Raw genomic sequence first — 115343 nt, 5'->3', positions numbered from 1 at the left:
TTATACATACGGGATTCAAACGTATCGCATTATTGAATTTTCACCCCATTTTTTAACTCAAAATTTAGCCCAATGGCTCGAAAAATAAAAAAAGGTAGGAGACTCTCGTGAGAGAAGTTCCTACCTTTTTCATTATTTAAGGTAATTAACGAAAACCTCTTTAACCATTTTAACAACACCTAATGTGCCGACACCTTCTTGGACATCCTCTACAACCATTGCAACTGATAATTTAGACGATCCTAAATCAGTTGCAACAAACCAACCATTTTCACTTCCAGTTTGTCCTTGAGTTGATTTGATTTCCGCCGTTCCCGTTTTTCCGGCTAATTGAACCCCATTTATTTTAGCAAGGTGGCCCGTTCCGTCAGCATCATTTACGACTGCTTGAAAATCGGCTTGTAGAATGGATAGATTCTGTTCTGAAATAATCGCATCCTTTAAAACTGTTGACTGATAATCTTCACTTAAAACAAGATGCGGGGACATAATGCTTCCATTGTTGGCAAGTGAGCTATACGCAAGTGCCATATTTAAAGTGGAAACTAAAATTTCGCCTTGTCCGTAGCCTGTATCTGCTAGTAAAATATCTCCCGTTAGTGATCCACTATTAGAAATCTGACTTTCCTTAATTGGGTAACCAATATTTAAATCGCTTCCGATGGTGAAATTATTAGCCCCCTGAATAAGAGCGTCGCTTCCCATAGCTAGGGCATTCATTGCAAAATAAATATTATCGGAATATTTAATCGCTTCTTTAAGGCTAATAGATGTTTGATCGTTAATGCGGTGAATATTATAATTTCCCCATGAACGATTAGGTTGCCAAGTAGAACCATTGATGGTTTTAACTTCGTTTGGATTTAATGTTCCATTTTCAAGCCCAGTTGCCGCTGTAATCAATTTAAATGTAGACCCAGGGGAATAGAGGCTAGCAAATCGGTTTTTCTCGTCTTCATAACCAATTGCCTCGCGTTGTTGTTGAACACTTTTTGTCATATAGGTTGTAAACCAGTTAGAGTTATAGGAAGGTGAACTTACAAGTGCTAAGACTTCCCCCGTTGTTGAATCAACTGCTGTCGATGATCCCTTTTGCCCTTTCATACTATCGTAGACAATTTGTTGAAGGTTAGAGTCGAGGGATAAGTGAATATCCTTCCCATTTTCAGGTTCCTTACTAATCAACGTGTCAACTTTTTCACCCTCACGCTCGATATAAATTTCATAACCGTTGATTCCACGTAAGGTTGTTTCATAGACTTGCTCAAGCCCAGATTTACCGATCATAGACTGAGCAGTATAAATACCCTCTGTATCTTTTGACAACTCTTCCTCATTAATGGGACGAATGTAACCGAGTAATCTTCCAAAGGCTTCGCTGTCTTTATAAATACGTCCATGTTTTGCCTGTTTAATAACGCCATCTAAATTTAAACTTTCTAGTATGACGAGTGCCTTCGCATCGGGGAGAAGATCAACCAGTGGAACAAAGTATTCCTTATTCGTATTTGCCTTTAATTTTTTTGTAATAGTTTCCTCACTAATATCGAGTAACTCAGAAATTTTAGCTATTTTTTCAGCTTCATTTTCTTGTTCGAATACGGCGGGGTGAATTCCAACGCTAATTAAGTCGCCATCAGTCGCTAAAGCTTCATTGTTTCGGTCGAGAATACTTCCGCGATTCGCAGTTTTCGTACTAATTCGTACTTTATCGCCGCGTTTCATCGTTGGAAAAATTAAACTTTCACTCCAAAGAATTTTTAACTCCTTATTTTCTTTAACAAATGGAAGTGCAAAATCCTTAAGCTTTAATGTTCCTGCGATAGTATCCATTGTTAAATTGAAAGGGATAATGTCATTTTTATGATCAATTTCTCCCATTTCAAATGTAAAATGTGTGGCTTTAATTCCAGAATAAATACTTTTGTATTTTGTTACAAATTCCTCTTCTGTTATTCTTTGTTTTGATTCTTCACTCAGTAGCTGATAAAGCGCGGCGTAATCTCCACCCGAAAGTGTTTCGGTAAAATTTTTAAAAAGCAGTTCATCAGCATTTGAGGAACAACCAGTTAAGATAACGATGCAGAGTAAAAGAACGGATAGAATTCTTTTCATTTGAAACCTCCTTTTGATGTTTAATGGTTATAAATTGACAACAGCTAAGTAGACTAGAAAGAATATAGTTCTTTTGTCAATTATACTCGATTTAGTGAATGAAGTATACGTTCCTCCTTTTGAGAAGAGGCGAAGGATTCACATTTTCTCATTTGTTATAAATTATTGAAATGGAGCGGGGATTATTCCGCTTTTATTTTCTTTTATTGTGGGATGACTTGAAAACGTTTAAACGAAAAAAACAAAATATATCAAAAGTTTGTATCATAGAATGAGGGAGTGTCCATAATGACCTTAGTAGCCTAGAAGTTAGGCTGACTTTTAAATCGTGGAGTGCTAAACATAAATAGACGAAGAAGAGATAGATAAAGTATTTGTCGTAGAAAAATAAACTTGATCTTTAGACCCAATGGCAGGGGTAATTTATTATGTGCGACGGTTTTATTAGGGCGCTTTAGATGAAAGATAGATATGTTGTAAGGTTTTTTTAGTTGGAGAGTTTATTTTGAGTTTATTTAAAGGTGGTAAAATCCAGGCTTAAAAGAGGAGGAGAGAAATGTTACAGTTAAAAAATATTGTTAAAGATTATATGATTGGTGATTCGACCCAAAAAGTGTTAAAAGGAGTATCCATTAATTTTAGAGCGAATGAATTTGTTTCTATTTTAGGACCAAGTGGTTCCGGGAAGACAACCCTCCTTAATATTATTGGGGGGCTTGATCAATATACAACCGGTGATTTAATTATTAATGGGGTATCAACACAAAAATATAAAGATTCAGATTGGGACCTTTATCGAAATAAGTCGATTGGTTTTGTTTTTCAAAGTTATAATTTAATTCCACATCAAACAGTATTGGCTAATGTTGAATTAGCGCTCACTCTTGCGGGGGTGTCTAAATCGGAACGAAGACGGCGTGCTACTGAGGTTTTAACTAAAGTAGGTTTGGCGGATCATTTACATAAGAAGCCGAATCAGATGTCAGGGGGACAAATGCAGCGGGTAGCTATTGCTCGGGCCTTAATTAATAACCCTGAAATTTTATTAGCCGATGAACCGACAGGTGCATTAGACACTGAAACGAGTGTTCAAATTATGGAATTATTAAAAGAAATCGCCCGCGATAAATTGGTTATCATGGTCACACATAATCCGGAATTAGCAGAACAGTATTCAACACGGATTATTCGGCTATTGGACGGAAGAATCCAAGATGATACGAGTCCATTAGAGATTGTGCAGACACCATCTTCGGAAAAGGAAGAAAAAGGTCGACATGTTTCAATGTCTTTTTTAACAGCCTTATCTTTAAGCTTTAACAACTTAAAAACTAAAAAAGGACGAACGATTTTAACGGCTTTTGCTGGGAGTATCGGAATTATTGGAATTGCAATGATTTTATCGCTCTCAAGTGGAATGCGGGAGTATATTAATCAAGTTCAAGAAGATACGTTATCATCATATCCCATTACGATTGCGCAACAGGGAATTGATTTACTCTCAACTCGCCAACAACATATCGATACTTTATTAAATATGAGTGGAGAAGAGGAGCATGAAACAGATAAAATTTATCAGGGTGGTTATGCAGCAGATATATTACAATTAGCATCGGTTAAACTTTCAGATAATAATTTAGCTCAGTTTAAATCGTTTTTAGAGAGCAAGGATGGACAGGTAATTAAAGATCAAACAAATGCGATTCAATATGGGTACGATCTAGATTTACAAATTTATAAATCTGATACACAGGATGGAATGATTAAAGTTAATCCTAGTCCACTACTTGAAACAGAGCAATCACAGATGATGAATGAAGAGTTAGGAAGTGCCGTGGGAATGTCATCGACGGGAATCTGGACCGAGATGATAGATAACCAAGAGTTACTTTTTGGGCAATATGATTTAATTGCAGGAGCTTGGCCTCAGAACTTTAATGAGGTGGTTGTGGTTGTCGATGACTCGAATGAAATTTCGGATATGACACTTTATGCGTTAGGATTAAAAGATGTTGAGGAATATAAAGAAATCCAAGCAGCGGTTGAAGAGGGAGTGGCGATTGATTATGACAAGTATCCAAAGCAATCGTATACCTATGATGACATTTTAAAGCAAGAATTCAAACTTGTCTTAAATTCTGATTATTATGAAAAAGTTGGAGATACCTGGGTCGATCGTACAGCGGATGAGACTTATCTTTCAACCTTAATCAGTGAAAAATCTATTCCAATTCAGGTGGTTGGAATCATTCGACCAAATAAAGAGGCAGTTGCAACAACCATTTCGGGAACTGTGGCCTATCGTCGTGATTTAATCGATTACGTGATTGAAAAGATCAATCAGAGTGAGATTGTCCAAGAACAAAAGGCAAATGCAACAATCAATGTATTCACAAATCAGCCGTTTGCCACAGGAGAATTTACAACACAGGAGGAGCTATTATCACAGTTAACAGACGAACAAAAAATGATGTTAGCTGCCCTTCCAGAGAGTGAGCAGGTTAATTATTTGAAAGCTTATGCAGATACATTATCAGCAAGTTATGATAATAATTTACAACTATTGGGTGCCCGTGATTTAAATAAGCCAGCGACGATTTCCCTATATTTAAAGGATTTTAGCTCGCGAGAGACTGTAACTCAAGCTATTGAACAATATAATGAGGACCAACAAAAGGCGGGGCATGATAGTAATACAATTGAATATACAGATATGGTCGGTCTTATGACTTCCTCTATGACCTCTATTATTGATATGATTACATATTTACTTATTGGGTTTGTGTCCATTTCATTGGTTGTTTCATCAATTATGATTGGGATTATTACGTATATTTCTGTTCTTGAACGAACAAAGGAGATTGGAATTTTAAGAAGTATGGGTGCCTCTAAGCGCGATATTTCACGTGTCTTCAACGCGGAGACGGTGATTGTTGGTTTTGCAGCTGGAATGATTGGAATCGGTGTAACGTATTTATTGAATATCCCGATTAATTCGATTATTTCTCATTTATCAGGTGTTAATAATCTAGCAGCTTTACCATTAGGTGGTGCCATTGTGTTAGTCGTTATTAGCGTTATCCTAACGATGATAGCAGGCTTAATTCCTTCGCGATTAGCGTCTAAAAAGGACCCGGTGATTGCACTTCGAGCAGAATAAGATTAAAAAAGATTGGTACGGGGAGATACTCCACGCCAATCTTTTTTGTTGATGATCTTTCGGTGTAGTGCTATGATAAAAGATACAAATCAAGTAAAATGATGACTTGTTTGATATAAATTAGGAGGTAATTTTTGATGAGTATTCGTCATTTACGTATTTTTATTACGGTCGCATCACTACAAAATATGAGTGCAGCAGCCGAACAACTTTTTATTACCCAACCGTCGGTTAGTCAGGCTATTAAAGAGTTAGAACAATATTATGGTGTAAGATTGTTCGAACGTTTGTCAAAAAAATTGTATCTCACGCAAAGTGGAGATGCCCTATTAAAGTACGCGACGCACCTTATTCAATCATTTGATGAAATGGAAACGATGATGAAAAATAAGTCGGATGTTATTTCTTTACGAATTGGTGCCTCTATTACTGTCGGGGGATCATTAATAAACCGTATTTTAAATGAGTTTAACGAGCAGCATCCGAAGATTAAAACACAGGTTATGATTCGTAATACAAGAAAGATTGAAAGACTTTTATTATCGAGTAAGTTAGATGTTGCCTTAGTTGAAGGAAAGGTATCGAGTAAAGATTTAATCTCTAAATCGGTCTATGAAGATCAATTAATTTTGGTTGTTGGAAAGCAACATCCTTTTTACGGATGTGATAAATTAAGCATCTACGATCTCCAAGGGCAAGATATTATTGCCCGCGAAGAGGGAAGTGGGACGAAGATTATTTTTGATAATATCTTAAAGGAATATCGAGTTGATGTTTTTGAAAGATGGAGTAGCTCCGATACATTATCTATAAAACAGGCAGCGATTCAATCACGGGGGATTGCAATTTTATCGAGTTTAGTTGTCGAAGAAGATTTAAAAAAAGGCACACTACATAAGATTGCCCTTGAAGAAGTTTCATTATCAAGAGAAATTTATGTTGTGTACCATAAAAATAAATTTTTATCAGATTCATTAAAGTATTTTTTAGACTGTCTGCATTAAAATAACGTTGGAAGTAAGTAAATAAGTGTCCCAATAAATCCCGAACCAAAAATAACTGGGATAGGTCCAACTTTGAATTTACGGATGGCCACTAATCCTACAACGAACAATAAGAATTCAACAATTCGAAAGTTTGATAATACAATATCTTGTTTTTCAGCTTGGAAAATCGCAAGTGTTAAAATTGATAATCCAGCTGATGAAATAAGGGCCACAACCGCTGGTCTTAAACTTGCTAAAATGGTTTGGACACCAGAAAAATTACGATATTTGTAGTAAAAATGAGCCAATGTTAAACAAATGATGAATGATGGAATAATAACACCAATTGTACAGATTAAAGCACCAGGTAATCCACTTAATTTTGTTCCAACAAAAGTTGCCGCATTAATTGAAATAGGTCCCGGTGTCATCTCTGCAATAGTTACGAGATCCGCAAATTCGGCTAATGTCATTAATTCACGAATATTAACAATTTGATTTTGAATAAGAGGAAGTGCGGCGTAGCCACCCCCAACGCTAAATAATCCAACTTGAATAAAACTTAAAAATAAACTCCAAATGATACTCATTGTTTTAGCCCTCCTTTACCACTTGCTGTTTTGATTTCACAATTTCCATAAATAAAGTAACAAAACCGATGCCTAGGCATAGGAAGATAACTGTCATAGCACTAATGCCAAAAACATATGTCATGATGAAAGTAATAAACATGAGCGATGTATAAAGAACACTTTTTGTTTTAATGATATTTTGTGCAAGTTTAATGACAACATCACAAATAACAGCGGCAACCCCAGCACGCATAACCATAAGGGCAGTCGCAATCACTGTACTTTCTCTAAATTGCTTATAAAATAAAGAGATGACCGAAATAATAAAAATAGGAGGAATTGATGTCCCTAAAATCGCGACTAATGATCCGATAATCCCTTGCATACGATAACCTAGAATAACTGATGCATTGATTGGGATAGGTCCTGGAGAAGATTGCGCAATAGCCGTAATATCAAGCATTTCACTTTCCTCTAACCATCCTAGTTCTTCTACAAATTTCTTTTTCATCAGAGAAACAATAACGAATCCACCCCCAAAAGTCGAAGCACTTAAAATAAAAGTGGACCTAAATAACTCCCATAAAATTTTTGAATCTAATTTTTTCTTTTCCATAACAGCGCTCCTTTTTAAAAAAACACTCACAGTGCAACAAATTACCTTAACATGAATATTTTACATGCTTTTTCATTATATAGTATGAATGCTAACAATAAATGTGATTCTTCCGCTATTTTGGTGAAAAGCCCTTTCTAGGAATAGAGCACTTTAATACGTAGAAGTTCAAAACTTGCTCGTCCATACATTTGGCGTTTAATCATTTTAATTCGGTTGACATTCCCTTCACAAATCGCATTAGTGTATGGATAAACTAATGCGTTACTGATCGATTGCTCATCACGTTTCATTCGAAGACAAAACTCACGCAGTAATTTAATCTCATGAGTAGCGTAACGTTCTAGCCATTGAGATAATTTGAATACTTGCCCCATCGTGACCAAATCTCTAAATACTTGGATGGCTGTATATAGTTCACTTAAGTCTGCATGAGCTTGAAAGAGTTCATTTAATAAATTTAATTCTGGTTGAGTTAAAGACGTTGGTTTTCGCCAAATGAATGAGGTGAGTTGAAACTTCGTTGCTTTCAATAATTTACTAGATTTTTTTGATATTTTTTCTGTTGCCTTCTCACTTGTTTTTACGGGGAGATTTGCTTTAATTTCTTGAACTTTTCGACGAGTTGAAGAAGCTCCTCCTTTAAACCCTTGGTGGATGAGTTGTTCATGAATCCAACGAGCAGTTTTTCCCTCCTGACACCATTGTGTGATTTGATTTAAATAGGGGACAAATTGATTAACACGGGGCTTTCGTATTTGCTTGGGAGGTTCAGATAACTGAATATACTTCGCTACGGTTGTCCGACTTAACTTAAGTTGTCTGGCTGTTTGACGAATAGAGCCTACTTGTTGGTAGACCTTTTGAATCTCCAAAATGAGTGCCCATTTTGCTTGTTCCTTTTCAGATAATGATTCATGACTGGATATTGAGTTCACGTTAGTAATCGTTATATCTGTCGCTGGATCTGTTTTTTTAGTGATTGAAGATTCAGGCATGATAAACCATCCTTTAGGAAAACGAGAACTAATGGTTTCTTTAACAACCGTTAATAGGTTTTTAAGAAAGTGCCACTTGTCGGCAACCTGAATAATGTTAGGATTCGTTAAATGAATGGCTTTAGTATAAGTTGTTGCACGATCACGTGTCACTAATTCAACTGAGGGATGTTTTTCCAACCATTCTTTAAACGCTTGAGTCGAACGAGAGGCCAGAATTTCAACCGGACGATGCGTTTCTAAATCACAAATAACCGTTCCAAAGTCGACCCCTCGACGAAAAGAAAAGTCATCAACCCCAATATGGGTTAATGACTGATTTTTTATATCTTTTTCAGTAGAATCGATACGTCGTAATAAATCTAATAGTGCATCTCCACTTCGTTTATATCCAAGTTTAAAAAGAAAGCGTGATAAAGCTTCCGCACTCATCGATAATGATAATTGAAGAAAAACCTCTTCAAGACGAATGGTTAAACGCCGATAGGCATTTAAAAAGCCAGTAAATCTTTCAGTAAAAATTTGACGTTTACAGTTAGGATTTAAACAAAAAAACTTTTTAGCTTGTATCCTTAATTGAACAGGTTTATTAAGGATAGACGCATCTAATGGTTTTCTAAGATACGTACTGTGTACCTGGTGACTTTTCATCCCACATAAGGGACAGTGGTTAAATTTTGATTCAGATTTTAAACAAATCAAGATTATATGCTCATTATTTTCAATGGATTGAATCATAAGATTTTCAGGGAAAAAGACATTAAGATTCATGATGATATACCTCTCTACGATGTCTTTTCATTATATCAGGTAAAGCGTTTTATCACCAAAAGTCAGGAAGAACCACTATTTTTTGAGCACGTGGTACACTTTTTTATTGACATTTATAATATAGGAAATAAGTATATTTTATCAAACACATAGGTAAATACCTATACATCGTAAAGAGTCTTAATATAATAAGGATAAAAAAAAGTCATCGAAAGATGACTTTTTTAATGAGTGTAGGGGGAAAGACCCTAGTTTTGATTTTCGATACTAATAATATCTCGAATATCTTCAATATCTAGGGCATCTGCAATCCTCTCAATATGATTAAAATTAATGTTTTTTCTCTTTTGATTAGCTAGTTCACTCAAAGCAGCATGACGGATATCAGTTAGTCGAGATAACTCTCTTAATGATAAACCTTCTTGCTGAAGTAGTTCATTAAGATTCACAATAACTTTTTTAGACATTTATGAAGTACCTACCTTTGAAAAGAATTGCTCCCTCAAGAAAAATATCATATAATGTAAAATGACGTGGTACGCGTAAACGTACCGAAGGGGGAAATAGGGAATGATTTTAGTAAACTACTAAAAGATAAGTACTAAATTGTCGATAATATCATGTTTTTCTAGGTATTTTGTCGATATTTGATGGATAATTGAAGAGGGAAGATATCACTAATTTTAAGAAATAAATTAGGCCCATACTAGTATGAATAATAATGGATTATCTCATTGATAGTAATTATTGGGAAAAGGAATAAGGCGCTTTTTTGATCGCCGGGGAGGATCAAAAAGGAAGTGAATGTTTAGTATTGTTATCTAAACGCTTCTCTTTAAAATGTACTGTAAAATTTTATTCTCAGACAAAAATCACTAAAATTTAATTAAAAATTTAAAAAGTAGATATCAGGTACGCAATCAAATTAACTAGAAAGCATGGATTATTTATCGAAATTTCGACGCGTAACCGGTTATAATATGAAAAAAATATCGACAAATTCAGGCATTTTGGATGAATTTTAGTTTATTTATTCTTATCTATCTAAGAAGAGGAAAAGTGTTAAAGCCCTTGATTTAAAGGCTTTTTTTGTTGATTTATCTCCCTTTAATAACTCTAATATTGGAATTATTTGTGGAATTTTACAAGGAAAAACTGCAATGATAATTTTGGATAAAAACTTTATGATTGAGAGAGTCTATTGAAGGAGGTGAATCATGAAAGGTAAGGCACAGGACTATAACGGAATCTATAGTGACATGGTAGAGGTATTAGGCGAGGAAATGACTCATAAGATTTATCAGTATTATAGGGGACAACAGGTGTCTTTCCCAATGAGATTATATAGTAAAACATACACCGAGAAGTATTTAAAACAACATTATAATGGAAAGAATTTAAGAGATTTAGCGAGAACATTAGGGTATTCTGAACGTTGGATTAAGCAATTAATTGATCAGTTTGGAATCGAATCGAAAGAGACCTAATGTCCGTTTAATATAGAACTTAGTAATAAGATAGGGTGATATGTGTGGAGGAGTTGCGATTAGGAAAAGCCTTAAGAGAGTTATACAATCAGGCTGCGCAGGCACAAGATCGCGTTATTATGTTATATTTATTTGGGGTTAAACACGGAAAGATGATTGTAGAGAAGCAATTATCCCTTAGTTATATTTTATGTTATGCGCAATTGCCGGAGTCGTATAGGAGTGAGATTGAAAAAGGGATTAAATTGGGTCAATACGTGAAAGCCATAGAGAGATAAAAGCTAAATCTAAATTTATGATGAACCGTTCAACCTATATGAATCTCAAAGGCTCATTGCTAGATTCGCCCTTAAGAGAATATCGTTTGAAAAAGATTTTTACAAATCTTAATTGCTCAAAACAATGAGTTGATAACAGGGTGATTAAAACAGAGGTAGAGTGAATACTCGTCGAATACTACTCTTTTTTTATGCTCACGTCTAGGAAGGTAGGAGAAGAAATAGCTCCGAGTTATAAGTTTTTAACAAAAAAAATAACCTAATTTCCCAAGTGGATTAGGTTATTTTTTTGTTTATTTATATAATAATCGGATAAATTATAGTAAAAATGTCCACAATTAATTAAAGATACGGTAGATTTGTATGAAAACATTCCAAAGGGGTCAACCGATTAAAATTTATGCTATAATAAATAAACTAAAAGACAACTGGATGGGAGGATGTTCATCCATTTTTCGTTGAGTGTAAAGTAGACTTTTAGAAATAGGGGGATTTTATGAAGAAAAGTTTTGTATCAGTCCTTTTTATTCCAATATTGGTGCTTAGTTATTTTGGTTTTTTTTCAGGGGAAAATTTTAATCATTCATTAAAAAGGGAACAATTAGACCTTCCCTTTATTATTAATTATGTCGATGAGCAAGGGGGAGACCAGTTTCAATTAAATTGGCAGGAGCTTATCGCTTTAATTGCCGTCGATGATACGAAAGACTTATCGCAAATTTCCGCTACAGATTTAGAAGAGGTAGGTTCTTATTTTATTCAAGATGGCGTTTTACAATCTTTTGAGCAAGTTTTAGACTCAAGGGCATATAGCGAAACTGAAAGGGAGAAAGCCTATGAACATTTAAATATGCTTGCCGATTATGGGTATGTTCCTCATAAATTAAAATCAGATTCATTTGAAATGATGTTTATTAACTCTTTAAAGGAAGGTGCCATTGAAAACTATCGACTTTATGGAATATTACCGTCGATTACAATTGCGCAAGCTATTTTAGAATCTAACTTTGGCCAATCAGAATTATCTTTACAAGCTAATAACTTGTTTGGAATTAAAGTTGGAGTTAACTGGGATGGCGAGGCGATCACGGTTGCAACAACAGAGGGGTATAATACTGAAGTGATGGATACTTTTCGAAGTTATGGATCATTCAAAGAATCTCTTATTGACCATGGCGAATTTTTAGTTAACAATCCAAGATATAAAAATCACGGTGTCTTCGAGGCTAAAACCTATCGCTCCCAAGCACAGGCTTTAGAGGATGCTGGGTATAGTACGGTCATGGATGAACAGGGAAATAAAATATACGCCCAAAGAATTGGTGAATTAATTCGGCAATATAATTTGCAGTTAATTGATCATTCGTTACATGTAAGTGAGAGCTAAAAAACATAAGACACCTTGTCAAATCGGCAGGTGTCTTATGTATTAAAAAGTGTAAAAATAAAAGTGGACACATTTATGGTCCACTTTTATTGTGAGGATGACTATTCTTTAATGAAATCTTATTTGTTTGGGTTTTCAAATGATGGAGGTGTTGGATTTGGCGATTCATGTTTAGGCCCTGGACTTGATAAGTCAAAGTAGAGTTTAGAATCTTCAGTTACCCCAAAGTCACGATTAGAACCCGTATTTTTTACTTTATTGAGGGCCTCACGGAAGAGAGCATTATGGGCTTCTTCACGATTGAGTAGAAAGTCGATCGTCTCTCTTACATATTTATCATCAATTTGACGGTATAAATATTCATAAACAACTTTTGCTCGTTGTTCAGATGCGATGTTTGAGAGAAGGTCAGCTACTAAATCACCGGTAACATTGACATAAGTTGCTGTCCAAGGAAATCCTGATGAGTTAACCAGTTCTGGATTTAGTCCATGCACAACATGTGCTTCTACTTCACCCGCAACTGCTGCTTGGTAATTTAAATCATGACCATTTAATAGGTTAATCGTTTGAGCAACAATTTCCATATGGCTTAATTCTTCAGCAGCGATGTCTAAAAAGAGGTCTTTAATCTCAGAGTCTTTAATGCGAAAGCTTTGTGACATATATTGTAATGCTGCTTTTAACTCTCCATTTTCACCACCTAATTGTTCTTGTAATAGGATGGCATATTGTGGGTTTGGACGTTCAACCCGAACAGGGTGCAAATATTATTTTTCATGTTTAAACATAGAGGAACCTCCTGATAGTAATTTCAACCTTAGAGTGGACATTTTTTCTTTCCCTATACCCTTTTTTAAAAAAGAGCAGACGTTAGTGGATAGGTAATGGTAAAATAGAGACATCTAGTCAGCATAGATTTTAAATCGTTATATTTAATAAGAGTAAGATTAAAATAATTATGAAGATAGGAGTTTTGTAAACGAATGAGCCCATTAGAACAAAAGCTACAACAAGAAGTGATAAAAAATTGTCAACATATTGAAACGGTGTACGGTTGTAAAATGACGCGTCTTGTTCAAACGATTGAACGATTCGGCATTGTTAAAACAGCACGCGAAATTTTTCGAAAGCGCCGAACTTCTGACAACTTTAATCGTCTCGTCGAACTTGGACAAATGAAGTTAACGATGGAAGCAGTCATTGTGAAGGGAGAGTATGCCCAGTTATTTACCGACGAAGAAGTCAATTTATGTTATGAATTATTATGTGAGAATGGATATTACTAGAAAAATAGGGGGAAGGTCATGAAGAAAAAAATCGGGTTTTTACTTGCAATGATAATGCTTGCTGGGTGTCAGTCGCCAAAAGATCAGAAGATTGAGGAGCAACCAGTTGAAGAGGTGTCAAAGAAAAGAGAAGAAATAACGACAAATTTAACAAATCAGGAATTAACCCATCTTAATGAATATTTAAGTGAGTTAAGTCAGGCGGGTTTTTTATCGTATGATAGCCAATCTCCAGATCAGACCCAGCTATTAGATTTAGGTTTTATGCTCTATGCGTTTGAAGGAAAAATTCCTGATAGAGTAGAGGTTGACGGTGCGTCTTACAACCCATTTCCGTATGAGGAATTTAACAAAAAATTGAATTTTTATTTTGATTGTCAGTTAGAGAAGGAAGGAAATGATGAGTGGTTATTTCAAGAGGATACATTTTATCATCCCTTACTTGAAACCGGATTTTCAAAAAATAAAGTGACCCAAGTTGACCGAGTATATGATAATGGGGACGGAAGCCTTTTAGTAGAGGGAACCCTATATCGTTTCAAGTCAAGTATGGAAGAAGATCTTTATTCTCAATATGTTCAACCTAAATCAACGTGGACATCTTCAATGGATGCTCAACTTATCGGAAATGTGACGGTGACATTTGTTCAATCAGAAAAGCTATTACATGATGTGATTGATCAGTATCAAGCGAATTATTTTGAGGGGATAGAAGAAGAGGCTTCTGATGAGAGTCAAGAAGTGAATGCAGATCGTGCCGAATATGAAGAGCCTCAGACTGAAACATTAGAGGAGGAAGATCATTTAGAAATCCCAGATGAACGAACCTATTCTCCGACTGACTATATCCCGGCTTATCAAACAGATATTTTTGATTATGAGCAACAACCTATTCTAACAGCAGGGGTGGTTGATTATATTATGGAAGGAGACGGCGCATCCGAAAGTTATACAGCCATTTTAAATATTGTTCCATATAGCAACGATTACCCGTATACTATTTCTTTAACCGTTTCGAATAAATTCCCACAATTACAGGTGGGCGATCGATTAGAGGTCTACATCGTACCTGAGGTTCGAGATATTGAAGAATCAGAGGGCGTTATTATGGCTGAGTTACAATATTTTAGATATTTAAGTGAAGAAGAGTTAGCCTCTAGATTTTAAATGACGGAGAACCAAATTTCTAATATGAAATTTGGTTCTTTTTTGTTAAAAAAAGGTAAACTCAAAATGGCTGCCGACGGAATTTGACGGAGATTATAGGTATAATAAGCGTAGCATCAAGCAAGATGGGGGGAAACTGGGATGAAAAAGTTAATTTGTTTAATCATAGGGACTCTTTTGTTATCGGGGTGTCAACCCGTGTTAAAAGGAATCGAGGAGGTAGTGGATTCAAAAATAAAAACTTCGCCAAAAACGGAGATAACCGAAGAAAAACCGGAGATAACTGAAGAAAAACCAACGATACTTGAAGAGAAAAAAGAGATAACTGATCGGTTAACTAATGAGGATTTTTATCGTGCTAATCATTATTTTAGTAGATTAAATGAGACAGGGATGAGCACCTATCAAGAGGGGGTAACGACCCATGAAGAATTGTTAAATCTAGCGTATTGGTTATATGTTGGGGGGGGGGGAAGTCAATCATGAGCTATTGAATGAGACGTATTACGATGTTATTCCTTATGATAATTTTAATGAACAAATTAGTCTTTATTTTGACCATGAGTTGGAGAAAAAGGGAAGTGCGACATGGGGATTTCAGGAAGATAATTATTATCAACCCGCACTAGAATGTGGATTTTTATCCTCAAATTTTACTCAAGTGGATCGCGTGTTTGAAATCGAGGAGGATCGCTTTTTAGTCGAAGGAACGATTTATCGTTTTGATCCTGCAATGGTCGATTATTCCTACTTTGAATACCTTCAACCTAAATCAACGTGGCAGCCTGCAATGGATAGTGAGTTGATTGGAAATATGGTCGCCGTTTTAAAACCAGTTGCTCAAGGGGAGCGTTTGGTGATAGAATCGTATGAGACCAATTACTTTGCTCCTGAATATAGCGATGTTGTGTCGGATGTGGAATAGGATGAAGTTACTATCCCATAAGCAATGAGATGTTTGTGTTGTGTGAAGGTATAAAAAGATGGGACCCTTATTAAATAGAAAAATAAGTAAATCGTGACCGCAGTCAAACTGCTTTTCAATCAGTTCTTAAAAAGGATGAACCTTAACTTTAATCTAGAACCTATGTCAAGGACATTTTAAAAAAACATGAGCTAAGCTACATTTAAAAGATGACTTCTATAACCTACAGGAGTCATCTTTTTTAAATTCCATTGGTAACGTGCTGTATTATGATACATCATATATCGTTTAACTTCGCGCTTTACCTCATCTAATGTTTGGCATTCTTTAATAGGAGCCTCATCTTTGAAGTGACCAAAGAAGGATTCTTGGGGTGCATTATCCCAACAGTTTCCTTTTCGAGACATGGACTGACCTAATCCCTTTTTCTTTAATAGAGCTTGGAAGCTTGGACTTGTATAATGTACTCCTTGATCCGAGTGGCTAAAAGCTTCTGGATGAAGTGGGATTCGTTTATTCCTAAATAGTTTTTCAATCGTTTCAATCACCAATGACATCCGTAAACTATCCGAAACATGATAAGATAAAATTTCATTGGTAGAGGCATCTAAAATAGTTGATAGATAGGCTACTTTGCCGGTTCCATAATATAAATAAGTAATATCAGTGAGTAAGACTTTACCTGGAGTTTCTTGTCTAAATTCTCGATTTAAAAGATTAAGAACAACGCGATGTTCTTCTGTTGCCTTTCTTAGTTTCAAATAAGGGTTACGTCGACGATGGGGACAGGTAATTCCGTATTTTTTCATGATGCCTCTAATTCGTTTAAGGCTATAAACAATCCCCATTTCACCTTCTAATGTCATTTTAATTTGAAGAGATCCCTTTTTATATCCACGACGATTAAAAATGTTCAAAATAAGATCCCTAACCATTAAATCAACTTCTTCACGCTTCAGTCGATTCTGTTTTGCATCATCACTAAAATATCGATAATAGCCTGAGCGTGAGACGTTTAAGACATCACAAAAATAGCCGATGACACCTTTTAAGTTAAAGTGTTCAATGACTTGTTTAATTAACTCATACTTCTGTGAGGGAGTTAGGGATTTGGCTAGTTTAGTAACCCCCTCTCCATCAAATACACCTTTTTTAGTAGTTCATTCTCAGCTTCTAATAATTTAATTTTAGCTTCAAGTTTAGCTGTCTGTTCTTGAGCTGTTAATTCCCTATTTAAACGACGTCCCGAGTTCATTTGACGCGTATCTTTTAATCCAACTAATCCTGATTTTTTATAAGCTAATTTCCAACGAGAAGCAGCAGCTTCAATTCGTTTCATTCCAATCATTTCAACATTAAATCCTGCTTGTTCAAAAACCATACGGGGAGTTTTTCCCTCATCCAGTTGTAGAACTAATAAACGTTTAAATTCATCCTGATAAGTAATTGCTTTTTCTGATACCTTTTTAACATAAGGATTTTTATTTAAGATTTTGATTTCTTTCTCTGTAAACTTCTTTTGACTCATTCTCTTCACCATTCTTCTATCAAGTTATCTTTTTTCTATTATAAAACAAAAGAACCTATAAGCTCACACTTTTTTCAAGTGTCTATCTTATAGGTTCTAGTTTACTTAACAGGTCATCCTTTTTCTTTGAACAAATAATTTTTAACTATTTTTTTGTACCGACAAATTGTGTCGGTATTGCTTAGTATAATGGTAGGAGATGAAGAATTACTTCCGATGTAGATGATAAGAGAATTTTTTTAGTAGTGGGTGATAATGATATGTATGATAAAAATACACGAATTTTATATATGCTAGAACGGTTATTAGAAAAGAGTGAAGTCTCAAAGGAAGAAATTCAAGAAATGTTTAGGATTGATAGTCGGACGTTTGAACGGGATATTGCAACATTACGTACTTATTTTAGTCATCGAATGGGGTCGATGGGGGACCAATACATTGAATATGACTATCAAAAAAAGAAGTATTACTTAAAAAATCCCGTTAATCAACCGCTAGATGCCAAGCAAGTGTTAGTTTTGATTAAACTCTTACTTGGTACACGTTCGTTAGCTGTTGAAGAACTTGACCAGATGATTGACTCCCTTTGTACGTTGTTAGACATGAATGATAAAAAAAGAATCCAAAATTTTATTAGTAATGAACGGCTTCATTTTACGCCGCTTAAACATGAACAACAATTAATGGATCGCATATGGGACTTTAGTCAATTAATTGATAGTTCTCATAAAATGATCATGGAATATAAAAAGGCGAATCATACGATATCGACTTATACAGTTGCCCCAGTTGGACTCCTGTTCTGTGATTTTTATTTCTATGTGGTGTGTTATGTGACCGACAGAGAAATCCCATATCCGATTTCCTTCCGTGTCGATCGAATTTTATCGTATCAAGTGTTGAAAGAAACATTTAAAATTCCGTATGCTCACCGATTTGAATCCGGTGATTTTCGTAACAAAATTAACATGATGTATCAGGGGGAGTTGATTAAGTTTACGTTTAAATTTACGGGTCATTCCGTTGAAGCAGTGCTTGATAAATTTCCTATCTCACGAGTGATTGAAGAGGGCGACGGATACTGTATTATTGAGGCAATGGCTTATGAACAAGGACTACTCATGTGGATCTTTAGTCAAGGGGATTGGATCCACCTATTATCTCCACAAGATTTAATTGAAAAAGCAAAGGCACGTTTAAACCGCATGCAGCGTTACTATGAACCATTAGAAGCTTAAAAAGGGTGAGTCTATCCGTTTGAGATAGGCTCACCCTTCTTTTATAGATGAGAGGTTCACAACTGATGAATGAGTTGAGGTGATTAACATAGATCATGTTGAGTCATTAACTCCCTGTAATCGTTCCTCCATTTGGATGAAGAATTTGTCCGGTCATATAACTTGAATCATCGCTTGCTAAGAAGACGTAAGATTCAGCTACTTCGAACGGTTGACCTGCCCGATTCATCGGAACTTTTGGTGTTTTTGTTCCGAATGTTTCAATGTGCTCCGCTGACCAAGAGGCAGGTTGGAGAGGGGTCCAAATAGGTCCAGGGGCGACTCCATTCACACGAATGCCACGATCGACTAAGGAACTAGAAAGCGATCGAGTGAACGCAACAATAGCCCCTTTAGTAGCACTATAATCGATCAATTGTTTTTCTCCCTCGTAAGCGGTGACGGAAGTCGTATTAATAATTGTACTTCCCGATTTTAGATGAGGAAGCGCAGCTTGGACAAGATAGAAAAAAGAATATATATTTGTCTTAAAAGTTAAATCTAATTGTTCGGCACTTATATCAAGAATACTATCGGCAGTATATTGGACGGCGTGATTATTAACAAGGATATCAAGTTTTTGAAAATGTTTCAGTGTCTTTTCGACGGCTTCTTTTGTGTGGTCGATGTCAGTTAAATCGCCCGAAATTAAGATACATTCCTGACCTAGTTCTAAAATATGTTGCTTTGTCTCCTTTGCGTCGATTTCTTCGTTTAAATAGGCAATGGCCACGTTGGCCCCTTCGCGTGCAAAGGCATAGGCAACTGCCCGGCCAATACCGGAATCTCCTCCTGTAATCAGGGCAACTTTGCCTTTCAATCGCCCACTTCCTTTAATATATGGATTTTCTGAGATGGGACGAGGGTTCATCAAATATTCCATCCCCGGTTGCTGATCCTGATGTTGCAAAGGAAACGCAACCTCAATCTCTTCACAGTTTTCAACAGTTCCAAGCTTTTTATAAACGGGATACATAGGACACCTCCTTAGTTTCTCTGTATTCCATGCATAACGTCATAGGATACGAGAGGTGACGATGAGGATGCAAATCTTCTTAAAAGTAAAACATTTCTCGTCATTAATATATATGAAAAAAGCGTGATATTTATGATTTTAGTGGGGATTTTGGAAAAAATGACACGACCCTTTTGTTATAATAGCGGGAAAGAGACATATATTTGAGATGAAATGATAAATAGGGGGAGAATAACATGAAGGGCATGAATCAATTTGCAAAGACCCACTCGCATGCACTTACGCTGCTAAAAGGGTCAATGGAGAAGAAGAAAGCCAATTTTTATGTTGAAAAAGGGTATCCTTCTTTAAACCATTTTTTAGATCAAAAACATCGGACACTATTTTATGGAGAGATTGAGATGGGGGTTAAAAAAATAAAGGGGAACATTCAACATCACGTTCATTGTTTTTTACGTGAAATCCATCCTCTTTTACTCAAGCTCTTACTAAAGATGAATAATTACGTGTTAATGAACGATGGGAACCCTAAATTTAGAATTATTCACCAACATCTCAAATTAGTGATTACACTTATCACGAAGCAACTCAACTAATACCGAAAACACGATTTGCCTAGATAAAAGGGGAGTTTTAAAAAATTTAATTAAAAATAATTGATGTCGAATGCACAAGAGTCTGATACACTAGAAAGAAGAAAATATTCTGATTTAGATTCGATGAGTGGCTTTCGTGAATGTGGGTACCTTGGAAGTCAGGAGAAAATGGTACAACCGGCTAAATTAGTAGTTGGAGGATAAGATGATTAATAAAGTTTTGGGCAGTAATTTTACGACGAAGAAAATCTTAGCAACAGAAACATTAGGTGAATCATCTCATCTGAGGAAAAGTATTTTGGATTATTTCGGGTTACGATTTATACTTTTAGGTGGATTAGTGATGCCGCATCAGTCTGTTTTGGCAACACCTACAACGAATCAGTTGGAGTTTAGTGAGTATCAACGACAGATGGAGGCTTCAGTGATTGGACTAGTCTTCATTTTAATGGCGGTGGCAACCTTTTTTTCTCATCGTCTCTTAGCGGTTTGGGAAAAGCGAAAACAAAAGTATCGATTTATCCATAAGTTAGCTCATGATGAATTTATTCTTTATTACCAACCGATCGTTAATCCAGATCAACATAAAGTGATGGCATGTGAGGCGTTATTAAGGATGAAAGACAACGATAACATTTTATCACCGTTTCATTTTCTAGAGACGGTTGAGGAACTTGGATTAATGGAACGCATCACGCTGTGGGTTTTACAACGGGTGATTCAAGATTATCCAGAAATTAAAGCGCATAATCAACATCTTGATGACGAATTTTATATTTCTTTAAATGTTTCCTTTAAAGAGCTAGCTAGCCCTTCATTTATTGAACAGGTAAAGGAGATTTTAGCTCATGTGGATTTAACTGAAATTAAACTTTGTTTTGAGATTATCGAAAAGTATCACCTTGAGAATCAAAGCTTGACGAATCAGGTGATTCGTGAATTAAGATCGCTTGGGGTTAAAGTGGCGATCGATGATTTCGGTGTCGAGTATGCGAATTTAGATATGCTCGATAAAATTGATTATGACATTATTAAGCTAGATAAACATTTTATCGATGAAATCCAAACCTCTTTTATTCGCCAGGCATCCGTCTTATTTATAGGAAAAGTGATTGAATATTATCAAAAAAGAATGGTGATGGAAGGGTTAGAGTATCCTAAACAACTCGAAGTTTTGCAAGAATTATATCCAGGTGTTGTCTATATTCAAGGTTATTTGTATTCACCGCCGATTAGCTTAGAAGAATTCAAAGTATTTACGCTTAAATCGGTAGAGTGAGCAAGTTAAATGTTTAGTCGAATCAATGAGGAATAGAGGGAATGATGCTCAAAGCATTTAAAAAGAGGTGTCCGAACTAGGGCACCTCTTTTTATGACGGGTTGGATACTTTTAAGTAACCATTAATTTAAGCTATGAGGCCTGTTTTAGGAAGAGGACAGGTATTCTTATTTTAGTACACACTGTTTTGTTTGTTTAACTTTTTGCGAAACAATGTTTTATTAACGCGTGACAACGTAACATTGTTATGTTATATTAAAAGTAGAGTGTAACACTGTCGATAGGGAAAGGTGTTGAGAAAAATGCGTCGTAACGATTGTTTATCTATTAGTGGAAAAGAGCAGGTGTTAGGTGGAAGTTATAAAGAGGTCCGTCTTTCGGGATATGGATCTATTCAAGGAGCGTTGACTGCTGAGCTTTTGAAAGTAAGTGGGCTAGGAATGTTTGATGAAGGTGTAACTGTGTCACAATTAGAAGTAAGTGGCCAAGCAACGTTCAATCATCACCTAGAGGTACATGAGGCAAAGGTAAGTGGTTTGTTAACAGCGAAGAAGAACGTCAGTTGTCAGGAAAAGTTTGTAGTAAGTGGGAAGGTAAAAGGTGAGAGTCGGATGAATATCCGTGAGTTAACAATTTCTGGCCTTTTGACTGCCTTACAGGAACTTGAAGTTGGGATATTAAAGCTTTCAGGAAAATTAAGTGCGAACAGTTTAAAGGTAGAAAACGCAGAGATATCTGGGATGGTAACGATAACAGGGGAACTGTGTGCACATGTGTTAGAGATTCGAGGAATGATGACGGCCGATTCGGTTGAATCCGAAGTCTTAAAAGTGAAAGGACGGATGGATTGTAAGGGCATGATTAATTCAGAAAAGGTTGAGATTTCATCAACGTCTGGATCTTCATTTAATGAACTCGGAGCGAGCGACGTTAAAATTTGTGAGTTAGAACCGAAACATGGATTACTATCACGATTTTCAACACTGTGTCATTTATTTTCAGGCACAACCGTCGTCAAAGGGAACTTAATTGAAGCGGATTCTGTTTATGTTGAAAATGCGAGAATAAAAAAAATCCGTGGTCAGGATATCGTGATTGGACCGCACTGTGAAATTGAGGCGATTGAATACGGTGGGACGTTAGTGGTTGATTCAACCTCAACAGTAAAACAAGCAACGATGCAGGAGGAGAAGCGATGTTTAATTTAGAGATAAACGGAATAGGTCAAAGTGGTGGAGGAACATTTGGCGATGTGAGTATTGAAGGGATCGGTCGTTTCACCGGACCTATTAAATGTCAGCAGTTTACGGTCTCAGGTGTTGGTTTTTCAAAAGAGGTTGAGTGTGAGCAGCAGCTCGTCATTGAAGGAACCTTAAAGTCTAAATCTCTTAAAGCGAAAGAGATTCATGTTTCTGGATTATGTAAAGTAGTAGGTGAGATGAAGGCACTTACTTTAAATGTGTTTGGCTATTTACATGTCGATCAATCCCTTAAGTTCGAACAGGCCGTGATTGAAGGGAAAGCCAAATTAAAAGAATCACTTGAGGCGAATCATTTAGAGCTCTTGTTTGTTGAGGATTCTTTTTTTGAGGTCATCACGGCAACCACTATTCGGATAACACGCTCATTAGAAAGTACACGGTTATCACAAAATAAGTGGTTTTCTCTTAAAAAGCGAACGGGGTTAATAAGTGGTGAATTAATCGAGGGAGAGGACATTCATTTAGAATATGCACAAGTCAAACAGGTTTACGGCGATCGTGTGTTTGTAGGGCCGGGATGTCACATCGATACGATTGAGTATAAAGAACAATTAGAAATTGCCCCTGGTTCAGTTGTTAAAACCATTAAACAAATTTAGAAAGGAGAACCGGAAATGGCCAGAAAAATAATGATTTATGGGGATGGATCCGTTTCGGGTGGAGAAGTGTCGAAGGTACGCGTGTTTGGTGACGGAACGATTCAGACTGACGTTGTAGCTGATTCCATTAAAGTTTACGGCACGGCAATATTTAATGGAAAGGTGGAAGCAGAAGAAATTAAAATTTTAGGTGAGGCACTGTTTAATGGACAGGTGAAAGCGAAGAAAATGAGTGTTTATGGGACTGCTACCTTTGAACAGGAGGTCACCATGAACCGATTAAGTGTTTATGGAATGGTTCAATTATCGAAAGATGCGGTTATTGAGAAGCTAAAAAATATGGGCTATATTCAAATAAATGAGCGCTTAAAAGGGCGAAAAATAAAAAGTTACGGAAGTATAACTGGAAGGGGCCGATTACAGACGGAAACGCTATTATCTAAAGGGGTATTACAACTTGAAGGTGATATTGAAGGAGAGGAGTTAATCTTCAAAGGTGGTGTGTGTCAGGCTGCACTCGTAAATGGTGAAAATGTTGTGATAGAAGTTGCTACTATTTGTCAGTGTCACAGTATTGGGGCTACGAATTTAACCATCAAAAAAGCCGCCTTTAAATCTAATCAACGGGCCCTTATGGTCGCAGAAGAAATTGAGGGTGACCAGTTAAATTTAAGATGTATTCGAGCGAAGGTCGTCCGCGGAGATGTGATTAAACTAGGGGATCATTCTACGATTGACCGGTTAGAATATCGGACGCTAGTAGCCAGTCCATCCAAAACCATTTCGGTTTCACAATCTGTTAGAAGTTAGGTGATAAAAGTGGAAACAGCATTAATCTCAAAAAAAGAGTTATTACAGACGATGAATATCTCATATGGACAACTTTATCGATGGAAGCGTAAAAAACTTATTCCGGAGGAATGGTTTATTAAAAAGTCCGTTTCAACTGGGCAGGAAACCTTTTTTCCCCGTGAACAGGTGCTCGAGAGAATCAGTAAGATTATCGAGTTAAAGGACCAAGTCTCGCTTGATGAATTGTCCGATGTCTTTTCACCAAAAGATGAAGAAATTTCTCTAGAACTAGAACGATTACTTGATAAACAGATTATTACGTTGCAGGGGGTGGCATTGTTTGAACGAATGTTAGAGGGGAGCGCCGATCTATCAGACTTGAAACAGGTGTTAATGGTGAAGATTGTCGATCACCAAGTCGTTAGCGGGAATCTTACGTTTGATGAGGGGAAGTTGCTTTGGCAATTTTTAGATAAGCATTATCAACGCTTAAATAGGGAAGAGTCCTGTCTATTGTTGATTCGCCATTTAGGATTACCCTTTGTGGTAGGGGCTTTAAATCGAGAGATGGTCATCATTGATGAAGGTGACAAAGTTGTTTTAGAGGTTGAGTTATTAAAAGAGATTGGGAAAATAAAATTAGCCTTATTGGGTTAAATGAATGGATTGAAAAAGGGAAAGAATAGAATTAAAATAGGGGGATTTGTCGATACTAGGATTGATTTTCATCGAAGGCGCCTGTTGATGAGGTGACCATTTGACACTAGTTTTTTTCTCGTATCCTTTTCAAAAGAACAATCACTGGTTTGAATCGGGTGGTCCAAGCCTCGTTCATCACGATGCGTTGAGGCGGTAGTTTGGCGAGTATCAATCCGTGTGCTAGGGTGATTTCCTAAGTTACACGAACACAATTAGAAATTATTCCTCCTAGATAAAATCTTTTTCGCCCTATATGTAGAAAGAAGGAATTTTGTTGAAAAGGTTATCTGTTATTAAAAATAGTATAAAAATGATTTTTATTTTCTTAATCGGTTTAGTTCTTTCGTTTCTGTTTGATTATCTTGGATTTAATGAGGCGAATATTATTCTTGTTTTTACCTTATCTGTTTTATTGACAGCGCAATTTACCGATTTTTTTATCTATAGTTTTATTTCTTCCCTGATCGTCGTGCCCTGTTTTAATTTCTTTTTTATTGAACCACGGTATTCGTTTAATGTTTATGATGCGGATTACCTCATTACTTTTTTCATTATGTTGATGGTGACCCTTATGGCCAGTATACTTACCAATCGTATTAAACGGATTGCAGCGGTGGCAAAGGTAAGAGAAAATCGAATGAAATTTTTATATGAAAGTAATAAACACTTATTACTCGTTCAGGGTCAGGAACCAATTGTAAATGAAAGCGTGAAAAATTTAGCTCGTATTTTAAAAAGAGATGTGGCGATTTCTCGATGTGATGAAAATCATCAATTATTACCGCTTCAAAATTATAGTTATTCATTGAAAGAAGAGGCTTCCTTGTTTTTAAAGAGTCTCTCTACCGAAGAAATGGCAAAGGTAATTTCCTCCGATCATGATGGGTTAGATCCAAACTTACAAATTTACTACTATCCGATTCTGGGAAAAAATGATACACTCGGTGTGATTGCGATTTCACTTATAAATAAGGATAAACTTGATGAAAATGAAATGACATTACTTCAATCCTTGTCAACTCAAATCGCTTTTGCTCTTGAAAGAGAACGATTATACGAGCAACATAAACAGGCTAATTTAGAGGCCGAACGCGAGCGCCTAAGAGGAAACTTACTTCGTTCAATTTCACACGATTTAAAAACACCGCTGACGAGTATTTTAGGGTCTACTTCAACTCTTATTCAAAACAATCACATCATTACCGAGGAAATTCGCTTAGAGTTGTTAAATAATATTTATGATGAGACCACTTGGCTTCAACGGTCGATTGAAAATATTTTAAGTATGACAAAGATTGACGAGGGAAGATTAGAATTAGATAAACATCCGGAATTATTAGAGGAATTGATTACCGAGGCAGTTACACGAATTCAACGCTTCCATCCGCAGGTTAAGATTGTGGTCGATATTGAAGAAGAGATGGTTTTCCTAAATGTTGATGCCGTATTAATTGAAACGGTTCTTGTCAACTTACTCGATAATGCCGTCCATTTTTCAAAAGAGAATCAAGTTATTACTGTTAGAGCTTACCCAGTTGGAAAGGATGTCTGTTTTCAAGTAATTGATGAAGGAAGGGGAATTTCAGAAGAAGATTTACCGTTTATTTTTGATCGATTTTATACAAAAGGGCAAGGGGGAGTATCGCATAAAAAAGGAATTGGCTTAGGTCTTACGATTTGTAAATCAATTGTGCAAGCCCATCATGGGACAATAACGGTCTTTAATAATGTGCTTAATGGATGTACGTTTGAATTTTTGATTCCAATGGATTATGAGAATGGGGCACTATCGAGCGTAGAAGGATAAAATCTTTACACTTTCTTTATGCTAGGAATAAGTTATTTAATACAATCTTTATACCAGATGTGATAAACTAAAGGTAAAAACATAAAGAGGTTCGTCATTTAAGTCGGAGCTAACGATTTGAATATCGATCGTATGAATAAGCCCTTAAGGTTTAGTTTTGGAAAGTGGACGTTAGGATGAGGCGTTAGAATAAAATAAAGAGATTGGTGTCGAATAAGTCCCCCTCGTATGAATTTAAGGGGAGAAGACGAGCTCTAATCGATGATTAAGAATGGAAGTGATGATGATGGAGATTAAGCCGTTGATTTTAATCGTAGAAGATGATAAATCAATTGCTAAGTTTGTGAAGGTGTCGATGGAGGCACAGGGATATAAATGTATTGAAACAACAACGGGTCAAGGCGCATTGGCCTTAGTCTTTTCAAGTAATCCTGATGTCATCATTTTAGATTTAGGACTACCGGATATGGATGGGCTTGAAATTATTGAAAAGATTCGTCCGCTCACTCATGCGAAGATTATTGTCGTTTCGGCACATGGACATGAACGAATTAAAGTTGAAGCATTAGATACAGGGGCAGATGATTATTTAACAGAGCCGTTTAATGTTTCAGAATTATTAGCCCGTGTTCGTGTTGCTTTACGCCAATTAAAACAAGTTCACGCATTAGGTCAGATGGCTCAAATGCATGAGGAAGCCACTTCTTTTAAAGTGGGAGATTTGTTAATCGACTTTGATAAACGCAAAGTGGTGATTCGTGAGGAAGAGGTCCATTTAACCCCGATTGAATTTAAACTGATTGAATTAATGGCGAAGCATGCTGGCCGCGTATTAACTCATCGATTTATGATTCATGAGATATGGGGTGGCTATGGCGAGAATGAAACACAGTCTTTACGCGTATTCATGGCAAATATCAGAAGAAAAATTGAACTAGAGCCGACGCATCCGCGCTATATCATTACGGAAGTTGGGGTTGGTTATCGTTTAGTGGATGAATAAAAAGGAGTTATCACTTTGAGTTGATAGCTCCTTTTTTGCGTTAAATAACAGGAAATATCTTTATGAGACTCTTATACGAGAGGCAGTTATCTTAATACAATCTTTATACTAATTTTGTTAAACTAGGAGATGCCATTAGTTAAGACGAGGTGAAGATGATGGGGCAACTAATTAGTGAGACTCACTTTGAAGAGTGTATCTCAAATTCGATTAAGTATTTAAAAAGTTATCAATATCCCCAAGCGCTTGCAATGATTCATGAGGCGATGGTAGTCAATGATACATCTGCAACGGTATATAACTTATTAGGGATCTATTATGAAATGAAAGGTGAGTATTCTCATGCACGCAAACTTTATCTGGCGTCGAGCTCGCTGGATGCTTCATTTTTACCAGCGATGAATAACCTCAATCGTTTGGTGTCTTATTCAAACGAAAGAACATTAGAAGTGATTGATTTTGGATAAAAGTTGATGGGAACAAAATAGAGTATTTATTTAAATCTGAAAGGATGTTTGTGAGATGAATTCGAAAAAAAAGAATTATATAATTATTGCGGGTTGTAGCCAGTTTGGGGCAACGATCGCCGCTGCTTTTTCCCAACAGGGATGTAATGTTGTTGTTATTGATTCAAACGCTGCTTCTTTTCGTAAACTTCATTGCGGATTTAGTGGATATAAACTAGTAAAAGACGCAACGGATATTAATGCGTTAATCCAGGCAGGAATTGAACAAGCCTCATTAGTCGTTGCTGCAACGGAAGATGACAATGCTAATATTATGATTGCTCGAATTGCAAAGGAGATTTTTCATGTCGAAGACGTTGTCTCACGACTATATGATGTAGATAAACAGGTGTTGTATCAAGATTTAGAAGTTAAAATAATTCGTCCTACTCGATTAACTATGCAGGAGTTTGATAAATTGATGACGCGACGTGAAGGAGGAAATTTCTAATGAAGGTTTTAATTGTTGGAGGACGCGGGAAAGCCGATTTCTTAATGAATTCATTACTTGATAAAAAAAATAGCGTGACGTTAATACACGATGATGAGGAATATTGTAGACAATTAGCCCGTAAATACGACACGACGATTATTTGTGGGGATGGAACAAAACGTTATATATTAGAAGAAGCCGAGATTGAAAATCAAGATATCGTCATTGCATTAACACCGAAAGATTGTGCGAATTTTGTCATTTGTCAATTAGCGAAGAAAGTTTATGGGATAAAGAGAGCTTTTGCGACCGTCAACAATCCTAAAAATGTTGACGTGTTTAAAAAATTAGGGATTGATTCGGCGATTAGTGCGACTTACGTGGTGTCAAATATGATTGAACAACTTGCGACGATTAATGATTTATCTCATTTAACGGTGATGGAATCGGGCCATATTCATTTAATGGAGTTGCTGGTGAAGGAGCAGGATCCAATTGTAAATCAACAGATTAAAGACATTGATATTTCTGAAGAAATGATTATTAGTTGCATCATTCGAAATAATCAGGCCCTAATTCCAAAAGGAGATACATTTATTTTATCGGGTGATAAACTTATCATTTTATCAACAAGCACTCAACCTCAATCATTTATCGGACAGTTAGTAGGTGATTCCTATGAAACGCGTTAAACAAAAATATTTAGTCATGGCTTATTTATCACGCTTTATGATGATTATTGGCCTCATTTTATTCATTCCTTTATTGGTGCTCCCCTTTTATCCGCAAGAGGTGATTTATTGCAAGGATTTCATTATTCCTGCCCTTATCGCTATCTTATTAGGAGGGGGATTAACGAAGGTACTTCCTTTTGAGCGATCACAACGACTCTCGGTGGGGGATGATGCGGTAATTGTGGTAGGGGCTTGGATCCTCGCGATTATATTTTCGGCCATGCCATTTGTTTTCTCTCATCAATTAAATGTAACACAAGCCATTTTTGAATCGGTAAGTGGTTGGACGACGACGGGATTATCGGTTGTTAATACGGAACAAACGGCGCACATTTTTTTAATTCATCGAAGTGTTACTCAATTTTTTGGAGGGGTAGGAATCGTTCTAGTGTTACTGTCGGCCCTTTCAAGTACATTTGGATTGCAACTTTATCAATCAGAGGGGCATAATGACTATTTGCTTCCTAACTTGATTAAATCTTCACGCCTTATTTTAGGAATTTATTTTGGCTATATTATTATTGGCGTGCTACTCTACACCTTATTTGGGATGCCGTTATTTGACGCGATTAACCATTCAATTGGTGCCCTTTCTACAGGTGGTTTCTCCGTTAAAACATTAAGCATTGAGGCCTATGATTCTGTGGCAATCGAGGTGATTACCATTGTTCTGATGTTATTAGGAACAACGAATTTTGCTGCCCATCTTCTGCTGCTTAGGGGAAGATTAAAATCGTTTTTTAAACTAGGTGAAATTAAGTTTATGGCGCTTTTGATTGGAATTGGGGTGGCACTTTTGACAGTTTCATTAGCCGGAACGGTATTGGGGTCATTAGGTGACTCGTTCCGAGTGGCTATTTTCCAAGTTATTTCAGCGTTGTCTACAACGGGATATGCGACAACAAGTTACACAACATTCACTTCGTCCGCATTGTTTATCATGATTGTTTTGATGATTATCGGGGGAGGAGCCGGTTCAACATCAGGTGGGATTAAGCTCTATCGTTTCCTTTTATTAGTCAAACAGAGTATTTGGAACGTGTATCTTCAATTTAAACCTGAACATTTTATTAAGGAACCCTTTGTATTAAAGCCCGAGGGAAAAGTTTATTTAACGAATGATGACTTCAAAGAGGCTTCAAATTATGCTTTTATTTATATGGTCTTGTTAGGGATTGGGACGTTTATATTTTTAGTGATGGGTTATCCTCTTCAGGAGTCGTTATTTGAGTTTGCGTCATCATTAGGAACGGTCGGTCTTTCGATTGGAATAACTGCTCCTGATCTTCATCCACTTTTATTGTGGACGGAAATAGTGGGGATGCTGTTTGGGCGCTTAGAAATTTGGGTTATCTTTATTTCACTGATTAAAATTTGTACGAGACGTAAAAGAGGTCGCAACTAAGAAAACAACCCTTGTTGTTAATCTGATTCAAAAGCATCGCGATTCTTTTTAACACAACATAAAAATTTAGTAGGAGGCATTCTAGCTATTGTAGGATGCCTTTTTTTATTGATATCAATAAAAATGATTGTATCCTTGGTCGAATGAACCTATATTTCATCATAAAAGATGGGATGCTGTTGATGGAAGGCGGTGTTTTGGTTGAATAATTAAGTTTTAAAATGAAAATAATTCTCATAAATAAATAGCGACAATGAAAATAATTTTAAAAAATAGTTGATTAATGAGTTGAAAGCGGTTAAGATATGAGTATAAAGAAAATAATTTTCAAAAAAGAGGTGAGGGGAATATGTTTAAGCAACTACAAAAGATAGGAAAGTCCTTTATGTTACCGATTGCCATTCTTCCGGCAGCGGGGTTATTATTAGGGATTGGTGGGGCATTATCGAATCCTAATACCGTGATGGCCTTTCCTATGTTAGATATTTCTTGGTTACAAGGAATATTTCAAATTATGTCTTCAGCGGGAAACGTCATCTTTAGTCATTTAGCATTAATCATGTGTATTGGATTAGCGGTGGGGCTCGCGAAAAAGGATAAGGGGACGGCGGCCTTGGCGGGGGCCGTTTCATTCCTTGTGATGAATGCCGCTATCTCTGGAATGATTACCGCGTTTAATCCGAGTGTTGAGTCAATTGATACAGGGGTTGTGGGGGCCATTGTTATTGGATCGGTGGTTGCCGCATTACATAATCGGTATCATAATATCCAACTTCCATCGGTGCTAGGGTTTTTCGGTGGATCACGATTTGTTCCGATTGTTTCGTCGTTTACGGCCATTTTTATAGGGGCAATCTTTTTTCTCATTTGGCCGACCTTCCAGCAAGGATTAGTTTCTATTGGAAACATCATTGCTAATTTTGGTCCACTCGGAACATTCCTTTATGGATTTTTACTCCGATTAACGGGATCTATTGGATTGCATCACATGGTTTACCCACTATTTTGGTATACTGAATTAGGAGGGGTTACGGAAGTTGCAGGTCAGGTGATTGTCGGAGCGCAAAATATCTTTTTTGCTGAACTTGCTGATCCTAACCATGCTGGGTTATTTAGTGATGGGACACGATTTTTTGCAGGACGATATGCGACGATGATGTTTGGATTACCGGCTGCTTGTTTAGCGATGTACCATTGTGTGCCTAATCATAAGAGAAAGGCGATTGCTGGAATGTTCTTAGGGGCGGCAGTGACCTCATTTGTAACAGGGATTACAGAACCCATTGAATTTATGTTCTTATTTGTGGCGCCATGGCTATACGTGATTCATGCGTTATTTGACGGATTATCATTTTTGATCGCCGATATTTTAAACATCTCCGTTGGAAATACTTTTTCGGGAGGATTAATTGACTTTCTGTTATTCGGTGTTTTACAAGGGAATGAGAAAACAAATTGGATTTACATTTTAATTGTCGGTGCCTTTTGGTTTGGGTTATATTACATTACCTTTAGATTTTTAATTACCAAATTTAATGTTCCGACGCCGGGGCGTGAAGAGGACGAGGAAGTAGTAGCAACAGCTGTTGTTCATGACTCTTTAAATGAAACGGCTGTACAAATTTTAGAAGCCTTAGGTGGGAAAGAAAATATTGATGACGTAGATGCTTGTATCACAAGGCTGCGAGTAGCCGTTAAAGATGTGAATAAAGTAGATAAAAATAAGATTAAAGCACTAGGAGCAGCCGCTGTATTAGAGGTTAAAGGAGGCATTCAAGCTATTTTTGGTGCTAAGGCAGACCCATTAAAACAAAAAATTAATGATTTAATGGGAGCAGAGTGACGAAAAAAAGGGAGTGACAATTATGGAAAGAGGTTTAATCGTATCATGTCAAGCGTTACCAAATGAACCACTACATAGTTCATTTATTATGGGAAAAATGGCACGCGCTGCAAAGGAAGGAGGGGCCATAGGGATTCGTGCAAATACCGTTTCTGATATTAAAGCGATTCAATCTGAGGTCAACCTTCCGATTATCGGCATAATTAAACAAGACTATGAACAGTTGGTTCCCTACATCACACCCACGATGAAGGAAGTTGATGCATTGGCTCAGTTAAATATTGAGATTATTGCGATGGACGCAACGATGAGTCAAGATGAGTCATTGATAAAAGCAGCGCTAACAAAATATCCTCATCAAAAGTTTATGGCGGATATTTCAACAGTGGAGGAAGGATTACGAGCAGAAAAGTTAGGATTTCACTACATTGGAACGACGTTAGTGGGTTATACAGAGCATTCAAAACAGCTAAATAATTTTGAAGTATTGGCTGAATTGATTGCCACTTGCCAAGTTCCTATTGTTGCGGAAGGAAATTTTGATACTCCTGAAAAGGCACGACGGGCACTTGAAATGGGAGCTCATTGTGTTGTTGTCGGGGGAGCTATTACGCGCCCTCAATTAATTACAAAGAGGTTTAATGAAGAGATGTTAAAGGCTTTATAAGGTGAAGAGGTGAAGCGGTCTAGTTAAACCTCTCCTCATGTCTAATGAGTTATTTTGGTTATAACCCATTAAAAAGACCCCACTTATGAAGATAAATTTGAGGGATAGAGGTGTGAGAATGAAGGCAATTAAGAATGGGAAAATCATAACGCCCCAAGGTATTCTTGAAAATCAGGTGCTTGTATTTGACGAAGTGATCAGATCGATTCAAGTGGAGGTTCCCGAAGATTGTGAAGTCATCGATGCCCGTGGCATGTATGTGTCTCCAGGATTAATTGATGTACACGTGCATGGAAGTTGTGGTGCCGATACGATGGATCAATCGGTTGAGGCCATCGAGACCATTAGTCAAGGAATTGCTCAAAATGGGGTGACGGCTTTCTTACCGACAACGATGACCATGAGCCAAGAAGATATTTATGGAGCTTTAACCGTTATTCGGGAATGTATGAGACGGCCATTAGTTGGGGCTAAAGTTTTGGGTGCCCATATGGAGGGACCGTTCATTAATGAGTCGTATAAGGGGGCGCAGTCGAGTCAATATATCGTAAAACCGAATTTTTCATTTATAGAACCATATACCGATGTTATTAAATTGGTTTCCTATGCACCAGAATTGGATGAAAGTTACGCGTTTACCAAGGCGGTGAAGGAAAGAACAGAGATAACCTTATCTATTGGCCATACGAATGCCACCTATCAACAAGCTAAAGAGGCCTTTGCCTGCGGATGTAGTCATGTCACTCACCTATTTAATGCAATGACGCCACTTAATCATCGGGAGCCTGGCGTGGTTGGGGCTGCATTAAGTAGTGATGTTTTTACAGAATTAATTGCGGATACGATCCATATTCATAAAGATTTATTCCCGTTTGTGTTGGCGAATAAGGGAAAAGAGAAAATTGTGTTGATCACAGATAGTATGCGCGCCGGATGTATGAAAGATGGAACGTACGATTTAGGTGGGCAAGCCGTGTTTGTTAAAGATGGGGCCGCTCGACTTGCTAGTGGAAATTTAGCTGGAAGTGTGTTGACCTTAAATAAGGCCGTCTATAATTTTTATAAGCATACAGATATCACGTTGTGGGAGGCGATTCATATGGCCTCTTTAAATCCAGCGACATCCATCGGTATTCATCATCAAAAGGGAAGTCTGGATGTATCAAAAGATGCAGACATTGTCGTTTTTGATGAGGAACTCAATTGTTATTTATCGTTTGTTGAAGGTCGCGAAGTAGTTAATAAATTTTGAAAGAGAGTTTGGTGAGGGAAATGAGAATTTTAGTTTGTAAAGACTATGATGAGATGAGTCAAAAGGCGGCTCAAATGATTTCTAGTCAAGTCATGTTAAAACCTGATTGTGTTTTAGGTCTTGCAACCGGTAGTACACCAATTGGGATGTATAAAAAACTTGTTCAAATGTATCAAGAGAAGATGATTGATTTATCGGAGGTAACAACATTTAATTTAGATGAATATTTAGGATTATCAAAAGATAATGAGCAAAGCTATCATTACTTTATGCAGAATCATTTATTTGATCATGTCAATGTTAAACCGAGAAGGATTCATATTCCTAACGGTAATACTGAAAATGTCGATGACGAATGTAATTTTTATGATCAACTCATTGCAAAATCAAATGGTATTGATATTCAAGTGCTAGGGATTGGAAATAATGCTCATATTGGTTTTAACGAACCACAAATTAGTTTTGAGAAGGGAACGCACGTCGTTGAACTCGATGATTCAACTCGAGAGGCTAATGCTCGATTTTTTGAAACACTTGATGAAGTTCCTAAGCAGGCTATTACGATGGGGACAGGAACCATTCTAAAAAGTCGTAAAATAATGTTGCTTGCATCAGGTAGAGCCAAAGCAAAGGCAATCTACGATACGGTACATGGTCATGTCTCACCGGAGGTCCCTTCTTCTATTTTACAGTTTCATCCGGATACAGTTCTCATTTTGGATGAAGAGGCTGCGAGTCTTTTATCGGAAAAGGATTATAAACGTCTTTAATCAAAAAGCCATTAAGGGATTATCCTTAATGGCTTTTTGATATAAGTCTTTACTTTTTAGGAAGGGATCTTTATAAGATAATTGAACGTTTCGTGAGGGGAAGGTGCTGAGCTGCCTAAGAGGAATCTTAAGTTCGTCATCAGCAGGACCCGTGGATTAACATTTCTTTCAAAAGAGACAAAAACGGAGTGAATACTTTCACTCCGTCGTTGAATGTTGAATAAAGAATAATTAATTTTGTAATAATTTTTTAGCTTGGATTTGCCCCATTAAGTTTAAGATGTAACCGACTACCCCAACGGCAATGAATAACATACAAGCAGAAGTTAATCCAATTTTATTTGAAAGGGTTGTAAATAATAAGGCTGAAATCGAACTACCTAAGGCGAATGACATACCGACTTTTGCTAACTTCATTGTTCCATCACGTTGTCCAAAAACATCTGACGGCATAAAGGCTGGTGCTGATGTGATTGTAAAGACAGTTAATCCAGATAAGATAGGAACAAGGAATCCAACAAAGCTTCCGGTTGGCATAAAGGCCATGATAATTAAAGCTAAGACGTTAGCGATTCCTGATAAAACCATAGGAACGAATGATCCTAATTTATCGAATAATTTACCACCTGCAACGTTACCAATTAAACATGATACACCAAAGATTGAACCCGCAACCCCTAATTGACTTGCTTCGAATCCTTTTTTAGCTAAGACCGGAATAGCTTGTGTTGATACCGCAACTACTGCGAAACAGATTAATGCACAACCTGCCCAGAAAGTCCAGAAAGCAGATGTTTTACTTGTTTCTTTATCTGATAACCCATCGAATTTTTGACGAGTTGGTTTTGCTGTTTCTGTATTAGAAGCTTTATCAGCTGGAATTTCGCCTTGTTTTGGATATCTAATGAATAATAAAGCTAAAGGAACCCCAATCACAATCATCGCTAATCCTAAGATGATGTATGTTCCACGCCATCCAACATTAGCTAATAAGTTAACAGTAATTGGCTGTAAGAAGACGTTACCGATTGATCCACCCGCTAAGGCAATTCCTAACGCAGTCCCACGACCCTCACCTGGGAACCAATGACTCATCATAACTGGTAAAGATAAACCAGTGAATAAGATAGTCCCAATTTGAGTGAAGAAGGCACTACCATTAAACATAATAGCATTTTGGGCTAAACCGTATGATGCGAACGCTAGACCACCAATAATTAATCCGGCTACATAAATATATTTAATTTTGAATTTTTCATAGAATTTCGCAAAAAATGGGTTGAATAAGGCAGGGATTGTTCCTGATAAATATAATAAGGTAAATCCAACTTCAGTTACGACCCCTGATTCAGAAACCGGTGTTTGCATTTGACTTTGTAAGTTTTGAGAAATACAGTATGGTAATGCTTGGATTAACATACAAATGAACACGATAAAATATCTTTTACCATTGCTAGCTTTTACAGTCTGATCCATATCAGAGTCCTCCTATATCATTTTCCGTATTTAGTTTTCGTTATAAATGGGCGATTTTTAAGAAACAATTTCTAGGACTAATCGGTTAATCAATGATAAGGAGTTAATAGCTCCCGAAAAGATTGTTTCTTAAAAATAAGAATCTTTAATTTTGTTGCGTAACAGTAAACTCGTCATTAAATGTAAACAACTTCACTTCTTTGGCATCTAAATCTTCGTGATGCATATTGATCGCGGAAATACTATGGTTCGTATAAGTTTTATAATAGTAGATTCCTTTTTCTTGATCGATACATGACGTATACAAAGTGATGTCATTTAAATGCTGAGGCGTTACAACCGATCCGCGTACCATGGCGACCCCGTTTAAAATATGGAAAAACTCGCTCATTCCAGAATAATTGACATCTGCATAATCAATATGATTACGTAAGAAGGCAGCTTTTACGAAGCGTGAAGGTGAAGAGTAGTCACCAGGTAATCCAAAGGCACCAAGCCCTTGACCTAATGGTTTTAGATTCTGTTCACCCCATGCGGTATCTTGAGGTTGGGTAGCAGTAAGTCCCATATACTGTGTTAAATTTGTAAGGTGCCAATCAAATGTTGGCGCATTCGTCAAAACACCGACCTTATTATCCATTACTTTTAATCCATTTACGGTTTTTTCAACGACAATACTTTCACCTGTTTTATCGCAGATCATCCAATGGAGTGGAGAAATCGGTACTTGTTCATTTAATGGAACCCCAACTAGTACAACATTTTTTAAAGCTTCTTTTACCTCTTTAACCGTTTCAAAATTAGCGGCAACCCATAAGAGTAAATCATAAGGTGCAATATTTGTTTTACCCTCTACGGATTTGTCGTCCCAGTGTGCGTATTTCGGGAAATTTAATCCCGCTGCAGCTAATCCCTTCTCATTACAAACATCTGCATAAGAAGGATGTTCATCAATTAGTGTTCCCATTCCGATAATCGCATATTTCGTTTGTTCTACTTCTCCAGTTGCACGATTTTTATAACCAAAATGTCTTGGAGTTAAGAGAACGGATTGATTGAACGAATACTCAATATCCATGTTGCGACCAAATAAATGAGAACCGTCTTTAGCTGTTAGTGATAGTGCAGTACACATCGGTGATTTCCCCTTTCTAGTACATCAACGTTCATTTAATCTGACATTGTTTTAAGAAATCTTACCTTGTTGAATGTAAGATTAAGATTTATATTTTATACAATATATCTACATTTATGAGTGATAAGCTCTACCATTTTAGAGCAAAATACTCATCGAAAAACAAGGTCTACTCTTATAATGCCTAATTTTTGATGTATTAAACGCACATTTTAAGGATGTTGCTAATAATTTTTAAATTAAAGAGGGTCCATTGATAACGTTAAAATGGATGTTTTTTTGTAAACATGAGGCTTAATTCATCATGAAAAACCTCTTAATCAACGTTACTGATATAGTTTAATCCCATTTTGAAAATAAGTAAAATAGATTATTTTTATATAGATTATAAGTAAAATTTATGTAAGGGGAATCACGTGGATGAAGAAGGATCCTAGTCTTCTAATAAAAAGAAATTCAACTTTGATTCGCATAAAAAGATTTTATATTTGATGAAACAGATTCTTGTGTTCGAAAAGAGAATTATCTTAAAGTTAAAGGTCTTAAAGAATTTTTTTTAGCTGTTCATCTAGGGGAGGCCGAATAATTCCTTTCAGAGAGTAAATCATAACTAGTTGTCATTAAATTTATCAAAGGAGAAGGTGGAAAAGGTGATTAAATCGATTTTAATGTTAGGACAATCCAATATGGCTGGAAGAGGGTTTATTAGCGATGTTCCTCCTATTTATAATGAACGAATTCAAATGTTGCGTAATGGAAGGTGGCAACTCATGACTGAACCCATCAATGTTGATCGACCGGTTTCAGGGATTAGCTTAGCAGGTTCATTCGCAGAGGCATGGTGTCATGAAAATCCAAGTGAAACGTTAGGGTTAATTCCGTGTGCTGAAGGAGGAAGCGCATTAGATGATTGGGCAATTGATCAATCATTATTTAAGCATGCACTTAGTGAGGCTAAATTTGCGATGCAAAGCAGTGAATTAATTGGTATTCTCTGGCATCAAGGAGAAAGCGATAGTTTTAATGGAAATTATAAAGTCTACTATAAAAAATTACTTCTAATTATAGAAACGCTTCGTGAAGAGCTCGGTGCTCCAAATATCCCATTAATTATCGGAGGATTACCAGACTTTTTGGGCAAGCAAGGATTCGGGCAAAATTGTAAGGAATATGAGTTCATTAATAAAGAATTAGAGAGATTTGCGTTTAATCAAGAAAATTGTTATTTTGTAACGGCGAAGGGGTTAACTTCTAACCCGGATGGGATTCATATAGATGCTATTTCTCAAAGAAAGTTTGGAATAAGGTATTTTCAAGCCTTTTCGAAGCAGGAACATGTCCTAACCCCACTCATTCATGAGGAAAAATTAGTAGGGCAATTAGCCGCACGCAAAAATACAAAAACCGAAAAAATTTACATAAAAACATTGGATTTTTCACTTGGGAAAATATCGTACGATGACTATCTATCTGCAGTAATGAAAATTAACTCAGAGGAATAAAATCTTAAATTAAAGGAGGAAGGGATTACTTTTGATCCCTAGTCATAACATTTTAATAATCGTTAGAATGTGTGAGGAGTATGATAAATAAAGGGTGTACTGTATGAGCAATAAGAATAAAAAATAACGAAGGATTTGAATCAATCGATGGTTTAAAAATAATGATTGATAACAGACTCGCTCTAATTTCAATGGTTGTTATAGGTAGGAATATATCGAAAAAAGGTGCGATTTTATCATATGAGGACAGTTATTTACATATGATTTGATGTAATGTCCACTTAGATGATAAATGTGTCGTTTATAGAATGGAGTGTCCAGTGGGGATCAAGTCTGGGGGGATTTGTTGATGAAAAAAAATGAGAATATGATTAGTTTCGTTTTGGGAATTATTTCAGCGGTTCTATCAGGGTTAACATTTTTAATTGTCCTTTTCTTTGCAGGTCTAACTGAAGATGGGGGATTAGGATTTCAATCGATGTTAGTCATATTAGGTTTAGTTTTTAACATCCTGTCCTTAGTTTGGGCAAATTCGAACACAAAAAAAATGCGATTTGGACTCATTGTATCAGGGATATTGTACCTTTTTGGAGGAGGGTTCTTCGCTATTATTAATGCCATTTTAGCAATTATTGCGGGATGCGTTGTTAAAGTAAATAAAAAAGATGAACTAAAATTTAATGTTATGGATAAAACAATAGATTTAGGATCCATTGTTAAAGGAAAATAAGCGACAGTGTGATAAAAAGGGCAAAGACGTTAATCTTTGCTCTTTTTAGACGTTATAGGGAGATTTTTCAGTAGGATAGGCGGTCTCTCTGTTTAATAATTAGCGTCTTAATAACATAGGAAATGATTTGTTGCTTAACTTTAAAGGTGGTATAATAAGGAAATAAATAATCAGTTGAGGAAGGATGAAGAATGTGTTAGCGAAGATGATTACATTAAATAATGGTGTCAAGATGCCGATCATTGGATTTGGAACTTTCAAGGTTGAAGATGGACAGCAAACGATTGATGCGGTGAAGTGTGCACTTAGTCTGGGATATCGCCATATTGATACAGCTGCTGTGTATCAAAACGAAGAGGGGGTTGGGCAAGCCATTAAAGAAAGTGGTGTGCCACGAGAAGAAATTTTTTTAACGAGCAAAGTGTGGAATAGTGATCAAGGATATGAATCAACCTTAAAGGCATTTGAAACGTCATTAAAAAAATTACAGACGGATTATTTAGACCTATATCTTATCCATTGGCCTAAAGCTTTAAACCGTGAAACATGGCGCGCTCTAGAAGAATTATACCGCCAAGGACGTATTCGTGCGATTGGTGTTTCGAATTTTAAAGAGCACCATCTTGAGGATTTATTAGAGGTAGCTACGGTGGTGCCAGCTGTTAATCAAGTGGAATATCATCCACGGATGATGCAAACTTCACTTGCAAACTATTGTAAGGAAAAAGGAATCCAATTAGAAGCATGGGGACCTTTAATGCAGGGACAGGTGTTTGAGATTGATGTCTTACAACAATTAGCAAAGAAATACAATAAAACAGTTGCTCAAATTGTGTTACGTTGGGATATTCAAAACGGTGTGGTCACGATTCCAAAATCGGTTAATGCCAATCGAATTCAAGGAAATGCTGATATCTTTGATTTCGAACTAACAGCGGAAGACATGGCACAAATTAACGCGCTCAATAAAGAGGAGCGTATCGGTCCAGATCCAGACCATATTACTTTTTAATTGATGAGGGCTAACCATTATCCGAGTGTGGGTAATGGTTTTTTTAATTAGTAAAGATAAATAGGCGGAGGATGAGGCGATAGACTAAGCATGTTTTAGGTCCAATTAGGTGAATTAATTGGGCAGAGGGTACAAATGATAACGGTTATAAAAAAAGGCTTACTTTTATAGAACTTCGTGCCAAAATATGATAGTATGATACCAGGAGTATAAAAAATAAAAGTGCATAAAGAGGAAGTTTTATGTTTAATCATGAACAAATAAAAAAATTTACGGATGTCGAGATGTTAATTTACAACTACATCTTGCAAAATGCTCAGCAAATTCGATTTATGACCATCAGAGAGTTAGCCGATGCGACACATGTATCAACATCGGCCATTATGCGATTTTGTAAAAAGTTAGATTGTGAAGGCTATGCTGAATTTAAAGTACAGTTTAAAATGTATTTAGAGGAGAAGAAGGAAAAACAACCTCTCAATGATATTTCTGAAATTACGCATTACTTTGAAACCATTCATCATGGGGAATTCGAGGAAAAGATAAATCAGGTTGCCGATATTGTGAGTGCCTCGGAACAAATTGTTTTTATTGGTGTTGGAACATCTGGAATCTTAGGTAAGTATGGAGCTCGTTATTTCTCTAATATCGGAAAGTTCAGTTATGTGATTGATGATCCCTTTTATCCGAATATAGGACACGTGAGTGAAAGAGCAGTCGCCATTGTTTTATCCGTTTCAGGAGAAACAGAGCAAACGATAAATTTAGCGAGACATTTTTTACAGCAACGTTGCACGATTGTAAGCATTACGAATAGTACAAGTTCAACGTTGGCTAAAATGTCACACTATAACTTGTCTTACTATATGACGAGTCAAAAAAACAATAAGGAATATGATATCACCACACAAGTTCCTGTTGTCTTTATTTTAGAGTCAATCGGTAGACGGATTAAGTAGGTGCATACACACAGTTAGTGTCTATGCACTTTTTTGTTGTCACAAATTGTTTCGCATTTGGCACAAATATCAAAGCGCTGTCACATATGCTTATATCCCGAAATACTAATGACAGAAAGGGCTTTATTATTTACAATATGTATGAAACAAAGTTAGAGAATGATGTGGAGGTATATTAAAAATGGCGATTGATTATGGTCAAACAGCAAAAGAGTTAATTGTTGCCCTAGGTGGGAATGAGAACATCAATAATGTAACGCACTGTGCTACACGATTACGTTTTATTTTAAATGATCACTCACATGTGAATAAAGAGACAGTTGGTAAGATTAAAGGAGTTATTACAACGGTAGAAGCGGGGGGACAATTCCAAGTTGTGATTGGAAATCACGTGAAGGATGCCTATGAACACGTGTTAAAGTTAGTGGATATTAGTGAAGAGAATGTTTCAACATCGACTGAAAAAGTTGGAATTTTCAGCCGTATCATTGACGTGATTTCAAGTATTTTTGCCCCATTCTTATACACGTTGGCAGCGTGTGGGATTTTACAAGGAATTTTAGGCGTTTTAGTGGCTTTAGGCTGGATAGATACGGAAGGTGGAACTTATCAAGTTTTAAACTTTATTTCTTGGACAGCCTTTACCTTTTTACCTGTATTGATTTCGGTTACAGCCGCTAAAAAGTTTAAGGTAAATCAATTTATTGCGATTGTTATCGCGTGTGCACTTATTTCGCCTGATTATAATGCCATGGTCGATAATGGAACGCAGTTAAGTTTCTTAGGCATTCAAATTCAAATGTTAAGCTATACTTCATCAGTTATCCCAGTTATTTTAGCCGTATGGGTAGCTGCATATGTTGCACGATTCTTTGAAAAAGTATTACCAACCGTGATTCGAAACTTATTTACACCAATGTTTACGATTGCTATCATGGTTCCATTTACTTTATTAGTGTTTGGACCATTTGGAGCGACAATTGGTGGAGCTATTGGAGATACTTATAACTACTTATATAATTTAAGTCCGATTGTAGCTGGAATCATTGTTGGAGGACTTTGGCAAGTACTTGTTATTTTCGGAGTTCACTGGGGAATTACACCTGTTACGGTAGGAAACTACGCCTCACTTGGTTTTGATACGTTTACCGCTTTACAAGCATCAGCTGTGTTTTCACAAGCAGGGGCAGCGTTTGGAGTCTTCTTTAAGTCTAAAAATAAAGAATTAAAAGAGGTTTCTTTACCAGCCGCTGTGACAGCCGTTTTTGGAATTACTGAACCTGTTGTTTACGGAGTTAACTTACGACTTAAAAAACCAATGATCTGTGGATGTATCGCGGGTGCTGTGGGTGGAGCAATTGCCGGAGCCTTCAATGCTGTATCATGGAGCTACAATATGCCGGGTATTGCAACAATTCCAGCCTTCTTTAAATCAGGTCATATGACGCCGTTCATTGGATTCATCATTTCAATTGTCGTTTCATTTGTACTTGGAATGGTATTAACAATGATTGTCGGATTTGATGACGAAACAAACTAATTAAACTGATAAATAAACGATAAAGGATGACGCTAATAGATAAGGAGAGACAAAGATGAATCAATTACCTAAAGATTTTTTATGGGGTGGAGCTGTTGCAGCCCATCAAGTAGAAGGTGGCTATAATAAAGGTGGTAAAGGCGTGAGCATCGTAGATGTCCTAACCGGAGGGGCACACGGAGTCGATCGCGTTATTACCGATTCAATTGAAGAGGGAAAATATTATCCAAACCATGAGGCTGTTGATTTTTACGGTCATTACAAAGAAGATATTGCACTATTTGCAGAATTAGGATTTAAATGTTTTAGAACGTCTATTGCTTGGACGAGAATCTTTCCAAAAGGTGATGAATTAGAACCAAATGAGGAAGGATTAAAGTTTTATGATGACTTATTTGATGAATTATTAAAATATAATATTGAGCCAGTCATTACGTTATCTCATTTTGAAATGCCACATCATTTAGTTAAAGAATATGGTGGATGGACGAATCGTAAAGTGATCGATTTCTTTGTTCACTATAGTGAAACAGTGATGAAACGTTACAAAGATAAAGTAAAATATTGGATGACGTTTAATGAAATTAATAATCAAAAAAATTATAAGTACCCATTATTCGGATACACGTGTTCAGGGGTTATTTTTAATCATCATGAAAATCCGGAAGAATGTATGTATCAAGTTGTTCACCATCAATTAGTGGCCAGTGCAAAGGTTGTGACGCTAGGTCATCAAATTAATCCTGAGTTTAAAATTGGATGTATGATGGCTTGTGTTCCTCTTTACCCTTACTCTTGTAAACCAGAAGATATGATGTACTCTGTGGAATCGATGCATGATCGTTACTTATTCTCAGATGTTCATGTTCGTGGAGAGTACCCATCTTATGCGATTAAAGAGTGGCAACGAAAAGGATTTAATATCCATATGGAGCCGGGAGATAAAGAGATTTTGAAAAATGGGACGGTCGATTATATCGGATTAAGTTATTATATGACAAACGCTGTTAAAGCTGATCATGTAGTAGAGGGAACGGGGCTTGATGGATTCCCTGGAAGTGTTCCAAATCCTCACGTAAAAGCATCTGATTGGGGATGGCAAATTGATCCGATTGGATTACGTTATGCCTTAAATCTACTCTACGAACGTTATCAAAAACCATTATTTATCGTTGAAAATGGATTTGGCGCGATTGATAAAGTTGAAGAAGATGGATCGATTAACGACGATTATCGAATTGACTATTTAAGAGCCCATATTGAAGAAATGAAAAAAGCCGTTGTATTAGATGGGGTTGACTTAATGGGATATACTCCATGGGGATGTATCGATTGTGTGTCATTTACAACAGGTGAATATAAAAAACGTTATGGATTCATTTATGTTGATAAACATGACGATGGATCAGGAACGATGAAACGAATGAAAAAGAAAAGCTTTGATTGGTATAAACAAGTCATTGCAACAAATGGAGAAGAATTATAATATAGTTTACAACTGATAGTTATTCAATCAGTGAAAAAAGGTGTTGTCAACGGACAACACCTTTTTTGTGTATTCGAAGGAGGGGAGATTAACCATTGAGGGGAGGAACCAGGTGCTAGTCAAACGAGGGGGGATGTGATATAATCGTGCTCATATAAAAAGCATGGGAGTATAATGGATAAAAAAGTAAGAATGAGTCGATGGTCAGTCTAGGTTGAGGGAGAGGGGAATTTCATATGAAAAAAAAGTGGGCGGTTTTTGGAATCGTCATTACCTTAATGATAGGGTACTGCCAAGTTGTTGCACAAGCAGACGTCGGGGGTTCCTTTTCAGGTGGAAGTTCGAGTAGAGGAGGCGGTGGAAGCCGTGGAGGAACAACGACCTATCACTCTTCCTCTTCAAGTTCGGCTTATGGGAGACGCTACGGTTCACAAACTTCACCAGTCGTCCTCTTTATCATCGCTGGCTTAATGGCAAGAGGGTTTTATGACCGTCCAAGAAACCGTAGAAATTTGAAAAAAGAAGGCCGGATTGCATTAGCGCAGCTACGAGATGCGGATCCAACGTTTAAAGAAAGAGACTTAGTCCATACCGTTCAAGAGATTTTTATCAACGTCCAAGAAGCCTGGTCGGCAAAAGATATGCGTCTGGTTGAAGACATGGAAACACCTGAACTTTTTAGGCTTCATCAATCACAACTGGAACGCTATCGCCAAAAAAAGTGGACCCCACATGTTAAAACGAAACGAATTACCGCCGTACGCCTCGTCTCTTTTTCAGAAACAGCTAACGAATTCTCAATCGTCATTTGCTTATCAGCTCGCGTTGTTGACTATACATTAAGTCGAGACGGCCTAGTGGTCGAAGGTGAAAAAAGAAAGGTTCATCGCCGAGATTACCGCTTACGCTTTAACCGCTCGAAAAAAGGGAATCAAGGTTGGCGTCTCGACGATTACCGCGAATGGATGGAAAACGAATTTATGTGCTATGATTAAAAAGACATAAATTCCTCAGTCATTCTCAAGTCATTATTTAATAGAGAGGACTTGATCGAATAAAAATCACCGATATAAAACATTAAAAATAGAATAACCTGATCGATACAAAAAAAGGCCAGCGAGATTAAGAAGAAACTCGTTGGCTTTTTTGCATAAATCGATGCAGGCTTCCCAATTTAACTAGGGAAGCCTTTTTAAAGGTTAGTTGGCTGTTTCAGACGAGGCAGTTTGGATAAGGGGAGTCATTGTTTTATCTCATCATTATGATGCGGGCATCGAATATAAATCAATGTCAACCATTCTCTATCCCTTCTGGGATTAACCGATGTCTTTCCTTCCCTAACGCTCATATCCTTTAATTTACAATTTTAGTGTAAAACGATATAATGAGGTTAAATATTGTCGTAAGGGGAATTATATGAGAAAAAAGTTTAGGGTTATTACGTTGTTTCCGACGGTTTATGTCATCATGTTAACTAGTTTAACCTTGATTGCAACGTCTTCGTTAAATGTTAACGGAATGTTTGATTTTGTTAAAGGTTGGATGGTTATTTCCCTCGTTGTTTTATTCCCGCTGCTGATCGTGATGCAATCAATTATAAGTGCGATGAATCACTTTAAGGGATGGGTGCCAGTGGGTGTTTCTGTGGTGGCAACGATGTTCTATCTCCTTGTTTTAATGAGGGATGATACGAGAGGCCTATTTTTAACGATGATGGGTTACGCGGTGATTTATTCGATAGAGGGTCTTATTGGGTATGGGGTAGGTAAGGTTATTTGTAAATTGAGATCCACCCAAAAGGTGAAATAAAGAAACGAGAGAGGTTTGATTGATCACAACAAGTTCGACCGCCCCTAGTGTGCCAGTATAGATTGAGGAGGGAGTTAATTGCTATTTACAATTGGACAGGTGACGAAAATGTATCATGTGCGCCATGATACCCTAAGATATTACGATAAAATAGGTTTATTAAAACCTACGTTAAAAAAGGAGAATGGATATAGATACTATACTATTCGCGACTTAGAGTTACTAGAATTTATTTTGTTAAGTAGACAATTAGATATTCCCCTTAAGCGATTACAGGAAATTTTAAATCGAGGTAATATTGACGATTATATCAAGTTATTTTCTGATCACGAGTCTTTTATTGAAGAAAAGATTAAACAGTTAAATGAACTTAAAAAAGAGGTGAGCCGATTTAAGCAAAAAACGATTGCGATGAGAAATTTTGAAAATGATGAATTGCCAGAAATCCCAACCTATGAATCGATAGATAAAACATTGCTGTTTATTAGTCAAAAAGGGGACGAGTCATTAGCTGAAATTGTAAAAAATAAAGATTTAATTTTAATCACAAAATACAATGAGGAAGGAGCATTAATTGTTGATAGTATCCTCATTGGGTTTGAAATCTTTGAAGATGAGAGTTTTGATATTGAAAAATATAAAAATTATATGAAGTATCATTTGAAGGGAAGATACATGACTTTCTCGAGAAAAGGTACCGTGGGGAATATGATAGATTTTATTAACGCTACGATAAGTAAATACGGAATAGAAGATGAGGTGCTTCCTATCATCGAGTGTACGTTTAATATGGTTCGTCTTGATGAAAGTACGATACACTTTGCTAAAATTTATATCCCGATCCATGAATAAATAAAAAAAGGGGCTTGACTCTCGAGTTGCTCCATACTTTATTCTTTTAGACATAATTAGTTAATAAAGTTGGAGGAAACATGATGCAAGATAATCTTTTATTAGAGGGAAAGGTCTCTAAAGTATTTTTAACTTTTTGTATACCGGCTATTTTATCTATGCTTATTGCGGGGATGCAAACCATCATTGATGGGATGTTTGTTGGAAATGTTCTTGGAACTCACGCCATGGCGAGTATAAATATTGCTGCCCCTTTTATGCAATTAATCCTAGGTATGAGTATGATTGTGAGTATCGGAACGCAAAGTTTTATAGGGTTAAGGATGGGAGAAGGTCATATTGAAAAGGTACAAAATGCATTCAAAACCTTTCTCTATCTTATTCTTTTAGTCGGTGGATTCATCACTTTAATGGGAGTCGGATTTAATGATAAAATTGCGACATTTTTAGGGGCAAGCGATTTCTTAAAACCCCTGGTATGTACGTATATAAAAACAATTTCTATCTTTACGATTCCAATGGCCATTATGTTTTTGTGTGGATTTTCTAATCGCTTAATTGGAAGGCCCGATTTATATTTTAAAGGGATGTTAGTTAGTCTACTATGTAATCTAGGATTAAATTATTTATTTATCGCTAAGTTAGGTTTAGGGATAACGGGAGCGGCTATGGCAACAGGGCTTTCTTATTCATCAGCGTTATTAATGGTCATATTACCGTTACTTGATAAAGAAAAATTGATTAATATTCATCTGGGTAAATGGGATTTAACGACGGTTTTACCTGTTTTATATAATGGATCTTCTGAAGGAATTATTTCGCTTTTTGTAGCGATTAGCGCCTATATTTTTAATATGGCTTTTATGAGTATAGCGGGTGAAAATGGCGTGGCGGCATTCACTGCTATTAATTACGTGGGGCAATTTGGGATTTGTATTTTATTTGGAATATCCGATGGAATTGGCCCTATTGTTAGTTGTAGTCACGGAAGTGAACGCTATGATCGGGTGAAACAAATTTTAAAGTTGGCCCATGCTGTAGGTATCGCGATTGGAACGTTAATATTTATCGTTTTATTTTTATTCGGAGAAAATCTAATTAAACTCTTTATGAGCGTTGATCAACAGATTGTTGATTTGGTTGCTCAAGGGGCAAAAATATACGCTATCGCCTTTTTTATGAATGGATTTAATATTATCACTTCTGGATACTTTACATTTATTGGGGAAGCCCTGAATTCAGTTATCATTGCGGCGAGTAGAGGGCTATTATTTATTATCTTAGGAATAATCCTTTTACCCCAAATTCTAGGTATTAATGGCGTATGGGCAACCATCCCCTTTGCTGAATTTCTAACCATCATTCTCGGAATCACGCTCATCGAGATGAATAACAGACGATGCCTTTAAATAAAGAATAGAACAATAAAAAGACAAAGATGAGTCCCGTATTGGAAGTAAACCAGTACCGTAAGATTGATCTTTGTCTTTTTGTTATAAATATTTCCAAGTTATCTTACCTATCCAAGTTATCTTACCTATCAATTATAAGATAGGAATAGGAGTTCTTGTTATCGACTAGATTTAAGTCAACAAATTAACATCATTTAAGTTGATCTACTATCTTTCAAATGAGTTAAACGGTGATTACTATTGGAGGAATTGGGTTAATCCATTTAGACGGGTGATTTCGATTCACTGTTTGTTCACAAAGACCAAGGAATCACCGTGATAGTCTGGAATTGGCTTTTTTGTAATGGAAAGGCGATTATGACGGGGAATATGGATTAGTTGATTGAACTTATTGCATAGGTAATCGTTAGAAGCTTCGCTCCCTATTTATTTTTAATTGAATAAAAATTCAAATTAGATTCGGTATGTTATAAACATAGCTATTTAGTTCGTGATAAAATAGAGTTAGTTTTAGTAATAATAAATATATGGAGGTTATATGGCGAACATTAAAGATGTAGCTAAACGTGCTAATGTAGCACCAAGTACGGTATCTCTTGTTTTAAATAATACGGGCTACGTTTCCCAAAAGACGAGAGAGAAGGTAGAGGAGGCGATGAGAGAGCTAGATTATAAACCTAATGAGTTAGCACGAAATTTATCTAGAAATAAAACTAATATTATTGGCATTATTGTTCCAAGTTTAAATCATCCCTTTTTTAGTACCTTTATTAGGTATGCCGAGAGACATTTATACCAGTTAGGTTACAAAACGATGGTTTGTGGAACGGCTAATAGAGATCGAGTAGAACATGAGTTTCTTGATTTATTAAGAAGTCAGGTTATGGATGGAATTATTATGGGGGCCCATTCGCTAGATGTTGAAGATTATAAGAGGGTTAATCGTCCATTAGTAGCGATTGACCGGTATATTGACGAAAAGATACCGATTGTTTCTTCTAATCATCAAAAAGGCGGTGAAATGGCGGCACTAAAATTAATTGATAATAATTGTAAGAATGTCGTACACATTAAAGGGGCCTCAATTGTAAAAACCCCTGCTCATCAATACCACGAGTCCTTCAAAGAGTTACTAGAGAAAAATAATATCAACGTATTTGAAGTTGAAATGGATGTTAATTGTTTCGATTCTCAAGATTTTTTAAAAGTTGCACGAGAGCTATTTGAATGTTATCCAAATGTGGATGCGATTTTTGGTTCAGATTTAGCTATGTTGGCGTGTTTACAACAGGCTAGAGAATATGGATATAATATTCCAAAACAATTAAAACTTATTGCTTATGATGGAACGTATATTACCTCTATGAGTGAGAAACGGCTAACTTCGATTGTTCAACCTATTGAACAGTTAGCGATTAAGGCTGCAACTACTATTGTAGATTTAATAGAAGGAAAAGAATTGAAGAGTAGCAGGATAATGTTAGATGTACAGTTATGTGAAGGGGAAACAACTCTATAAAAAAAAGAAGCTATCTTATACCGGATAGCTTCTTTTTTACCATTTTCAGGTTTAAAAACGCTTGCAAACGGAAGGTGAATAATGTATGATAAAAATATCGAACCGGTTTGATACTTTTTATATCACATTAATGGAAATCGTTTTTGAAATCGTTATTGCATTGATGTTACATTAATTAAGGAGGGGTATAGTGAATTTTTATTCAGGAAATTATTGTTGTCTTGAGATATTTGCTAGGTGTAAGAGTGGAACTCAAGGTGGGATTAAATTAGTAAATAAGATAACTAATGAAAGTCAGGAAAGCATAGCAGGGAAATATAATTACATTTTGTTAAAATTTCCTTTAATAAAAAAGCAAGAGTATCAATTGATATTAGAAAATGTTGATATTTCTATTGCATATTTAAGTCAATGTGATGACATATTGGATAAGGGAGTTAAATTTATTGAGATAAGTGATAACTATTCGTTGACTACACAAGATGATTTATCTGATTGGTATGATACCCCGTATCGCGAACAATACCATTTTGGGCCATATAAAAATTGGATTAATGATCCAAATGGTCTTTGTTACTATAAAGGATACTATCATATGTTCTACCAGGCGAATCCTCATGAACAAAAGTGGGGACATATGTATTGGGGGCATGCAGTCAGTCGGGATTTGGTGCACTGGATACATTTACCGTATGTCTTGTTTCCGCAAGAAGAAATATTAAATGCCAAAGATTTAAAAGGGGGGGCATTTTCCGGATGTGCGGTAGCATTAGATGATCGTATTCAATTTTATTTAACACGCCATCTTGGACCGTCGGAGGACTGTGATGAAACAGTACAGTATCAAACAATGGTTTCCTCGAGGGATGGGATTAATTTTGGAAAAGAGGAGATTATCATTGAAAAACCGGGAAAACCATTCTCGTTTAATTTTCGTGATCCAAAAGTTTTCTATCATAATGAGAAATGGAAAATGGTTCTGGGAACTCAGCTAAATAATATCCCCGCAATTGTCTTGTATGAATCAAAAGATATGAGAAATTTTGAATATTCGGGGGAGGTAATACTAGAAAGTCAAAAAGGTGTATATACAATAGAGTGTCCAGATTTATTTGAGTTAGATGGGAAATTTGTGGCCATTGCAGCGTATATGTTTTATACAGATGACCAAGGTCGTATTCAGCCGACGATGTATTATATAGGTGAATTAGAGGGACATCGTTTAAACGTTGAAAAGAGAGGCTTGTTCGACTTTGGAAGCAATTATTATGCCGTTCAAACGTTTGAATATGCTGGTAGAAGAATTGCTATTGGATGGATTTCAGATTTTTATGAGGAGCACGTGGTAGAAAAAAATGGTGCTTATGGTAGTATGGCATTACCTCGTGAGCTTTCATTGAAAAATAATCATTTATATATGAAACCCGTTAAGGAGGTATACTCTTTAATTGATAAGGAATTATGCAGAGTTTCGAAACAAAATATTAGAATCAATAAAATCAAGGGGAATTGTTACTATAGTAAATTGATATTTAAAGGAAACAGTGATTTTGATTTATTGCTTGGAAAAAATGAGGAAAGTAGTATTCGATTAAAATGTAATAATAATGAGGTATCCATTCAAACAAATGGAGTCAAATCGAGTCATGTTCAATTTATTGCACCTATAAAAGAGGTTCGTACCGTTGAAATCTTTGTTGATCGTCGAGTCGTTGAAGTTTTCCTTAATGATGGCGAAGCAGCGGGAACAAAGCTTTTTTATACAGAATCCAAAGAAGGGATTTTTGAATTATCTTGTACGGATACAGATGTAATCGATGAGGTAAGTGTATATACAGTTAAAACAATCTGGTAGAGGGGGATTTTCAATGAGTATAGCTTTAAAAATGAAAAATTGTAAAGCAGTAACAAACGGATTAAGTTTGAGTTCTAAGGTAGCTTATGGCTGTGGGGACGCAGCTTGTAATGTAGTTTGGGGGGCAATGAGTGCGTGGTTAATGTATTATTATACAAATGTCGCTCATGTAAGCGCATTATCGATAGGGACTATTATGTTGCTCTCTCGTATTATTGATGGATTTACTGATATTATTATGGGAATTATTGTTGATAAGACAAAATCGAAACATGGGAAGGCGCGACCATGGCTATTGCGTATGGCTATTCCGTTTGCTATTGCTACGGTAGCCATGTTCTCAGTTCCTGAATCGGATAACACAATAAAGTTAATTTATATTTTTGTAACCTATAATTTGGTCAATACCTTTTATACTGGAATTAATGTACCTTATGGAGCTTTAAGTTCATTAATGACACAGAACCAATATGAACGCTCTCTTTTAAATATTTATCGTATTGTATTTGCACAAATTGCTAATTTTATTGTAGCTTCGATGACGATGCCATTAATTCAGGCTCTGGGTGGGACAAGATATTCTTGGTCACTAGCGTATGCAATTTTTACAGCTGTTGCAGTTGGATTATTTGTGATTAATTTTATTGGAACGAAAGAAGTTGTTGGGGAAGATGCATCAAAACGTGAGGATGTTCCAGTTAAGGTTGGTTTAAAGGCGTTGATTACTAATAAATACTGGATTATTGTTACAGTATTAGGAGCATTTACTAGCATTTTTAATGCCTTAATGATAAGTGTTAATACATACTATAGTGAGTATATTTTAAATGATGTAAATATTGCTTCTATTTTGAATTCAGCATACATGGTTCCAATGGTGATAACATTATTATGCATTGCACCACTTGTTAAAAGGATTGGAAAGAGGTATACAAATGTTCTAGGATGGATAGTAATTTTAATTAGTTATTTAGTTTTATTAATCAATCCGTCTAATACGATGTTAGTTATTGGGACATCATTGTTGCGCGGAGCAGGATTTGCCTGTGTAATGGGGGTACAATTTGCGTTTATTGCAGATACGGTAGAGTATGGACAATGGAAGTCAAACGTACGTACAGAGGGGTTAATTTTTAGCGCTCAAAGCTTTGGAGGAAAATTTGGAGCGGGATTAGGAAGTGCCTTAGTAGGTGGTGTTTTAGCAATGGGTGCGTATGATGGAGCATTAAGTGTCCAACCGGATACAGCGCTTATGGCAATTAAAGTTTTATATTTAATCCTACCAATTGCCGTTGCCTTAATTCAACTTTTATTAATGATTCCATATAAACTTGATAAAGAGTATCCTCAAATTATTAAGGACTTAAAAGAAAGAGAGTTACGTAGGGAATTATAAATTTTAGTTAAATTAGACAGGATATTAAAAACGAGGTATAGTCTATAAGAGATGGGACTTTTAGTAAGGTTAAAAAAACAAATTTACCTTAATTCTCTAAATCTGATTAGATTAATCAGCGACGGGGTAGACTAAAGGAAACTCAATTAAAGATAGAATTGAATAAACTGGGTCATATTTATTATCCGGAAAGGATATATAATTTAGATCTATCTTTCCACGTTTCATTCCTCTAATTATTATGGATAACGAAGTCATCGAGGTCTATTGTAGCCTCGGTGACTTTTTTTATAAATGAACATCTTCCGTTATACGGGTGTTTCCGTAAAGCCTTTAACGAGGTATTAGAAAAATATTAAAGGAATGACGCGAAGGAGGGGAGAAATAACAGAGGGGAATGCATTTCCTGATTATATTTCCATGCGAGTGGAGATGTTGCCGACCCCTTTTAAAGGACCTTTGGATCCTGAACGGTAATAGAGGCTTTTAGCCGCAGTTGAAAACACTAGTTAAACTAGTGTTTTTTTATGAATTTAATTGAATCAGCGTAAGCGGGTAATTATAATACGGATAGAAAAAAAGCAAGGTTCGTTGTACACTAAGGGCACACTGAATCTTGCTTTTTATTTACAATTTTCTTGAATTATTTTTGACCAGGGTAAAAAGTCCTCCAATAGCTGTGGATTTACTAAGAATTCGCAATTTGGAAGTTTTTCAAAAAGGTAGGTTAAATAACAATAGACATTTAATCCGTTGGCTTTGGCTGTTTCAATTAAGGTATATGCCATGGCGTTTGCTTGGGCCCCTTTGACACTCGTTGAAAAGAGGTAATTCTTACGTCCAACGACAACGGGTCTAATAGCTTGTTCGGCTAAATTATTAGAGATCTCTAAACGTCCATTTGACAAGAATTCTGTGAGTGCTCGTCTTTGGTTCTGGGCATAAACAATCGCTGTTTGTAACTTACCTTTAACCGTACGAATTCCTTCAATAAATTGATAAAAGGATTCAATGATTGGCCGAATTTTTGATTCTCTTTGGATTTGACGTTCCTCAGGGGAAAGGTGTATCAACTCTCGTTCTAACCGAAAGATTTGATTACAGAAGTGAACGGCTTGTTTGGCTTTCCCATGTTCCGTTGAAACCTCTTGAAATTTCCGGCGTGCATGTGCCCAACACCCATTCCCTACCAACGGTGGAGACATTTACTTCGTAAATGGCAGGGGACCCACAGTGGTCACATTTGGCAAATCTTTGTAAGCTATATAGCCATCACAATGAAGCCATCCTTTAAACGACCGAAGTAGTTCTAAAATAACAGACTTCGCGCGTGTTAAATCGGCGTGATAAAAAACAATGGGATGGGACACATCTTTGATGGTACGAATCAACCAAATTCGAGCCTCTGATGTAGCAGGTTTTCCATCCGAACGATTTAAAATCTGATAATATGTTTCATCCGCATGTAGGACCTCTTGTTGGCGTAATTTATCTAGAAATAGTTTATATAAAGGTTCTAGCCAATCAAAAGAGGCACGGATAATCCAATTAGAGAGAGTTTTCCGACTTACTTCTAATCCATAAGACGACCATTCTTTCTCTTGGCGATAAGTTGGTAATCCGAGTTCAAATTTTTGATGAAAAAGCCAAGCCAATGTTGTTGGTCCTGCTAAGCTACGTTGGATAGGTCCCTTAGGAACCTCGGCACAACGAATGGATTTAGCTTCAAGATTAGGATCATGACAATCACATTCGTAGGCATGTGAAATATAAACTTTCTTATATAATCGTGCAGGTACAAAACAGACTTCTTCACGAACAACCTTTTTCCCCATTGGTTTCATGGCCTGACCGCAATGGTCACATGTACAATCCTCTCCATGAAGTTCACAATGAACTTCTTCAATAGGTAAATCTTTCGTTAATTCTGCTTTACGACCAGATGTCTTACGACGGCGATACGTAATTTCCTCTGTCGGTTCATCCTTTGTCAGAGGTTCTTCTAATACAGGATCCCCAAAAAGGGTAAGCTGACCTGGATCAACCTTAGTTTTCTCGCTTGAGGATCCAAAAAGCTTTTTTGAAAGAAACTCAACCTGTTCAATAAGCGTATCAATTTTGTCGGTCTGCTCCATCATTTTTAATTGGAGCTTATTAATTTTTTCCTCTTTTTGGGCGAGTAGTTGAGCTTGTTGATCCAGTTTCTTTAATAGTTTCTGATTTTCTTCGATTAGTTTTGATTCAAACGTGTTCAACTTGGCTCACCTCTTTTCTAAATGATTTTATTAGTCTTAGTATGTCCAACTTTATATAGAAAATACAGGATTTATTACCATTTTTAATTAATGCATCCTTTGCGGGCGGGTTTGATAGCTTTAGGCTGTTGGATAGAGAGTCCCTCAAGTAACCAGCGAAGCTCCTGACTCGTTAACTTTTTGACTTCTTCTTGGTTTCGTGGCCATTGAAGGTTCCATTCCCCACTTAGGGAGGAATTAAACCGTGTGGGGGCCCCGTTCTCTATCCTTTTATATAATAAGATAAAGCCATCCGTATCCCAATAAAGTGCTTTAAATCGATCCTTTTTTAGACCACAGAAAAGAAATAAGGCATCATCAAATAAATCTAAATTATATTTATCCGTAATAATTCCCGCGAGACGATCAATCCCACAACGCATATCCGTCCGACCACAAACGACAAAAATATTTTTAACATGAGTGAAATCAACTAACATTTTTCATCAACTCCGTCAGAACTCTCCTTAAAAGATCGTCATTAATCCCAGGATAAAAAGTTATTTCACTTCCATTCAGTTGAACACAACAGATGGGAGTTCTTTTTTTAGTAGAATCTGTTTCAAGTTGAATCGGAACAATTAATGGACTTTCCTTCATAAAAATGACCTCCTTTTCTTTGATAGCTAAAGTATAGCTTAAAGTTGGAGGTCAAAATAGACATGTTTATATTACGCGCTTACGAATCAGCTCTATTTAACTGGTTCGAAATCAACGGTTAGAAATAGAGGGTGATTTGATTCGTTAATAAGCTATATAAGGATTACAGATAAAAAAGATTTAGCTTGCTTTTTACGGGCAGTGAAGCGATATGTAGGATAATTGTCTGCTTATGTTTAAGTAGAAAGGTGTGTGTAGAATGAAAGCGTTGAACGGAAAATGGCTTTAGGTAGAATCTCTTATGGATATTACGTTAAGCAACGGGATTAAGCGCCCAAAAGGTTATTGAGAATGTGTCTAGATGATGTGAAATGATAATTAGTTAGAAATATTATGTGAGTGGTAATGAAATTCAAATAGGTTTCATATTAGGCTTTGTCGAATCATAAATTATAATATATAACGTTGCCAAAAAGAGTGTTTAAATTCACATGATTTGATTATAAAATTCCTAAAATTGGGGGGCATGTGGTATGGAGAGTTTATTTGGTGAATGCAATAATAGATTTACTGTAGAATTATTATCTGAACTCTTCCTGTTGAACCAGTCGGAAATTATTCGTATCCTTAAAAAGAATATTTCTAATTTTGAATTTAGTTATTGTAGCCAATCAGTAATTTCTGAAATGGATTTGGACGGACAATGTATAGTCGATAATTTTTCTGATAACGAGCTTAAATATACTTTTATACTCTCTATGCGTGGACTGAAAAAATTCACCAATATTTTAATGAACGAATTTAAAGGATTTTTTGTAAGATTTTTAACAGAGAAAGAGATAAATGAGTTATTAAAAATAGTCTATGAAAATGACAGCGTAAAGGATTATAAAAAAGGTTTGGTCGCACCTCGGGGAGAAATTGGAAGAGAATTTAGGAAAATACATATTAATCCCTTTTGGGATAAGGTCAATGAGGAATTAAAAATGTTTATAATTGATTGGCTTGGGGTCGATGATGTGAATCATATCCCCTGGATCGCGTATCAACAAACGTTAATGATTATAAAATTTGGCTATAGTCTTTCACCCGAATTACGAAATGAGGCCAATATTATTTGGCATAAACTAGTGGATCTTCGCTGTCAAGTTAATGATGGAAAAAGGAAGTTGCATGAGGGATGGTTATTAGATTACGATAGACAGGAATTAAAAAGTATAAGAAAGTTTTTAAAGTTTTTAAAGGATAGTTAATATAAAAAACCATTATCTCAACTCAGATTCGTTCTGAACTCAGATAATGGTTTTTGTTTACGTTGTGTATTTTTTGGTGGAGATGGGCCGTTCCGGTTAGTATCCACGTCTCAAAATGAAGCGATTAGAGGTTATAACTGTTGTAGTATCCTTATAATATAGATTGTGAGTGAAAAATAATTTATAATGTAAGTAAAGAGTTTAAAGAGATTTAGGAGTATAATGATAGATATAAATTGTAATTTGGAGGTGTTTTGTTTGAGCCAAAAAGAAATTGAGTTTGCTGTATTTTGTGTGGAAAACATTGCTGATTATTTAAAGATGAATGCACAGGATATTTATCAATTACTAGGTGTTAAAAGTAGGCTATTATTTGACTATATTGTGCCGTCTTATGAGCCATTACATACACAAAGTAAGGAATATATTATAAATGAGATTGTAGATATGATGAAGCAGAAGGAGTTGATCTAATGCTAGTTTATCATGGTTCTTATTGTGAAATTGTAAATCCAGATATTAAATATTCAAGAAATAAATTAGATTTTGGAAAAGGGTTTTATGTCACGCCAATTGAAGAACAAGCTGTTAGTTGGGTATCCAGATTTAAGAGATTAGGAAAACCAGGTATTGTTAATGTGTATGAGTTTGACTTTGAGAAAGTAAAGCAAGATTTACGTATCCTGATATTTGAGGAGTATAACACTGGGTGGTTAGATTTTATTATTAAGTGTCGCAATGGTGAATTGATTTATCAGGATTATGATGTTATAGCAGGCGGTATTGCAGATGATAAAGTGTTTAATACGGTTGAGCTTTACTTGGATCAGTTAATTAGTAAAGAAGAGGCTTTAGGAAGATTAAAATATTATAAACCAAACTTTCAAATCTGTATCGTTAATCAAGAAGTCATTGATAACTATTTGACATATAAAGAAAGTAGAGATGTTTAATGGAAGCTAATAAAATTTTATTACAACGGAAATTTGCAAGAATTATTGAAAGCTTAGCTAAAGAGGCTCATATAACTGAAGAAGAAGCAATGGGATTGTTCTATACATCAAAAACATATCAACTAATTTCACAAGGAATTAGTGATTTACATTGTTATGCTGATGGATATTTAGTAGATGAACTTATGTTAGAATATCATCTGAAAAAAGATATTGGTTATTATTAAAGATGAAATGGTAAGATTCAATATAAAAAGCATTATATTGAATGATGATGAAAGAAGCTAGCCATAGATAGTGGCTAGCTTCTTTTTAATTCCATGTAGTTTGATTTAATTGTTGGGCGATTTCTTCAATTGACATTTCATCAGTGAAGTTTTCGATGAATTGTGTTAAATCAAAATAACGAGTTCCTTGAGGAGCTCCTTTAGTAATTTTTTTGAATTCACATGGAATGAATTGTTTTACAAGGAAGAATCGTTGATCTCCACCTCCTAAGTCCTGTCCTTCAGTTTCTAAAACTTCTTTGATGACATCAATGATATTTTGTTTTTGTTGTGGTGTTAGATGACCTTGTAAGGTATTGATGATATCAAACTCTTGTGTATCATGATTAAAATTGGCATCAATGATACAACTAATTTCACCAATTCCACGAATGGCTTTTGCTCCATATAGACCGATATATTTATGCAGTCGGTAGTTACGTGTACGAGGTGCGTAGTATAGATTATATTTAAAGTTTCGTTCTAATGTTTTACTAGTTAAAAGTGATCGCATCAAACTTTCATGATGTGGAATTAAATTAGCATCGTAACAGAACGCTTCAAAGTCATTAATGAGATCGATCATTTCAACTTCATACGGATTAAGAACTTCTTTGAATTTCTTACAAATCTCTTTAAATGTTGTAAAGGCAAACTGAATCGAAGTTTTGTGAGCCCGATTATAAATATTAATTTCCTTTTCGATTTCTTCACGATACATCTGACTAATTGGATCAGTATTGATCCAAAGTAAGATTTGTTTATCTTCATTAGAGAATGAAGTAAGATGTCCCATTAATTGTGAAAGATTTTGTTGACCATAAAGTTTTGTTTCAATCACGATTTTAAAACTTTCTTGTTCAACGACAGCATCAGGAATACTACCAGTCGCTTTTACTTGTTGAGAAAATTTCACCGTTGTATCTAACTCTAAATCTGAATCTTCTAAAATCAAATTAATAAACTGCTTAAATCGATGCGTGTGATGTTGATAAAGTCGATTAAATAAAAGTAACGTATTATTTGTTACCATATTCTCTTTTTGAGAATACCTTGGAAAATAATGAATGTCAGCCATATCTATCCCCCTAAATGATTAGATGATTCCATTATATCAGGAGATTGATAGAAGAAGTAGATGACCGGATGTGATAATGTATGAATTTTAGATGGTTAATAGCTATAAATTTATGCAGAAGGATATCTTGATACTTAGTCTGTGTCATACAAGAAGTAACTTGTTTCAGTTTATTTTTTTGTTTGTCTTTCTATATTGATAAGGATAAAATAGAATTATATATTGTAAAAAAAGTTTCTTAGGAGGAAATGATGATGGGTAGCATTACATTACAGGAGCTAGAGTCTCATTTATGGGAATCAGCGAATATCTTACGTGGATCAATTGATTCATCGGATTATAAAAATTATATTTTTGGATTGCTTTTTTTAAAACGTGTCAATGACGTGTTTGAAGAGATTTGTCATCATTTAGTTGATGATGAAGGATGGGACTTAGAAGATGCAGAAGAAGAACGTGATGAGTATCAGTTCTTTGTTCCAAAGGAAGCTCGTTGGTCTTATTTACAATCGTTAACGACTGATATTGGACCTGCCTTAAATCATGCGTTTGAACGTTTAGAAGAAGAGAATGGATCATTAGAAGGTGTATTTAAGCAAATTGATTTTAACGATAAAGAAAAGTTACCAGATACATTACTAATTCAATTAATTCAACATTTCTCGAAAATTAATTTAAGTAATGAATCATTAGAAGAACCTGATATGTTAGGTCGTGCTTATGAGTATTTAATTAAACAATTTGCCGATGATGCAGGTAAAAAAGGTGGAGAATTCTATACGCCAACAAAAGTGGTTGAATTACTTGTTAAATTAATCAAACCGGAAGAAGGAATGCGAATCTGTGACCCAACATCAGGATCAGGTGGGATGCTCATCCAATCGGTAGATTACATTAAATCTAAAGGTGGAAATCCGAATAACTTATCACTATATGGACAAGAGAAAAACTTAAATACATGGGCAATTTGTAAGATGAACTTATTGTTACATGGATTAAGTGATCATCGTATTGAAAAGGGAGATACGATTCGTGATCCGAAGTTAACTGAAAATGGAGAATTAATGTTATTTGATCGAGTGATTGCAAACCCTCCGTATAGTTTAAAAAATTGGGGACGTGAAGAAGCAAGTGCCGATGAATTTGGACGTTTCCGTTTTGGCTTGCCACCTGCGAATGCTGGGGACTATGCGTTTGTTCAACATATGTTAGCGACGTTAAATCATACAGGGAAAGCAGGAGTTGTCTTACCTCATGGAATTCTGTTCCGTGGTGGAGCTGAAGGAAAAATCCGTCAGGGATTAGTGAAGGAAGATTTAATTGAAGCGATTATTGGATTACCTGCTAACTTATTCTATGGGACTGGAATTCCAGCCACGATTATCCTATATAATAAAGATAAAGAAGAAGCACGTCAAAATAAAATCTTCTTTATTGATGCCTCACGGGATTTCCAAGAAGGGAAAAATCAAAATGTGTTACGTGATGAAGACGTAGAAAAAATCGTTTCAACTTTTGATAATTATGAAGAAATTGAAAAGTATTCACGTATTGTTACATTAGATGAAATTAAAGAAAATGACTACAATTTAAATATCTCTCGTTATATCGATACAACAGAAGAGGAAGAGCAAATTGATGTGACACAAGCCATCCAAGAATTAAAACAACTAGAACTTGAACGCAACGAAATCGAAGCAACGATGTACAGCTTCTTAAAGGAGTTGGGATATTGTGAATAAAGAAGGTTATAAAAAAACTGAATTAGGTTATCTACCTCTTGACTGGGATGTGAAAAAGTTGGGATATATTACAAATAATGTAACAATTGGATTAGTAAAAACTATGACAGCTCATTATTGTGAACAGGGTGTACCGCTGATAAGAAACTCAAATATTAAAGAAGATAAAATTGATAAAGAAAATATGGTTTTTTTAACTTATGAATTTGCTGAAGCAAATGAGAATAAAAGGCTTAAAGTGGGCGATATTGTAACTGTTCATACTGGAGATATAGGAACGTCTGCAGTTATTGAAAAAGATATGGATGGTGCACACGGGTTTGCCACATTGAATACAACAGTTAATCCTGAGATTATATATAACTATTATTTATCAAAATACTTTAATTCTAATATGTATAAAAAACAGGCGATCAGTTTCTCAACTGGTGATGGGAGATTTAACTTAAATTTGAAAGATTTCGTAAATTCACTTATACCAATTCCACCTTTAAAAGAACAGAAAAAAATTGCAGAGATTCTTTCATCTGTTGATGCAGTGATTGAAAAGACAGAACAAGTGATTGCTAAAACAGAGGAAGTCAAAAAAGGATTAATGCAACAACTCCTCACAAAAGGAATTGGACATACAGAATTTAAACAAACAGAAATTGGAGAAATTCCACTTGAATGGGAAGTAGTATCTATAGAGTCTTTTTCTACTGTAATAAGAGGAGCTAGTCCAAGACCAAAAGGGGATCCAAGGTACTATGGGGGAAATGTTCCACGACTAATGGGGGCAGATGTAACAAGAGATAAAAAGTATGTAACTCCTAAAATTGATTTTTTAACAGAAGAAGGTGCGAAATTAAGTAGACAGATGTCAAAAGGTGATTTTGTTATTGTTTGTAGTGGGACTGTTGGATTACCTGCTATTTTAGCTATTGATGCATGTATACACGATGGTTTTTTAGCATTAAAAGATATTAATCCAAAAGTTAGTAAAGAATATTTATATTACATATTTACTCAACTAAGACAACAATTAGATTCCAAAGCTACACATGGAGGAGTGTTTACTAATTTAACAACGCAAATTGTTAAAGAATTTAAGATTGCACTACCTTCAATTGATGAACAAGAGAATATTTCTAATATTTTAAAAGGGATTGATGATAAAATCGATTTAGAACAAAAGCATATGGATAAATTGTCAGACATTAAAAAAGGATTAATGCAACAATTATTGACAGGAAAAACTCGTGTTAAGATAGATTAAAGGAAAATAGTATTTCATTATGAGATACTATTTTATAAAGTGATATATTTATGATGTAGGAGAAATGGGGTGTTTATGTGAGGCATGAGGCTTGGAATGAGAAGGAGTTAGTTGAGAACCGTTTAATTGAGCAGTTAGTTGAATTAGGATATACTCATTTGATTGGATCCGAGCTTGTGAATGAGCGATTAGAATCTGACGTGTTATTAAAACAACGATTAGAATCGGCAGTTATTCGACTGAATCCTTGGATGAACGAGAGTAATGTTACACAAGTGATTCGTAAGGTGTCACACATTTCTGCGACGTCTTTAATGGAAGCGAACCAAGAGTTTTATGGTTACTTAGTGAATATGATTTCAGTTCAACAGGATTTAGGAAAAGGGAAGAAACATCAAACGGTTCGATTGATTGATTTTGAGAATATTGAAGCGAATGAGTTTTTAGTAGTGGAACAGTTAACGATTAAGACGGCTAAAGCAACTATTCGTCCTGATTTAGTGCTTTATGTGAATGGATTACCACTTGTTGTGATTGAATGTAAAAGTCCAATGTTAAATCCAAATGAACAAATGGGACAAGCGATTCATCAAATGTTACGTTATCAAAAGGATGTTGAGACGTTATTCCACTATAACCAACTTTGTATTGCAGCTAGTTGGTATCAAGCAAAGGTAGGAACAATTGGAGCACGTCCACAACATTACAGTGCATGGAAAGATCCATATCCGTATCTATTAGAAGAAGGGATGGAACCTCAACAAATTCTAACGCTTGGAATGCTAAGTCGTTCGAATCTACTTGATTTAGTTCAAACGTTTATTGTGTTTGAGGGTGAAGGACAAAAAATCATTAAAAAGGTAGCCAGATATCAACAGTTTCGTGCAGTTAATAAAGCGATTGATCGAATTAAAAATGCAAAATACAATACGGAACGTGGTGGTGTCATTTGGGCGACACAAGGTAGTGGGAAGTCTATTTCAATGGTCTTTTTAGCTGTCAAACTAAGACGATTAAAACAGTTAGAAAATCCGACGATTGTTGTGGTAACTGATCGAAAAGATTTAGATGATCAAATTACCGCCACGTTTAGACGATGTGGTTTCCCTAATCCAAAACAAGCGACGTCTGTATCAGATTTGCGTCAGTTGTTAAATGGAGCAGTCGGGGAAACAGTCATGACCTTAGTTCATAAATTCCAAACAAGTGAAGAAGAAAAGTCATTCCCACTTCTTTCAGAAGCCTCAAACATTATTGTGATGGTCGATGAGGCTCATCGTACACAGTATGGGACTTTGAGTGTGAATATGAGAACGGCTTTACCGAATGCGATTTACTTAGGATTTACAGGAACGCCAATTGACAAAGATGATAAACATACGACGAAAACATTTGGGACTTATATTGATACCTATACGATTGAACAAGCGGTGAAAGATGGAGCAACGGTCCCAATTTTCTATGAGTCACGGTTACCCGATGTTCAAATTCAAGGGGGATCACTTGAAGAAATGTTCAATATGGTGACACGTGAACTCGATGATGAGGCCAGAGAACGTGCCAAGAAGAAGTATGTCAATGATCAACTTATTGTTGCCACTCCGAAACGAATTCAACATATTGCGATGGATATTGTAAAACATTATGAAGAATATATTAAACCAAATGGATTCAAAGCACAGGTAGTTGCGATTAATCGTCGAGCGGCCGTTATGTATAAAGAATACATTGATCAGTTTACCGATTTAGAATCAGCGGTTGTCTTTTCAACCTCAGCGAAAGATAAAGATAATGAATTGATTTGGAAATATCGTTTAGAGGAAGAACAGGAAAAAGAAATCATTAAACGATTTAAAGATCCAAATGATCCATTAAGTTTCATCATTGTAGTGGATAAATTACTAACAGGGTTTGATGCCCCGATTGAACAGGTGATGTACTTAGATAAACCAATTAAGGAACATAACTTACTTCAAGCGATTGCTCGTACGAATCGTACCTACGATAAGAAGACTTATGGTTTATTAGTCGATTATTTTGGGGTTTCTCGTTTCTTAGATGAAGCATTAGAAAAGTTCAGTAATACCGATGTTGAAGGTGCATTAAGTGATATTGATTCCGTGATTCCAAGACTTCAAATGCATCATCAAGCCGTTTTAAATGTGTTTCATACCGTTAGCTTAGATGATTTTGATGCATGTGTAAAAGTTTTAGAACCGGAAGATACTCGACAAATCTTTGAGGAAAAGTTTAAACGATTTGTTAAAGATATGGATATGGTGATGCCTAATCCAAAAGCAAATCCTTACATCTCAGATTTGAAGAAGTTTGGGAAAATCCGTCAAGCAGCTAAAAATCTATATCGTGCCGAAGGGATGGATATCTCAGATTATGGAGAAAAAGTTCGTGCCGTTGTAGAAGACTATTTAGTGGTTAATCACATTGAAGTCTTACATGAACCAATTAATTTAATGTCAGATTATTTCAATGAACGATTAGAGGCAGCTAAGACACCAGAAACCAAAGCTGCAGAAATGGAACATGCATTGAAACATGAAATCCGTGTCAAATTAGGAAGTGATCCTATTTATCAAACGTTAATGGAACGACTAGAAGAGTTAATCCGAAGACGACGTGAACATCAATTACAAATTGCTGAATATATGGAAGAGCTAGGTTCTTTAATTAAACAAGCGAGTCAAGTTGGAAAGCAAACAAAAGGAAGCTTAGATGCAAAACAAATGCCATTCTATCGTTTCTTAGAACAAGATGAAGCGATTGAGGCTTTAGTTGAAGATAAGAAACTCATTGAGCAATTAACGATCAATGTCACAAATGTTATTGCAGAATATGCAAAGATTGTGGAGTGGACGAAAAAAGAAGATACAAAACGAGAAATGCGTTTAGCAATCCGTCGAGAAATCAACGATACACTTAATGCACGTGGACCATTCAAAAAAACTGTACAAGGACTAGCCGAGCTAGCGGAAGTGCATTATGGAAATTAGAAAAAGGAGCTTTTATTAGCTCCTTTTCTTATAGTTTTAAATTTGGACCATGAATTCGTAACCATTCTTTACGATCTTCATAGTCGGGGAGTAAGCTGCTGATGAGATTCCAAAAGTCATCACTATGATCCATGTATTTCAAATGACAGAGTTCGTGAACAAGGACATAGTCAACATATCGCATAGGAGCAGTGAAGATACGCCAATTAATATGAATATTTCCTGATGGCGTACATGTCCCCCATGATTTTTCTTGTTCTTTGACGGTTAATTGGTTAGGTGATAGATTAAGTTTGTTCTCATAAAGTTTAAGACGTTGTTTTAATTTTTTAGACCCCATTTCAACATACCATTTCTTAAATAAATGATTGAGAGATTGTATACGCTCTGTGTCATTGAAATGAGTAGGTACTTTGGCTGTAAATTTACCTTGATGGAATTGAATATGACAATCTGTTAAAGAGTCATCTTTAATGACTTTTAATCGATAGTTGCGTCCTAAGTACGGGATTTTTTCTCCACTCTTAAATTGACGTGAACTTTCTTCTGATTTAATTTCAGCTAACTTTCTAAGTTGCTTGTGGATAGCAGGAGCTTTCTTTTTTATAATAGCAGCAATTTGTTCATCGTTTGTATGAGGTGGTGCTACAACAGTTACACCTATTTTATATTCGATTAAGATTGAAATATCTTTCTTACCTTGTTTGTAGGTAATCTGGTAATCAATCACCGTTGTTCCATATTGAATACTTGGCATCCTTAATACCGCCTTTATAAATGAATTGAATATAACCATTATATCAAACATATGATCGTTTTAAACTAAATTATAAACATATATTATTTCCTTGAATAGTTACTCAGGAGGTAATATACATGTCGAATGTCACAAAACGTATCAATATTGTATCAATTAAAATGGTAAAGGAGTCTAGCTTCCTTTATCAAACACGTCAAATCTTATCACCTAATGATGCCTATGAAATGATTAAAGAACAACTAGAGGGATTAGATCGGGAGCAATTCATTATTGCTTGTTTGAATACAAAGAATGAACCAACTAATATCTCAGTGGTATCAGTTGGTTCACTAAATAAAGCTATTGTCCATCCAAGAGAAGTATTTAAAACAGCCATCTTATCTAATGCAGCAAGTATCATGGCGTTTCATAATCATCCATCAGGAGATACCACACCATCAGATCAAGATATTCAATTAACCAACCGCTTATATGAAGCGGGTGAGTTACTCGGTATCAAGGTGTTAGACCATCTCATTATTGGAGATGGTTCTTTTACATCGTTGAAAGAAAAGGGTTATTTATAAAGAGCTAAGTGCCAGATGAGGTGCTTAGCTCTTTTCTATTTAGTCGGAATGGAGGTTATGTGATGAGTCAGATTGTCATGGTGTGTATAACGGAAACATTAGAACGTGTGATTGAAGTGGATAAAAATCAAATTGATGGAGATGCCGTTGCTTATGTAAAGGAGCAGTATCACAAGGGTGAAATTATTCTTGACTCGAGTGATTTAGTAGAGGTTGAGTTTATTGGAACCGCATGGGGATGAATGAAGGAGGTGATAAATGATGTCAGTGATTAATCGTTGGAGTTTACGATGTGAGGCTGTTACAAGTGAAGATGAGAAGCATCGCTATATATTAAGGATAGAATGGAATAAAGATAAGCCTAAAGCGACTGTTATTCTTATTCAACCAACGACCGCACATCCAGTAAATTTAGATATAACGACGATGAATGTGATTAACAATTTAAACCGGTTAGATTATGGAGGATGTGATATTGTGAACCTCTTTTCGCTGGTCTGTAAGAAGCTCCCATTAGGGATTCCTATTCAACAACTAGTGAGGGAAGAAAATATCGGGTATATCCAACGCAGTTGTGTAAAGTCTGAAGTGGTCATTATTGCTTATGGTTCAGTAGGAAGTGGAAGTAAGAGGATCATGGATTATCAGAGGGAATTTCTTCATACTCACCTCAAGCCATTTAAACAAAAGATGGTTAAAATCTGTGGACCGCATACCGATCAAGCGTATCACCCTTTATGTCCAACGGTACGTTCTAACTGGAGATTGGTCCCGTTATTTAGGGATTAATTAGTAACAGTTATTCGTAATTATTATTAATTGAAATGAACAGAGGAGGCTTATTATGAAGTGGTATCATGTTAGAGAAATGCAAGAAGAAGGATTGGATAGAGAAGTTAGTAACCGTATAAGATTAGTTCTAACTATTTTAGATGAAGCTTATGGTTCTTATCGTAAGCCGATGGATGACGGAGGGTACGTCCTGCTTATCAATGACACGAATGTGAAAGAGTTGGAGCACTTTCTTCAATCTTATCCATGTAGTGTGGTGGAGTTTTGTGAGGCGTTTCAGACACATCAACAAGGAACATATTATGAACTATTAATCTTATTGTCGAGTGACTATGCAGTCACTCTTTTTATGTGTCAATCATTATGGAATCGTTATAAGTCTCAATTTGATTTAGAGGGAGTGGGGAGAGAATGAGAATGTTCAAATGGATAGGGTTTATGGTGACCGTGTTGGTCATCGGATTAAATCAACTGAGTTTAGGAGGGGTGTTATCATGATTTTGGTATTGAAGGTTATTTCAGTTATTCTGCAAGCGTTAGCGCTGGGGCTAAGTGATAATGAGGCCATTGAGAAAGTGTCTAAACAATTTGGACTTGATCCTAATGAAGTGAAGCGCTGGTTGTAAGTGATGGAGTGAAGCTTGAAGCATTATTTGATGATAATTTAGTAAAAAATTAACTACTGATAAATAAAAGGCTGAATCCCTTGGGAGGATTCAGTCGCTATAATGGAGGAATAATTGGTGAAACGTTATCTAACTAAAGGTGTAATGAATGAAATTCCATCGGAGATTCAGTTGTTGTGTTGGGAGTGCTATGACCAAGTGAGACAAAGGGATAGTTATGATTATTTGCAGGTGTTTGAATTGAGACGTGTAGGAGTTGACATACAGGAAATTGAACATCGTCAAGAAGTCCCTAGGTATAAACAGGTATATTACGTTCATTGTAAATCCCCCCAACAACAAAAGATATATATTATTGAAGAGCTAGACACAGCACTCATGATGTTAGCTGAAGAATATTGATTCTCAGTCTGAAAGAATAATAGATGGTCTAAGGCCCAATAAAAGGGCTTTAGATTCTATATGATGATTTGGTGCGTGTTTCTTTTTTTAGTCGTTGGATATGTTCAGTTCAAATAAATTCCTCCCTCTCCCTGTTTGAAAAATAAACAGGGAGAAGGATAGGGGGACAAAAAAATGAGGTAAAATCAAGAATTATATATATACTCCCCCTATCTCCCTATAAAATAAATAAATTATATACTTGATAGATAAGATTCAAGTATTGAGCAGAAAACTAGAGGGATATGAGGAGGGATTATCTAGTATGAGGGAGAAAGATGAAATTCTAACAGAATGGATTAGTTTTTGAGTCAGAACTTATTTTATCCGATAATGCAAAAAATGCCGTAAAATAAAACTAAAAAAAATAGGAGCAGGTATAATAATAAGTAGTTGTATCAGGAAGGTGTGAAAAAAATGAAAGATTTAGATTTATATGGAAAAGTGGGTGGTGTGTTGATATCGCCTGATGAGTGGATAAAAAGATTTAGTAATGGAGTAGGAATTAATAAAAGATATGTTCCAACTAATCTTTCCCTAGATGAAATGATAAGAAATATCAAATGCGAGGTAGATGAAATTTGGAAAGATGAACTTGAATCCATTCACGAAACATTAGCTGCTATTTTTGGTAAGGAGGAAAAAGATAATTTCTTATTCCCCATCATCTATATGTATCATTTAAAGGATAAACTAGGACTTCTTTTGAGAAGGAATGAATTAGAAGACCTTAACTTTGAGGGATTGCGAGACGATACATTTCTTTTAGACAATAGGAACAACGAGGAACAGTTATTGTCTAAAAAAGATGTATTTTTAAATTATGTTTCCGATAGTAATAATCAGATTGATTATGAGTATGTCAAGACAAAAGATGATCCTCTTTGGGATAATTACTTAGCTAGCTATAGTATAGAACCAGGGAATGAAGCATCAAATTTTTATAAATTTTTAGAATCTTTTAACATATGGAGCACTAGAGGTTTTAGAAATGAGAAAAGCGGATACATTACTACGGATTTAGCGTATGCTCTTGCCTATTTATACAAAAGGAAACAGGCAGAAAATAAGTGTAAAAAAAAGTTCTTAAAAAAATATGAAAAAGGAAAAATAGGTACAATTGTTTTCAAAGAGTATTTGCTTTTCATTCAAGAATTTCGTGAATTCCTATTACACAGGAAAGATTATATTTTACAGGTAAAACAGTTTTCTCCGTATGATGTTCCCCCTAAGACGGATTGGGTTGATATAATAAAAACTAGATCAGATCTTCCACTACCAGAATGCGAACTTCAATGTGAGATTGAATTTATGATAGAAAAAACATTTAAATTCCATCAGTTTATGGAGTTAAGTGCTTTAAGAAGAAAATTTTTGTCAGCAAAAATTAGCGAAGAGAAACAACGAGAAATATTTGATATACTATTTACTCAAATTCAAGGGAATGATTGTGTAAATAATTTATGCATAATGAGGTTTTTGAATAGCCTGAAGACGAAGAATATGTATAATGATGTAAAAAAATATCTCATGGGTATTAAAAGTTTTAGCACCTATTTAAATCACATTATTGAGCGGTGCTACGAAGAAATTGAATCAACTCAAGATACAGTTTTAGGGGTAGAGGATAATTGTTTATCAACTTGTCATGCATTTGTATTAAGCCATCTTCGTGACACCACTGTGCAACTAAACAACGATTTTTTAAACAAGGATTTCAAGTATATATTGAAGGAATATCAGATATATTTATGCAAAATAGGAATTTCCATGTCTGATTGACATCTCAGTTAAGAATAAAGTTAGCGTTATAAATCCGATTATAGCGCTTTTTTTTTGTGTTTGAATAAAAAAAGGCTTAAAAAATTCCAATCAAACAAAAGGTTGAAATTTATTAAACTAGTCTTGTAAGAGATAACCGCCGTAAAATTTAATTGTGTGATTGGGACAATGGATTTTGGTTATCCCATCTAATTTAGGAGGAATGAAGTATGACTAGTACAACTAACAGAGAAATTAATTATTTTCCAGTTCAACAAAAGAAAAAACAGGAAGATTCTACGAGATACCCAGAAATTATAGGGGATGAGACAGGGGTCTATGAAAGAAAACTAGGGTATGCAGATACTAGGGTGGCAGATTATATTGATTTAAACGAACAGTTTATCAAATTAGAAACCCAAGAGCATTTTCTTTGTTTAGAGTATAGAGGTCCTGATAGACAAATAAAAAAACTCGATATACCAGCTAATGTCTTGGCGAATTCGAAGAAGGTAGCCGAATTATCGAAATATGGGGTTGGTGTTGACTTTGGTAATAAAAATCAGGTTCTTTGTCATCTGATTAACCGTAAAGAGATAGTTAGCTGCTTTTATAAGCATTCCCACATCGGATTTAGTCAATCAAGTCAGGGGATTTACTTTAAGCATCATCAGTTATTAGGAAAAAATTCGCCTGGAAAATCAACTTATAGTGGTGATTTAGATATTAAACCGACAGGAAGTGAAAAAAATGGCGAGCTTTAATAAAGCGGCATGTCTGTGGTAATTCACCAATGGAATTGGCAGTTGTTATGGGATTGGCATCAGCGGTTGTTGGGTTTATTTCAAGGGAAATGTCGATGGAAAATATAATAGCTCATATTATAAATGATAGTTCCACTGGGAAAACGACTGCTTGCCAATTGGCTATATCGGTTTTTGGATCTCCTGTTATAAAAGGGAATGGTTTAATGCTTAGCTGGAATGGTACGGTGAACGCAATCCAAAGAAGTCTTACTGGCAATAATGGTGTTGTTATTGCATTGGATGAGGTGAGTATGTCAAGAGGGGATGATTTTACAAAAATTATTTATTCTTTCTCAGAAGGTAAGGAAACAAGCCGTATGACCTCAGATTTAACAATGCAAGAGTCGGGTACATGGAGCACTTTGATTATTTCTACGGGTGAGAAGTCATTATTCGGAAACTCGAAACAAAATACAGGGCTAAGAGTTCGACTCATTGAATTATCGGATATTATTTGGACAACCTCAGCAGTACAATCAGATGAAATAAAAGAAACAGTTACCCAGAATTATGGTCATATAGGTCCTAAGTTTGTTATTTATTTAATGGATTTAGGAAAAGAAAGGGTTTTAAAAATGATGAATCACTGGAGTGAACAGATGGAACGTTTTCTACCAGAAAGTCCAATTACCACAAGGATTGCTAATAAGTTAGCTGTATTTATGGTGACTGGAGAACTGGCTAATCAAAAATTTAAATGGGGATTTGACCTAAACAAAATAGGAACTCTTCTAATTAAAAATGAAACAGAGAAGTTGGAAGAAGCAGAATTAGGCCATAGAGCGATTGCTAATTTGGTCGATTATATTTCTATTAAGAAAAAACACTTTTTTATCGAAAGTGGTGGAGAGAGTTCTCCCTCAAATTTAGGGTATAACGATGTTTGGGGGAAAATAATCTATCATCCTTCAACCAAAAATCATGATGGTGATAGTACACCCCAATTTAATCAGATTATTATTATTTATAAAGTGATTATGGAAATATTGAAAGATTTAAAGTATGAAACGCCTGAGATAGTGATTAAACAATGGAAAAAAGAAGGATGGTTAAATCATGAAAAAGGTAAAAATACCCGAAAAAGAAGTTTAAATGGTGACGATGTAAACTGCATAATTTTAGAATGCTCTAAAATTCCCTATTTTGATAGAAGTATAAATAAAAAAGATGGTAGAAAAAAAGAAATTACGTTTAGAACGGCTATGGAAGCAGGGATTTTAAAAAAATTTGAATAATAAAGGGAGTTTTTTTTCCCTAAATTTATAAAAACTTTATTTAAGAAGGAAAAGGTGAGTATGAAAATGAGTTTAACGGAGATTCAAGCCAACGTAGTAAAAAATTTGAAAATTTTTCGAGCGGAAAAGGAATTCGTGGAGGTGCGTATACTGAAAACTAAAAATGGAGTAGTCTCAGGCTATTACAATGATTTTACACGATTAGCAAATGATATTGGTGCTTATATAGGAACCTATGATATTTATTTTACACTGAACCCGCTTGCTACTGTCGTTCAACTTGAGGAACAAAATACTCTAAATTTTAATGTAAAACAGACAACCAAGGATAGTGGGATTAAAAAGTTCTCATATCTTCTTATTGATTTAGATCCAGAGCGGAAGGCTGGTATTTCATCAACTGACGATGAAAAGAAAACTGCCTATGTAAAGGCAAAAAAAATCTTTAGATTTTTAAAAAGTAAAGGTTGGTTTGATCCGATTGTTTGCGATAGTGGTAATGGATATCATCTGTTGTATCCAATTGATTTAGCAAATGAAGATACGAATCGATTATTGTTAAAAGAGTTCCTACAAACGTTAAACAGTTTATTTCCTGCTAGTGATGGCGCTAAGGTAGATACTACAACTTATAACGCGTCAAGAATAGTAAAACTTTATGGGACAATTGCCTGTAAAGGGGAGTCTAGTGAGGAACGACCACATCGTATATCAAAAGTTATCCATCAACCAAAAGTTATTCAGACCATCCCGATAGAGAAAATTAAAGAAATCACTAAACTATCAGAAAAAGGAATTAATGATTCGCATAAAAGCTGTGATTATAGGAATACTGGTAATCCCACTATGCGGAGAATAGATGTTGAAGATTTAATAAAGCGTCATAATTTGGGAGTCTATGAGAAGAAAGCTTGGGAAGGAAATTCTACTCTCTACAAGTTCAAATATTGTCCGTTTAATCCCGAACATGATGATTGGAGCTTTTGTATTATTCAATTTCCTGACGGTGCGATAGCCGTAAAGTGTCATCACGATTCGTGTTCTTCAAATGATTGGAAGGCATTAAAAAAGCACTTGGGCATCGCCTTTAAAAATAGAGGAAGGTCTCAGATTAGGCCAACTTCGGATCAATTCAATCAATTACTGGATAATTTAACTGTTTTAGGACCACATTTACAGGATTCTTATGTACAAATTCCTTTAGCCGTTTTTATTCAGATATCGAATCAACTAATAAAAAATAGCTTGTTTAATTAGATGGGGATAGAAAAAGGTTAATGGTCAAGGTCACGTCCGTGGCTTGATATTTCAACAGGAGTGATAATATGGAGTTAGTTAAGAAGTATGATCGTAACGAGATGAAGCAACCCAATGCCCTAATGTATATCATGGGTGATAATTTAGAGGTAGAAGAAGTGATTTCTTCTGTGACGGATTGGTTGGCGGATTTAATAGCTAATAACAGGTTAAAAACAACTTAGGGATAAATGAATGGAGCCTTACAAGGGGCTCCATTCATCAGCTTATCTTAAACGTAGGAATCAAGGAATGAAATTAATATTATTTAAGTGGGGATATATGAATTGGAGGTTATTAATATGTCATTAGTAAGAGTCGCCAGCTATAGTCGGTTTAGCAGCAGTAATCAACGTGAAGAATCAATTGATGCCCAACAACGAGCTATTCATAAATATATCCAGGATAAGGGGTATCACTTAATTACCGATTATAAGGATGAAGCTTTAACCGGAACAAATACGGAACGTCCGGGCTTTCAAAAGATGTTGCAGGATGCTAGCCAAGGTTTATTTGATGTAGTCATCGTTCATAAAATGGACCGATTCTCACGAAGTGTTTATGATGCGTTGAATGTGCAAAATCAGTTATTAGCTTATGGGGTTAAAATTGAAAGTGTGATTGAACAGTTTACGGATACGCCTGAAGGTCAACTACAACAGATTGTTCAATTAGGTGTAGGTCAATATTATTCTGCCAACTTGGCACGAGAAGTTATGAAGGGATTAAAGGAGAATGCCTTCAAAGCTCTTCATAATGGAGGAATCCCACCACTTGGATACGATGTTGACCCTGTAACTAAACGATATGTGATTAATGAGGAAGAAGCGAAGGCTATCCGCATTATATATGATAAAGTGATTGAGGGATGGAGTTACAGTGAGCTAGCTAAGTATTTGAACATGTTAGGGTATAGGACGAAATTGGGGAGAAGGTTCACCGCAACCTCTTCCTTCTATGATCTGTTGACTAATCCGAAGTATAAGGGTGAATATGTATTTAATCGTTCAGTTGCTAAACCTAAAGTGGTAGGAATAAAGCGAAGTCATAGAAAAAATAAGAATGAGAACGAAATTATTCGGGTGAAGGATGGACTCCCAGCTATTATTGATGAACAAACCTTTGATCTAGTTCAGAAATTATTGAAACAACGTAAACAAAGTAAAGGTCAACATAAGGCAAAAGAAGTTTACTTATTGAGCGGTCTAATTAAATGTGGAATGTGTGGTTCGCCTTATCATGGAAGTAGTCGTGTGGGCGGACGGAATAAGCATAAGTATGTAACGTATCGTTGCAGTAAGCGTAAGCAGTTTGAAACTCCTTGTCGTTGTAAAGAAATAGACAAGGAGCTCATTGATAAATTTATTGTCAACCAATTGATGGCTATCTTATTGCAATCAGATAATATTCAAACCTTACATGAGATGGTGAATCAACGGTTATTTGAGAAGTTAGCGACTGTGAATGAAGATTTACCCCAATTGAAGAAACGTTTGAATGAAGTAAGTACTCAGTTATCTAATCTCGTTCAAGTGATTGCAGTGAGTGGTCTAAATAATGTGGAAGCTATCACACAAGAAATTAAACGATTAGAGGAGGAGAAGACAGAATTGCTTCAACAGATTGAGGCAAATCAGATTAAGCAGGAGTCTGTTACCTTAACAGAAGAGCAATTAAAACAAGTACTTGAAGAAGCGAAGTCGTATATGTTGTCAAATAAGGATACGCAAGTGAAATATATCTTATCACGTTTTATCCATCAAATTATTATTTATAACGAAGCCATCGAGGTCCATTATAACCTCGGTGGCTTTTTTCATGACTTCAAACAGGTCATCCTCATTTACTCAGTTCGTTATCAACGATTAGAAATCGGGGAGGGTATGAATCATCAGGAAGCAATATAAGAAGATAAAAAAACCATTATCTCAAATCAGATTTAATCTGAACTCAGATAATGGTTTTTGTTTTATTCAATTTCCTGTAACAGTTGCGGACGTGTATTTTCTGGTGGAGATGGGGGGAGTCGAACCCCCGTCCTAAAACACCGACCACTTAACTTTCTACAAGTTTAGTCTCCTATTAAATTTAACGGGTGACTGGTCAGGCGACACACCTGTCAGACCGCGAGTTTGATCATCTCTTCTAGGCTATTCAAACGGCACAGACTAGCGTATCCCACTTCAGTGAGCCTAGTCATTCAACATGGGCGATTGAATGGTAGGCAGCTACGTTATATTAAGCAGCTAATTGTAAGTTTGTTTTTCCGGTTATTATAACCTCGACCTTTTAACGTGGGCTAACACGACTTGCTTATTAAGCTCAAATGCCCCAGTCGAATCCGTAACATCCCCAGGTTAATTTGATTACATGACTCATTATACTTCATTTTAACCACTTTGACAAGCCATCGACCCTGTCAATTGTAGCTAATCCATCCAATAGTATGGGCATTTAACATCCAAATTATGAATCCAATCACTAAAAAAGGTCAGAAACGTGTAAAAAATAAAAAATTGGTCATAATATACATGTGCAAAAACCATTTAAATTGAGGTGGAATATGTTAAATCTAATGGTAAATTTCATGGTTGTCCTAGGCTTTATTTTCCCACAGCCAATGGCGCCAGAAAGTACGACGGCGGTGGAAGAAGATAGGACACAGCTTTTAGATAAAGAACCAACGTCTGAAGTTGAAATGCCCACCGAATCGGAATCACAGGAAGTGAAGACTGAGGTCGCGACCTTGAATTCCGAGGAATCTGAAAGTGAGGGGCAACAACAAAAAGAATTGGCACTCAAACAATTAAGCACGGCCTTGATGGCCGTTCAACAAGAGGCCGATTCAGAAGTAGAGATGAACGTCGTGACGGTAAATGGGCAAGAAAATGACTCACAGTCAGATGCAGTGGTGAATCCTGAAAATGAGGCCACTGATGCTGTAGAAAATGAGACCCATGATGACATGGACGAGCCTGCGATAGATTCGGATGAAGAAGAGGGGGCTCCCCCTGAAGCAACTGAAGAAGATCAGATACAAGATACGGGAGATGAGGTCGGGAATCAGGAGCCGGTAGAAGAGTCAACAGACGCTACCTTAGCAGAGGAATCCGGGGATGAAACACAGGATCAAGTCGTTGCGAAAGAGCAGACGGATGCCTCTGAGGATGGAGTAAGCGAGACAGAACCGGTCTTTAGAGATTACCGACAAACATTTTATAGTGTGAAAGCCGGGGAGGTTCGTGTGGGATACGGACTTAGTTACCAAGACGACGGAGTAAAAGTTATTGATAATGTGATGCATTATTATGATTCAGAATATGAATGGCTTCCTATTGTAGCAGTGAATATCGATGAGGTCATGGAAGTTGGATTGAATGAGCGAGGAATTCCAAGTTATTATGGAACCGTTCTAGAAATTACATATCCGACAGGAGACACGCAAAAAGCAATTGTATTGGATGCTTGCGGGGCTTGTAGCTGGGATAACCGAATTGATTTATGGGTTTATGATTATGATTATCAACATGATGTGACAGGAATTGAATATCGCATAGTGAGAGAAGGGTTTAAGCAAGATGAAGAACAAGCACGAAGTTGAATCGATTGAAGTTAAATTATTAAAAATGATTGAACAACATGAAATTACAGAAGATGACTACAACTTAATTACGAAATATTTAAAAAAAGTGAAAAACGACTTAAAAAAACAGTAGCGAAACCTACTGTTTTTAGTGATGCCAAAGCAGAAAGTGACTGGTGTCCTCCCCATTAGTTGATGTATAATCAAAGAAAGTAAAAAATGGGGAGGAGAATGATGGAGTATTTAACTTATGTGACATGGGATTTTCCATTATTGATGAGTCAAATCATGGGTTATGGTCTAATAATTCTTGTTTGTGTAGGTATCTATCAATTTATGAAGGGGTTACTTCAAAAGTTGGATACGATTATTCATAGATTGGATGTAATCGAAGCAAAGTTAGAGTCAAAAAATAAAGATTAAATAATAAAAAAAGCTGAGTTTGTTGGAACTCAGCTTTTTGTCGTTTGAAGGAGGAAGTCCTTAAATAAACGGGCAGAGGGAGTTAAGGATTGATTTTTTAATGTGATGAGGTAGGCTTCTAAAGGTAAGGTCCCTTTGATTGGAATGGATTGGATATCTTGTCGAAGAAGTGGCGTCGGATTTAAAGCTATGCTAACCCCATAATTGAGTGCGACCAGTTCAAGAGTCGTCTCTTTTTGAGCAATTTCTAAGGTGTTAGGCAAGGGAAGGTGTTGCTGGACGAATAACTGTGTGATAGCGAGGTGTTCCGGTGTTTGAGTCGGGGGAAGAATGAACAGTTGCTCCCGAAGTTCTTGTAAGGAAATATCACTTCGATGAGCGAAAGGATGGGTAGAAGCGATGAGAAGGTGCCATTTCCACGTTGCAAGCGTGGTGGTTTCTAATTCATAATCAAGCGGAACAGAGGTAGAGATAATTAAATCATGGGCACCTGTTTTTAGATGATCTATTAAGGCGTGTGGGTCGGATTGTTTGAGCGTGAAGGTGAGGACTTGTTCGCTTAGGAAGGTTTGCATGAGCTTAGGAACGAAGGTGGGTTCGAGCAAGGCATCAAAGCCAAGTCGGATGATGCCATCCGTTTGATAGGAAAATTCTTTTAATTTTTGCTCGCCTAATTTAATTTCATCCAATGCCTGTTCAACGTAAGTGAGAAAAAAGCGTCCATAGCGCGTGAGTCGAACATTCCGCCCTTGTTTTTCAAAAAGGGGTGTTCCTAACTCCTTTTCGAGCATCGAAATCGCATGACTTAAGCTAGGTTGAGTAATCGAAAGCTCCTTTGCTGCTTGCGTATAATGCTCTAAGTGTGCGAGTACACGGAAATATTCAAGATGGTTTAAATTCATAGCATCACATCCAATTCATCAAAAAACATCAATTTTTCACCTATTATATCATAAAAAGCGACGTGGGTAGTGACGATTCATAGGTTTTCGCATATGCTACCAATAGAGGTGAAGGTCAATCAGACCTTAATTCATTAGAAAGCGGGATGGTGTTGTGATAAGACGAGAAATGGGATTATTTAAACTGGCACTTGTGTTGATCCAGATCGTCATCATCTTGATGTTGGCACCGATGACGAAAGAATTTGTTGCCCCATTCATGGGAGGGATTGTTTTTAATACAGTGACGTATGTTATCCTCTTTTGCCTACATGCGTATGCATATCAAGTCTGTCTAAAAAGTCGCATGCCAAAAGCGGGGCACGTTGTTTCAGTAGCGGCAGTGATGTTTCAGTCCTGTTGGGTGCTCTATTTAGTGGCGACTATTCTGTTAGGGTTTGAGATGCTTTTATTGTTAACAAAACATTGGCCGTTCAAACATAAAGTTAAAAAAGTAAATTCACCAAAAGGAATGTCGCGATAAGGTTGCCCCTTAAGTGGGCTGTTTGGCGATCAAGGGGTTAAATGTATCACTTGAAAGCTTTGCACGAGCTAAAATGAAAAAGGGTTCATCGTTAGGGAGGTTCAATAGCGAAGGTACAAAAGGTATCACTGTGTATAGATTGAACCTCTGATGAATGAGCATTTTACGATTTAACTTAAGATAAAGACGCCGGGAATCGGCGTCATTTTTATGTTAGAAAGGTAAAAAGTATGAGAAAACCTGACGCATGAGTTGACGGGAATATGACTTCATATCATAATTAATATAAGCATCTAAAAATGCAGGTACGGGAGTAAGGAGGAAGTGTATGTTTGATCATTCGAATTGTGGGATTGGAGCAATTGCCAATCTAGACGGAACATATAGTCACAACATTATTGAACAAGGGATGACACTCTTAAAGGCACTTAGTCATCGTGGTGGAACATCAAAGGACGGAACAGGGGATGGATGTGGAATTTTATTACAAATTCCTACATCGTTTTATGAGAAAAGGTACGGAATTCAAGGGGACTTTGCAGTGATGATGACCTTTTTACCGAAAGGAGAAAATGATCGCCAATTGGCCAAAGATCATATTTATGAAACTATTAAAGAATTAAAGCTACAACTTATCAAGGAAATTGTCGTTCCGGTGGATGCGAGTTTTCTGACGCCAACGGCGACTCAAACGGAGCCAGTGCCCACTCAATTTATCATTGATATGACAAATCAAGCGGAGACAGTTTTATATAAATTACATCGTTTTATTGAACAAAAGTGGAAAGAAGAAGAGTTATCTGATCGTACGTGCTATATTTTATCGTGCTCGTCACAGACGATTGTGTACAAGGGGTTATTGCGTCCTGATGAATTACCACGCTATTATTTAGATTTGCAGGATGAAAGATTTACTTCTAATTTCTGTATTGTCCATCAACGCTTTAGTACGAATACGAAGCCGTCATGGAATTTAGCTCAACCTTTCCGTTATTTAGCGCATAATGGAGAAATTAATACCGTTTCTGGAAATATTAATTGGTCGAATGCACGAGCGGGACTGTCGGCGTATCCAGAGGTTTTTCCGATTTGTAACGAGAAACATTCAGATAGTGCGAATCTTGACCGAACGTTAGAAGCGCTCCTTCATGAGAATTTTACGCTTGAGGATGCAGTGACGCGCCTTTTACCGAAGGCGTATGAGCATGATGCGCGCCTAAGTGACGACTTGAAGGCTTATTATGAATATTGTGGGTTAAAACAAGAGGCATGGGACGGTCCAGCTGGAGTTATCGTTTGTGATGGACATAAATTAATTGCGACGCTCGATCGTAATGGACTGCGTCCGTTTAGATATGTTCAAACAGAAAATCAAATTGTTCTTGCCTCAGAAATTGGAGTGTTAAATACGCCACTTGAGGAAATTAAGGTAGCTAGCCGTATTCAGGCAAGTGAAATTCTATGCGTTGATTTAGATGAGCAAACTGTGACGACAGATGCAGATATTAAAGCCGTATTATCCACGCAAAAACCTTATCGTGAATGGTTGAATGAACGACTCATTAAACCAATTGCCACGCATAGCGAACAATTTTTAACGGAAGATTTTGAACACACAGCGAAGAAATATTTTTATACAAATGCGGAATACATGCAGGAATTAAAATCATTAGTTGAAAATGGAAAAGAGGCGATTGGATCTTTTCCATATACGGCAGCCTTAAACATGTTACAAGCGCGCCCGCAACTCTTTTTTGATTTCTTTAAACAAAATTTCGCCCAAGTGACGAATCCACCACTGGATTCAATTCGAGAAAAATCAGTGTTTTCATTAACAACGACCGTGACCTCGGTAACTTCTTTACACGATGAACGATTAGATTATCCTGTTTATGAGTTCTCAACTCCAATTTTAACCGGTGACCAGTGGATGGCACTTTCTGAGGAAGAGGCTTTCGACCCACGTTTCATTTTCCTAGAATACGAGTCAACGTTAAAAGAGGCAGTGGATCAATTGCGACATGATGTCAAAAAAGCCGTGTTAGCTGGTTCACGTTTGTTAATTCTTGAACAGGAGGCTGAAGGAAAGACGATTCCTTCTTTAATGGCGACTGCCATCGCACACGAAGTTTTAGTTGAAATGGGGAAACGATTAGAAGTGCGCTTAGCCGTTTGTTGCGCGGATGCACGCCTTCCTATTCACCATGCGATGTTACTAGCTTATGGGGCGGACGTCATTTACCCATATTTCTGTTATGAATACATCCAACATCAAACAAAACTTTTTGCAGATGAAGCATATGACAATTATATTGCAGGATGTAACCAGGCGCTTCTTAAGCTAATGGCAAAGATGGGGGTTGCAACCGTGGACTCTTATCGAGGGTCGAAAGTGTTCGAAGTGGTCGGTCTAGATCAAGAAGTGACTGCTTTATTTACAAATCAACCGTCTCTTTTTGGCGGTAAAACATTCGAAGACCTTGATGCGATGATGGAAGATGGCGTGGACATTAGCAAGGCTAACGAATATCAAAACATGGACTCAGTCTTCATGAACCATGCCTACTCCAAATCATTTATTAAAGAGCTAAAAGCAACAATCCAGGCCAATGATTATGAGGCTTTCAAATCCGTGATGGAAGCGGAGCGTGGACGTTTGATCAATGTACGCGACTGTTTATCATTAAAGGCAACAGAGCCGCTTTCACTAGAAGAGGTTCAATCGACAGAGGAGATTGTGCGGCACTTTGTAGCATCGGCCATGTCTTATGGGGCATTATCGGTTGAAGCTCATCGCACGATTGCTCGCGCGATGAATGAACTCGGGGCAGCCTCAAATAGTGGAGAAGGTGGAGAGCTCGTTGAACGTTTTGGAACCATAACCGCTTCTAAAGTGAAACAAGTCGCATCAGGCCGCTTTGGTGTGACTTATGATTACCTAAAAAGTGCCCAAGAAATTCAAATTAAAATGGCCCAAGGGGCAAAACCGGGAGAAGGTGGACACTTACCTAAATCGAAGGTAGATGAACATATTGCTCGTGTTCGCTACGCGAAACAGGGAGTTGATTTAATTTCACCGCCACCTCATCACGATATCTATTCGATTGAAGATTTAGCTCAATTGATTGATGACTTACAAACAACGAATCCAAGTGCCCTAATTAGTGTTAAATTAGCTTCGTTACCGAATGTGGGGACGATCGCTAATGGCGTGGTCAAAGCGGGAGCGAAAAAAGTTGTTATTTCAGGATTTAACGGAGGAACAGGGGCCTCTCCTAAATCTTCGTTAAAATATACAGGACTTCCATGGGAGTACGGTCTATTCCAAACACATAAATCATTACTTGAGAATGATGTCCGTCATGAAACATGGATTCAGGTCGACGGACAAATCAAATCAGGGTATGATGTTGTTTTAGGAGCTATTCTTGGGGCAGATGAATTTGGATTTGGAACGATGTGTCTGGTGATGCTTGAATGCATTGGATGTAAACAGTGTCATACGGGAAAATGCCCAGCGGGAATTACGACGCAAGACCAAAAATTACGTCAACGTCTGAAAGAGGATCCAACGATGTTAAAAACTTACTTTACATTTGTGGCCCAGCAGGTACGTGAATTAATGGCCTTGTTAGGGGTTCGTTCATTAGCAGAACTTCGTGGACGTACTGATTTACTTGAATTAGTATCGCCGAATCCTTATCATTTAACACTAGATTGGCTAGAAGTATTGCCAGTGAATCAACCTATGCGTGTTGAAAATCCGGCGCTTCAACCGGTTCATTTAAATGAGTCGGAGGTTAACGTGATCGATACGCAACTTCGTACACTGGGGGTTCAATTGGTGAGCGACTCGGCTCGTACGTTCCAAACCTATGGTTATGCTGGGCAAAGCTTCGGGGCATTTATGAATGAGAGTGTTAAACTCATCCACACAGGATATGCGAATGACTATGTTGGAAAAGGATTAAGTGGTGGTCAAATCGTCATTAAAGCGGACGAAACGACACGCGAAAAATCCATTGAAGACCCTAACTACACGAATCATCATTTAATTGCAGGAAATACAATTTTATACGGTGCAACTTCAGGATCATGTTATTTAGAAGGACGCGTAGGAGAACGATTTGCCGTTCGTAATTCGGGAGCTATTGCCCTTAATCATGGAATGGGCGTTCATGCGTGTGAATACATGACAGGTGGTGTGGTCGTTTCACTCGGTTCTGTTCAGGCAAATGTGGGGGCAGGAATGACGGGTGGACTCTTATTCTTGTACCAAGCAAAATATTTAGACGAGAAACTCAATCAATCTTACGTGCAAGTCTTTGAGATGAAGGACCGTCATCGTGAGATTTTAAAAGACATATTAACAGATTACGTGAAACAAACTGATAATCCGTTAGCAACGAAAATCTTAAAGAATTTTGATGATGAAGTTCATCAATTTACATTAGTGACATCAGCTGATTACTATCAATTAGAATTATAAAAAGAAGAACCCCTCATGATGGGGTTCTTCTTTTATCGATGTAATAGTTTTTTTAACAGTCGAATGGGGGTGTAAATAATCGCAACATTAATTAAAAGAACAGCCATGAATTGAATAAGGATGATGATTAATTCTCCCATCGTATCCCCTCCTTTCACTTGTTTATTAGTATAGCATATTTTAAAGCAGTGCAGGGAATGGGGTGTGCGTTTTCAATGGGATTATTTTAATCTCTTACTATCTATCTTATCGAAGTGGTGTTACAATGAAAGTACTGAGTTAATCAAGGAAATGAGGGTTTTCAATGTTACAACAATTTAAAAGAAATAAAGAGCGTTGGCAAAAGTATTTAGGATATTTCTTAGTTGGAGTAGGCGTTGTCGTTGTTTATTTTACCTTGCGGAATATCCACCTGATTATGGGCAGTCTAAAAAACTTCATTTTACTGATCCGCCCGATTATTATCGCCTTTTCGATTGCTTATATTTTAAATCGTCCGATGCAATGGATTGAGCAGGCGTTAAGTCGGCTCACGAAACGGATGGTTAAACGAGACTTATCGTCGGGGTCGCGACGAGTTATCTCAATTTTAATTTTATTCCTACTCGTTGTTGGAGCGATTTACTTCTTATTTAATAGCATTATTCCTCCAATCTTCACGAATTTACGTTTATTACTCGAGTCGCTTCCAGCCCTTCAATCAAGTATTAATCGCTATATGAATGAGTTTGGTCCGTATGTACAAACGGTGATTACAGAACAACAAATCGATCAAATTTCGCATTTAGTGACCAATATTTTGAGTTCATTAGGAACTCATGCCCTTCAAGTTGGAACAGGCGTGATTACGAATGTGACGGGCTTTGCGATTAGTACGCTAACGACGATTATTTTATCGGTGTACTTTTTAAAAGATAAAGAAGTGTTGATTGATTCGCTTCACAAAGGGGCACAGGCATTACTTTCAACACGTACCTTAAGACGTTGCAAGCAATTGTTAGTCGATTTAGATACGGTATTTGGTGGATTTTTAATCGCCCAATTAATCGCGGCCTTGTTAGCCGGAGTTTGCTCAACGATTATTTTATTAATTATTAATCATCCATTCGCAATTTTAGTCGGATTAGTGACGGGGATTGCTAACGTTATTCCATATATCGGTCCGATTCTTGGAGCGGTGTTAGGATTTGTATTAGCTTTATTTTCAAGTTGGCAACTGGCAGTCTTAACGCTTATTTTATTGACCATTTATCAACAACTCGATGCGAATGTCATTCAACCGAAATTGTTGAGTAATAGTGTTGGACTGAATCCGGTGTGGGTACTGATTGCCATTCTTATTGGCGGACATTATTTAGGCATGCTTGGAATGATTGTGTCGATTCCATCAGCTGCACTCGCTCAAATTTATTTAAGTCGTCGTTATCATCGCCTGAAACAATCTGGGATGTTGACGGAAAAAGGGTTTGCAAGCGATGAAACTAATTAGTGTGGTAAAGAAATAGCAAAATGAAATATTTTTTGTATGTTGGAGTAAAAAACGCTAGAGTTTAAAGGAGCTTTAGCGTTTTTTATTTCAAAGAATTAAATCGGCTAATTTCGTAAAAAATAGTAAAATGGAAAGGAGGGAACTGCTCCGCTTAACACGCTCATGCTCTTTAAGTTTAAGGTGCTACGGGTAGCAGGATTCGGATGTTTAAACCTTATCATGTGTATATTGAAAAAGAGGCCTTGTCTTATAAACAGACAAAGGAACTGAAGAAACAGTTAGAAAGTAGGCATCTTCCTATCGATGTGATTGAGAATGGGCAAACAAAGGTTGCTAAGGGGAGGGATACCTCTGGTGATGAGGTGCTCATGATTAGTGTGTATAAAAACCAGGAATTTAGGGCGGCCCCTCCATTTGCGGATTATGCGATTCCTTTTGTATCGGGGTGCGTAGGAAGGTGTGAATATTGTCGGGCAGCTCAGTGCCGGTCATTTGTGAGGGTATACGTGAATGAAAATGATTTATTGAAAAAGGTAAAAAGATACGCTCAAAAGGGGTTAGCAGTGACGTTTGAAGGTTCTTTAGAGGCGGATCCTATTCCTACGGAACCGTATACGCACGCCTTAGCCCATATGATTGAATTCACGGCTAAGCAGCCGAATGTTTTCTTTACTTTTACGACTAAATTTACAGACGTTGATTCCTTGTTATGCCTAAATCATCAGGAACGGACGAAAGTGCGTTTTTCGATTAATACGGATACCGTGATTTCTAGTTTTGAGGAGGGAACGCCAAGTATGAAAGAGCGGATTATGGCCGCCTTTAAGATGATGAAGGCGGGCTATCCAGTTGGGTTTGTTATTGCGCCTGTCTTCGTTTACCCTAATTGGAAGGAGGACTACCTTATGTTAATTAAACGGCTAAAGGAATATTTAGAATCTGCACATCCCTCCCAACCAGTGACTTTTGAAATTATGGCTCATCGCTTTATGAAAGTTGCTAAAAATCATCTCTTTCAAGTCGTTGAAGATCCCTATCTTCCAGTAGATATTCAAGAAATGTCTTACAAGTATGGTCCTTACTTTTACGGTAAAAACAGTTACGATGTCGCTACGATGGATCAAATAAAGGAGTTATTTGAATTCGGGCTTGCCCATCTCCCATTTAACTATGAGATTAAATATATCGTATAAATCCTAATCTGAGCGCATTAACTATAAAAAATAAAACTCGTAGAGTCTATCCCAAGGGGCGATCTACGAGTTTTTGTTTGATAACATTCATTAATTTTTGGTCGACTGATTCCGTTATTTTTTACGGGGGTGTGACGACTTTTGGCATAAGCGAAAAGTCCCTCATTTGATGGAAAGAAGTTCTCAGGTATAGGTCATCTTCGCTGCTAAATTTTTTCTTCGTTTGACACAGTGATTGGCCATGACTTGAAAAAAGATAAAAAAGAGGGTATCGTCATTTTATCAACTCTTAATATCGAATAATAGTAGGGGGGGGTCATGGATGAAAAAATTTAGTTATCGCTTTTTTAGCTTTTATATGTTTAGCGTTGAGTATAAAAAACATTTCGTGTGTATATCATTCAAAGGAACTATTTATTGAAAAAAATAGTTTACCTGAAAATCAAGTTCCGAAAATCATTCATTCACAAGAAATGATGGATGAATTTATATTCGGCTTCATTCATTCAGAAAATAGGAAAGTTGAGCTACCGGGCTCAAAACCAGATTATGCGATTAAAATCGCCACTAAGCAAAAAAATATTTGGTGGTTAGAAAATTTTATTTGGATCAATCAAGATCAAATCATCACTAGAAACAACAATGATTTAGAAAAAAATGAAGGAACGCTCTATAAAAAAGGAACAGGAATATATCACACGATAAATTCAATTTTAAGTGAAGGAGGGTTATAAATATAATTGATTGCACCTTTACGGCCTGTTTTCATAAGGGATATAATCCAAATATACGTATACTTTTTTTTCCTGTAAAACGCTATCGTAAAGCTTTACAAATAAATTTTTACGTGATATGATGAACGTAAGGATTGTAACTGGTTAGGCAGGCAAAACCCACTTCTATAGGGAGGGTTTTGCCTTTTTTTAATGCCTTTATAATGGGAGGGGAAAGTAGATGTATATTGAAAAGGTACTCAACAATAATGCGTTTATATCTCTGGATGAAAATGGTGAAGAGATAATTGTAATGGGTAAAGGAATAGCGTTTGGAAAGAAGGGGCAGCAAGAAGTTAATCTCACGAATAAAAACTATAAAGTATTTTCATGTAAGGATAAAAGTATTAATCATAAATTAATTAATATTGTTTCGGATTTGCCACAAGAATATATTTTATTAACCCGTAAGATTATTTCGATGTTTGAGAAAGAATATAATAAAAAGTTAAATGAAATTATTTATGTAAGTTTAACGGAACATATTCATGGCGCTATTGAACGTTATCATCAAGGAATTCAAGTGAAAAACCCATTATTAATGGAAATTAAACGACTCTTTGCTGAGGAATATGAAATTGGGCGTCGGGCTTTAACGATGATTCAACAGGAGTTGGGAGTTATATTTGAGGAAGATGAAGCGGGGTATATTGCGTATCATATCGTGAATGCCGAACTTAATAATGATATGATAAATATTGCCAATATAACAAAAGTAATGCAGCAAGTATTAAATGTCATTAAATATCATTTTAAAGTAGAGTTTAATGAGGAATCTAGTACGTATTACCGATTTATTACGCATTTAAAGTTTTTTGCTCAGCGTATTTTTAGTCATAAGGTTTACGAGGATGAGGATACCGAATTATTTTTTATTTTAAAGGAAAAGTATCAGGAGAGTTATCATTGCACCGTGAAAATAAAGGAATTAATCTATCAGAACTATAATTACGAGTTATCACTCGAGGAACAACTGTATTTAATGATTCACATTGAAAGAATTAGAACGAAGTCAATCATATAGATTCGGTAATAATGCTAGATAGTCGACTAGCTTATTATATATAAAAGGTTGTAACTACGTTATAGATATGTATCTATAGACGTAGGCAAAACTTCATTTTATTTGTTTAAATGAATGGAGGAGAAAAAATGGATTGCAAAAAATTAGCAGAAGGAATTCTTGAAAAGGTGGGGGGAAAGGAGAATATTGAATCGGTTGTTCATTGTATGACAAGGCTCCGCTTTGTTTTAAAGGATGAAAATCTAGCAGATGACGATCAAGTAAAAAAAATCGAGGGAGTTATCGGTCTCATGAAGAAGAATGGCCAATACCAGATTATTATTGGTAATGAGGTAGCATCGGTGTATAAGGAGATTTGTACATTAGGTCATTTTAAGGAAAACATGTCAGGTGGTTCAATCAAGAAGAAAAAACAAAACATTATTTCTGAAATCTTGGATATCATCTCAAGTGTCATGTCCCCAGTTATTCCGGCTATCATTGGGGCAGCAATGATTAAAGTTTTATTAACCGTTTTACCGATGTTAGGGTTGTTAAATAATACAAGTCAAACGTATGAATTGTTATCAGTGATTGGGGATGGGGCCTTCTTCTTTATGCCAGTTTTAATTGGAATGTCGGCGGCTAAACGATTTGATGCTAATCCTTATTATGCAGTGAGTATTGCCTTGATTTTGTTACATCCTAATTTCATTGCTCTTTTAAATGGGGCAAATGAGGCAGGAGAAACGATTAAGTTCTTTAATTTAATCCCAGTGACTTATGCTAATTATGCTTATTCAGTCATTCCGATTATTTTATCTGTTGCAATTTTACCTTATATTGAGCGGCTAGTTGATAAAATAACGCCAAGCATTACAAAGAACTTCTTAAAACCAATGCTTGTCATGTTATTTATAGCACCTATTGTTATGGTTGTTATTGGTCCACTTGGGGCTATTTTGGGAGATGGCTTATCGGCCTTGGTTTATTTCATCCAAGATAAATTAGGATTTATTGCGGTTGGTTTAATAGCAGCTATATTCCCATTTATTGTTATGACGGGAATGCATCATGCCTTTACTCCAATTAAATTGGGCGTTTTAGCCACAACAGGTTTTGAAGGATTTATTTGTATCGCAGAATTTTGTTCAAACATGGCTCAAGGGGCGGCTGCATTAGCTGTAGCCATGAAATCTAAGAATTCTGCTACTAAACAAAATGCAGGTTCCTCAGCCTTTTCAGCTCTAGTGGCAGGAATTACAGAGCCAGCATTATACGGAACAAATCTACGTCTAAAGAGACCGATGATTGGAGCTTGCCTAGGAGGATTGATCGGTGGATTAACGGGCGGCTTCTTCCAAGTAAAATGTTATGGAGTAGCAACACCGGCTATTGTAACTCTCCCACAATATCTTGAAGAGGGAAATCCTCAAAGTCTGATTTATATTTTAATTACATTAGGGGTAACGATTGTTTCAACGTTTGTGATTACATATATCGTTGGATTTGAGGAACAAGTTGAAGGAAATAATGAGGAAGTTGCGAACGAGGAGTCTATCCTTCCTTTAAATACGGGAGTAAACATTATGAGTCCTTTAGAAGGGCATATGATTGATTTATCCCAAGTGAATGATGTTACATTTTCTAGTGGAGTAATGGGGGATGGGATTGCGATTATCCCAACAAAGGGCCGAGTGATTGCGCCATTTGATGGAAAAATAGACGTTTTCTTCAAGACGCATCATGCGATAGGGTTAAGAAGTGAAACGGGTGTTGAGTTATTAATTCACGTAGGTTTAGATACTGTAAATCTAGAAGGAAAATACTTTACTCCGTATAAAAAACAAGGAGATTCAATTAAATCAGGTGATGTTATTTTAGAATTTGATTTAGAAAAAATTAAAGAAGCTGGCTATGAATTAACTACACCGATTATTGTTACTAATACACAGCAATTTATGGATATCATTGCTAAGGAAAAAGAGGTTGTAACATTTAATGATCAAGTGTTAGCTATTATTTAATGAGGGGGATATGAGAATGACTTGTTTTAAAATGCCAAAAAATTTTTTATGGGGGAGCGCTTCGGCTGCCTATCAAGTGGAAGGTGCGTATCTAGAAGATGGAAAGGGGCTTTCTAACTGGGATCAATTTGTTAGAATTGAAGGAAAGACCTATAAAGGAACAACGGGGGATGTGGCGGTAGATCACTATCACCGATTTAAGGAAGATGTGAGGCTCATGGCAGAAATGGGGCTTAAAACATACCGTTTCTCTATCTCATGGCCTCGGGTGATTCCGACGGGAAATGGAGAGGTAAACGAGATAGGTTTGAAGTTTTATGAAGATTTAATTGACGAATGTTTAAAATATAACATTGAACCTATGGTTACAATTTTTCACTGGGATCTTCCCCAATCGTTAGTTGATCAATATAATGGATTTGAAAATCGTCGCATTATTGAGGATTTCGTTAACTATGCCAAAATCTTATTTGATCGATTCGGAAATAAAGTGAAGTATTGGATTACCTTGAATGAGCAAAATGTCTTTACCTCATTGGGATGGTTAACAGCCATGCATCCTCCAGGAAAATTTGACGATGAAAAAACATTTTATCAGGTGAATCATCATGCTTTTATGGCCCATGCACAGACAGTCTTATTGTTTAAAAAAATGGTCCCAAATGGGAAAATCGGGGCAAGCTTTGCTTATAGCCCAAGCTATTCACTAGATTGTAATCCAATGAATGCAATGTCTAAAATGGATTTTGATGATATGAAGAATTTTTGGTGGATGGATATGTATGCCTATGGACGATATCCCAAATCAACATTCACTTATTTACAAGGAAAAGGAATTGCTCCACAGTTTGAAGACGATGATCGACAGATTTTAAAGGAGGCCGCTTCAAAGGTTGATTTTATGGGAGTTAATTATTATCAAACAAGTGTGTGTGAATATAATCCTCTTGACGGGGTTACTCCATATGGAACTTTTAATACAACAGGGACAAAGGGTTCGGGTCAAGTGACGGGCCAACCAGGACTATTTAAAAATCCGTCTAACCCTTATTTAAGTACTACAGATTGGGATTGGACAATTGACCCTATGGGACTACGTTATGGATTACGTGAAATTACGAGTCGCTACAATTTACCAATTATTATTTCTGAAAACGGATTGGGCGCTTTCGATAAGAAAGAGGAGGACGAATCAATACATGACCCTTATCGAATTGCTTTTTTAAAGGCACACATCGAAGAACTTAAAGTCGCTATGGCGGAGGGTTGCGAGGTCATCGCCTATTGTACCTGGTCATTTACTGACTTATTAAGTTGGTTAAACGGCTATCAAAAACGTTATGGATTTGTTTATGTTGATCGAGAAGAGGGAGAAGAGGGAGCTAGTTTAAACCGATATAAAAAAGACAGCTATTATTGGTATAAAGAAGTTATCGCATCAAATGGAGAAATTTTATAATTAGAAGTGTAAGATAAGATAAATGGTACTAGATTGACACTATCCTTTTAGGATGGTGTCTTTTTTTAAAATTGATGAATAAATCTTTGGGTGGTCTTATTTAATAGATAGGAAGAGATAAATTCATTTCATTTTTTTGACTCTTGCATGGTTCGAAACTGGAAAATTGGGTTCTTAGAATAACGTAGCCAGAATTATAATTTTTTCGGAAACTTTTTTATAAGCATCTTATAAGAAAAGAGTAAATTTAAAAGGGCTGATTTTAAATAGAAATTTAAATCAGCCCTATCCGATATAATTTTATTGCCTTTTCTAATGACGAGATAGAAGGTTAAGGTTCATCTCAAAGAATGACTTATTTTAGTAAATTCCAGTATAATTAATAATTTTTCGATTAATTTCAAGAAGTCCGCTCGTTGGAGAGTATTCATCAGTCGCGTAAACTTTATCATGCCATTCAACGACGTTTTTTTCTAGTGTCATTGGCACTAAATAGTAAAGGCCGTCTGATAAAATTGAGCCGTAACTTAAGTCAGTCGATGGAATTTGGAGTTGCTCTATTTCTCGCTCTCCGCTTAATAATAATTGAGTTCCAAGTGCGATAATTTCATTGGTTGTTAAATTAGTTTGAATATAAGGTAAAAATTCTTTCATTAAGCCCATTAATTTTACTTTGTTATAAGAAACTGCTTTTTGAACAACAAGTGCAATCACACGTCGTTGACGCTCCATTCGTTCATAATCCCCGTTTCCTACTTTACGAATTCGCATATAGGCAACAGCCTGACGACCGTTAAGTGTTTGAAGACCAATGTCATCGATAAGTGCCGCCTCTTCACCACTCACTTCGACATTCATTTCAGCAATCACACGGTTTAATTCTTGGAGTTCATAATCTTGAACGTCTACTTCGACACCACCTAATTTATTAATAATTCGTTCGACTGCATTGAAGTTGACGGTGACATATTTTTGAATATCTAAATCAAAGTTTTGATTGATGGCAGAAACAGCTAGGGATGGTCCCCCGTAGGCATAGGCATGGTTAATTTTTTCAAATCCGTGTTTTTCATCGATATAGGCAAATGTATCGCGTACCACAGATGTTAAATAAGCCTGGTTTGTTTTATTATTGAAAGAAAAGACCATCATGGCATCTGAACGAGTATTGCTGTATTCATCTTCACGAGAGTCTACCCCGAATAAGGCGATGTTCGTCACACCCATTCCTTTTTTCAGGTCTAAAATTTCCTGTGAAACGTCTAAATCTGTTAATTCTTCACGCTCGACATTCGATAACATTTTATGGGCAGCTCCATAAACGACGCCACCAATGATTAAAAGGAAGAGAATTAATACTAAGAATCCCTTTAAACACCCATACTTTTTCTTTCGCTTTTTAGGCTGTTTTTCCTCCTGTTGCATCTCTACACGTTCCTTACTCATTATCTTCACCTAGTTTCTCATTAAGTCATGTTTAGTCGCGTAAACTCTAATATTTTATAATATGCGAGTATTTATTACAATATTAAAAACTTCCTATTAATATATTTTTACAAAATTTATGTTATTATAACTAGCAATTTATAAAAATCTAAAAAATTGGTCATTGGTCGACTTTCAGATGTATGTTACAATGAAAGAAATTACGAAAATTGGAGCTGATCGAATGCCGACCATTGAATTATTAGCACCAGTAGGTCATCATGAAGGATTATTAGCAGCAGTTAAAAATGGAGCTGATGCCATCTATGTTGGTGGAGCCGCTTTTGGAGCTCGAAAAGAAGCTGCCTTTAGCCATGAAGAATTAGTCGAGGTTATTAAATATAGTCATCTACATAACGTTAAGGTTTATGTTACAGTTAATACCACTATTTTTGATCAAGAACTCGAAGCGTTAAAAGAATATATTCATTTTCTATATTTAAATGATGTAGATGCGATTATTGTTCAAGATCTTGGGGTAGCACACCTTGTGAAACAACTTTATCCCGATTTTGAACTTCATTTTAGTACCCAAATGACGTTACATAATACTAAAGGGGTCGAATTTGCGAAACATTTCGGAGCTGATCGCGTCGTCGTTGCACGTGAAAACACGCTTGAAGAAATTAAAGCGATGAAAGAGGCGGTAGATATTGACCTTGAAGTCTTCGTCCATGGGGCACTTTGTGTTTGCTACTCAGGACAATGTTTAATGAGTAGTATGATTGGAGCACGTAGTGGAAATCGTGGGGCATGTGCCCAAACATGCCGTCTTCCGTATGAATTAGTAGACCTTTCAACAGGAGAAACATTGGATTCTTCAGTAGGGGACTTTTTATTAAGCCCAAAAGATTTAAAAACGATTGATGAAATTGGAGCTCTTATCGATGCAGGGGTGACATCATTTAAAATCGAGGGGCGTTTAAAGAAACCAGAATATGTCGCGACGGTTGTTAAGGCATATCGTGAAGCCATTGATCAGTATGTAGCGACACGCAAAATTAAAATTTCAAAGCAAATGCATGAAGATATGGATCAGATTTTTAGCCGTGGCTTTACGAAAGGATATCTTTTTGGTGAGCGCGGATCAAGCCTGATGAGTACGGACCGTCCTAATCATAAGGGGATTCTTATCGGAGAGGTGACCCATGTCAAAGGAAAACGCGCGACAATTGAATTAAAATCCACTCTTGAGGTAGGCGATGGGTTGCGTTTTGTCAGTCTAAATCAAAAGGATCAAGGACTGCAAGTACAAAAGATGTTTGTTAAAGGAAAGACTGCGACTCTTGCAAAAAAAGGAGGCGTGGAGTTAGAACTTCCATTTACCGTTACGAAGGGCATGAAAATTTATAAGACAACTTCCTTTTCTTTAAGTAAGCGGGCAGCTGTAAATGAAAAATCTATTGATAAAATAAATATTTACGGCGAGGTCAGTGCGAAAAACGGGGAGCCGCTAAAAATAATGGCCTGGGATGACGACTCTAATTTGGTAACGGTAGAAAGTGAAGAATGTTTTGTTGAAGCTCAAACGACGCCTTTATCGCAAAGTCGTTTGAAACAACAATTAGAGAAAACGGGAAGTACACCTTTTAGTTTTGCTTATCTTAATATCACCATGGATGAAGGCATCACGTTACCTATTTCAGTCATTAATAAAATAAGACGTGAGTTGTTAGAACAATTAGAAAAACGTCGTGTCAAAAAATATGCGGACCGCCAAAAGTCAGTCGTTGAGCCTATCCTCACATCATGTGATCAACAGGCTTGTACCCCATCGTTAATGGTTAGTGTCCGAAATATTAAACAATTGAAGGTGACGTTAGCACAAAATATTAAAACGATTTATTATAAAGATATTAAAACGTTAAAACGAGCCGTTGATTTAGCAGATGAATATGGCGCGACAGTTATTCCTCAACTTCCACGGATTATGACAGATGAAGAAATTTCATATGCAGTCTATGTGATTGAAAGTTTACCTATCCAGACAATCATGTTAGGTGAATATGGGATGTATGAGGCATTAAAAAACAAAGATTATACGTTTTTAGCGGATTTTTCATTTAACACAAATAATGTTCAAAGTATTGAGGCTTTTAAGTCGCTCAGTATTTCCCAGGTAACATGTTCATATGAAATCAATCAAAGACAGATGCGTCAACTTGTAAAAAACACGCCACTTCCAATCGAAATGGTTGTATATACAAGGATTCCTATGATGATTACTAAACATTGCCCGGTCAAACTTTTAAATCAACAGGAGTTTTGCCGAATGTGTTTGAGCACGCCATTTGGACTAAGAGATCGTAAAAATAAGGTTCTCCCTTTATTGAGAACTGGAAATTGTATTACGGAAATTTTTAATTCGCAACATCTGATTTTAATTGAATTTTTATCTGAACTTCAACAGATGGGTATTCACAATTTCCGCCTAGAGTTTACAAATGAACCGGATGAAATGATAGTAGATGCGATAAAGGTCTACCAACAGGTGCTAGAAACAGGAAGCCTTGATCGTGGATGGCTCGAGTCATATAAAAATCAGGATGATTATACGAAGGGTCATTATCACCGCGGGGTTCAATAATTTACGTATATAAATAAAAAAATTCCTCCATAATAAAGAAGGTAAATTCTTTTGGTTCTTTGTCAAATAGTGTTGCTGATTAATTTGTAACCTGTTACAACGAAAATTCAAATCGAAATCCTAGTAGCTATGCTGCTAGGATTTTCGTTTTAGGCTTTGTTAGATTTTGAACCATGAGAATACGAGATTTAAAGTGATAGAAACTACGATATCCAAAGGCAATACGCTTAATGACCTTAATTTTATTATTAATTCCTTCGATGGGACCATTTGTGTAATGAGTTGAGAGTGTATTTTTAATATAGGATTGATAAGTTTTAAAGGTTTGGAAAGCCGTTTGAAACTCAGGAGAAACAAGCGGATGTTCCGTTTCGAGTAAATGATTAAATCGTTTTAAGTTTTTTGTCTGAAGAGCGAAAAGTAACTCTTGATATAAATCATAGGTTGCTTTTAATTCAGGAGATAAATCAAGTAGAAAGTTTAAGATATCAATTTCACGCATGGGTTGTTTAAAGCAGTAAACTGATCGATAAGTGGTGGTATTAAGTAAAGCGTGAGATTTTAAAAATAAGCGCCAATAACGTTTGAATTTACGACCATGCTTTTTGAACTTTTTCATGAATCGGATTCGAGTTTTGTTCAGTGCACGAGAGAGATGTTGAACGAGATGAAATTTATCAATGATAATTTGGGCATGAGGAAAAAGATCCTTAATGAGGCTGATGTAAGGAGCGTACATATCAATCACAATATTTTTTACTCGATGACGTGCTTCCTTTGTGTATCGTTTAAAATAAGCTTGAAGGGAGTTTAAACGACGATCTTCAACGATATCGATGATTTGTTTTGAGTCAGCATCGCAAAAAATAAAAGACATATGCCCCTCAGCAGACTTAACGGATTTAAATTCATCAAAACAGAGATTTTCAGGTAAATAATTAAGGTTTAAGGTTTGAGATTCATAAAAGCTATGGATGATTCGATTGACGGTTGAATGAGAGACCTGATGGCGACGTGCGATATCACATTCAGAAATTTTATTTTGGGCCTCTAAAGCAATGGCGTGTTTCGTATGATAAGAAATGTAACAGTTCTTTTCAACAATTGAAGTACTTAGTGTAAAAGTAGACTGGCAATGCCCACAATAATAACGCTGTTTTTTTAGGTCTAAGTAGGTATCGTGAAGAGAGACTTTTGGAATGACAATTCGAGAGGTTTTAAATCCATGCTTCTTAAATTTTGAATCAAATAGGGTTCCGCATTTTTGACAATGAGTCGGTTGATACGTAAGAATACCTTTAAAGATAAAGCTAGTAATTCCGTTCAACTTCACTTCCTCAAGATAATCTTCTGAAAATGTAATATTTTTATCTTTAATATTTAAAAGTTTTCTAGTAAAATATGAGTGAGACATTAAATCTTATCCTTTCAATATTGTTTTAGTCGATAACATTGTAACAGGATTGAGACTTGAAGTCTCTTTTTTTTTATCCTATGAAAAAAGTGCTGCTTAATCAGCAACACTAAATATTATAGAACCATTCTTTTTAAGGGGGAATTTTTTATGTCAAAGATTATTTTATCTATTTTATTAGCGGGTCTTTTTTACGTTGTTTTATTAGTGTGTTTTAAAATTATGGGTAAGCGTGAAGTTAATCAGTTAAGTACGGTTGATATTGTCATTAATATATTAATCGCCAATGTAGCTGCAGGCGGAATTGTAGAAGAGGAGTACTGGTTAGATGCATTAGGCGGAGTTCTAGTGCTAGTTATGTTACAAATTTTAATGGCGAAGTTTCAAATTAAATATCCGCGTGGGCGGGATATTATTGAGGGGGAGCCTTCAATGGTGATAAAAAATGGCTTCGTTGATTATGATGAATTAAAAAAAATTAGGGTAGACCTTGATGATTTAATGATGCTGCTTCGGGGAGATAATGTGGTTGCCCCCGAGGAAGTTCAGTATGGAATTGTCGAAAAGAATGGAAAGCTTACGGTTTATACGAAAAAAAATCCGACAAAAACTTTTCCATTACCACTAGTCATTTCAGGACAAGTAAAGCTGAAGGCGTTGGAGAGTCTAGATAAGGATGCAGATTGGTTAATGAATCAGCTAGAGCTAAACCAGTTTTATCGATTAGAGCAAGTTGAATATCTTTTTTATGAAGAGCAAAAACTCGTTATTTATATGAAAGACGGCATTAAAAAGTTAAAAATAAAATAAGAGTCGTGGGAACCACGACTCTTATTCTTTATCGTTGAAATCATTAAATAGTGAAACACGATCCCCATTTGATAAGGAATTTAATAAGTTTTGTTTTGCCATAGGGTATTGAGCATATAATTTTTTTAATAGTTGCTTAACATCTTCACGACTCGTGTGCTTATCCATTGGACAAGTACTTGGTACGATTGGTACATGACGGTTGGCAGCAGCAATAATATCGTCTTCATAACAATAAACAAGTGGACGAATAAATGTAACATCGGTTCGGTCTAAGTACATTTTTGGTTTGAATGTTGATAGGAATCCGTTGTACATCGTATTCATGACTAGTGTTTCAACTGCGTCATCGGCGTGGTGGGCCATTGAGATTTTATTACATCCTAATTCGGTTCCTTTTTTTATTAAGATGGCCTTTTTGAATTTTGAACATAATGAGCAAGGAATTTTCCCGTCTGAAGAAGCATTTAATTTTAGGATTTCATAGACTTCTGTATCAACAAGGTGATATTCGATTCCGTGCTTTTTACAGAATTCTACGACAGGGTTAAAGTCCATTCCGGGGAATCCAAGTTTTAAAGTGATGCCAACTAATTCGAATTTAACAGGTGCAAATTTTTGATAAAGGTGTAGGGCATATAATAGGGCCATGCTATCTTTTCCCCCACTAACACCAACGGCAATTTTATCCCCTTCTTCAATTAAAGAAAAATCTTGATCCGCTTTTCTAATACAACCTAAGATCTTTTTCATAATACTCACCGACCTTTCGCTTGACATTATAACGAATAAAGTCGAAAAAAACAATCATTTGGTATAAAGATTAATTTGGTAATACGTATTGAAAAGGGAATTTGTTCTTTTGTATTTAAAAAATAAAATATTAAAAAAATGTATTAAATTGTCGAAATAACGCATATTAAGATTGTCAGGAGGTGAACGACATGGCAAACAACCAATCTAAAAATAAATTAGTTGTACCAGGTGCCCAAGCAGCAATCGATACGATGAAAGCGGAGATTGCAAATGAATTCGGTGTACAAATGGGTCCGGATGCAACAGCGCGTCAAAATGGTTCAGTTGGTGGAGAAATCACTAAACGATTAGTGGCAATGGCTCAACAACAAATGAATCAAACAAAATAATGCACATGATAGATAAATTTACGTATAATAACTGTCTGGAGATGACGAATATGGCAAACCAATCTAAAAATAAATTAGTTGTACCAGGTGCTCAAGCTGCAATTGATAATATGAAAGCAGAGATTGCGAATGAATTAGGTGTACAATTAGGTGCGGATGCAACAGCGCGTCAAAATGGTTCAGTTGGTGGAGAAATCACTAAACGATTAGTGGCAATGGCTCAACAACAAATGAATCAAACAAAATAGTTATTCCAATATATACGTATTAAAGGAGAGTTGAATGCTCTCCTTTTTTTATGAGTAATATAATGGCAGATTGGTGAATCTGTTTAATGAAAGGATTTATATTGATTTATGAATTTAAGGCGTATTATTTTGTCGAAATATCACATATTAAAAATGTTAGGAGGTGAAACTATGGCAAATCAATCTAAAAATAAATTAGTTGTACCGGGTGCAAAAGCAGCAATCGATAATATGAAAGCAGAGATTGCAAATGAATTAGGTGTACAAATGGGCGCAGATGCAACTGCACGTCAAAATGGTTCGGTTGGTGGAGAAATCACTAAACGTCTTGTGGCACAAGCTCAACAACAAATGAATCAAACAAAATAAAAAAACTACGACTAAACTAATCAACACGACTACAAACTACACAAATAAAAACGGTCCGATACGGATCGTTTTTATTTGAAAGGATTGCCAAATAACTGACATCTATTTAAAATTTCGATATAATGTTAGTCATAGGAGGTAATAATATGAATGTTTTAGTTTATCCAAAGTGTACGACGTGTAAAAAAGCAATAAAGTGGTTAAAAGATAATGATGTAGAGGCAGTTGTTCGCCATATTGTAGAAGAACCTTTATCTAGAGATGAGATTAAAGAATTGCATTTGAAATCAGGATTAGAAATCAAAAAGTTTTTTAATACAAGTGGGATGAAGTATCGGGAGTTAGGTTTAAAAGACCGATTAAAGGAAATGAGTTTAGATGAGTGTTATGATCTATTAGCAAGTGATGGAATGTTAGTTAAACGCCCGCTTGCATATGACGAAGAGAAGGTAACTTTAGGTTTTAAGGAAGACACTTACAATGAACAGTGGAAAAAGTAGCAGGAAATTGCAAGAGGTTAACGAGAATCAATTAAAGGAAATATGGAATTCAACGCAAATCGTTATTACCTTAGCTTACACACCGATATGTGGAACGTGTCAGGTGGCGAAAAGAATGTTAGAGGTTGTATCTAACTTATTACCCCAGGTACCATTCCTGCAAATTAATTTAAATTATTATGGTGAGCTGGCGCAAAAATATGAGATTATGTCGGTTCCGTGTCTAATGATTCATCATCAAGGAGAATGTGTAGAGAAAGTTTATACATTTATTTCTGTCCCCTTTTTATATAAAAAAATAACTTCTTACTTATAGTTTGTGATGAAACGCTATTTTCGTGGTAAAATAATACATAATGGGAAATGTATGACTAAACGAAAGAGGGGATGGCGATGAATTATCCGAAAATCGGACAAACAGTCGAGATACATAGCTATAAACATAACTCTAATATTCATCGCATTTGGCAGGAGACGACCATTTTAGATGTATCTAATGGAGTGGTTATTGGGGCTAATCATAAAACATTAGTCATGGAAAGTGACGGGAGAACGTGGTATACGAGAGAACCGGCAGTATGCTATTTTTTTAGTGAGTATTGGTTTAATGTTTTATGCATGTTGCGTAAAGATGGGGTTTACTTTTATTGCAATTTAAGTTCCCCTTTTGTATACGATCAAAAGACGATAAAGTATATTGACTACGACTTAGATATAAAGGTTTATCCTAATTTAAAATACGATATTTTGGATGTCGAGGAATATCGTAGACATGGGGAAGAAATGGGGTATTCATCAGAGGTTAAAGAAATAATTAATCAACAACTCCTTTTATTGAAGGAGATGATTGAATCTAAAAAAGGTCCCTTTGCGCCAGGATTTGCAGAATATTGGTATGATATTTATAAGAAACGATTAATAAAAAGGTGAGTGAGAACATGCGTGATCCACGATTAGAAAAATTAGCAAAAATGTTACTCGAGTATTCTAATAAGGTGAAAGCTGGACAACACGTTTTAATTAAAGGGAATGTCTTGACGAAGCCATTGATGAGGGAGTTAATTAAACATACTTATCGTTTGGGGGCTTATCCTCATATTGAGTTATTGGACGATGAGATTGGTCGTGAAATTTCACTCGGTAATACAGAAGAACGAATGGAACAAACGGTAAAGTGGAATCTTGAAAAGTATAAAGACATCGATGCGTTTATTACAATTATAGCCGATGAAAATGATTCAGAGTATAGTGATGTTCCTTCAGAAATCAAGGTGATGCAAGCGAAAGTTGGGAAACCAGTTTCTAATTTAATCGTGAATACAAAGGAATGGGTTTTATTAAACTATCCGACTTTTTCTTTAGCACAAAAGGCAAAGATGAGTTTAGAGCAATTTGAAAATTTCTTGTTAGATGTTTGCCTCGTGGACTATTCGAAAATGAATGAAGCGATGCAGTCTTTAAAAACATTAATGGAAAAGACGGATAAAGTTCGCCTTGTTGCACCGGGTACGGATTTAACATTTTCAATCAAGGGAATGCCAGCGATTCCGTGCGCAGGAGATTGTAATATTCCGGATGGTGAGGTCTTTACTGCGCCTATCAAAGATAGTGTCAACGGTGTTATTCAATATAATACAGCGAGTCCTTATCAGGGAACGGTCTTCAGTAATGTTTGCCTAGAATTTAAGGATGGTAAAATTATTAAAGCAACAGCAGATAATAATGTCGAACAGTTGAATGAAATTTTCAATTCTGATGAGGGAGCCCGTTATGTTGGAGAGTTTGCTATTGGGGTTAACCCCTTAATCCAACACCCGATGGGGGATATTTTATTTGATGAGAAAATTGATGGAAGTTTACATTTTACTCCGGGGCAAGCTTATGAAGAAGCAGATAACGGAAATCGTTCAGCTATCCATTGGGATTTAGTTTTAATTCAACGACCAGAGTACGGAGGGGGATCAATTTACTTTGACGATGTCTTAATTAGGAAAGATGGACGCTTCGTATTAAGTGAGTTAGAGTGCTTAAATCCTGAAAATTTAATATAAAAATATCGTGAGGCGCCTTAAGTATTAGAAAGAGATCTAATTACTAGGGCGCTTTTTGGATGAATAAAATAGAGGAAATATTAAATAAAGTACCTTAGATTGTTCTTAGACGAGAGAAAATGCAACCTTTAAGCAAGGAGGGGGAGATCCAATTCATTTCAGAAAGTAGGATGATTTTCTCTTATTTTAAGGGGCGCATTCAGTTTTATATCCCCCAATGTTTGGAATACATAGTCTTATATTTTTTGGGAGAATAGGGTTAGAAAATATGGGTAATCTTTGATATATATAGGAGAAATGTTAGGAAAAATAAAAAAATGATAAATGTAGTTGATTTTTGATATTTATCATGCTAATATAGAGAAGTCGCCAACAGGGCGATGGAAAAGAAAACAAAAAAATTTAAAAAGTGTTTGACAGAAACGGTTGAACATGATAAACTAGAAAAGTCGCCAAGAGAGGCAGACAAGCAAGAGAGGCAGACAAGAAATCTTGCAAAAAAAGATAAAAAAACATTTGACAAAAAAAGTCGAATGTAGTAAGATAAAGAAGTCGCCAAAAGGCGAGAGAAGTTCTTTGAAAACTAAACAGAACGTCAAGAATCATGAGCGAAAGAAATTTCGCAAGCTAAGGAAACAAACAATTATGGAGAGTTTGATCCTGGCTCAGGATGAACGCTGGCGGCGTGCCTAATACATGCAAGTCGAGCGAACCACTTCGGTGGGAAGCGGCGAACGGGTGAGTAACACGTAGGTGATCTGCCCATCAGACGGGGACAACGATTGGAAACGATCGCTAATACCGGATAGGACGAAAGTTTAAAGATGCTCCTGGCATCACTGATGGATGAGCCTGCGGCGCATTAGCTAGTTGGTGGGGTAAAGGCCTACCAAGGCGACGATGCGTAGCCGACCTGAGAGGGTGAACGGCCACACTGGGACTGAGACACGGCCCAGACTCCTACGGGAGGCAGCAGTAGGGAATCTTCGGCAATGGGCGAAAGCCTGACCGAGCAACGCCGCGTGAATGAAGAAGGCCTTCGGGTTGTAAAATTCTGTTATAAGGGAAGAAAGGTGATAGGAGGAAATGACTATCAATTGACGGTACCTTATGAGAAAGCCACGGCTAACTACGTGCCAGCAGCCGCGGTAATACGTAGGTGGCAAGCGTTATCCGGAATTATTGGGCGTAAAGAGCGCGCAGGTGGTTAATTAAGTCTGATGTGAAAGCCCACGGCTTAACCGTGGAGGGTCATTGGAAACTGGTTGACTTGAGTGCAGAAGAGGGAAGTGGAATTCCATGTGTAGCGGTGAAATGCGTAGAGATATGGAGGAACACCAGTGGCGAAGGCGGCTTCCTGGTCTGCAACTGACACTGAGGCGCGAAAGCGTGGGGAGCAAACAGGATTAGATACCCTGGTAGTCCACGCCGTAAACGATGAGTGCTAAGTGTTGGGGGTCGAACCTCAGTGCTGAAGTTAACGCATTAAGCACTCCGCCTGGGGAGTACGGTCGCAAGACTGAAACTCAAAGGAATTGACGGGGACCCGCACAAGCGGTGGAGCATGTGGTTTAATTCGAAGCAACGCGAAGAACCTTACCAGGTCTTGACATACCATTGACGCCTCTAGAGATAGAGGGTTTCCTTCGGGGACAATGGATACAGGTGGTGCATGGTTGTCGTCAGCTCGTGTCGTGAGATGTTGGGTTAAGTCCCGCAACGAGCGCAACCCCTGTCGTTAGTTGCCAGCAGTAAGATGGGGACTCTAACGAGACTGCCAGTGACAAACTGGAGGAAGGTGGGGATGACGTCAAATCATCATGCCCCTTATGACCTGGGCTACACACGTGCTACAATGGTTGGTACAAAGAGAAGCGAAGCGGTGACGTGGAGCAAACCTCATAAAGCCAATCTCAGTTCGGATTGTAGGCTGCAACTCGCCTACATGAAGTTGGAATCGCTAGTAATCGCGAATCAGAATGTCGCGGTGAATACGTTCCCGGGTCTTGTACACACCGCCCGTCACACCACGAGAGTTTACAACACCCGAAGTCAGTGGCCTAACCGCAAGGAGGGAGCTGCCTAAGGTGGGGTAGATGATTGGGGTGAAGTCGTAACAAGGTATCCCTACCGGAAGGTGGGGATGGATCACCTCCTTTCTATGGAGAAAGAGACGTTCTGTTTAGTTTTGGGAGAATTTCGATTTTCCTAGAATTGATCTTTGAAAACTAGATATCTTCTGAAGAAGAAAAGTTAAGTAATAAAGGGCGCACGGAGGATGCCTAGGCACTAGGAGTCGAAGAAGGACGCGACAAACGGCGAAACGCCTCGGGGAGCTGTAAGTAAGCAAAGAGCCGGGGATATCCGAATGGGGAAACCCGCTAGTGGTCATACGCTAGCACCGTATGGTGAATCAATAGCCATAGAGGAGACAGACCCAGGGAACTGAAACATCTAAGTACCTGGAGGAAAAGAAAGAAACATCGATTCCCCAAGTAGCGGCGAGCGAACAGGGAGGAGCCCAAACCGGAGTAATCCGGGGTAGAAGGACCTTCAGAAATGACTGAACATGATAGCCGAATGGTCTGGGAAGGCCAACCGGAGGGGGTGAGAGTCCCGTAGGTGAAATTGTGTGAAGCAGGGAAGGGATCCTGAGTACGGCGGGACACGAGAAATCCCGTCGGAAGCAACGAGGACCATCTCGTAAGGCTAAATACTACCTAGTGACCGATAGTGAACCAGTACCGTGAGGGAAAGGTGAAAAGAACCCCGGAAGGGGAGTGAAAGAGAACCTGAAACCGTGTGCCTACAACTAGTCAGAGCCCGTTAAAGGGTGATGGCGTGCCTTTTGTAGAATGAACCGGCGAGTTACGATATCGTGCAAGGTTAAGTTGAAGAGACGGAGCCGAAGCGAAAGCGAGTCTGAATAGGGCGAGGAGTACGATGTTGTAGACCCGAAACCGTGTGAGCTAGCCATGAGCAGGCTGAAGGTCAGGTAACACTGACTGGAGGGCCGAACCAGGGCACGTTGAAAAGTGCTTGGATGACTTGTGGCTAGGGGTGAAATTCCAATCGAACACGGATATAGCTGGTTCTCTCCGAAATAGCTTTAGGGCTAGCCTCGATAAGAGTCTACTGGAGGTAGAGCACTGAATGGGTGATGGCCCCACCTCGGGGTACTGATCTCAATCAAACTCCGAATGCCAGATAGATATGATCGGGAGTCAGACTGTGGGTGATAAGGTCCATGGTCAAAAGGGAAAGAGCCCAGACCGCCAGCTAAGGCCCCCAAGTGTCCGTTAAGTGGAAAAGGATGTGGAGATGCACAGACAACTAGGAGGTTGGCTTAGAAGCAGCCATCCTTTAAAGAGTGCGTAATAGCTCACTAGTCGAGTGACTCTGCGCCGAAAATGTACCGGGGCTAAACGGACCGCCGAAGCTGCGGATTGACACGAAGTGTCAGTGGTAGGAGAGCGTTCTAACAGCGGAGAAGCAGTACCGGAAGGAGCTGTGGAGCGGTTAGAAGTGAGAATGCCGGTGTGAGTAGCGAAAGATAGGTGAGAATCCTATCCATCGAAAGCCTAAGGTTTCCAGGGGAAGGCTCGTCCGCCCTGGGTAAGTCGGGACCTAAGGTGAGGCCGAAAGGCGTAGCCGATGGACAACAGGTAGAGATTCCTGTACCACTTAATAAACTGAAGGAGTGACGGAGAAGGCTAAGTTGAGCGTGTGAATGGATTCACGTGTAAGCAGTGAGGTGGTCATGTAGGCAAATCCGCATGGCGAAACATTGAGCTGTGATGCCGAAAGCCCGAAAGGGTGAAGTCAGCTGATGTCACGCTTCCAAGAAAAGCTTCTAGGGATAATTTATTAGGTGCCCGTACCGATAACCGACACAGGTAGGCGAGGAGAGAATCCTAAGATGAGCGAGAGAACTCTTGTTAAGGAACTCGGCAAAATGACCCCGTAACTTCGGGAGAAGGGGTGCTTGTGAAAGCAAGCCGCAGTGAAAAGGCCCAGGCGACTGTTTATCAAAAACACAGGTCTCTGCTAAACCGCAAGGTGATGTATAGGGGCTGACGCCTGCCCGGTGCTGGAAGGTTAAGAGGAGAGGTTAGCGCAAGCGAAGCTTTGAATTGAAGCCCCAGTAAACGGCGGCCGTAACTATAACGGTCCTAAGGTAGCGAAATTCCTTGTCGGGTAAGTTCCGACCCGCACGAAAGGCGTAACGATCTGGGCGCTGTCTCAACAAGAGACTCGGTGAAATCATAGTACCTGTGAAGATGCAGGTTACCCGCGACAGGACGGAAAGACCCCGTGGAGCTTTACTGTAGCTTGATATTGAGCACTGGTGACACATGTACAGGATAGGTAGGAGACGAAGAGACCAGGACGCCAGTCTTGGAGGAGTCGCTGTTGGGATACTACCCTTGTGTTACTGGGGTTCTAACCCGTGGCCATGAGCTGGTCAGGGGACAGTGTCAGGTGGGCAGTTTGACTGGGGCGGTCGCCTCCCAAAGAGTAACGGAGGCGCCCAAAGGTTCCCTCAGAATGGTTGGAAATCATTCGAAGAGTGTAAAGGCAGAAGGGAGCTTGACTGCGAGACCAACAAGTCGAGCAGGGACGAAAGTCGGGCTTAGTGATCCGGCGGTACCGAATGGAAGGGCCGTCGCTCAACGGATAAAAGCTACCCCGGGGATAACAGGCTGATCTCCCCCAAGAGTTCACATCGACGGGGAGGTTTGGCACCTCGATGTCGGCTCATCGCATCCTGGGGCTGTAGTCGGTCCCAAGGGTTGGGCTGTTCGCCCATTAAAGCGGTACGCGAGCTGGGTTCAGAACGTCGTGAGACAGTTCGGTCCCTATCCGTCGTGGGCGTAGGAAATTTGAGAGGAGCTGTCCTTAGTACGAGAGGACCGGGATGGACACACCGCTGGTGTACCAGTTGTTCTGCCAGGAGCATAGCTGGGTAGCTACGTGTGGAAGGGATAAACGCTGAAAGCATCTAAGCGTGAAGCCCCCCTCAAGATGAGATTTCCCATTCGAAAGAAGTAAGATCCCTTGAAGACGACGAGGTAGATAGGTCAGGAGTGGAAGTTTGGTGACAGATGAAGCGGACTGATACTAATCGATCGAGGACTTAACTAATAAGGAAGTAAGCAGAAGATATCTAGTTTTGTGAGATTGATGAAATCTGACAGAAGGTCTAGTGATAAGGGCAAGGAGGGCACACCTGTTCCCATACCGAACACAGAAGTTAAGCTCCTTAGCGCCGAGGGTAGTACGCAAGTGCGAGAGTAGGACGTCGCTAGGCCATAAATAAAAAGCCTCAATAGCTCAGTTGGTTAGAGCACTTGACTGTTAATCAAGGGGTCCTAGGTTCGAGTCCTAGTTGGGGCGCCATTAAAAAATGGCCCGTTGGTGAAGCGGTTTAACACACATGCCTTTCACGCATGCATACACGGGTTCGAATCCCGTACGGGTCACCATTAAAAATAAAAGTGGAGGATTAGCTCAGCTGGGAGAGCATCTGCCTTACAAGCAGAGGGTCGGCGGTTCGAGCCCGTCATCCTCCACCATAAATAGCCGGAATAGCTCAATTGGTAGAGCAACTGACTTGTAATCAGTAGGTTGCGGGTTCAAGTCCTGCTTCCGGCACCATAATGGCGATTGTGGCGAAGTGGTTAACGCATCGGATTGTGGCTCCGACATTCGTGGGTTCGATTCCCATCAGTCGCCCCAGATTTAATAAATAGAAAATTAGGCGCCATAGCCAAGTGGTAAGGCGTGGGACTGCAACTCCCTGATCATCGGTTCAAATCCGATTGGCGCCTCCAATTAGATAATAATGTGCCTGGGTGGCGGAACTGGTAGACGCACAGGACTTAAAATCCTGCGGGTGGTGACACCCGTGCCGGTTCGATTCCGGCCCTAGGCACCAATTTTATTTAAGTGAGTAGAATATACTCTTTTTTTTTGTTTAATAGAAAAAATACTTGTGATGTAAATGGGCGTGTATACAATGAAAAAATTAAAATGCATGTTAGAAACCAGCTATTCGATTGACGCAATATTTTATTTAAGAAAATCTTCGATACTTGTTAGCCTAGTGTTTTTAATTATATTATCAATAATGCAAATGACGCCTACAGCATTTGTTTTAATCGGTGATGCTCCGTATAGATGGGACTTAAATGTTTGGGATATTTCAGAATCTTCGCAACATTTATTAGAAGATAATTTACCGGATGATTGCGTGGTTAATAATTATAAACTTAGTTGTAAGCAATCTCTAGATATTGTGTTACAAAATGAGGTTAGGGTGGCCTTTAATTTACCGACTAGCACGGTTAGAAATGGGCTAATCTTTAATGAGGATCATTTTTTATTTGTAATAGATGATATGAATTATAAATTTGATTATTCAAAATTTGAGGGTGTTGACTTTTCAAATATAACTTATGATGAAATGTTTATGCGTGTAGCTTCCACTATTAAACCCATGTTTATGCCAGCTATGTTATTAGAGACGTATCAGTCAGGGATCTTATTGACATTCGGATTTGTTTTAATAGTCTCTGTCTTATTTATGTTATTAAGAATAGGGCGCCAATCGTTTTTAAGCTATAAAGAGGTGTTAAATCTCGTGATTTATTCGTCGACATTTCCGGCGATTATGTCTTTAGTGATTGGGATGTTTAATGGAGCCTGGTCCATCATTATTTATAATATTGGAACCTTGATTGTATTATTTTTTGTTTACCGATCGAGAGTAGAGCCCTATTTATCGGGACAGCGAGCAGGCTAAGCCTGCTTTTTTTATTCGTGAAAAAGTGCGACAATTTGGGGTGCAATGATTTTACTTGCGTTTCACTTAAAATCCTAGTAAAGTAAAAGGAAAGAAAGGTGATGGATTTGGAACAAAGGGAAATAATAAATAAATGTACGATACAAGAAGTTAATCGTTTAAATTCTGATCACATCAAAGAGGAATTAATTCAATTTAGTAAAACCATTGGAATCAATGCTATTGGTTTCAGTACGGTAGAACCTTTCCTATTCTTAAAGAAGGAGTTAAGGAAAAGGGACGAGTTGGAATGGACATCTCATTTAACAAAAGGATCCATTGAAGAGCGTACGAATCCTTTGTTGTCGATGGAGGATGCGAAATCGTTTATTTCAATTGCAATCACTTATCCTCGTAAGACTTGTTTGCCTAAGCAGGAAAAGGATGATCCGTTTGTACAATTTTCGAGGTCATCATGGGGGAATGATTATCATCAGGTGGTTGATCATAAACTACACATGCTAGAGGAATGGTTGAAGGAAAGAGTTTCGGGAATAAAGGTGATTAGGAGTGTGGACACGGGGGTTTTTAACGATCGTGCCATCGCATTACGTAGTGGAATAGGTTTTAGTGGAAAAAATAGTTCCATTATTCATCAAGAGTTTGGGAGCTATATTTATTTAGGGGAATTATTAGTGAATTACGAGTTTAGCCCTGATCGTAGTTTAGAGCGTCAGTGTGGGACATGTGATCGGTGTGTTCGTGCCTGTCCAACAAAGGCTATTCAACCGGATGGAAGCTTAAATGAAAAACGATGTCTTTCTTATGTGACGCAGGCAAAGGAGTACTTAAATCCTGAATTATATGAACGAATTAGTCAGAATATATACGGTTGTGATATTTGTCAAGAAGTTTGTCCATTTAATGCAGACGTCGATTCTCATCATCATCCTGAATTAGAGCCGACAGGTGTTGAATTTCCTAAAATTAAGGAGATTTTGACGATGACAAATAAGGAATTTAAATTAAAGTATGGTCACTTAGCCGGATCGTGGCGCGGCGTTACCGTGTTAAAACGAAACGCGATGTTTAACGCAGGTTTTTATAGATATAAAGAGGCTCTACCAGAAATTTTGAAAATTAGAGATGGACAAGGTCCCGATTGGCTAAGGGAAGCAGCTAAACAGGCGTATATAAGGTTAGAGAAAAGATAAGATTCTTTCAAAAAGTGAGTTTTTTTGTGTTAAAATATAAGGTAGATGGAATAGAGTTAGCACCCGTTTATTTTTGAAGACGGTGGTTGCACTATTTTAAAATCGTTGAGGTGATTAATTATGGCAATTCATTTAGTTCAATATAATCCTGAAATTCCTCAAAATACTGGGAATATTATGCGTACTTGTGCAGCAACGGATATTAAATTACACTTAATTAAACCAATGGGATTTTCATTGGATGAAAAAAGTATTAAGCGTTCGGGTGCAAACTATATAAATGAAGTAGACTATACGGTTTATGAAAACTGGGAAGATTTTGTTGAAAAAAACCGTGGCGGTAAATTTTGTTTTTGCACGCGTTATGGACAGAAAAATCACGCACAAATGGATTTTTCTAATCCTAAGGAAGATTACTATATTATTTTAGGTGCTGAAAGTAGTGGGATTCCGAAAGAAATCCTTCGACCTTATTTTGAAAATTGTTTCCGTGTTCCAATGACGAACAAGGTGCGTTCATTAAACGTCTCAAATGTGGCGGCCATTTTAGCATACGAAGCATTACGTCAACAAGAGTTTTTAGATTTATGGACGGTAGAACCATTCAAAGGAGCAGACTGGGTGCTGCGTGACGAAGAATAAACAACGATAAAAGGCGGGAGAATATGGGGTTATTCACCGCCTTTTATATGGGATGAGAACTCTGATATTGGCTGAAAAAGATTTTTTAAGGAAAAAACCGTTAGGATAGACGGAGATTGAGCAGGTGTTTTAATGAATATAATTGAAATTGCAAAGTTAGCAGGGGTCTCAAAATCAACCGTCTCAAGGTATTTAAATAGTGGGTATGTCAGTGAAGAGGCTGCTGAGAAAATAAAAGAAGTAATTGAGCAAACAGGGTTTGTCCCAAAACGCCAGGCCCAGGCGATGCGTTCTCAACGAACCAATTTAATAGGTGTGATTGTCCCTAAAATTAGTACTGAAACAGCCGCACGTGTGATTGAAGGAGTCACAAGTGAGTTGAGTCGAATGGGATATGAAGTGTTGATTGGAAATACTAATTTATCGATTGAAAAGGAGAAAAATTATTTAAAGGTTTTTAAAAATCAAGTAGATGGGATTATCTTTATGGCGACAGAAATAACATCCGAACATCGGAAACTTTTTGATCAGCTACGAATTCCTCTCGTTGTCATTGCCCAAAAAGTGAAAGATTATCCGTGTATTATTCATGATGATTATCATGCATCTAAAGATGCCATTCACTATTTAATTGACAAGGGACATCGCTCGATTGGGTTTATTGGTGTTGGAGAATATGATGTTGCAGTAGGAATTGATCGTAAAAAGGGTTATTTGGATGCATTAAAGAGTCAGAATCTTCATATTAATGAGGACTATATACAAATTGGTGATTTTAGTCCTGAAAGTGCATTTCAGTTAACGGAAAAGTTAATGTCTTTACCTAAACCACCAACGGCTATTTTTGCAGTGACGGATCATCTAGCTATTGGATGTATGGAGTATTTGAAGGAGCATGGGTATCAAATTCCTCAAGATGTAGCAGTTATGGGGTTGGGGGATAGTAAAATTTCGGCCTATATGACGCCTTCATTAACAACGATTCACTATCATTTTCAAACAATGGGGGCTCAAAGCGCCAGTCTGTTAATTGAACTTATTAAATCGGGTAAAGAAAGCTCAAAAAAAATTGAAAGCGATTTTGTTTTGAACTATAGACTTATGGAACGGGATAGTGTATAATAATCTTCGTAATGAAGGTTATTATTTTTTTATGCATTATGGGAACGTTCCCTCAAAGTGAGGGAGAAATGTTGAAAGGAACGATGATGTTCTTCATTTTTTTCACGGAGGTGGGAACGTTCCCCTATAAGAGGTTAACAGTTAATAAAGGTGATTAAATATTCATAGGAAATAATACCTGTATAATGAAAAGCAATTATTTGCATCATATATGAGGTTCTATGGAGGTTTCTATTATAAAAAGGTAGACTTCATAGAGGGAATAGTTAGATAGGAGGAGTCAGTCTTATGGCAAGTGCGAATTATGGTGAAGTAGCTAAAACAATTCTAGAGGCAGTTGGTGGAAAGGATAATTTAGCAAGTGCTGCGCATTGTGCGACGCGTTTACGTTTAGTTTTAAAGGATGAATAAAAAGTAAATAAATCTGAGATTGAAAAAATGGATATTGTGAAAGGGGTATTTTCTACGGCAGGACAGTTCCAGATTATCATTGGACAGGGAACGGTAAACCGTGTTTATGCGGAATTAGCGGCCCAAGCTGGAATTCAGGAGATGAGCACGGCTGATGTGAAAGATGCGGCAATGGAAAAATTAAACCCATTTCAACGATTTTGTCGAATGTTATCAAATATATTCGTTCCAATTATTCCTGCGATTGTCGCTGCCGGGTTACTAATGGGAATTTTAGGTGTTGTCGATAAAATTGGATTAAGCCACTTAAAAGAAGAATGGTGGTTTATGTTATTAGATATGTTTTCATCGGCGGCTTTTAACTTCTTACCGATTTTAATCGCTATTTCTGCGGCAAAACAATTCAAATGTAACCCATATTTAGCGGCAACAATTGGGGGAATTATGATTCACCCTGCTTTACAAAATGCATGGACATCAGGAACTGGTTATGAAACAGTTAATGTATTAGGGTTAATTGATATGCCTTTATTAGGGTATCAGGGAACTGTTTTACCTATTTTAATTGTGATTTTTGTTATGTCATATATCGAGAAGTACACACGTAAAATCGTTCCAAAGATGTTAGATATTTTAGTTACACCGTTAATTACTGTATTATTAACAGGGTTCTTAGCACTTGTTGTTATTGGTCCGCTTGCTAATACAGTAGGATCAGCCATTTCTACATTTTTCACTTATGCGTTAAATAATTTTGGAATTTTTGCGGGATTATTACTAGGTGGTTCGTATTCATCAATTGTTATTACAGGAATCCATCATAGTTTCCATGCAGTTGAGTTAGAGTTAATTGGGAATACGGGGTTTAATTCATTATTGCCAATTTGGTCAATGGCAAACGTTGCACAAGGTGGAGCGGCATTAGCTGTCTATTTTTTAACTAAAAATGCTAAAACAAAAGCCATCGCCTTACCATCTGCAATTAGTTGTTTTTTCGGTGTTACGGAGGCAGCTATTTTTGGAGTGAATATGAAGTATGGTCGTCCATTCATTGGTGCTGCTATTGGAGGTGCTTTAGGTGGAGCGTATATTGTATTTTCTAAGGTTGTATTTACGGCGGTTGGTGTAACTAGTCTTCCAGCTTTATCCATCGCTAAAACGGGAACAACAATGAATTATTTAATTGCAATGGGAGTTGCAGTTATAGGGGCATTCATTGCAACATGGATTCTTGGAATTAAAGAAGATTAGTTAAACGGAAAGCGAAAATGGGTAATGGAGTGAAGCTTTATTATTCATTTTTGCTTATACGGGATAAAGTTTATGATACAAACATTTTTATAGCATGACGTATTGAAAAAATGTAGTAAAGAATAGATTTTGAAGTTAGAAATTTTCAAGTATAAAGCCGATTGTAAATTTAATTGCAAGTAAAAAGGAGAGTCGTATGGTGAAAAAAGTTATTTCAATTGGAGAAGCACTTATTGATTTTATTCCACAACAAAAAGGAGTAGCCCTTAAAGATGTAGAGGGATTTTTACGTGTTCCTGGTGGCGCCCCATTAAATGTTGCAGCAGCCGTTGCCAAATTGGGTGGAAAGGCTCAAATGTTAACAAAGTTAGGAGTCGATGGCTTTGGGGATGCAATTTTAGAAGAGGTTATGCCATTAGGGGTCGATGTTTCGCGTGTTAGTCGAACGAATCAGGCGAATACAGCACTAGCATTTGTCTCTCTAAAAGAAGATGGTGAGCGTGATTTTTCATTTTATCGTCATCCGAGTGCGGATATGTTATTAGGTGAAGAAGAAATTTGTGAAGAAGACTTTATGAATGGAGCAATCCTACACTTTTGTTCTGTTAGTTTAATTGATGCACCGATTAAGCAGGCTCATAAAAAGGCGATTGAATATGCCATAAAACATAATGGGATCATTAGTTTTGATCCAAATGTTCGTCTTCCCTTATGGGAATCACCTCAAGAGTGCCGACAGGCTATTTTAGAGTTCTTACCTTTAGCCCACATTGTTAAAGTGAGTGATGAGGAATTAGAATTTATTACTTCAATTAAAGATGAAGAAGAAGCATTAAAATCTTTATTTGT

General features: G+C 36.9%; 106 protein-coding genes, 7 tRNA genes, 3 rRNA genes, 1 other RNA gene, 2 pseudogenes and 1 riboswitch (2 of these 120 only partly in view). Of the genes and pseudogenes, 98 read left to right on the top strand and 21 right to left on the bottom strand.

The genetic code is table 11. The features are described 5' to 3' along the window. Positions 1 to 88, top strand: the final stretch of a protein-coding gene (locus tag VXM77_RS10090) for a YciI family protein (protein WP_338506256.1). The gene continues 209 nt to the left of window position 1, outside the view; the window shows 88 of its 297 coding nt (coding positions 210-297); the start codon falls outside the window, past its left edge; its stop codon occupies positions 86 to 88. Positions 89 to 132: 44 nt separating this feature from the next. Here VXM77_RS10090 and VXM77_RS10085 read toward each other — a convergent pair whose 3' ends face one another. After that, positions 133 to 2115, bottom strand: a complete 1983-nt coding sequence (locus VXM77_RS10085) for a penicillin-binding transpeptidase domain-containing protein (protein WP_338506254.1) — start codon at positions 2113 to 2115, stop codon at positions 133 to 135. Positions 2116 to 2671: 556 nt separating this feature from the next. Here VXM77_RS10085 and VXM77_RS10080 point away from each other — a divergent pair. Both VXM77_RS10080 and VXM77_RS10075 read left to right on the top strand, forming a co-directional pair. Next, a complete protein-coding gene (locus VXM77_RS10080; protein ID WP_161831936.1) occupies positions 2672 to 5275 on the top strand; it encodes an ATP-binding cassette domain-containing protein in 2604 nt (867 codons plus the stop codon). A gap of 137 nt (positions 5276 to 5412) precedes the next feature. Beyond that, the gene (locus VXM77_RS10075) at positions 5413 to 6279 is read left to right on the top strand and encodes a LysR family transcriptional regulator (RefSeq protein WP_338506251.1); all 867 of its coding nucleotides are present in this window, start codon (positions 5413 to 5415) and stop codon (positions 6277 to 6279) included. On the opposite strand, the gene VXM77_RS10070 is transcribed toward VXM77_RS10075, so the two are convergent. The 4 genes from VXM77_RS10070 to VXM77_RS10055 form a co-directional block, all read right to left on the bottom strand. Continuing rightward, complete coding sequence (locus VXM77_RS10070; RefSeq protein ID WP_161831938.1) at positions 6276 to 6851, bottom strand: chromate transporter; 576 nt, start codon at positions 6849 to 6851, stop codon at positions 6276 to 6278. The two genes, VXM77_RS10075 and VXM77_RS10070, sit on opposite strands and share 4 nt — an antisense overlap. 4 nt (positions 6852 to 6855) lie before the next feature. Then, positions 6856 to 7449 carry a chromate transporter gene (locus VXM77_RS10065; RefSeq protein ID WP_262953821.1) on the bottom strand — a complete coding sequence of 198 codons (594 nt, stop codon included), beginning with the start codon at positions 7447 to 7449 and terminating at the stop codon, positions 6856 to 6858. Positions 7450 to 7586: 137 nt separating this feature from the next. Further along, on the bottom strand, positions 7587 to 9218 hold the full coding sequence (locus VXM77_RS10060; protein WP_304407259.1) for an ISL3 family transposase: 1632 nt from the start codon (positions 9216 to 9218) through the stop codon (positions 7587 to 7589). 248 nt (positions 9219 to 9466) lie between these two features. Next, the gene (locus VXM77_RS10055) at positions 9467 to 9685 is read right to left on the bottom strand and encodes a helix-turn-helix transcriptional regulator (RefSeq protein ID WP_161832926.1); all 219 of its coding nucleotides are present in this window, start codon (positions 9683 to 9685) and stop codon (positions 9467 to 9469) included. Between the two features lie 750 nt (positions 9686 to 10435). Here VXM77_RS10055 and VXM77_RS10050 point away from each other — a divergent pair. From VXM77_RS10050 to VXM77_RS10040, 3 genes are all read left to right on the top strand, one after another. Further along, complete coding sequence (locus VXM77_RS10050; protein ID WP_161832925.1) at positions 10436 to 10705, top strand: Mor transcription activator family protein; 270 nt, start codon at positions 10436 to 10438, stop codon at positions 10703 to 10705. A gap of 44 nt (positions 10706 to 10749) precedes the next feature. Then, positions 10750 to 10983 (top strand): histidinol dehydrogenase, encoded by a 234-nt coding sequence (locus VXM77_RS10045; RefSeq protein ID WP_161832924.1) that lies wholly within the window; start codon positions 10750 to 10752, stop codon positions 10981 to 10983. Between the two features lie 496 nt (positions 10984 to 11479). Further along, complete coding sequence (locus tag VXM77_RS10040) at positions 11480 to 12370, top strand: glucosaminidase domain-containing protein (RefSeq protein WP_338506245.1); 891 nt, start codon at positions 11480 to 11482, stop codon at positions 12368 to 12370. 119 nt (positions 12371 to 12489) lie between these two features. On the opposite strand, the gene VXM77_RS10035 is transcribed toward VXM77_RS10040, so the two are convergent. After that, positions 12490 to 13137, bottom strand: coding sequence for a manganese catalase family protein (locus tag VXM77_RS10035; RefSeq protein WP_338506243.1), 648 nt, complete (start codon positions 13135 to 13137; stop codon positions 12490 to 12492). A gap of 219 nt (positions 13138 to 13356) precedes the next feature. Between VXM77_RS10035 and VXM77_RS10030 the strand changes: the two genes are divergently transcribed. The 4 genes from VXM77_RS10030 (at position 13357) to VXM77_RS10015 (ending at position 15751) form a co-directional block, all read left to right on the top strand. Beyond that, positions 13357 to 13659 (top strand): hypothetical protein, encoded by a 303-nt coding sequence (locus tag VXM77_RS10030; protein ID WP_161830906.1) that lies wholly within the window; start codon positions 13357 to 13359, stop codon positions 13657 to 13659. 18 nt (positions 13660 to 13677) lie between these two features. After that, positions 13678 to 14826: a hypothetical protein gene (locus VXM77_RS10025; protein ID WP_161830907.1), complete on the top strand. Its 1149-nt coding sequence runs from the start codon at positions 13678 to 13680 to the stop codon at positions 14824 to 14826. Positions 14827 to 14967: 141 nt separating this feature from the next. After that, positions 14968 to 15312, top strand: a complete 345-nt coding sequence (locus tag VXM77_RS10020; protein WP_338506240.1) for a membrane lipoprotein lipid attachment site-containing protein — start codon at positions 14968 to 14970, stop codon at positions 15310 to 15312. A gap of 4 nt (positions 15313 to 15316) precedes the next feature. Continuing rightward, complete coding sequence (locus tag VXM77_RS10015) at positions 15317 to 15751, top strand: hypothetical protein (protein WP_338506238.1); 435 nt, start codon at positions 15317 to 15319, stop codon at positions 15749 to 15751. 191 nt (positions 15752 to 15942) lie between these two features. On the opposite strand, the gene VXM77_RS10010 is transcribed toward VXM77_RS10015, so the two are convergent. Beyond that, positions 15943 to 17279 (bottom strand): IS3 family transposase gene (locus VXM77_RS10010; protein ID WP_161830909.1). Its coding sequence is split into 2 segments (ribosomal slippage): positions 15943 to 16889 and positions 16889 to 17279, totalling 1338 coding nucleotides; the frame shifts between segments, so codons are not numbered across the junction. A gap of 260 nt (positions 17280 to 17539) precedes the next feature. Between VXM77_RS10010 and VXM77_RS10005 the strand changes: the two genes are divergently transcribed. Further along, positions 17540 to 18517 carry a WYL domain-containing protein gene (locus tag VXM77_RS10005; RefSeq protein WP_161830910.1) on the top strand — a complete coding sequence of 326 codons (978 nt, stop codon included), beginning with the start codon at positions 17540 to 17542 and terminating at the stop codon, positions 18515 to 18517. A gap of 106 nt (positions 18518 to 18623) precedes the next feature. Here the strand turns inward: VXM77_RS10005 and VXM77_RS10000 are convergent, their stop codons facing one another. Continuing rightward, complete coding sequence (locus VXM77_RS10000) at positions 18624 to 19532, bottom strand: SDR family oxidoreductase (RefSeq protein ID WP_161830911.1); 909 nt, start codon at positions 19530 to 19532, stop codon at positions 18624 to 18626. A 236-nt stretch (positions 19533 to 19768) separates the two neighbouring features. On the opposite strand from VXM77_RS10000, the gene VXM77_RS09995 reads away from it, so the two are divergent. From VXM77_RS09995 to nagB, 16 genes are all read left to right on the top strand, one after another. Continuing rightward, on the top strand, positions 19769 to 20128 hold the full coding sequence (locus tag VXM77_RS09995) for a hypothetical protein (RefSeq protein WP_161830912.1): 360 nt from the start codon (positions 19769 to 19771) through the stop codon (positions 20126 to 20128). A 107-nt stretch (positions 20129 to 20235) separates the two neighbouring features. Next, a riboswitch (cyclic di-GMP riboswitch) is annotated at positions 20236 to 20320 on the top strand. 13 nt (positions 20321 to 20333) lie between these two features. Continuing rightward, positions 20334 to 21407, top strand: coding sequence for an EAL domain-containing protein (locus VXM77_RS09990; protein ID WP_161830913.1), 1074 nt, complete (start codon positions 20334 to 20336; stop codon positions 21405 to 21407). A gap of 302 nt (positions 21408 to 21709) precedes the next feature. Continuing rightward, positions 21710 to 22615, top strand: a complete 906-nt coding sequence (locus VXM77_RS09985; protein ID WP_338506236.1) for a hypothetical protein — start codon at positions 21710 to 21712, stop codon at positions 22613 to 22615. Continuing rightward, complete coding sequence (locus tag VXM77_RS09980) at positions 22603 to 23268, top strand: hypothetical protein (protein ID WP_338506235.1); 666 nt, start codon at positions 22603 to 22605, stop codon at positions 23266 to 23268. Before VXM77_RS09985 ends, VXM77_RS09980 begins: the two co-directional genes overlap by 13 nt. 15 nt (positions 23269 to 23283) lie before the next feature. Further along, on the top strand, positions 23284 to 24078 hold the full coding sequence (locus VXM77_RS09975; protein WP_262953717.1) for a polymer-forming cytoskeletal protein: 795 nt from the start codon (positions 23284 to 23286) through the stop codon (positions 24076 to 24078). Positions 24079 to 24087: 9 nt separating this feature from the next. Beyond that, positions 24088 to 24717: a YhbD family protein gene (locus VXM77_RS09970; protein ID WP_262953718.1), complete on the top strand. Its 630-nt coding sequence runs from the start codon at positions 24088 to 24090 to the stop codon at positions 24715 to 24717. 316 nt (positions 24718 to 25033) lie between these two features. Continuing rightward, positions 25034 to 26566 carry an ATP-binding protein gene (locus VXM77_RS09965; protein WP_262953719.1) on the top strand — a complete coding sequence of 511 codons (1533 nt, stop codon included), beginning with the start codon at positions 25034 to 25036 and terminating at the stop codon, positions 26564 to 26566. Positions 26567 to 26837: 271 nt separating this feature from the next. Continuing rightward, on the top strand, positions 26838 to 27569 hold the full coding sequence (locus VXM77_RS09960; RefSeq protein ID WP_237658861.1) for a response regulator transcription factor: 732 nt from the start codon (positions 26838 to 26840) through the stop codon (positions 27567 to 27569). Between the two features lie 158 nt (positions 27570 to 27727). Further along, entirely contained in the window at positions 27728 to 28036 is a 309-nt protein-coding gene (locus VXM77_RS09955; protein ID WP_161830919.1) for a hypothetical protein, read from the top strand. A 55-nt stretch (positions 28037 to 28091) separates the two neighbouring features. Next, positions 28092 to 28526: an NAD-binding protein gene (locus tag VXM77_RS09950; protein ID WP_161830920.1), complete on the top strand. Its 435-nt coding sequence runs from the start codon at positions 28092 to 28094 to the stop codon at positions 28524 to 28526. Next, the gene (locus VXM77_RS09945) at positions 28526 to 29200 is read left to right on the top strand and encodes an NAD-binding protein (RefSeq protein WP_161830921.1); all 675 of its coding nucleotides are present in this window, start codon (positions 28526 to 28528) and stop codon (positions 29198 to 29200) included. Before VXM77_RS09950 ends, VXM77_RS09945 begins: the two co-directional genes overlap by 1 nt. Further along, the gene (locus VXM77_RS09940) at positions 29187 to 30647 is read left to right on the top strand and encodes a potassium transporter TrkG (RefSeq protein ID WP_338506229.1); all 1461 of its coding nucleotides are present in this window, start codon (positions 29187 to 29189) and stop codon (positions 30645 to 30647) included. The genes VXM77_RS09945 and VXM77_RS09940 overlap by 14 nt, the downstream gene beginning before the upstream one ends. A 349-nt stretch (positions 30648 to 30996) precedes the next feature. Then, a complete protein-coding gene (locus VXM77_RS09935) occupies positions 30997 to 32490 on the top strand; it encodes a PTS transporter subunit EIIC (RefSeq protein ID WP_161830923.1) in 1494 nt (497 codons plus the stop codon). A gap of 13 nt (positions 32491 to 32503) precedes the next feature. Continuing rightward, positions 32504 to 33157 (top strand): N-acetylmannosamine-6-phosphate 2-epimerase, encoded by a 654-nt coding sequence (locus tag VXM77_RS09930; RefSeq protein WP_161830924.1) that lies wholly within the window; start codon positions 32504 to 32506, stop codon positions 33155 to 33157. Positions 33158 to 33275: 118 nt separating this feature from the next. After that, positions 33276 to 34409, top strand: a complete 1134-nt coding sequence (gene nagA, locus VXM77_RS09925; RefSeq protein WP_161830925.1) for an N-acetylglucosamine-6-phosphate deacetylase — start codon at positions 33276 to 33278, stop codon at positions 34407 to 34409. Between the two features lie 20 nt (positions 34410 to 34429). Next, entirely contained in the window at positions 34430 to 35179 is a 750-nt protein-coding gene (nagB, locus tag VXM77_RS09920; protein ID WP_338506227.1) for a glucosamine-6-phosphate deaminase, read from the top strand. A 231-nt stretch (positions 35180 to 35410) separates the two neighbouring features. Here the strand turns inward: nagB and VXM77_RS09915 are convergent, their stop codons facing one another. Next, positions 35411 to 36655, bottom strand: a complete 1245-nt coding sequence (locus VXM77_RS09915) for an MFS transporter (protein WP_338506225.1) — start codon at positions 36653 to 36655, stop codon at positions 35411 to 35413. A 145-nt stretch (positions 36656 to 36800) separates the two neighbouring features. Beyond that, positions 36801 to 37790 carry a choloylglycine hydrolase gene (gene bsh / locus VXM77_RS09910; protein WP_338506223.1) on the bottom strand — a complete coding sequence of 330 codons (990 nt, stop codon included), beginning with the start codon at positions 37788 to 37790 and terminating at the stop codon, positions 36801 to 36803. Between the two features lie 650 nt (positions 37791 to 38440). Here bsh and VXM77_RS09905 point away from each other — a divergent pair. The 13 genes from VXM77_RS09905 (at position 38441) to VXM77_RS09845 (ending at position 53862) form a co-directional block, all read left to right on the top strand. Then, positions 38441 to 39292, top strand: a complete 852-nt coding sequence (locus VXM77_RS09905) for a sialate O-acetylesterase (protein WP_161830929.1) — start codon at positions 38441 to 38443, stop codon at positions 39290 to 39292. Positions 39293 to 39641: 349 nt separating this feature from the next. After that, a complete protein-coding gene (locus VXM77_RS09900; protein ID WP_161830930.1) occupies positions 39642 to 40022 on the top strand; it encodes a hypothetical protein in 381 nt (126 codons plus the stop codon). A 184-nt stretch (positions 40023 to 40206) separates the two neighbouring features. Then, a complete protein-coding gene (locus VXM77_RS09895; RefSeq protein WP_161830931.1) occupies positions 40207 to 41034 on the top strand; it encodes an aldo/keto reductase in 828 nt (275 codons plus the stop codon). A gap of 242 nt (positions 41035 to 41276) precedes the next feature. After that, positions 41277 to 41993: a MurR/RpiR family transcriptional regulator gene (locus tag VXM77_RS09890; RefSeq protein WP_161830932.1), complete on the top strand. Its 717-nt coding sequence runs from the start codon at positions 41277 to 41279 to the stop codon at positions 41991 to 41993. A 181-nt stretch (positions 41994 to 42174) separates the two neighbouring features. Beyond that, a complete protein-coding gene (locus VXM77_RS09885; protein ID WP_262950371.1) occupies positions 42175 to 43533 on the top strand; it encodes a PTS transporter subunit EIIC in 1359 nt (452 codons plus the stop codon). 55 nt (positions 43534 to 43588) lie between these two features. Beyond that, positions 43589 to 45019, top strand: coding sequence for a 6-phospho-beta-glucosidase (locus VXM77_RS09880; RefSeq protein WP_338506219.1), 1431 nt, complete (start codon positions 43589 to 43591; stop codon positions 45017 to 45019). Positions 45020 to 45255: 236 nt separating this feature from the next. Continuing rightward, positions 45256 to 46014: a Tim44-like domain-containing protein gene (locus VXM77_RS09875; protein WP_338506218.1), complete on the top strand. Its 759-nt coding sequence runs from the start codon at positions 45256 to 45258 to the stop codon at positions 46012 to 46014. Between the two features lie 421 nt (positions 46015 to 46435). Beyond that, positions 46436 to 46828 carry a hypothetical protein gene (locus VXM77_RS09870; RefSeq protein WP_338506216.1) on the top strand — a complete coding sequence of 131 codons (393 nt, stop codon included), beginning with the start codon at positions 46436 to 46438 and terminating at the stop codon, positions 46826 to 46828. A 78-nt stretch (positions 46829 to 46906) separates the two neighbouring features. Next, positions 46907 to 47680 (top strand): MerR family transcriptional regulator, encoded by a 774-nt coding sequence (locus VXM77_RS09865; RefSeq protein WP_338506214.1) that lies wholly within the window; start codon positions 46907 to 46909, stop codon positions 47678 to 47680. Positions 47681 to 47763: 83 nt separating this feature from the next. Next, positions 47764 to 49089, top strand: coding sequence for an MATE family efflux transporter (locus VXM77_RS09860; RefSeq protein ID WP_262950364.1), 1326 nt, complete (start codon positions 47764 to 47766; stop codon positions 49087 to 49089). Between the two features lie 541 nt (positions 49090 to 49630). Next, a complete protein-coding gene (locus VXM77_RS09855; RefSeq protein WP_262950363.1) occupies positions 49631 to 50611 on the top strand; it encodes a LacI family DNA-binding transcriptional regulator in 981 nt (326 codons plus the stop codon). A 190-nt stretch (positions 50612 to 50801) separates the two neighbouring features. Further along, positions 50802 to 52466, top strand: coding sequence for a glycoside hydrolase family 32 protein (locus VXM77_RS09850; protein ID WP_262950362.1), 1665 nt, complete (start codon positions 50802 to 50804; stop codon positions 52464 to 52466). Positions 52467 to 52479: 13 nt separating this feature from the next. After that, positions 52480 to 53862, top strand: coding sequence for an MFS transporter (locus VXM77_RS09845; protein WP_262950361.1), 1383 nt, complete (start codon positions 52480 to 52482; stop codon positions 53860 to 53862). A gap of 623 nt (positions 53863 to 54485) precedes the next feature. On the opposite strand, the gene VXM77_RS09840 is transcribed toward VXM77_RS09845, so the two are convergent. The 4 genes and pseudogenes from VXM77_RS09840 to VXM77_RS09825 form a co-directional block, all read right to left on the bottom strand. Then, a complete protein-coding gene (locus VXM77_RS09840; protein WP_338507437.1) occupies positions 54486 to 54650 on the bottom strand; it encodes a transposase domain-containing protein in 165 nt (54 codons plus the stop codon). A gap of 18 nt (positions 54651 to 54668) precedes the next feature. Further along, positions 54669 to 55997, bottom strand: a pseudogene (locus VXM77_RS09835) (IS66 family transposase); the annotation flags it as partial. 203 nt (positions 55998 to 56200) lie between these two features. After that, on the bottom strand, positions 56201 to 56596 hold the full coding sequence (gene tnpB, locus VXM77_RS09830) for an IS66 family insertion sequence element accessory protein TnpB (RefSeq protein WP_338506210.1): 396 nt from the start codon (positions 56594 to 56596) through the stop codon (positions 56201 to 56203). Next, complete coding sequence (locus VXM77_RS09825; protein ID WP_161832239.1) at positions 56586 to 56756, bottom strand: hypothetical protein; 171 nt, start codon at positions 56754 to 56756, stop codon at positions 56586 to 56588. Before VXM77_RS09825 ends, tnpB begins: the two co-directional genes overlap by 11 nt. Before the next feature lie 533 nt (positions 56757 to 57289). Between VXM77_RS09825 and VXM77_RS09820 the strand changes: the two genes are divergently transcribed. The 4 genes from VXM77_RS09820 (at position 57290) to VXM77_RS09805 (ending at position 59189) form a co-directional block, all read left to right on the top strand. Further along, a complete protein-coding gene (locus VXM77_RS09820; protein ID WP_338506208.1) occupies positions 57290 to 58009 on the top strand; it encodes a hypothetical protein in 720 nt (239 codons plus the stop codon). 258 nt (positions 58010 to 58267) lie between these two features. Continuing rightward, a complete protein-coding gene (locus VXM77_RS09815; RefSeq protein ID WP_055245203.1) occupies positions 58268 to 58483 on the top strand; it encodes a DUF3791 domain-containing protein in 216 nt (71 codons plus the stop codon). Then, positions 58483 to 58962, top strand: coding sequence for a DUF3990 domain-containing protein (locus VXM77_RS09810; RefSeq protein WP_338506205.1), 480 nt, complete (start codon positions 58483 to 58485; stop codon positions 58960 to 58962). Before VXM77_RS09815 ends, VXM77_RS09810 begins: the two co-directional genes overlap by 1 nt. Further along, on the top strand, positions 58962 to 59189 hold the full coding sequence (locus tag VXM77_RS09805; RefSeq protein WP_009606337.1) for a DUF3791 domain-containing protein: 228 nt from the start codon (positions 58962 to 58964) through the stop codon (positions 59187 to 59189). Before VXM77_RS09810 ends, VXM77_RS09805 begins: the two co-directional genes overlap by 1 nt. An 85-nt stretch (positions 59190 to 59274) precedes the next feature. Here VXM77_RS09805 and VXM77_RS09800 read toward each other — a convergent pair whose 3' ends face one another. Further along, positions 59275 to 60306 (bottom strand): hypothetical protein, encoded by a 1032-nt coding sequence (locus VXM77_RS09800; protein ID WP_338506199.1) that lies wholly within the window; start codon positions 60304 to 60306, stop codon positions 59275 to 59277. Between the two features lie 254 nt (positions 60307 to 60560). On the opposite strand from VXM77_RS09800, the gene VXM77_RS09795 reads away from it, so the two are divergent. From VXM77_RS09795 to VXM77_RS09785, 3 genes are all read left to right on the top strand, one after another. Further along, complete coding sequence (locus tag VXM77_RS09795; RefSeq protein ID WP_338506197.1) at positions 60561 to 62048, top strand: type I restriction-modification system subunit M; 1488 nt, start codon at positions 60561 to 60563, stop codon at positions 62046 to 62048. Further along, a complete protein-coding gene (locus tag VXM77_RS09790; RefSeq protein ID WP_338506195.1) occupies positions 62041 to 63306 on the top strand; it encodes a restriction endonuclease subunit S in 1266 nt (421 codons plus the stop codon). Before VXM77_RS09795 ends, VXM77_RS09790 begins: the two co-directional genes overlap by 8 nt. Positions 63307 to 63383: 77 nt before the next feature. Next, positions 63384 to 66314, top strand: a complete 2931-nt coding sequence (locus VXM77_RS09785) for a type I restriction endonuclease subunit R (protein ID WP_338506194.1) — start codon at positions 63384 to 63386, stop codon at positions 66312 to 66314. Between the two features lie 28 nt (positions 66315 to 66342). Here the strand turns inward: VXM77_RS09785 and VXM77_RS09780 are convergent, their stop codons facing one another. Next, positions 66343 to 67071, bottom strand: a complete 729-nt coding sequence (locus VXM77_RS09780) for a SprT family zinc-dependent metalloprotease (RefSeq protein ID WP_338506193.1) — start codon at positions 67069 to 67071, stop codon at positions 66343 to 66345. 119 nt (positions 67072 to 67190) lie between these two features. On the opposite strand from VXM77_RS09780, the gene VXM77_RS09775 reads away from it, so the two are divergent. The 12 genes from VXM77_RS09775 (at position 67191) to VXM77_RS09720 (ending at position 76504) form a co-directional block, all read left to right on the top strand. Then, complete coding sequence (locus tag VXM77_RS09775; protein ID WP_338506191.1) at positions 67191 to 67640, top strand: JAB domain-containing protein; 450 nt, start codon at positions 67191 to 67193, stop codon at positions 67638 to 67640. 62 nt (positions 67641 to 67702) lie between these two features. Beyond that, positions 67703 to 67882 carry a DpnD/PcfM family protein gene (locus VXM77_RS09770; protein ID WP_338506189.1) on the top strand — a complete coding sequence of 60 codons (180 nt, stop codon included), beginning with the start codon at positions 67703 to 67705 and terminating at the stop codon, positions 67880 to 67882. 19 nt (positions 67883 to 67901) lie between these two features. Then, positions 67902 to 68429 (top strand): DUF1643 domain-containing protein, encoded by a 528-nt coding sequence (locus VXM77_RS09765; RefSeq protein ID WP_338506188.1) that lies wholly within the window; start codon positions 67902 to 67904, stop codon positions 68427 to 68429. Positions 68430 to 68484: 55 nt separating this feature from the next. Further along, on the top strand, positions 68485 to 68847 hold the full coding sequence (locus VXM77_RS09760; protein WP_338506186.1) for a hypothetical protein: 363 nt from the start codon (positions 68485 to 68487) through the stop codon (positions 68845 to 68847). Positions 68848 to 68926: 79 nt separating this feature from the next. Continuing rightward, entirely contained in the window at positions 68927 to 69058 is a 132-nt protein-coding gene (locus tag VXM77_RS09755; protein ID WP_338506185.1) for a hypothetical protein, read from the top strand. A gap of 117 nt (positions 69059 to 69175) precedes the next feature. After that, positions 69176 to 69460, top strand: a complete 285-nt coding sequence (locus VXM77_RS09750; RefSeq protein ID WP_338506183.1) for a DUF960 family protein — start codon at positions 69176 to 69178, stop codon at positions 69458 to 69460. 456 nt (positions 69461 to 69916) lie between these two features. Next, a complete protein-coding gene (locus VXM77_RS09745) occupies positions 69917 to 71281 on the top strand; it encodes a hypothetical protein (protein WP_338506181.1) in 1365 nt (454 codons plus the stop codon). A 209-nt stretch (positions 71282 to 71490) separates the two neighbouring features. Next, positions 71491 to 72024 carry a hypothetical protein gene (locus VXM77_RS09740; protein ID WP_338506180.1) on the top strand — a complete coding sequence of 178 codons (534 nt, stop codon included), beginning with the start codon at positions 71491 to 71493 and terminating at the stop codon, positions 72022 to 72024. A 29-nt stretch (positions 72025 to 72053) separates the two neighbouring features. Beyond that, positions 72054 to 73301, top strand: coding sequence for a DUF927 domain-containing protein (locus tag VXM77_RS09735; protein WP_338506178.1), 1248 nt, complete (start codon positions 72054 to 72056; stop codon positions 73299 to 73301). 66 nt (positions 73302 to 73367) lie between these two features. Then, on the top strand, positions 73368 to 74558 hold the full coding sequence (locus VXM77_RS09730) for a hypothetical protein (RefSeq protein ID WP_338506177.1): 1191 nt from the start codon (positions 73368 to 73370) through the stop codon (positions 74556 to 74558). A gap of 68 nt (positions 74559 to 74626) precedes the next feature. Further along, entirely contained in the window at positions 74627 to 74782 is a 156-nt protein-coding gene (locus VXM77_RS09725) for a hypothetical protein (protein WP_300856044.1), read from the top strand. Positions 74783 to 74899: 117 nt separating this feature from the next. Further along, positions 74900 to 76504, top strand: a complete 1605-nt coding sequence (locus VXM77_RS09720; protein ID WP_338506175.1) for a recombinase family protein — start codon at positions 74900 to 74902, stop codon at positions 76502 to 76504. 101 nt (positions 76505 to 76605) lie between these two features. On the opposite strand, the gene ssrA is transcribed toward VXM77_RS09720, so the two are convergent. Further along, positions 76606 to 76951: a transfer-messenger RNA gene (ssrA, locus tag VXM77_RS09715) on the bottom strand. 209 nt (positions 76952 to 77160) lie between these two features. On the opposite strand from ssrA, the gene VXM77_RS09710 reads away from it, so the two are divergent. From VXM77_RS09710 to VXM77_RS09700, 3 genes are all read left to right on the top strand, one after another. Beyond that, positions 77161 to 78198 carry a hypothetical protein gene (locus tag VXM77_RS09710; protein ID WP_237658863.1) on the top strand — a complete coding sequence of 346 codons (1038 nt, stop codon included), beginning with the start codon at positions 77161 to 77163 and terminating at the stop codon, positions 78196 to 78198. Further along, complete coding sequence (locus VXM77_RS09705; RefSeq protein ID WP_161830936.1) at positions 78176 to 78313, top strand: hypothetical protein; 138 nt, start codon at positions 78176 to 78178, stop codon at positions 78311 to 78313. The genes VXM77_RS09710 and VXM77_RS09705 overlap by 23 nt, the downstream gene beginning before the upstream one ends. A gap of 101 nt (positions 78314 to 78414) precedes the next feature. Then, positions 78415 to 78603 carry a hypothetical protein gene (locus tag VXM77_RS09700; RefSeq protein WP_161830937.1) on the top strand — a complete coding sequence of 63 codons (189 nt, stop codon included), beginning with the start codon at positions 78415 to 78417 and terminating at the stop codon, positions 78601 to 78603. 29 nt (positions 78604 to 78632) lie between these two features. On the opposite strand, the gene VXM77_RS09695 is transcribed toward VXM77_RS09700, so the two are convergent. After that, positions 78633 to 79505, bottom strand: coding sequence for a LysR family transcriptional regulator (locus tag VXM77_RS09695; RefSeq protein WP_161830938.1), 873 nt, complete (start codon positions 79503 to 79505; stop codon positions 78633 to 78635). 154 nt (positions 79506 to 79659) lie between these two features. Between VXM77_RS09695 and VXM77_RS09690 the strand changes: the two genes are divergently transcribed. The 8 genes from VXM77_RS09690 to VXM77_RS09655 all read left to right on the top strand — a co-directional run bounded on the left by VXM77_RS09690 (position 79660) and on the right by VXM77_RS09655 (position 92461). Next, on the top strand, positions 79660 to 80028 hold the full coding sequence (locus VXM77_RS09690) for a hypothetical protein (RefSeq protein WP_161830939.1): 369 nt from the start codon (positions 79660 to 79662) through the stop codon (positions 80026 to 80028). 328 nt (positions 80029 to 80356) lie between these two features. After that, positions 80357 to 84517 (top strand): glutamate synthase large subunit, encoded by a 4161-nt coding sequence (gene gltB / locus VXM77_RS09685; RefSeq protein WP_338506173.1) that lies wholly within the window; start codon positions 80357 to 80359, stop codon positions 84515 to 84517. A gap of 304 nt (positions 84518 to 84821) precedes the next feature. Then, positions 84822 to 86006 carry an AI-2E family transporter gene (locus VXM77_RS09680; RefSeq protein WP_161830941.1) on the top strand — a complete coding sequence of 395 codons (1185 nt, stop codon included), beginning with the start codon at positions 84822 to 84824 and terminating at the stop codon, positions 86004 to 86006. 203 nt (positions 86007 to 86209) lie between these two features. Further along, the gene (locus VXM77_RS09675; protein WP_161830942.1) at positions 86210 to 87199 is read left to right on the top strand and encodes a spore photoproduct lyase family protein; all 990 of its coding nucleotides are present in this window, start codon (positions 86210 to 86212) and stop codon (positions 87197 to 87199) included. A 368-nt stretch (positions 87200 to 87567) separates the two neighbouring features. Then, entirely contained in the window at positions 87568 to 87933 is a 366-nt protein-coding gene (locus tag VXM77_RS09670) for a hypothetical protein (protein WP_161830943.1), read from the top strand. A 220-nt stretch (positions 87934 to 88153) separates the two neighbouring features. Next, the gene (locus tag VXM77_RS09665) at positions 88154 to 88996 is read left to right on the top strand and encodes a PRD domain-containing protein (RefSeq protein WP_161830944.1); all 843 of its coding nucleotides are present in this window, start codon (positions 88154 to 88156) and stop codon (positions 88994 to 88996) included. 128 nt (positions 88997 to 89124) lie between these two features. Continuing rightward, positions 89125 to 91002 (top strand): beta-glucoside-specific PTS transporter subunit IIABC, encoded by a 1878-nt coding sequence (locus VXM77_RS09660; RefSeq protein ID WP_161830945.1) that lies wholly within the window; start codon positions 89125 to 89127, stop codon positions 91000 to 91002. 16 nt (positions 91003 to 91018) lie between these two features. Then, positions 91019 to 92461 (top strand): glycoside hydrolase family 1 protein, encoded by a 1443-nt coding sequence (locus VXM77_RS09655; RefSeq protein WP_161830946.1) that lies wholly within the window; start codon positions 91019 to 91021, stop codon positions 92459 to 92461. A 360-nt stretch (positions 92462 to 92821) separates the two neighbouring features. On the opposite strand, the gene VXM77_RS09650 is transcribed toward VXM77_RS09655, so the two are convergent. Beyond that, positions 92822 to 93907, bottom strand: a complete 1086-nt coding sequence (locus VXM77_RS09650) for an LCP family protein (RefSeq protein WP_237658864.1) — start codon at positions 93905 to 93907, stop codon at positions 92822 to 92824. A gap of 190 nt (positions 93908 to 94097) precedes the next feature. Here VXM77_RS09650 and VXM77_RS09645 point away from each other — a divergent pair, with 190 nt between their 5' ends. Then, positions 94098 to 96533 carry a U32 family peptidase gene (locus tag VXM77_RS09645; RefSeq protein WP_338506170.1) on the top strand — a complete coding sequence of 812 codons (2436 nt, stop codon included), beginning with the start codon at positions 94098 to 94100 and terminating at the stop codon, positions 96531 to 96533. A 127-nt stretch (positions 96534 to 96660) separates the two neighbouring features. Here VXM77_RS09645 and VXM77_RS09640 read toward each other — a convergent pair whose 3' ends face one another. Continuing rightward, positions 96661 to 97947, bottom strand: coding sequence for an ISL3 family transposase (locus tag VXM77_RS09640; protein WP_289461271.1), 1287 nt, complete (start codon positions 97945 to 97947; stop codon positions 96661 to 96663). 150 nt (positions 97948 to 98097) lie between these two features. On the opposite strand from VXM77_RS09640, the gene VXM77_RS09635 reads away from it, so the two are divergent. Next, complete coding sequence (locus VXM77_RS09635; protein WP_262953657.1) at positions 98098 to 98757, top strand: YetF domain-containing protein; 660 nt, start codon at positions 98098 to 98100, stop codon at positions 98755 to 98757. Positions 98758 to 98778: 21 nt separating this feature from the next. On the opposite strand, the gene VXM77_RS09630 is transcribed toward VXM77_RS09635, so the two are convergent. After that, positions 98779 to 99510: an ATP-binding protein gene (locus VXM77_RS09630; RefSeq protein ID WP_161830948.1), complete on the bottom strand. Its 732-nt coding sequence runs from the start codon at positions 99508 to 99510 to the stop codon at positions 98779 to 98781. Between the two features lie 191 nt (positions 99511 to 99701). On the opposite strand from VXM77_RS09630, the gene VXM77_RS09625 reads away from it, so the two are divergent. The 26 genes and pseudogenes from VXM77_RS09625 to VXM77_RS09500 form a co-directional block, all read left to right on the top strand. After that, complete coding sequence (locus VXM77_RS09625) at positions 99702 to 99902, top strand: alpha/beta-type small acid-soluble spore protein (RefSeq protein WP_262951237.1); 201 nt, start codon at positions 99702 to 99704, stop codon at positions 99900 to 99902. 41 nt (positions 99903 to 99943) lie between these two features. Further along, positions 99944 to 100150 (top strand): alpha/beta-type small acid-soluble spore protein, encoded by a 207-nt coding sequence (locus VXM77_RS09620; RefSeq protein WP_304940768.1) that lies wholly within the window; start codon positions 99944 to 99946, stop codon positions 100148 to 100150. A 171-nt stretch (positions 100151 to 100321) separates the two neighbouring features. Further along, complete coding sequence (locus VXM77_RS09615) at positions 100322 to 100519, top strand: alpha/beta-type small acid-soluble spore protein (RefSeq protein ID WP_161830951.1); 198 nt, start codon at positions 100322 to 100324, stop codon at positions 100517 to 100519. Positions 100520 to 100665: 146 nt separating this feature from the next. After that, complete coding sequence (locus VXM77_RS09610; protein ID WP_161830952.1) at positions 100666 to 101019, top strand: arsenate reductase family protein; 354 nt, start codon at positions 100666 to 100668, stop codon at positions 101017 to 101019. Then, a complete protein-coding gene (locus VXM77_RS09605) occupies positions 101000 to 101335 on the top strand; it encodes a thioredoxin family protein (protein ID WP_161830953.1) in 336 nt (111 codons plus the stop codon). Before VXM77_RS09610 ends, VXM77_RS09605 begins: the two co-directional genes overlap by 20 nt. 77 nt (positions 101336 to 101412) lie before the next feature. Then, positions 101413 to 101949 carry a DUF402 domain-containing protein gene (locus VXM77_RS09600; RefSeq protein ID WP_161830954.1) on the top strand — a complete coding sequence of 179 codons (537 nt, stop codon included), beginning with the start codon at positions 101413 to 101415 and terminating at the stop codon, positions 101947 to 101949. Positions 101950 to 101957: 8 nt separating this feature from the next. Beyond that, positions 101958 to 103070 (top strand): aminopeptidase, encoded by a 1113-nt coding sequence (locus VXM77_RS09595; protein WP_161830955.1) that lies wholly within the window; start codon positions 101958 to 101960, stop codon positions 103068 to 103070. Positions 103071 to 103450: 380 nt separating this feature from the next. Then, positions 103451 to 103609, top strand: coding sequence for a hypothetical protein (locus tag VXM77_RS09590; protein WP_338506168.1), 159 nt, complete (start codon positions 103451 to 103453; stop codon positions 103607 to 103609). A gap of 103 nt (positions 103610 to 103712) precedes the next feature. Further along, positions 103713 to 105229: ribosomal RNA gene (locus tag VXM77_RS09585) — 16S ribosomal RNA — on the top strand. A 92-nt stretch (positions 105230 to 105321) separates the two neighbouring features. After that, positions 105322 to 108215, top strand: a 23S ribosomal RNA gene (locus VXM77_RS09580). A 57-nt stretch (positions 108216 to 108272) separates the two neighbouring features. Beyond that, a 5S ribosomal RNA gene (gene rrf / locus VXM77_RS09575) occupies positions 108273 to 108381 on the top strand. Together the 16S, 23S and 5S rRNA genes with 7 tRNA genes alongside form the textbook arrangement of a ribosomal RNA operon. A gap of 12 nt (positions 108382 to 108393) precedes the next feature. Further along, positions 108394 to 108470 (top strand) — tRNA-Asn (locus VXM77_RS09570). A 9-nt stretch (positions 108471 to 108479) separates the two neighbouring features. After that, positions 108480 to 108556, top strand: a tRNA-Glu gene (locus tag VXM77_RS09565). Positions 108557 to 108570: 14 nt separating this feature from the next. Further along, positions 108571 to 108646, top strand: a tRNA-Val gene (locus tag VXM77_RS09560). A gap of 6 nt (positions 108647 to 108652) precedes the next feature. Continuing rightward, positions 108653 to 108728, top strand: a tRNA-Thr gene (locus VXM77_RS09555). Between the two features lie 5 nt (positions 108729 to 108733). Further along, positions 108734 to 108809: transfer RNA gene (locus VXM77_RS09550), tRNA-His, on the top strand. Positions 108810 to 108830: 21 nt separating this feature from the next. Continuing rightward, positions 108831 to 108904: transfer RNA gene (locus VXM77_RS09545), tRNA-Cys, on the top strand. Between the two features lie 15 nt (positions 108905 to 108919). Continuing rightward, positions 108920 to 109008: transfer RNA gene (locus tag VXM77_RS09540), tRNA-Leu, on the top strand. Between the two features lie 81 nt (positions 109009 to 109089). Further along, entirely contained in the window at positions 109090 to 109875 is a 786-nt protein-coding gene (locus VXM77_RS09535; RefSeq protein ID WP_161832800.1) for a DUF1189 family protein, read from the top strand. Between the two features lie 101 nt (positions 109876 to 109976). Continuing rightward, positions 109977 to 111068, top strand: a complete 1092-nt coding sequence (queG, locus tag VXM77_RS09530; protein ID WP_202618808.1) for a tRNA epoxyqueuosine(34) reductase QueG — start codon at positions 109977 to 109979, stop codon at positions 111066 to 111068. Positions 111069 to 111188: 120 nt separating this feature from the next. Further along, the gene (locus VXM77_RS09525) at positions 111189 to 111710 is read left to right on the top strand and encodes a tRNA (cytidine(34)-2'-O)-methyltransferase (RefSeq protein WP_161832801.1); all 522 of its coding nucleotides are present in this window, start codon (positions 111189 to 111191) and stop codon (positions 111708 to 111710) included. A 132-nt stretch (positions 111711 to 111842) separates the two neighbouring features. Further along, positions 111843 to 112832, top strand: coding sequence for a LacI family DNA-binding transcriptional regulator (locus tag VXM77_RS09520; RefSeq protein ID WP_161832802.1), 990 nt, complete (start codon positions 111843 to 111845; stop codon positions 112830 to 112832). Positions 112833 to 113120: 288 nt separating this feature from the next. Further along, the gene (locus tag VXM77_RS09515) at positions 113121 to 113243 is read left to right on the top strand and encodes a PTS transporter subunit EIIB (RefSeq protein WP_237658991.1); all 123 of its coding nucleotides are present in this window, start codon (positions 113121 to 113123) and stop codon (positions 113241 to 113243) included. A 15-nt stretch (positions 113244 to 113258) separates the two neighbouring features. Next, positions 113259 to 113450, top strand: a pseudogene (locus VXM77_RS09510) (glucose PTS transporter subunit EIIB); the annotation flags it as partial. Next, positions 113451 to 114494: a PTS transporter subunit EIIC gene (locus VXM77_RS09505; protein WP_255421501.1), complete on the top strand. Its 1044-nt coding sequence runs from the start codon at positions 113451 to 113453 to the stop codon at positions 114492 to 114494. Between the two features lie 199 nt (positions 114495 to 114693). Continuing rightward, positions 114694 to 115343, top strand: partial view of a carbohydrate kinase gene (locus VXM77_RS09500; RefSeq protein ID WP_161832803.1) — the 5' portion only. It continues 319 nt past the right edge of the window; 650 of the gene's 969 nt are visible here — the first part of the coding sequence; it begins with the start codon at positions 114694 to 114696; its stop codon lies off the right edge, out of view.

This window comes from Turicibacter sp. KK003 (assembly GCF_037014675.1).
In the GTDB taxonomy this organism is placed as follows: domain Bacteria; phylum Bacillota_I; class Bacilli_A; order MOL361; family Turicibacteraceae; genus Turicibacter; species Turicibacter faecis.
This window is presented reverse-complemented; position numbering and strand designations above follow the sequence as displayed.

Coding starts and splice junctions, on each gene's coding strand:
- VXM77_RS09595 (WP_161830955.1), top strand. CDS start 101,958: ATGCGTGATCCACGATTAGAAAAATTAGCAAAAATGTTACTCGAGTAT.
- VXM77_RS10085 (WP_338506254.1), bottom strand. CDS start 2,115: ATGAAAAGAATTCTATCCGTTCTTTTACTCTGCATCGTTATCTTAACT.
- VXM77_RS10070 (WP_161831938.1), bottom strand. CDS start 6,851: ATGAGTATCATTTGGAGTTTATTTTTAAGTTTTATTCAAGTTGGATTA.
- VXM77_RS09605 (WP_161830953.1), top strand. CDS start 101,000: ATGAACAGTGGAAAAAGTAGCAGGAAATTGCAAGAGGTTAACGAGAAT.
- VXM77_RS09515 (WP_237658991.1), top strand. CDS start 113,121: ATGGCAAGTGCGAATTATGGTGAAGTAGCTAAAACAATTCTAGAGGCA.
- VXM77_RS09710 (WP_237658863.1), top strand. CDS start 77,161: ATGTTAAATCTAATGGTAAATTTCATGGTTGTCCTAGGCTTTATTTTC.
- VXM77_RS09915 (WP_338506225.1), bottom strand. CDS start 36,655: ATGGATCAGACTGTAAAAGCTAGCAATGGTAAAAGATATTTTATCGTG.
- VXM77_RS09705 (WP_161830936.1), top strand. CDS start 78,176: ATGAAGAACAAGCACGAAGTTGAATCGATTGAAGTTAAATTATTAAAA.
- VXM77_RS09980 (WP_338506235.1), top strand. CDS start 22,603: ATGTTTAATTTAGAGATAAACGGAATAGGTCAAAGTGGTGGAGGAACA.
- VXM77_RS09735 (WP_338506178.1), top strand. CDS start 72,054: ATGGAATTGGCAGTTGTTATGGGATTGGCATCAGCGGTTGTTGGGTTT.
- VXM77_RS09995 (WP_161830912.1), top strand. CDS start 19,769: ATGAAGGGCATGAATCAATTTGCAAAGACCCACTCGCATGCACTTACG.
- VXM77_RS09675 (WP_161830942.1), top strand. CDS start 86,210: ATGTTTAAACCTTATCATGTGTATATTGAAAAAGAGGCCTTGTCTTAT.
- VXM77_RS09890 (WP_161830932.1), top strand. CDS start 41,277: ATGTTTAATCATGAACAAATAAAAAAATTTACGGATGTCGAGATGTTA.
- VXM77_RS10025 (WP_161830907.1), top strand. CDS start 13,678: ATGAAGAAAAAAATCGGGTTTTTACTTGCAATGATAATGCTTGCTGGG.
- bsh (WP_338506223.1), bottom strand. CDS start 37,790: ATGTGTACTGCACTATCACTAACAGCTAAAGACGGTTCTCATTTATTT.
- VXM77_RS09825 (WP_161832239.1), bottom strand. CDS start 56,756: ATGAAGGAAAGTCCATTAATTGTTCCGATTCAACTTGAAACAGATTCT.
- tnpB (WP_338506210.1), bottom strand. CDS start 56,596: ATGTTAGTTGATTTCACTCATGTTAAAAATATTTTTGTCGTTTGTGGT.
- VXM77_RS09820 (WP_338506208.1), top strand. CDS start 57,290: ATGGAGAGTTTATTTGGTGAATGCAATAATAGATTTACTGTAGAATTA.
- VXM77_RS10075 (WP_338506251.1), top strand. CDS start 5,413: ATGAGTATTCGTCATTTACGTATTTTTATTACGGTCGCATCACTACAA.
- VXM77_RS09660 (WP_161830945.1), top strand. CDS start 89,125: ATGGATTGCAAAAAATTAGCAGAAGGAATTCTTGAAAAGGTGGGGGGA.
- VXM77_RS09610 (WP_161830952.1), top strand. CDS start 100,666: ATGAATGTTTTAGTTTATCCAAAGTGTACGACGTGTAAAAAAGCAATA.
- VXM77_RS09985 (WP_338506236.1), top strand. CDS start 21,710: ATGCGTCGTAACGATTGTTTATCTATTAGTGGAAAAGAGCAGGTGTTA.
- VXM77_RS09940 (WP_338506229.1), top strand. CDS start 29,187: ATGAAACGCGTTAAACAAAAATATTTAGTCATGGCTTATTTATCACGC.
- VXM77_RS09810 (WP_338506205.1), top strand. CDS start 58,483: ATGCTAGTTTATCATGGTTCTTATTGTGAAATTGTAAATCCAGATATT.
- VXM77_RS09725 (WP_300856044.1), top strand. CDS start 74,627: ATGGAGTTAGTTAAGAAGTATGATCGTAACGAGATGAAGCAACCCAAT.
- VXM77_RS09875 (WP_338506218.1), top strand. CDS start 45,256: ATGAAAAAAAAGTGGGCGGTTTTTGGAATCGTCATTACCTTAATGATA.
- VXM77_RS09520 (WP_161832802.1), top strand. CDS start 111,843: ATGAATATAATTGAAATTGCAAAGTTAGCAGGGGTCTCAAAATCAACC.
- VXM77_RS10065 (WP_262953821.1), bottom strand. CDS start 7,449: ATGGAAAAGAAAAAATTAGATTCAAAAATTTTATGGGAGTTATTTAGG.
- VXM77_RS09630 (WP_161830948.1), bottom strand. CDS start 99,510: ATGAAAAAGATCTTAGGTTGTATTAGAAAAGCGGATCAAGATTTTTCT.
- VXM77_RS09955 (WP_161830919.1), top strand. CDS start 27,728: ATGGGGCAACTAATTAGTGAGACTCACTTTGAAGAGTGTATCTCAAAT.
- VXM77_RS09805 (WP_009606337.1), top strand. CDS start 58,962: ATGGAAGCTAATAAAATTTTATTACAACGGAAATTTGCAAGAATTATT.
- VXM77_RS10000 (WP_161830911.1), bottom strand. CDS start 19,532: ATGTATCCCGTTTATAAAAAGCTTGGAACTGTTGAAAACTGTGAAGAG.
- VXM77_RS10030 (WP_161830906.1), top strand. CDS start 13,357: ATGAGCCCATTAGAACAAAAGCTACAACAAGAAGTGATAAAAAATTGT.
- VXM77_RS09600 (WP_161830954.1), top strand. CDS start 101,413: ATGAATTATCCGAAAATCGGACAAACAGTCGAGATACATAGCTATAAA.
- VXM77_RS09755 (WP_338506185.1), top strand. CDS start 68,927: ATGATTTTGGTATTGAAGGTTATTTCAGTTATTCTGCAAGCGTTAGCG.
- VXM77_RS09765 (WP_338506188.1), top strand. CDS start 67,902: ATGTCAGTGATTAATCGTTGGAGTTTACGATGTGAGGCTGTTACAAGT.
- VXM77_RS09975 (WP_262953717.1), top strand. CDS start 23,284: ATGGCCAGAAAAATAATGATTTATGGGGATGGATCCGTTTCGGGTGGA.
- VXM77_RS09990 (WP_161830913.1), top strand. CDS start 20,334: ATGATTAATAAAGTTTTGGGCAGTAATTTTACGACGAAGAAAATCTTA.
- VXM77_RS09885 (WP_262950371.1), top strand. CDS start 42,175: ATGGCGATTGATTATGGTCAAACAGCAAAAGAGTTAATTGTTGCCCTA.
- VXM77_RS09895 (WP_161830931.1), top strand. CDS start 40,207: ATGAAGAATGTGTTAGCGAAGATGATTACATTAAATAATGGTGTCAAG.
- VXM77_RS09855 (WP_262950363.1), top strand. CDS start 49,631: ATGGCGAACATTAAAGATGTAGCTAAACGTGCTAATGTAGCACCAAGT.
- VXM77_RS10040 (WP_338506245.1), top strand. CDS start 11,480: ATGAAGAAAAGTTTTGTATCAGTCCTTTTTATTCCAATATTGGTGCTT.
- VXM77_RS09950 (WP_161830920.1), top strand. CDS start 28,092: ATGAATTCGAAAAAAAAGAATTATATAATTATTGCGGGTTGTAGCCAG.
- VXM77_RS09960 (WP_237658861.1), top strand. CDS start 26,838: ATGGAAGTGATGATGATGGAGATTAAGCCGTTGATTTTAATCGTAGAA.
- VXM77_RS09665 (WP_161830944.1), top strand. CDS start 88,154: ATGTATATTGAAAAGGTACTCAACAATAATGCGTTTATATCTCTGGAT.
- VXM77_RS10050 (WP_161832925.1), top strand. CDS start 10,436: ATGAAAGGTAAGGCACAGGACTATAACGGAATCTATAGTGACATGGTA.
- VXM77_RS09760 (WP_338506186.1), top strand. CDS start 68,485: ATGAAGTGGTATCATGTTAGAGAAATGCAAGAAGAAGGATTGGATAGA.
- VXM77_RS09640 (WP_289461271.1), bottom strand. CDS start 97,947: ATGTCTCACTCATATTTTACTAGAAAACTTTTAAATATTAAAGATAAA.
- VXM77_RS09870 (WP_338506216.1), top strand. CDS start 46,436: ATGAGAAAAAAGTTTAGGGTTATTACGTTGTTTCCGACGGTTTATGTC.
- VXM77_RS09695 (WP_161830938.1), bottom strand. CDS start 79,505: ATGAATTTAAACCATCTTGAATATTTCCGTGTACTCGCACACTTAGAG.
- VXM77_RS10005 (WP_161830910.1), top strand. CDS start 17,540: ATGTATGATAAAAATACACGAATTTTATATATGCTAGAACGGTTATTA.
- VXM77_RS09650 (WP_237658864.1), bottom strand. CDS start 93,907: ATGAGTAAGGAACGTGTAGAGATGCAACAGGAGGAAAAACAGCCTAAA.
- VXM77_RS09645 (WP_338506170.1), top strand. CDS start 94,098: ATGAAAGAAATTACGAAAATTGGAGCTGATCGAATGCCGACCATTGAA.
- VXM77_RS10020 (WP_338506240.1), top strand. CDS start 14,968: ATGAAAAAGTTAATTTGTTTAATCATAGGGACTCTTTTGTTATCGGGG.
- VXM77_RS09935 (WP_161830923.1), top strand. CDS start 30,997: ATGTTTAAGCAACTACAAAAGATAGGAAAGTCCTTTATGTTACCGATT.
- VXM77_RS09615 (WP_161830951.1), top strand. CDS start 100,322: ATGGCAAATCAATCTAAAAATAAATTAGTTGTACCGGGTGCAAAAGCA.
- VXM77_RS09800 (WP_338506199.1), bottom strand. CDS start 60,306: ATGGCTGACATTCATTATTTTCCAAGGTATTCTCAAAAAGAGAATATG.
- VXM77_RS09775 (WP_338506191.1), top strand. CDS start 67,191: ATGTCGAATGTCACAAAACGTATCAATATTGTATCAATTAAAATGGTA.
- VXM77_RS09635 (WP_262953657.1), top strand. CDS start 98,098: ATGTCAAAGATTATTTTATCTATTTTATTAGCGGGTCTTTTTTACGTT.
- VXM77_RS09620 (WP_304940768.1), top strand. CDS start 99,944: ATGACGAATATGGCAAACCAATCTAAAAATAAATTAGTTGTACCAGGT.
- VXM77_RS09770 (WP_338506189.1), top strand. CDS start 67,703: ATGAGTCAGATTGTCATGGTGTGTATAACGGAAACATTAGAACGTGTG.
- gltB (WP_338506173.1), top strand. CDS start 80,357: ATGTTTGATCATTCGAATTGTGGGATTGGAGCAATTGCCAATCTAGAC.
- nagA (WP_161830925.1), top strand. CDS start 33,276: ATGAAGGCAATTAAGAATGGGAAAATCATAACGCCCCAAGGTATTCTT.
- VXM77_RS09655 (WP_161830946.1), top strand. CDS start 91,019: ATGACTTGTTTTAAAATGCCAAAAAATTTTTTATGGGGGAGCGCTTCG.
- VXM77_RS09795 (WP_338506197.1), top strand. CDS start 60,561: ATGGGTAGCATTACATTACAGGAGCTAGAGTCTCATTTATGGGAATCA.
- VXM77_RS10055 (WP_161832926.1), bottom strand. CDS start 9,685: ATGTCTAAAAAAGTTATTGTGAATCTTAATGAACTACTTCAGCAAGAA.
- VXM77_RS09730 (WP_338506177.1), top strand. CDS start 73,368: ATGAGTTTAACGGAGATTCAAGCCAACGTAGTAAAAAATTTGAAAATT.
- VXM77_RS09900 (WP_161830930.1), top strand. CDS start 39,642: ATGAAAAAAAATGAGAATATGATTAGTTTCGTTTTGGGAATTATTTCA.
- VXM77_RS09700 (WP_161830937.1), top strand. CDS start 78,415: ATGGAGTATTTAACTTATGTGACATGGGATTTTCCATTATTGATGAGT.
- VXM77_RS09680 (WP_161830941.1), top strand. CDS start 84,822: ATGTTACAACAATTTAAAAGAAATAAAGAGCGTTGGCAAAAGTATTTA.
- VXM77_RS09525 (WP_161832801.1), top strand. CDS start 111,189: ATGGCAATTCATTTAGTTCAATATAATCCTGAAATTCCTCAAAATACT.
- VXM77_RS09720 (WP_338506175.1), top strand. CDS start 74,900: ATGTCATTAGTAAGAGTCGCCAGCTATAGTCGGTTTAGCAGCAGTAAT.
- VXM77_RS10060 (WP_304407259.1), bottom strand. CDS start 9,218: ATGAATCTTAATGTCTTTTTCCCTGAAAATCTTATGATTCAATCCATT.
- VXM77_RS10080 (WP_161831936.1), top strand. CDS start 2,672: ATGTTACAGTTAAAAAATATTGTTAAAGATTATATGATTGGTGATTCG.
- VXM77_RS09780 (WP_338506193.1), bottom strand. CDS start 67,071: ATGCCAAGTATTCAATATGGAACAACGGTGATTGATTACCAGATTACC.
- VXM77_RS09535 (WP_161832800.1), top strand. CDS start 109,090: ATGAAAAAATTAAAATGCATGTTAGAAACCAGCTATTCGATTGACGCA.
- VXM77_RS09840 (WP_338507437.1), bottom strand. CDS start 54,650: ATGGCATATACCTTAATTGAAACAGCCAAAGCCAACGGATTAAATGTC.
- VXM77_RS09845 (WP_262950361.1), top strand. CDS start 52,480: ATGAGTATAGCTTTAAAAATGAAAAATTGTAAAGCAGTAACAAACGGA.
- nagB (WP_338506227.1), top strand. CDS start 34,430: ATGAGAATTTTAGTTTGTAAAGACTATGATGAGATGAGTCAAAAGGCG.
- VXM77_RS09625 (WP_262951237.1), top strand. CDS start 99,702: ATGGCAAACAACCAATCTAAAAATAAATTAGTTGTACCAGGTGCCCAA.
- VXM77_RS09945 (WP_161830921.1), top strand. CDS start 28,526: ATGAAGGTTTTAATTGTTGGAGGACGCGGGAAAGCCGATTTCTTAATG.
- VXM77_RS09745 (WP_338506181.1), top strand. CDS start 69,917: ATGAAAGATTTAGATTTATATGGAAAAGTGGGTGGTGTGTTGATATCG.
- VXM77_RS09505 (WP_255421501.1), top strand. CDS start 113,451: ATGTTATCAAATATATTCGTTCCAATTATTCCTGCGATTGTCGCTGCC.
- VXM77_RS09860 (WP_262950364.1), top strand. CDS start 47,764: ATGCAAGATAATCTTTTATTAGAGGGAAAGGTCTCTAAAGTATTTTTA.
- VXM77_RS09740 (WP_338506180.1), top strand. CDS start 71,491: ATGACTAGTACAACTAACAGAGAAATTAATTATTTTCCAGTTCAACAA.
- queG (WP_202618808.1), top strand. CDS start 109,977: ATGGATTTGGAACAAAGGGAAATAATAAATAAATGTACGATACAAGAA.
- VXM77_RS09880 (WP_338506219.1), top strand. CDS start 43,589: ATGAATCAATTACCTAAAGATTTTTTATGGGGTGGAGCTGTTGCAGCC.
- VXM77_RS09590 (WP_338506168.1), top strand. CDS start 103,451: ATGGAAAAGAAAACAAAAAAATTTAAAAAGTGTTTGACAGAAACGGTT.